Source organism: Anaerobiospirillum sp. NML120449, from assembly GCF_023051105.1.
GTDB lineage: Bacteria > Pseudomonadota > Gammaproteobacteria > Enterobacterales > Succinivibrionaceae > Anaerobiospirillum.
Genome location: NZ_JALKIL010000001.1, coordinates 57,672 through 173,014 on the forward strand (window position 1 = coordinate 57,672; position 115,343 = coordinate 173,014).

The following is a 115,343-nucleotide window of genomic DNA, read 5'->3' on the forward strand; positions in this document are numbered from 1 at the left end:
TGGCCTCCATGTCACCAAATTCCGGTGAGAACTCCACTATCCGCAATTACATCGAGACCGTGCTCTCGATCCCATGGCGTACCCGTACTCCATTAAACCGCGATCTGGCCAAGGCACGTGACATTCTTGAGCAGGACCACTATGGTCTTGACAAGGTCAAGGATCGTATCCTCGAGTTCCTGGCCGTACAGAGCCGCCGCGAGAACATTGATACTCACGGTCAGATTCTCTGTCTGATGGGCCCTCCAGGTATTGGTAAGACCTCTCTTGCCAACTCCATTGCCAAGGCTACCGGCCGTAAGTATGTACGTATTGCCCTTGGCGGTATGTACGATGAGTCTGAAATCCGTGGTCACCGTCGTACTTATGTGGGTGCCATGCCTGGCCGTATTATCCAGAGCATGATCAAGTGTGAGGTTAACAACCCTCTGTTCCTGCTTGACGAGATTGACAAGGTATCTACCAATACCTATCACGGCGACATTTCTGCAGCACTGCTGGAAGTTCTTGATCCTGAGCAGAACCGAAGCTTCAGCGACAACTATCTGGATCTGGAGTATGACCTGTCTCATACTCTGTTCATCGCTACTGCCAACAGCTATAACATTCCGCCAGCTCTGCGCGATCGTATGGAAATCATCGATCTCTCCAGCTACACAGCTGAGGAGAAGTTCCACATTGCCCGCGAGCATCTGCTGCCAAAGCAGATTGAAAAGAATGGTCTTACTGATGACGAGTTCGACATTTCTGATGCCGGCCTCAAGCAACTCATCACCCACTACACTCTGGAAGCCGGTGTGCGTTCTCTTGAGCGTATCATCGCCGAGCTGTGCCGCAAGACCGTCAAGGAGCTGATGATCAATCCTCCAAAGAAGCCTAAGAAGTCTGTTCTGGGCGTCAAGGAGATTGAGAAGATGATTGGCCCTAAGCGCTATGACTTCACCTCCAAGCTCAAGGAGAACCGTGTCGGCATCGTTAACGGTCTGTCCGTAAGCTCTGTTGGTGGCGACATGCTGCAGGTTGAGGTTATTGCCAATGAGGGTAAGGGCTCTCATGTACTGACTGGCCAGCTCGGTTCAGTAATGAAGGAGTCGGTATTTGCCGGTATAGCATGGATTCGTTCACACGCCCGTGCTTTCCGTCTGGCCCCTGATTTCTATCAGATGGTTGACCTTAACGTACACTTCCCTGAGGGCGCTATCCGCAAGGACGGTCCGTCAGCAGGCTGTGCTACCGTTACCTCCATCATTTCAGCTCTGACCGGCAATCCTGTACGTGCAGATGTGGCCATGACAGGTGAAATCACTCTGCGTGGTGATGTGCTCTCCATTGGCGGCCTTAAGGAGAAACTCCTTGCTGCCCTGCGTGGTGGCGTCAAGACTGTCTGCATTCCTTTTGATAACAAGAAGGATCTGTGGGACATGCCTGAGGTTGTGCTTAAGAGCCTGACCATCAAGCCGGTTAAGACCATAGATGAGGTTCTGGACATTGCTCTGGAGCACAAGCCTCATGAGTTTGAGCCTGACACCCTTGATGACTGGAAGCTCAGCTCCTACCTCAAGCGTGAAGAGCAGCGCCGTCGCAAGGAAGCTGCCGAAGAGCGCAAGATCTCCATGGAGATCAAGGACAGCTCTGAGACCTCCATCAAGGAGATTAAGAACTCTGATCCTGAGGCTGAGTCTGAGGACACTCCTCCAGCCCGTAAGGCTCCACGACGTCGCCGTCGTCAGGATGACGATGTCTCCGAGGAGAGCAGCAACAGGGACAGCAGAGGCGAGGAAGGCTCTGATGAGATCAAACGCCGCGCTCCAAAGACCCGCCGTACCCGCCGTCAGCTCATAACTGAAACTGACGCCTGAAACGGCACCAGCCCGGACCGGCAGCTCCTGCCATGGTGCTCATGATTGCCATGAGCCACCATGGCAGTGACCACCAGTCCCGGGCCATATCTTTGCTCAAAAAACACTCAGGCCCTGATTCTGCTGTAGCAGTTTCAGGGCCTGAGTGCTTATTGGTATCTGAATTTCGGCACAGCATGGCACAGCACAACGCAGCGCACAACACGACACAACGCAGCGCAACACAACGCGGCATAACGCTGTACATGACTGTGCCGTGCCGCTCCGCCGTCACCTGCGGCCTGCTGCAATGCGGCTGTCCGGCAGGGTGGCAGGTCAGACGGGCAGCCTGGCCTCAGGCTGGCGTGCATGAGCCGTAGCCTGGCGCCAGAGCTCTATCCCATATAAGGAGGATTCTGAGCGTTGTCTGCCTCTTCTTCACGTTTGTTCTTGCGGTACTGCAGGAAGTATATTCCGCCCAGCAGGGCCAAAATCGCAGCTCCAATGCCCCACAGCCAGCGTACATGGTTCATGCGGGAGCTGATATAGGACTTTGCATCCATTTCAGGGCTTACAGTAATGTACTTGCGCTCGGCCGGTATGGACAGAACACGGCGCTGCACCGGCTTGCGTGCTCTTACGACATCGGCACCTTCAGCGCGGGAGCCTACTTTCATTTTATAGCGCCACTGATTGCGGCCATTAGGGCGGTGATATACGTAGTAAACAGTTTTTGTTGCCTGAGAATGTCTGAGCCTGCCTGTAGCTGTATTGGCCTCGGAGTGAGGCAGAACGCGGTAGGGATGAAAAGCAAAAACGCCACGGTCAGTGTACTCTGAGGGATCCCTTATGGTTTTGGACTCCTGCCAGCCGGCTACAAAAAGGCCGATAGCCAGGATAAGCAACATAACCTGAAAAACAGTTTTGAATTTGGCAAAGAAAGACATGGTGTGACTTCCTGAATCATGACGGTGGCGGCCAAAAAGCGCGCTGTCATTAATTATGGCACCAGCCCCGGCAATTAACCGCGACTTCAGTCAGGTTTTGGCCAATTGCACAGCACCAGAACAGCCCAGCCCATCATCAGGGCACCCCAACCCATAACCAGGCCAGCCCATAACCAGAGTACCCCATCCCATAACCAGGGCAGCCCATCCCATAACCAGGGCAGCCCATCCCATAACCAGAGCCAGCCCAGCCCATCATCAGGTCCCCCCATTCTATATACCTCCCGCACCAGTAGCAGTTGCGGGGCAAGGCAGACAGCTGCAGCGGATGCTGCCCTGAAGCTTCATCCCTGGTCACAGGATCAGCCGCACAGCCAGCTGCAACGCTGCGTACACGTGCTTGCGCACTATGGCACACGGCGCCGTAGATGTTGACGAACCATGTAACTGCAAGGCTGCATCATTCCTCTCATTGCGTGCGGTGAATGAATGGCCCGGCTCATGAGCTAAATCATGAGAAGCAGGCTTATGACAGGGCATTGCTGCCATGCAGGACTGAGATATTTAAGAGCTATTGTGAGCCTCAAATGATAAAAGTTCTGTGTTCAGCTCAATATAAAAGCCCCCGTAAACTGCTGTAGTGAGCTTACGGGGGCTTTTGCTTAATCAGCTTCTGCGACTATGAGGCTGCAGGCTGAAATTTTAGGGGCTGAGTGATGATCAGAGCTCAGGTGAGGTAACTGGAGAGATAGCCATCATCTGAGGACGTTCAGCCCTTGTCATACGGGAGATCTGACGCATTTTGACCAGAGAGTAGGTCACCTCGTCAGGCAACCAGGCCTGAGCGGCGCCAAACATAATGCTGTCAAAAGCACCCATGCCGCTGCCAGAGCCTGGTGCAATGTGGTCAATCTCAATGCCATCAGGGCGGATGCGGGCCTGAGAGGCTGCATAGCTGATGGCATCAGAAAGGTTACCTACAGCATCAACAAGACCAATGGAAAGGGCATCGTCGGCAAGGAAGATCTGTCCCTCGGCATAGATCTCATAGTCATTTGGCTTAATGCCACGGTTGCGGGCTACCAGTTCAATAAAGGTCTTATAGGTGTCCTCTACTGACATGTTGAGCATAGCCTGCTGTGAATATGGCATTTCACGGGCAATGGCTGTCAGGGCCAGCTCATTGGTGACCACACCATCCTGATAGGCGCCATAGCGGTTAAGCAGGCGGTGGGCGCCAAAGCCAATGCCGAACACGCCAATGGAGCCGGTAATGGTAGTAGGGGTGGCGTAGATCTTTTCAGCCTGAGAAGCAATCCAGTAGGCACCGGATGCAGCTGTTCCGTTCATGGAGACAATCAGCGGCTTGAGGCTGTGCTTCTGGAAAGTCTCAAGGGCACGTCTGATACGCTCTGAGGCAGTAACACTGCCGCCTGGACTGTTGAGGTACAGAACTACAGCGTTTACATTGCTGTCATTCTGGGCCTGCTCAATGAGCGGAATGATATTGTCAGGAGTAAAGTCAGTAGGTCTTTCACCAACATCCATGATTTCGCCAATGCCGTAGATAACAGCAACACGGCCACTGCCACGGACATTTTTGTTCCCCTGCTGCATACGGCGCTCAATCTGACGGGCGGCCTCACTGATAGTCTTGATCTCATCGAACTGCAGGATATTGGAGGAGTCGGCGACGGCAATTTTATCAGCATGGCCTGCAGTGCCTGCACTTCCGACAGGGGCTGCAGTGCCGACGGCTGCTGCTCTGGCGGCTGGGCCACCTGCTGCAACATCAACACGGCCAGTTATGCTGGCTGCATTACCTGAGGCACTGGCAACAGCAGCAGTAGCGATCGCGCCTGAATCAGCGGCGGAAGCGCCAGCTGCAGATGCTGCAGAGACTGTAGATGCTGCAGATGCAGCAGGCAGGGCGGCACGGGTGCTGGATGCAGCTGCCTGGGCAGCCTCAGGGGACAGTCCCTTGAGTACGGCGGCGGCGATACGGCCTGCAGCGCTGGACATGATGCTGCTTTCGGCGCTGCCAGGAGTATTTACTGTTTTGACATCAATCTGAGAAAGGGCGCCTACACGGGTATTGCCATTGGTGCGCATATGATGACGCATCAGATAGTCCTGGTAGGTAATGATGGCCGGACGGTAAGGGGCGTCCAGATCAACATTGACCTCCTGAGCAAGGCGCTGGAAGTAGGTATCAATAGGAGTGATTTCATCAACAAGCCCCTGAGCCAGCTGCAGCTCACCACGGCTGCCACCGACGCGCTGAATCATCTGCACATAGGTGTTGGCCTCAGGCAGGATATTGGCACGGGTGGTCTGAGGACGGGCGGCCAGAGCCTGCTTGTACAGCTCCCAGGACTTGAATGCCAGAGCCTGATACTCACGGCGGACATCATAGGACATGCCGTTGAGCATAAATGGCTCCACAGCACTCTTGAAGTGACCGGCACGGAAGATATAAGGGGTGACATTGGCCTTTTCCAGCATGTCCTTAAAGTACAGGCTGGTCATGGCAATACCACGAAAGTCGATTTCGCCCAGAGGGTCCATGACTACACGGTCAGCATGGGCAGCAATAGCGTAGGAGGCCTGATTGTATCCGTAACCTACGGTAACCACCTCACGCTTGAACTCGGGGTCAGAGCTGCGACGCTTAAGAGCACGGGCATTATCCATGGCAGTACCAATACGCTGGGCCATGGACATGTTGATTGGGCCCATGTTATCGACACTGATGATGACCTTCTTAATCTTTTCGTCATTGGCTACCAGATTAAGGGCCTTTTCAATGGCGATGATTTCATGGCTCTGGCGGCCGTAGAGGGCCTGTTCCAGTTCACGCTGAAGATTGTCAAGGCTTGATGAGCTGAATGGAACTTCGCTTACAGGACCGCTCAGGTCAAAGTACAGCACCTCGGCTCCGACAGCCTGAGTATTGATCTGCTCTACTGTATTGGATGACAGGGAAATGCCGTTTTCTGTAAGGCTCTTGACTGCCATATAGCCGCCAAAGAGCACGAAGATCATCAACAGGAAGATTATGTTGAAGACAAAATTGCGGGCAAAGGTAATCCATGAGCCTACCTTGAGCAGGAAAGCACAGACAGCACCATGCTCGTCACGGCGGCGCAGCTCATACTGATCCCATGGCACATTGACTACATTGGTTCCGCCATTGCCACCAACACCACCAGGAGCTCCATAGCCGGCACCGCCCTGACGGGCATAGCCGCCCTGAGCTGCTCCCTGACCTCCCTGAGAGTAGGAGCGCTGATAATTCTGTCCTCCAGCGCCTCCGTTCTGTCCATGGGAGCCCTGCCATGAGGAAGAGCCGTATGACTGTCCCTGACCATAGGAGCCACGGTCACGTCCATATTCATTGTTATTCTGGCCGGGTCCGCCTCGTCCATAATTCTGGTAATTACCCTGAGCGCCATTGCGTCCCTGGTTGTAATTGCCTCTCTGATCACTCATCTTTTTGAAGATCTTCCCGTTGTTGTGGAAGCTTCCCAGGTCAGGGCACTTCCATGCAGTTAAAAGGTTCTATGCTCAGTACTGTGCCTGGCACGAAAACAGGGCCAATTTTAGCACGCTGCAGTGAATAATCTGTGCTTTTGGTGCACCACAGACCAATCAAAAAATGCTAACTGGCAAAAAGCACGGACAGCACAGTATTACAATCAACAGAGCTGTGTAAATGGTTAAATAACCATATGTCATTGCTTTTCTGTCCGAATTGCCAGTGGGTGTACTGTCTTACTGATCCCGTCGATAATAAAGACCCTGACAGGGGGCCTTTTATTAGCTGAATCACCTGATAAAAATGCGCCCTGAACCACTATGTGGGCTATTACCAGTCCTCAATTACAGTCTATGGCCATAAGCCCAACCCCTGGACAAATAGCAACTCAGCAAATACAGCATTGCAAAAAAAGCTGTACTGTCAACAGTAACTTTCGTTGCATCTTAAAAGCACAATTTGATAGAAATGGCCAAAAACAGCTTTCCCTGCCAGTATTATAGATATAATTGCAAAGGCACAGCAAAGCAAGGCTGCCCGTCCGCAGAGCAGGCATCAGCCTGGTTGCACAATTACGCGCCGCTCGCCTGCGTACCGCACACCAGAGCAGCCGCAAACCTGCGCGGCGCACAGATGCCATGCACACTGTCCCAGGCATGTCTTACTTACATACGTATGACCAGCATGCCACTGCAGTAATGGTCATCACATAACAGCACCATAAGTCTTAAACAAAAGACATGTGGACCATGACCGGAGCAGGCTTCCTGCACCTGCAACTGTATCTTGCATCACAGTAACAGCTGGTAAATTGTCATGGTTTCGTCTCGATGCAGGCAGTGGAATCGATTTTTCGTAGTGTTGTTTTGCACTAATCAGGAGCTTTAAGAGCATTTTGCCCTTGCTGTTTTCTGGAGTAAGAAGTTCCGTTCACAGGCACGTAAACGTATGTTCAAGTGTTGATATAAGTGGACAAACAGCGCTGATAATAAGGCATAAATACAATCAGAGGTTTTCCGTAAACGATTGAAATTGGCCTTTTTACAGTGTCTGGCGCGGGATATAAAATGGTGGTGCCGCGTATTTTTAACGTGCATAAGGCTTGAAATGTGCATAACATATACAGGTTCAGGGCAGTGCCAGTGTGCTTTGGCGTGCTGATGCTGCAGGGATTAGTCCAGTCTGAGAACTTTCCCGCACCCAGTAGAGAAATCAATGTCCTGATGCATAAGGATTAGCGAACCTGAGTCATCACAGGCATTGAAGCAGTAAAAATCAGATCGCGGATGTATGTCTGCGTTTTTTGCTGACTTGAATCACATGCTGTTTGAGAGAGAACATTCAGCACAGCTCTCCCGTCAGGGAATGGAGCTTCACAGTACAACTGAAAAGGAATTACCCTGAATGACAGGGCTTCTGTCAATGCATCATCAGGGTGTGTTTAGGACAATTTAGTGTAATTTTGGACGTCCGGTATGAGAAGTTTCGGCATTATCAAACGCCTGTACATGGGCTTTGGCTTTATCTGTGGCCTTATGATCCTGCTGGGTCTGGTGGCAGGTATCCTGGTAACCTTCGTTGACAACACCTTAAGTGATGTTAATGACGATCTTGCAGTAAAGCAGCGTCACGCTATCGATATGCGTGGTGCAGTTCATGACAGTGCCATTGCAATTCGTGATGCCGTACTGGCTCCAACCAAGTCCGAGCAGCAGAAGCACCTGACAACCATCAATGCGCTGCTCAGCGACTATGCACGTGCCAGCTCCGCACTGGAGAAGATTTATTCAGCCGGTGGCGATGAGCAGCAGATGGCTCTTTACAGAGACATTAAGAATGTTGCCAACCAGCTTCCTAAGACCAGTGCCCTTCTGGACATGGTGCGCAATGATCGCGTTGATGATGCACAGAAAATGCTCATCAGCGAGGTAGGTCCTATCTACACCGAGTGGCTGGTAGTGATTAATGCCTTTATCAACAAGATTGAGGCTACCTCTCAAAGCGAAGTGGTTTCAGTACGTTCCGCCTCAAGCAATCTTTTCTATTTCATTATCTTTGGTGCCACCATTTCCATTGCCCTGAGCATTTTCATTGCCTTTACCTCTGTAGGCAGCATCAAGCGCATTGTAGGTGGTAATCCTGAAGAGGCTGTGGAGCTCATCAAGCTCTTTGCTCATGGTGACCTTACTGTTCGTAACAAGACTCAGTACCCTGAGTCCATTGCCGGTTATCTCAACCGCATGGCCGAGCAGCTGTCCAATACTATTGGCAAGATTTCCACTCTTACTGATCACCTCAACGATTCAGCTCAGTCCTTCTCCAACATTGCTAACAAGAATGCTACCTTTACTGTGCAGCAGCGTGAGGAGACCCAGAACGGTAACACCTATATTGATGACCTCATTGCCGGCGTTAACAATGTGGCCCACCTTGCTAACAGTGGTGTGAGCACTGCCAAGAATGCTACTGTAGAAACCCGCAGTGGCGATGAGGAAGTTCAGCTGACCATTTCCAGTATCAGCGGTCTGGCCCATCAGGTGGAAGAGGTTGTGGGCATTATGAATCAGCTCAACAACAACTCTCAGGAAATTGGCAAGGTTGTTCAGATCATTGCTGAGATTGCTGAGCAGACCAACCTGCTGGCTCTTAACGCTGCCATTGAGGCAGCCCGTGCCGGAGAGCATGGCCGTGGCTTTGCCGTGGTAGCTGATGAAGTACGTGCTCTTGCTGGTCGCACCAAGGAGTCCACCAACGGCATTATCGATCTGATTAAGACCAATCAGGATCAGACTCAGCACGCCGCCACCGCCATGGAGAAGTCCAATGAGCAGGCTAACAGCGTAGTAGAGCAGGCACAAAAAGCTGGTGTATCTCTCAACTCCATTAATGCCGGTGTTAACGAGATTCAGGATATGAGCACTCAGATTGCTCAGGCTGCCAGCGATCAGAACAGCATTCTGGTAAAGGTAAGCTCAGCCTTTGAGCGCATCAGCAATATGGCTGACAGCGGCAATGAGGCCTCTCAGCAGATTGCCGAGCTTTCCAACAAGCTCATCGAGCAGTCCAATGAGTTAAAGCACCTGACCTCATCCTTCAAGTACTAATACCGCCAGGCTGCCCCCATGGCAACAGCTGATGCTGTTGCCATGGCTGCAGCCATACACAGAGCCACCCAGCCAAAGCGGTGGCCACCACCAGAGCCCGCCCGGCCCCATGCCCGGCGGGCTTTGTTGTTCCTGAACCATCATACTTACACGGCAATGACTCCCCCGAAAGAATACTGATGCAGGTAACAAGGTGACACAAAACTCAGTAACCTGCTGATATATTTCACAAAGTATTTTATAAACTATATTCCATGAAGACATATGACAGACCGCAACATCATGGCAGGCTCACCAGCAGTAAACTGTAACTGTAACTGTAACTGTAACTGGTACTGATACTTGTTATCTTTTAGCTTTGTATTTATAAAATATTTTATATAAATAATTTTCCAGGTGAGAGGGCCAGTATGTTTTTCACTGGAAGTGAGGCTGCAGGCGTGAAAAAAGGCCCATCCTTTAAAGGGATGGGCCTTTTTCAGCTAACACTGGTCGCAGGCACATTAATAAATGCGCGTATGACCAGATGTATTAGCCGAGCAGAGACAGACCAAGCTGTGGACGGGTGTTGGCCTGCATGAGCATAGAAGTGGCAGCCTGCTGAATAATGGATTGCTGGCTCAGGTTGGCGGACTCTTCGGCGAAGTCTGCGTCACGAATTCTGCTGCGGGCATCAGCCTGGTTGGCAGAGACGTTAGCCTGGTTGCGGATGGAACTTTCCAATCTGTTCTGGATTGCACCTAGTCCAGCGCGCTGACCGTCTACTGCACCAATCATCTTGTCCATTGCAACAATGATATTGTCAATCTGGTCTACAGTTGCCAGCTTAATCTGGCCTGTTGCCTTATCATACATATTGCCAAAGTCAGCAACATTACCAAGTGTTGCGATCTCTGACATCTTCATTGAGTTAACTTTGAACTCAATGGTATCGCCCTTGTTAGCACCAACCTGAAGAGTCATGGTGCCTACGTTCTTAGCACCGGCACCACCAGTGCTGTAGATGTCGTTAGCGGTACCGCCGCCGTCCAGAACGGTCTTGCCACCAAAGGTGGTCTTCTGGGCAATACGGTTGATTTCAGCTGACAGGGCAGTAGCTTCCTTTTCCAGAGCGGTACGGTCTTCAGCAGTGTTGGTACCGTTCTTGGCCTGAACAGCCAGAGTACGGATCTTCTGCAGCATACCGGTGATTTCGTTCATGCCGCCTTCAATGGTCTGGGCAAGAGCAATACCATCAGAGGCATTGCGGTTACCCTGGTTGAGACCATTAATCTGAGTGGTCAGACGGGAGCTGATCTGTAAACCGGCAGCGTCGTCCTTAGCAGAATTAATTCTCAGACCTGAACTGAGTCTCTGGTAGGTTGTGGTCAGCTGATTCTGAACATTATTCAGATATCTACGGCCATTGAGCGATGACACGTTGGTATTTACATAAACTGCCATTGTTATCTCCTAAGTTCTCATATCTCTCAAGGTACTTTATAAAGAAAATTGTGCAGCGTTCATACAAAACTGCACTTTCTTTAAATGAACTTATATGTTTCCAGAAGTGTACCCTGGTGTTACCAGACTGTTTTGCATGCAAATGCTGTAAGGTCTGGTGGCGCAATCTTGCATGCGCTAATGGCGTTATTAATTAACCGAGCAGGGAAAGACCAAGCTGAGGACGGGTGTTGGCCTGCATGAGCATTGAAGTGGCAGCCTGCTGAATAATGGACTGCTGGCTCAGGTTGGCGGACTCTTCGGCGAAGTCTGCGTCACGAATTCTGCTGCGGGCATCAGCCTGGTTGGCAGAAACGTTAGCCTGGTTGCGAATGGAGCTCTCCAGTCTGTTTAATGTATAGCTATACATTAAACAGATTATGTATACTGTTTTAACAACTCTAGTGTTTCGCTATAATTACGATAAATAAGGCATTCTTTCCCTATACTCTATTCATAACTTCTCAATTTTATAACCTGCCAATTTCCCCCTTTCCTACCTATCCCCCTCCGTCAGGCTTGTACAGAGCTCCCGACTTAGCTCGTCATATTTCTAAACTTCCCTTTCCTATCATATTTGTCATAATTTTGTCCTGTTATTTTAATATTGATCTATTTATATCTAATACCGTAAAGTGTTCAGCAGGGACTGTTTGACTTACAATTATTAAGTATAGAGATTTTAGGCACAAAAAAATCGCAATCTGCGATTCAGATGCGATTATCAAGCATTTGAGATTGATTTTGCAGTAAACTTTGTGATTATTAAAACAGTATACATAATCTGTTCTGCATTGCACCTAGTCCGGCGCGCTGACCATCTACAGCTGCGATCATCTTATCCATGGCCTCGATGACCTTGTCAATCTGATCTGGAGTAGCAATCTTAATCTGGCCGGTGCCCTTATCATACATATTGCCAAAGTCCTGTACACCGCCTAAATCAGCGATCTTGGACATCTTCATGGAGTTAACGGAAAACTCAATAGTATCGCCCTTGTTGGCGCCTACCTGAAGGACCATTTTGCCCTTATCACCAGGATTTGCGCTGCTGTAGATGTCGTTGGCAGTGCCGCCGCCGTCCAGAACAGTTTTGCCACCGAAAGTGGTCTGTGAAGCAATACGGTTGATTTCAGCTGACAGTGCAGTAGCTTCCTTCTCCAGAGCGGTGCGGTCTTCAGCGGTGTTGGTACCGTTCTTGGACTGAACAGCCAGAGTACGGATCTTCTGCAGCATGCCGGTGATTTCGTTCATGCCGCCTTCAATGGTCTGAGCAAGAGCAATACCGTCAGAGGCATTGCGGTTACCCTGGTTAAGACCATTAATCTGAGTGGTCAGACGGGAGCTGATCTGTAAACCAGCAGCATCGTCCTTGGCAGAATTAATTCTCAGACCTGAACTGAGTCTCTGGTAGGTTGTAGTCAGCTGATTCTGAACATTATTCAGATATCTGCGGCCATTGAGCGATGACACGTTTGTATTTACATAAACTGCCATTGTTATCTCCTAAGTTCTCATATCTCTCAAGGTACTTTATAAAGTAAATTGTGCAGTATTCATGCAAAACTGCACTTTCTTTAAATGAACTTATATGTTTCCAGAAGTGTACCTTGCAGGTACCAGACAGTGTTACAGGGCAATGCTGTAAGGTCTGGTGGCGCAATCTTGCATGCGCAAATGGCGTTATTAATTAGCCGAGCAGGGAAAGACCAAGCTGTGGACGGGTGTTGGCCTGCATGAGCATAGAGGTGGCAGCCTGCTGAATAATGGACTGCTGGCTCAGGTTGGCAGACTCTTCGGCGAAGTCAGCGTCACGAATTCTGCTGCGGGCATCAGCCTGATTGGCAGAGACGTTAGCCTGGTTGCGAATGGAGCTCTCCAGTCTGTTTTGTAAAGCGCCAAGACCGGCACGCTGACCATCAACAGCACCAATCATCTTATCCATGGCGTCAATAATGCTGTCAATCTTGGTTGCGTCGCTAAGCTTGATCTGGCCGTCAGTCTTGTTATAGAGCTGGTCAAAGCCCTGTACGCCGCCTAAGTCTGCGATATTAGACATCTTCATAGCGTTGACTTTGAAATCAATGCTATCGCCTTTGTTTGCGCCAACCTGAAGAGTCATGGTGCCGACCTTATTAGCGCCACCACCACCAGTGCTGTAGATATCGTTGGCGGTACCGCCGCCGTCCAGAACGGTCTTGCCACCAAAGGTGGTCTTCTGGGCAATACGATTGATTTCAGCTGACAGGGCAGTAGCTTCTTTTTCCAGAGCGGTGCGGTCTTCAGCAGTGTTGGTGCCGTTCTTGGCCTGAACAGCCAGAGTGCGGATCTTCTGCAGCATGCCGGTGATTTCGTTCATGCCGCCTTCAATGGTCTGGGCAAGAGCGATACCGTCAGAGGTATTGCGGTTACCCTGGTTAAGACCATTAATCTGAGTGGTCAGACGTGAGCTGATCTGTAAACCGGCTGCGTCATCCTTGGCAGAATTAATTCTCATACCAGAACTGAGTCTCTGGTAGGTTGTGGTCAGCTGATTCTGTACATTATTAAGATATCTACGGCCATTGAGCGATGACACGTTTGTATTTACATAAACTGCCATTTTATTTCCTTATTCTCATTCTCAGGCAAGATACTTTACAAATGACTATATACAGGATTCCTTTGCGGAAACCTGCATCTACTCCAGACCTGCTGAACAGTTGTCAGTAAGGTATCTTGCGCTTACCAGCAGCTTTCTGCAGCGAAATGCTGTTCGTGCTGGTCGCAATACAAATAATATCGGGGCACATATTTTCATCTTTACCCACGATTTTTAATCCGATCCGATAAATTGGCACATTTGCTGTTCAGTGAGTTTATTTTCTGTGTAAATCATTCTGCGTTAATTTAAGTCTGTAGATGCATATTTTATGTCAGTGATATCTATGCGGTTCCCGCTATATAACAACCGTTTGTAATTGCTGTGTGCAGGCTTATTTGTGGGACATGTGCTTGTATGGCAGTGTGCAAAAACGTGCTTTTTCTAGATACATAAAATATGGTATATTAGATATCAGAAACAGTCAGAAAACACAGAATTTTTTGTCTTCCCTGCAGTATGGTTATATCGATACTCTGACTTACCTGTTTCAATCATCATTCATAAGGTTCAGCAGGCTGAGCTGACTGGCAGGGCTTATTTGCTTTGCGCTGCTTTGTCCTGGTTGTTTCAATCATCATTCATAGGGGTGGCAGCAGGTTGAGCAGGCTGGCAGGGCTTATTTGCTTTGCTTTGCGTGGCTTTGTCCTGGTTGCTTCAATCATATTTCGTAAGGAGTGGCATGCTCTCTTTGTGTGCTTTACCTGCTGTCAGGCAGTGCTACGGGAGAGGGCTGCACATTTGCATTTCCATCTTCGTATTCGTCTTTCTGAGTTTTTAGCATTGCGGAGCAAGTCATACTTGTCCTGGCCTGATGGGCATCAATCGTGCATGCATGTTATAGCCTGTCATCAATTACGACTGTTACAGGAAACAGAATATACAGCTGCAAGAAGACCTTCCCCGGCATGTGGGGCTCATAAAGAGGCGTGCCTGTTCTCTTTTTCAGTCCTTGCCTAAGTGGGAAAGGGAGAGTTTTTTCTCTTTTGTGAGCATTTAAAGTAGACACTGTGTCCCAGGGCAAATTCTGGCTGTAAATTTTGCCGTCAGGGCAACAGTTATGTTCGCAAATCTATTCTTCAGTAAGGGATGCTGTGCTCAGGAGACGCAGGGACGTTGTCTGCGAAAAACACATATTGGGGTAAGCATATGGGTGAGTGTCTCAAGTCCTGTGTGGAAGAGCTCTACAGTGAAGAGCTGGATGCTTTGCGCGCCTGCTGTCAGGGGGTTAGACCTGATGGCTGGATGCTTACGCCTGCTGCTGTCAGAGATTTCATTCTGGGACGCGCGCAGCCTCTTGTTTATCAGGGCAAAAGGGTGAGTGTCAGCACCAAGTTCTTTGGCAATGACGAGCTGGTTAGCAACTGTATCAGTACCCTTGCCTCAGGACGTAATGTCCTGCTTGCCGGACTTCCTGGTACAGGTAAGTCATGGCTCTCAGAGCTGCTGGCCGCAGCCGTGAGCAATAACAGCCGTAATATCATCCAGGGCACAGCCGCCCTTAAGCCCTCAGTACTGCGTTACACCTGGAACTGCGCTGTAACAGCAGCAGTCGGTTATGTGCCTGACGCTCTTATTCCTGCTCCTTTGTTCCGTGGCATGCAGGAAGGCATTATTACCCGCTTTGAGGAAATATCCCGCACCTGTCAGGAAGTTCAGGACACCTTGCTGTCCATACTTTCCAGGCGCCATATCACCATCCATGAATTTGCCCAGCCTCTGTGTCTGAGAGCATCAGGGGGCTTTGCTGTTATTGCCACAGCTAACACAGCTGATCCGGGAACCTTCCCAGGTCAGGCATTGCAGGCCTTGTTTGATGTTTACACAGTAGAGCCGGTCAGGGATACACAGGTAAAGCTGCGTATGATGGAAAGCGAGGTCATTAACAGCTCAAAGGACAGAATGGAGCTTACATCTGACAGATCAATGCTTGATCTGGTGATGTCCGTTTATGACGACATCAGAAGCGGCAGTGCCTTTAATGAGCTGCAAGGGCATCAATATCCTGGCTTTGGAGCCTCTGATTTATCGGCTGTGGCTGCCTTTGCCTCGGTTTCTTCAGCAGCGCCCGCCCTGTCACCGCATCAGGCTGTTTCCTGTCCGGTAAAGAATCTGGTAACGGAAAAGTCAGCAGAACCAGACACGCACGCCTCCGACAGTGGCGTACCGAATGACTCAAGGCGCGAGGACAGTCTTACAGATTCAAAACCTTAGCAGCTCATAATACTGGGGCAGAAACATATACATGGGCATGGTAAAGGACCGGTGCTGGGACAGCAGGCAGTAAGAAAAGCTCATGACCATGGTATAGGCCCGGTGCTGGAACAGCAGGCAGTAAGAAAAGCTCATGACCATGGGCCTGTCAGCAAGTCCTGGTCATGGTCCGGGACGGCGTCAGATAGCAGATTAAGTTTGTTTTCATACATCACACACACCGCAGATATGGGAGTGCACAATGGCTTCGCGTCATGGTCTATTTGAGCAGTCAGCTGAGCACAGCTCATTTGCTGCGGTCGGCGCACGCCCTGAAGACAGACATAGCAGCAGTGCTGACCATGACCGCCACTTCAGACATAAGCCCTTTACTGACATTTCCTCTGCCAGCTCCTGTGGCAGTGACACTGATATCACCAGACCTGAGGCTGCTCAGCTTGGACATGGTGATGCTGACCTGAATCTGCTTTGCTCCCTCAAAGAAAACAGCATCCATACCCATACCCAGCAGCAGTGGTGTGAGCTCATGAAAACTCCTCTGAGCAACGGCCTTCCTGCCTGGCTGTCTCCTGAGTTCATGGCTGAGCATGCTGCAAAAGCTCTTGATTTTGACAGCGACGTCCTTCTGGTTCCTGTGCGCCACAGCTCCATGGCTGTTTCTCTTCATCTGCCACGTATCATTGAAGCTTACCGGCCTGATCTGGTTGCCATGGAATTTGGCCCGGCTCTCAAAGAGCACTTCAAAGATCTCACCCACCCTGAGCTCAAACCACCAGTAGCCATTGTGATGTCCTCTGATGTAGGAGCCGCATGCTACAGGAATTTGTCACCAGTGGCGGAGTCTGCAGGGGGAGCTTCAGGCTCATCTTCAGGCTCATCAGACGGGGCATCTTCAAGCGCATCAGACAACTCATCTCCAGGCTCATCAGAAAGCCCATCAGCTCGATGCCGTGATCTGCTGACAGAGCACGGCTCCTGTAATTCATCGGTCACTGGTAGTGATGACAAATCATCTGAGATGTCTGAGATGTCTGAGATGAAAGTTATAGGATCCTATCCGGTGCTGAGCTGCTCGCCTGAGTACACCATGCTGGTTGAGGCCCGTCGCCGCAATATTGATATTGAGCTTATCGATCTTGATGCTGATGAAATGCTCTGGCTTGAGGAGCGTTATGGAGGTGCCGGATCAATTGATTGTGACGCCATGGCAGCCCATGGCGGCAGTGTCTTTGATGCTGTGAGCAGCCTTGAATTCAGCAGGGTACTGCTCAATGCTGACGGATCACATGAGCGCAGCCTGTTCTGGAATAAGCGCTTTGAAGCCAATGCTCTTGGGATGAGCAGCATGCAGTATCTGCATGAGTTCTATATCAATCTGTACAGCCTGTACCGCTTTGCCCGTGATGAGATCAGCTCTGTTGTTATTCAGCAGCGTGAGCGCAACATGCTCGCTCACATCGCCCGCGCCCGTCGAACCCATAAACGCATCATGGTGCTGACAGGAGGCTTTCATACCATCTCTCTTTGTGACTGCCTGCACTTTAACAAGCCTGCAGCTGCACCTGTCTTCATTCCATCTTTCAGGAAAAAAGCCTGTATTATTCCGTATTCTTTTGATTACGCTCATAAGTGCGGTCAAAGCGGCCCAGGCATAGAGTTCCCTTATTACTATCACAGGCTTCATCAGGCCATAACCAGCACTACAGCCTTTTATCCACGCCCTCACATAAGCCATGATGCCCTTGCCAGCACATCCTCCTGCACCAGCACCACAGGCTGTGCTGCGGCTGCTCCGGCCGCTCCGGTGAATCATGAGGCGCCTGCTGCTCCTGCTGCTCAGTCACTCTTACCCGTCGTGCAGGCCCGGCCACTGGCTGGTGCTGCAGACAGCACTGCAGCTCAGGTATGCGGTGAGCGCGAAGGAGCCGTGCCTGAAGGAGCTGTACCTGAATGTGCCGTACCTGAAGGTACAGCCGAAAGAAGTGTTCATCACACTAAGCCATCTGCCAGGCAGCGTGATGCCTGGCTGCATTACCGTGCTGATATCAGGGAAATAGAGCGCGCGGTGCGCTCGGTCAACTTCCACTTTATGTCTGCAATCAGGGATGAGCGCGGTGATGAAGTGGGCGTTGCTACCTTGCTGGAGTGTGAAAAGATTATGCATGGCCTGGCAGCCTTGCGCGGGCTGACTGTGCCTTCGGTATATGACCTTATTGATGCCGTGATCTCCACCTTTATCAAGGAAGAGCTTACTGAGGATAACGCCGTAGTTAAAAACACCATGGCAGCTCTTAATGCACTGCATATGGGATCAGTACCGTCTGATATCAGGGTACCTGCCCTGTGGCGTGACTTTATGCAGCAGGCTGTGTGCTTTGGTATCAGTCTTAAGGACAAGCATGAGCATGCAGCCCAGATAGATATCTGTGCCGGGCGCGAGCAGCTGCTCTTCAGTCAGTTTATTGCCCGCAGTGGCTTTATAGCACCGTCTTTTCTGACATATTTTCCTCAGATGCGCAGCCGCTCCGGAACAGTGTCCTCATATGAGCAGGTCAGCTGGAGTTTTAATGAAGATGCCATACGTACTCTGATTGGCCTCAGTCATACAGGTAGCAGTGTGGAGCATGCCTGTATTACCAGGATCTCAGGTCAGCTTGAGCATTACACTCACGATATAAGACAGCTGTGCGCCCTTTTCATAAGTTCACTTAATATGGGGCTTACTGAACATTTCATGAGTCATAAAGACCGTATAGCCCAACTGATATCAGAGGCCTCATGCATAAGTGATATTGGAGAGTCTCTTGATGAGCTTAACAGCTATAGCGTGCTGGTAAAGACGGGAATTTGCGGATCTGACAGCTGGCAGTACCTTATCGACGCTCTTTTGCGCCGCTATCTTGAGGTGCTTGGTGAGACCGGCATGGTTGCCGGGGAGAGCAGGCAGGACTTTATTGCCTGTGCACTGCGTATTGACTGGTACTTCTCCCGCAATGAGCATCTGTATGATGAGTACCTGAGGGCACTTGAAACTGTGGTGTCTGACAGCAGGATCAAACCTTTCATTACCGGTACTGCCCTGGCTTTACTGCAGATCAATGGACACCTCAAGGTACAGCTAAAGGGTCAGCTCAATGATCGTTGCCCTTGTGAAAGTTCAGCTCATATGACGCTGAGCATAGCTGATGCAGTCAGTGATGCCTGTCTGCGTGAGGAGCTGCTCTATGCCCCGGCTCATATAGCCATGACCTCGGCATATCACAGAGACGGCCTTAATATGCTCATAAACGACCTCAGTCAGGTTCTGTCATGATCCCTGATGTAACCTCACCCTGGTGAAATCATAAGAGTTTGCAAGACAAATAATGGACACATTGAGTAATGGGCACAATGCTTTTCTATGCAATGCCCTTACTTTTCGATGCAATGCCCTCAGGCGTAGTACATCCCACCAAATTCCCTGACCCGGGCAGTCTGGTCCTGTCATACCTGAGCACCTGCTTAAAAGGAGTGACAGTGCCGGTCAGGGCAGGGTAATGCCATGGCCATGGCATCAGCCATGAATCTGGTCGGGTCTCAAAGAAGCGGTCAGGAAGTGTAGTGTCAGGGAATGAGCCTCGTCCGTGGCCATGGTTGTGGTTCCGGGAGGCCATAAGGAAATGTAATTACAGGGCAATGCCCATATCAATGGTCCTGGTCGGGACTGAAGAAGCGATCAAGAAAGGCAAAGTGGGGCATGAGCAGCTGGACTACCGGTCCTGTTATCACTGATCCTGTAATCGAGCCCTCACGTACTCCCGTAATCACACTCATGTCTGACTGCCACAGCGATACCACTACGGCGATGAGAACGAATGACAGGTCAAAGATCAGCTTTACCGTTCCTATACGGTAATTACGGCTGCGGGCATAGAGCACCACAAGCCCGTCGCTGGGAAGCATGACCACACTGGCGCGCGTTTGCAGGGTAATACACAGTCCAATGTTGTTATCTATATTCTGTTTTAGAAAGTATCTGTACAGAACATGGTATTTGAACATGGATGAAGTGTATGAAGGAGACAGGCTGCCTCCCTGTGCCTTTCAGTAACTTAAATACTGAAAAGTCGCAAGAGGCGGGCTCACTCAGAAAGCATGTGGGCAGGGAATTCTGCATTTAGTCGGAGCTGTCAGGCGGCACATGGGATCTGTAATTTGATCATGGTACGGAGCTGTCAGGATAACAGCGGGCATGGGGATTGTGCGAGTGGCGGGCTCAGTCAGGAGGCATTGCGGTCATGGGGATGTCGCCCTCAGCGGTGCTGAGGCGGTCAGGAGGCAAGTGGAAATACCTGATATGGCACTTAACGGTAATGCAGGCGCGCATGAAAGACAGTCATGACCTCGTTGCCTTGAGCGTATCTGCTGCGTACATGCCTTGAAGTGATAATACTGTCAGACCGGGCAGAACCTGACATGGTGACATGTTGACATCAGGGTACTGTAAAAAGCATCAGGGGACAGAGTGTATGGCACTTGTGTCCCCTGATTGTTGTTCGGGCAGCCTGGTACAGGCGGCTGCCCCTGACTGCTGTCTCCTGCCGGAGCCAGGATGGTCAGACTGTGTTATTTGGCGGTGCCGGCGGAGGCGGCCTCAGCTGCGTGAGCCTTGAGGTCATCGGAGATGTCGTAGCCGAACCACTTGTTGGAGATCTTTGCGAACTCACCATTTTCAATGATACGGTCCAGACCTTCGTTGATGAGGCTGAGCAGTTCTTTGTTGCCCTTGCGTACGGCAATGCCATAGTACTCGTTCTGAGCGGAGGTAATATCGCGTGATACTACGATTTCCTGGTTCTTTGGATTCTGGGCAAGGAAGAAGTCGTTAACAGGACGGTCGTTTACTACTACGTCACATCCACCGTTCTGCAGCTCAAGATAGGTCTCAGGTGGGGAGTTGAACTGCTTGAGCTGAGGGTTCTTGAGAGTCTTCTGCAGGTACAGAGCACCGGTGGTGCCAATCTGGGTGCAGATTTCAGCGCTGGAGATCGACTCAAAGGAGCTGTAGCGGGAGGCATCATCCTTCATAACCAGATAGGTCAGACCACAGCGGTAGTATGGGTCGGAGAAGTCAACGCGCTCGGCACGCTCAGGGGAAATGGTAAAGCCTGAGATGATGAGGTCAATGTTGTTGGTAATCAGGGTAGGGATAATGCCGTCAAAAGGATAACCCTTCATGTCTACGGTATAGCCCATTTCCTTTGCGATGGCATGAATAAGATCCACGTCAAAGCCGATAAGGTTACCCTTATCATCTGTGTAGGTAAAAGGGGCAAAGGCAGCATCACAGCCTACCTTGAGCACCTTGTTGCCGGCATTGCTTACACCGGTGTCACCGGCGGCGACAGCAGTACCTGCTACGCTAAGACTCATGGCCACACCCATGGCCATTGCGGATAATTTATTCACGGTACCCATTAAAGGTCTCCTGCTCAAAAGCGATACAGCACTGAATTTCCCGTCCGGCTGGGCCTGAGGGACTCAAAACAGTGGAGGTGAAATTCCAGATTCTATGGGGCCTTACGTCTGTCTGCCGGGCATTTCTAAATTAAAAGGAGCCTTAGTGGGCAGGACCGTCAACAACCTGCAAAGACTTCAGGGCAGAGCCGGCAAAGCCTGTTGTGCTTCGCTCTGGAGCTGCAGGGGCAAAGACCTGAGGCCTGCGGTAACAGCATAGAGCTCAGACGTGGCATAAACAGGCATAATTTTATCCCAAAATCCTTTTAAAGCCCTTTTATTGAGCAAAAAACACTAAGGGAGAAAAAAAATGAGCGCAAACAGTGCGTCTTGCCCGTAAAGGGTTCAATGTGACATTTCACATCATAGCAGTGCCATTACTTTTCAGCTCATAACTGACTGCCAGTCTCTGCCACATAGTGCACCGCGCCGCCCCTGGCGCTCAGTCCGACCAGGCCCAGCAGCTCCCCGCGCACTCATGACGCAGCCGTCCGGATGCCTGCACTACAGTATGGCAGAAGCTGTTAACCTCCAAAATAACAGGAGCGGCCGCCATTCAGCGCCGGACAGGGATCCTGAGCACTGTTTAGATGAAAGCAGCCCGTCGCCATCAGTCCACTGCGTAGATACGCATGTATCTGACCTGAGCATACTGTACTGGACACAAAGGGCGATACAGTAGCCTGGTGAGCGGGCGCTGCCAGATAGATAACAGGGTGACGGTACTGTCTCAATTTGTGTCTTATCACGGCAGTATATACAACACCTGCTCAATGTGGGGGCCTGACTGTGCCTGCTTTATGAGTGTGGGGGAGTAGCTTTGCCAGGGGCAGATGTGCCGCGCATGGCAGTGCTGACGCAGCGCTGCCACTCATTGGGGGGCTTTGCGAGTGTGGGGGAGCAACTTTGTCAGGGGATGCAGTGCCGCGCTTGGCAGTGCTGACGCAGCGCATACGCAGCGCTGCCACTCATTGGGTGCTTGCTGAGTGTGGGACCTGTCTTTGCTTTTCTTGATCAATGGAATGTTGTGGCCGACTGTGCTTGCCTGTTGAAGCGGCGTCTGCTGGTCGGTGGCTGGCTGAGCTTTCTTTTTGTCCACCTCGGGAAATGTGCTGTGTGTTGTGAGCTGTTGCCAGCTGATCCTGGGGAGCCGGTGCGGGGGAATGCGCATTTTCATCACCTGGCGTCAGCATGATGAGCTGGCCCCTATAATGAGCATAGTATGCACAGAAACGGGGTTCTGCATTGTGCAGTCTTTATCCCTGCCTTGTGGACTCTCCATGGCCGGTGTCAGCCAGTACTCTGTCTGCTGCAGTGCCAGTATGGTCATACTGATACGGAGCGTATCGATCTTATGTGCCATGACTTACCCGTTGATTGCTCATTTGCCCTGATTTGCTGAGAGGATTGAACATGCCAGGATTTGCTCACTTTCTGTACTTTTTGCTTACCTCACATATTAACGATCCCTGTGGTGATGACAGAGAAGAGGGCCTTGATTACAGCAGCGAAAATGATGCGGCCGCTGATAGTCGTGATAAGGCCGCCGAGCTGCTGCGCACTTCCCTGAGAGCTGCCGTAGTGGCTGCTGCGGGCAAGGAGAGCACCTATGGCTGTTATCAGGCTGGTCTGGACATAGTCAATGGCATGAAGCCTGATGACAAGAACCGTGTGCTCTTTGATGACAGTGACCGTAAGAGCACCTGTGTGTTCATGATACGTGCGGCCTATGATCTGGCTGCCATGCTCGACGAATGCTGTAATGCCTCCCAGCGCCGTATCATTGTGGGCGATGTTGATGCCAGAGACCTGCTTATTGTCATGATGGCTGCAGCCTTAACTGACCGTGACATGGTGCTCAGCGATGATGCCCAGGTAAAGGGCAGCACTGAGGATACCTTCCTTGTAAGCTCCCAGACCTTAAGCCGCAGTATTCAGAGCACTGTAGACAAGGTCTTTGCCGGTGGCGGCGGAGCTGTCAGCGTCAGCAGCTGCTCTATTAGCAAGGGCATCAGCTCAGGTCGTGGCACCTGTGCCGAGGAAGAAGAGGGCGCTGGTGAAAGCGCTGCTGCCATGTTTGATCTTCTGCACATAGGTGATCTGGCCAAAAAGGCAGTTAACTCTACCAGCAGTGTAATCATTGAGGGCTCAGCATCAGCTGGTGGCTCTGATGCCTCTGCAGGCGGCCGCTGGAGCTTTGAGCAGCTGCTGCGTGAGGTCTTCATGTTCCGTGAGCGTATTGATATGGAGACCAGAGGCGTACTGACAGCCTCTACTGTCAGCAGCCATTCTTTCCATGGTCTGTTTATGGGTGTGCTGCTGCCTGCCGTATCAGGCATGTACATTATCAGAACCCGGGTTAAGGATTTAAGTGCCCATGGTCAGCATGAGGACATCAGACATATGCTGGTAACCTCTCCTGCTTTCCTCAATGACGTTGATATGGATGATGATGCCCCTGATCTTGCCCTGACAGTGTCATCAGGCAAGGGCCTTGATGTGGATCTGGCAGCAGACGTTCATGACTGGAGTCAGGCACCTGTGCTCGATGTGCTGGTTAACAATAAGGCAGGTATTGTTGCCATCAGGGAAAACCCTGAAAGCCGCAAGGACTTCAAGGCCTTTGCCGGTATCAGCATCACCTCCGAGGGCAGCAGCTCCACTGTACGCTGCTCCATGCACGAAGGTGAGATCACTCTGAGCGAAAATCTTGAGTTCATCGCCCCGGGCCGCTTTGTCATCAGATGACAGCCCGACACGGTCCGGTAAGTCCAGGGTTCTCCAGGATTTGCAGCTCCCTGGGGCATATGCCCCACATCCAGAGCCACAGTCATGGCATCTGCCCCACAGCCATGTCATATGCTCCAGAGCCAAAGTCATGGCAAATGCCTTGTCATAGCCATACTTCAGTGACTGCACTTGCCTGTGATGACCTTTTAGTAATGACTTCTCAGAGCTTCAGGAACAGTTAACTGGGCTGAGACTTAAGGCGCATGTATCTGACAGAGCAGGCACTATTTCATACCTTTATGGTCATGGACGAGTGCCTGTTTTGCTTTGGCCCAGGCAAAGGCTGAATAAAGACAAGACGGGCTTACAGGCGTACCTGTATGACGAGGCCATACTGACAGACAGGTAATGCAGCAAGGGCATGGCAGCAGGCAGGTCAGGCAGCAAGGGCATGGCAGCAGGCAGCTCAGGCAGCAAGGGCATTGGGGCAGTCAGGTCAGTGCATAAAAGAGCCGGGGGATATGTTTCAATCAGAGGGGCGCTGCATAAATGCTTTTGATGGCCTGAGGACACTGGGGGCCTGCCTTACGGCAATTGACTGCAGTTATTATGTTGTCATGATGCTTGCCTGAAAGTACGCTCTTTAAGCATAATGGCCCTTGAGTATTATTTTCTGCATAATGCAAGGCCGTCATAAGGATACGGCATTTGAGGTGCACAGTATTTAATAACATGCAGATCCGGGTACACGGTACTTTGCTTTTTTATCAGATGACATAAAGCCAGGAAGGTCAATGCACAATCAGACAACTAACAGCCAGTCCCCGGATCAGATCTCACCAGTTCCGCACTCTGCGCACTATGGGCATAATGAGGTCACTGACATCCTGAGCTCTGACGGAGACTTAACTGCAGGTATCAGTGAGTATGATGACCAGATAATTGAGCTTGAGGCCATTGATCCTGTGCCCTCATCTGCAGGGACTGGCCTTGCTGCCAGAGCCGCCCGCGCCTATCAGAGCACCATGAGTGCCAACAGCTCTTCCCGTCAGGGCAGCCATATCGATGCCTGGGATGATGACGCCCCGTCCTTTACTCAGACAAATAAGCACAGCGCTTTCACTGCCTCTGACAGCAACAGTGACCACTCCTGGTCCCACCATGCAGCCTCTGCCCATGGCTATGGCCATGGCAATGCCCGTGACAATGAATCTGCCCATGACAATGAGCCTGTACATGGCAATGCCCGTAACAATGAGCCTGTCCATGATCACGGATACTTATATGAAAATGACAGCGAAGCCAAGCATGAGTCTTATCAGGATGATTCAGGGCTGGCCAGTCGGACATACGGCGCAGCCAGTGCCGACTATTCAGTCAGTGCAGACAGTTCGGCCAGCGCATCAGGTGCCGACCATGCAGTCATAGCATCAGGTGCCGACCACTCATCCAGCGCATCCAGTGAAGTCAGTTCAGCCAGTGCAGAAGATTCGGCCAGCTCAGCAAGGGCCGATCATTTTGACAGCCGCATGACCCTCAGGAATGAAAATGCTCCATCCTTAGTAAGTGACAGTATTGAGCGTGAACAGGAGTTTGGTGCGGGCGCTGCAGTATCAGCTGAAGTTGCTGAGGCGGCTGAGGCTGAGGCTGAGGATCAGGCAGGCGCTCAGGCAGCCGGGCTCGAGGCCTTATCTAATGACTCCGGGCCATCAGCTTCAGATGCTGGCAGTGAGCACCTGGCAACGGCAGCGGCTGCCGAAGGGGATGTCGGCCGTGAGGAAAATGCCGTTGTACAGCCGGAAGCTGATTTACAGAAGTCTTACGAATGCCTTTGCTCTGATGCCCAGGGCTCAGGTAATGACTCTGATTATGGCTCTGATGATGACAAGGCTGAGAGTGGTCATTTAGATGTCGGCGCCGGAGGGGATAAGCAACAGAGGTTTTTTGATTCGGGCATAAGCCCGGGCAGCACTGCCGGGCAGGAAGTACAAAGTGATGCCCGGAGCAGTAAGAATAATCAACAGCCAGAAAGTGGCGGCAGTCAAAGCATCCGCCATGGGGAGAGCAATTTTATGAGTGAAGAACAGACAGCAGTCAGGCAGGATCAGGCGCAACCTGATCTTTCTGGCGCTGCTGCAGATACCGCCAGCCCGCAGGGTGCCGCAGGTTCTGTCCCTCAGGGCAACTGGGCGTCCATGCCTGGCGGTGCCACTGTACCGCCATATCCATGGGGGGCCCGTCCTACGGTACAGGGCATGTATCAGGCCCCAGGTCAGGGCCAGATGCCTCAGGGCATGGTGCCGCCTGGCATGCCGCAGTCAGCCCAGCCGGGCATGCCACCTGGCATGATGCCAGGCATGCCTTTCCCGCCTGGCTTTTATGGCATGCCGGGCCCTCAGGGCTCTCAAATGCGCTTTGCGCCATGGCCTTATCCGCCTCAAATGGCCATGGCCATGGGCATGCCTTATGGCCAGCCTCACCCCGGTACTGGCGCTCAAGGCTCTGCTCCACAGGGAGCTGGCGCACAGGCAGCCCCCGTCAAGGGTAACGGGCACGATAATGCAGCCCCGGGAGATGCCGCTCATTTGGCTGATGATAATGCCTCTGCTCAGAGCAGGGGCGCAACAGGTGCTCAGGGCGCAATAGAGCAGGCTCAGTCCATGGCTCAGTCCATGGCACACGCCCCTGGCAAGACTGCCCCTCAAACTCAGGTTCATGCACATGCTGACAGCCATGCCCAGCCTCAGCACAGAGCTTCAGTATCTGCTCCATTTAATGGCTCTGATCAGCCTCATGGCCCTCAGGGACAGACTGTCAGTGACTACAGCCAGTATCCAGGCATGCCCGGTCGCGATGAACTTGCCCGTGGTCCGGGAGCTCACACAGGTGCTTATAACGCAGCGGGCGCTGCAGCTGTAGCCCCTGGCCCGGCTGGCACTGTAAGAGTCACTGTTTCACCTGGCAACGGATCAGGCAGAGGCCCTGGCAATTACGCCGGCAATGGCAACGCCATGCGGGCAGCTGGCGGATCAGGTGGCGCCGGCGGCGGCAATGGAGGACATGGCAGGGGATTGTGGGGACAGGATGACTGGAACACAGGAGGATCTGTGACTTCAAATAATGTTAATGATGGCGAGAAGTGGTTTGAAAATCTGGCTGTCCACATTTTCATGGTGGCCATTATTTCCCTCCTGCTGCTCATTCCGTCCATGTTTTTTGAAAATGTACTATCTGATCGTCAGTACACGGAAAACTCAGCTATTGAGTCCATTACCACCCCGTGGGGTGGCAGTCAGCTGGTCTCTGATCCTCAGCTGTACATTTCAGCTACTGTAGAAAAGCGCACAGTAAACACCTATGAGGAAGATGGTGAGCTCTACACCAGGCAGACACGCTCACAGGCTCTTGCCGAATGGTATTTCATTTCCGATTTTGCCCACTCCTCCAGCACCCTGACCTCCGAGGTGCGCAAGCGCGGCAATTACGAGGCTCTTTTGTACAAGGTAAGAGTAGAGCAGCAGGGCTCCTTTGATCTGGCCCACATTGCTGATCGTCTCAATACCATTGAATCTGACGTCTCGGTAAGAAAAGCTGATATCAAACTGTATTTTGGTGTGCTTGATACCGGCGGTATCGATGAGGTTCACTACGTTAATGTTAACGGCCGTGACTTCCCGGCACAGCCATCAGCCCGTGACAGCGGCTTCTGTATCAGCCTGAGCTCACAGGATATCAGTGACATTATGTCCGCCCGTCCTCTGGGGGAGAGCTCTCCAACCGATGGCCGTCCGGCTCTGTACAATACCCTTGATGCCGATGCTGAGCGTGCCCGTGAGGACAATACAGCTGCAGCTCATGCAGGTCGTGCCGAAAGCTCATCGTACCGTCTGCTCCGTCCGGGTCAGATTGAGTACCGTGCTGCCTTTACCCTGCGCGGCTCCCAGCAGTTCAAGTATCAGCCTCTGGGCGTGGAGAGCACCACTGCCATATCAGGCAGTGGCATTGTGCCATCATTCCAGGGCCGTTTCCTGCCATCGGAGCACAGCGTTGATGAGCAGAACAGGACCTTTGAGGCCCTGTACCGCCTGAGCAGCCTGGCTACAGGCACAGCCGATCACCTGAAGGTCGAAAAGTTCAGACTGTCAGAGTCCAGTGGCTATGTAGTAAGCCTTGCTGACCGCTCCATGTCCTACACCCTCATTGAGCGCCTGACCAAGTATGTACTGCTCTTTATTGCCATGACCTTTGTGACCGTACTGGCCTTTGAAATAGTCTCACGCCGTACTGTCTCCCTGGTACAGTATGTGGTGGTAGGTTCAGCCCTGATTCTGTTCTACATGGTACTGCTGTCCATGTCTGAGCACTTCAGCTTTACCGTATCCTATGTCACCGCCGCCGTGCTCATGTCTGGCATGATTGCCCTGTACCTCAAGGCCGTACTCAACTCGGTCCGCAGCGCAGCATGCATACTGCTGATGCTGCTGGCCATGTACTCAGTACTCTTTGCCATTGTGCATATCCAGGCCTATGCTCTGCTGGTAGGCACCATATTGCTGGTAGTGATGCTGGGCGTAATCATGTATATCACCCGCCGCATCAACCACAAGGGCAGCAGCCTCCTGTCCCAGTATGCCCAGGCCTCCGGCCCGGTCATGGCCAGGGCAGCCGCAGCTGCCGCCGCCACGGCCGCCGCTCCGGCCGGCGCCTCGTCCGACAGTGGCAAGTCATGGTCTAATGCCAGACCACGCACCGCCCCGGTAAGCGTACCGGCCGCTGCTCCATTCCAGTCCCAGACTCATGAGCAGCACGCTGACGCGCCGGAGGCAGCTGCAGCTGCAGCAGCCAGCGGCCGCGCCGCCGTTGAGGCCGAAGCCGCCGCTGCCACGGCCGATGACAGGGACAATGCCGCAGGCACCGACAGTGCAACCGGCAACTCCGGCAAGTAAGCCGTCCATAAGCCTGCAGGCCCAATAAAGAAGGCGGCAGGCCACAAAGCCATAAAGGCACCACGATCAGAGCTCATACTCAGGTCATGGTGCCTTTTTTATTATCAGCTCGCGCCGTCCTGTTATGCCTCCCTGAGGTGGCACGGGCGGCCAGTAAAGGGCGCAGTAAAGGGGCAACCAGGGATACAGCAGGAGTGCAATGTTAGGCCCGGCCAGGTCAGTAGCCGGGCGTGTGTGCAGCTGCACGGCATATGCCGCAGGCGGCAATGTATCAAGCGTACATTCATTATTGTGATATTAATGGCTTTTATGAACTGTCCGGAACAAAGCAGGGGCACAGCGCCGGGATGTATGAAACGGTATTGCGGCAAGCTTTAGCCGCATTTTTGCCGCCTTATGGTGCAAAAAGTCCTTTGAATGAGCAAAACAGTGGGATTAGAGTGCGGCCAGGGAGAAAAAAAGCTTCATAAAACGATCAGAAAAGCTTTTATTGAAAAATCTTGATACAGAAACGGTCTTTGCTATAGATATGAAGATTTTCTATTTGACGGGCATATATAACACAATCTTAATCTGACAGTGGACAGAGTTAAAAAGAAAGGGCGTAGCAACTGGCACAGGCGTTGCTCATGTGAGCTTAGACAGGATGGCTCTGGAGAGAAAAACCGCCTGTTGTTTCAGGTCTTTTTATTCTTCGACTAGTGGGGTAGAACTCATGTTTGGTATTTCTGTCAGTGGCATTAAGAATTCTCAGAAGCATATCGATGTTACTTCCAATAACATCGCTAACTCGAATTCTTTTGGCTTTAAAAAATCCCGTGCTGAGTTTGCTGATGTTTATGCCAACAGCATTTTCAGTAATGGCAAAACTGCCTCAGGCATGGGTGTGGTCAATACAACTGTAGCCCAGCAGTTCGTACAGGGTAATCTCTCCGGCGACACCGGTAACCCTCTTGATATGGCCATTCAGGGCAACGGTTTCTTCGTACTGTCCGCTCCGGGCAGTGACGGTTTCACTTTCACCCGTAACGGTGCTTTCCAGACCGACAAGGATGGCTATATCGTAACCGCTACTGGTGACTATCTGCAGGGCTGGGACGTCAACGCTGACGGCACTTCCTCCTCCCTGGATTTAAACAGCGCTCACAACATCAAGCTGCCATCTGACACTGGTGCTCCAAACCAGTCCAGCTCCATCGGCCTTGGTGTAAACCTGCCAGCCGATAAAGAGCCTGTAAAGTTTGAAGACCTCAAGGCCGACCCTTGGGGCAAGACCCTTACTGCTGATCAGATGAAGGGTGAGAACCTTAAGTATGGCTTAATGCGTAAGCCTGATGGCACAGTTGATACCGGTAACCCACCAGATCCAACCTCTTTCAAGCAGTACATTACCAATTTCGATCCAAAGGATTCCAAGACTTATCACGCCTCCACTTCTCAGACCATTCATGACTCTCTGGGTACTGCCCACACTGTTACCTACTACATGATTAAGATGGGTCCTGAGAATGCAACTGATGGTAAGAACAATACCGTCTGGACCGTTATCCCATACGTAGACGGTAAGCCAGTAGACGTAGCTCAGCAGGGCAATGAAAACCCTGTAGCCATCACTGTTCCAGGTTCCAGCACCTCATCAGTAGCCGGTTCCAACTTCTTCGGTTTCAAGATTACCTTTGAGCCAAATGGCGAAATGAAGGGCATGGTCCCAGGCAAGATTGACCTGGTAAACCCAAATGCAGCCGGCGCTCTTACCAACAGCCTGCGTGAGCAGCTTTTTGGTAAGCCAAATGATGCCCAGGGCGGCACCATGACAGGTGGCGGTAACTACCTGGATCCTACATTTGAAAATGATCCAAATGGTAAGAAGGCTCACTACAGCGGTGACGGCTCCCTGCATGGCGCTCTTGGTCAGGGTACTGATCCGCAGCAGATTATCAACATCAAGTTCAGCGCTACCCAGTACGGTTCTACCAATTTCCAGGTAACTGAAGCTCCGACCAATGACGGTTACTCCACCGGTATTCTCACCGGCATGTCCGTAGATGAGAACGGAATTATCCAGTGTGAGTACTCCAACGGCCAGCGTGAGGCCATTGGTAAGGTAGCTCTGGCAGACTTCGCCAATGCTCAGGGCCTCACCAAGATTGGTGACACCCAGTGGAAGCAGTCCAACAGCTCAGGCGAGGCTCAGGCCATGGAAGCTAACAGCGGTTCAGCCGGTTCCATTAAGGGCTCCAACCTGGAGCTGTCCAATGTGGACCTGACTGCCGAACTTGTTGAGCTGATTACCGCACAGCGTAACTATCAGGCCAATGCTCAGTCTCTGCAGACTAACAGCACAGTAATGGACGCCATTCTCAACGTCCGTTAAGGCCACGGTTTTGGGGATAAGACCTCATGGTACACAGGTTTGAGAGTTTAGTGTGCCAGCAGGTCAGACCATCCCCATCTCATAAAGCTATCCCAAAGAATACTTCGATATATCAAAGCCGGGCTCCTCACCCGGCTTTTTTAATGGAAAAAATCTGACCAGACCCGACGAGGTTCGTCATCCTGTCCTGTGCATGGCACCGGCAGAATCGGCTTTTGCCAGAGCCTCATGGCTCATGGACGCCGCCGCCTGGTCACGTGGCCTGCAGCCTGGCTGCAGGTGCGTGGAGGCGCGGATGTGGGCTGGCTGCGCCATGGCTGTGGGCCAAGGATGCGCCATGGCTGTGGGGTATGGCTGCACCATAGCTGTGGGACATTGCTGTCGGCATTGTAGTAATGGCTGCAGTCATTGCATTCATGGCGGGCAGCGCGGGGGCATTTTGGGCAGGGCTTTGATTGTCTGTAGTCAGTCCAGGCTAAAAAAGCTATAATTGTGGGCTTAGCAAAGCCTGACGGTCAGCTGTTACTGACCGGGGCCGACTGCCGTGCCGCCCATACGGTCCTGATGATTTTTCACGGGCTGCAGGCCGCCTGATGCAGTCATTTAAGTTGTCATGCTCCTTGAGGCCTGGTGCCTGGGGGGCTTAATTTGCAAGGTTTTTCGATGCCATTTTATGAGTATCGCTGCTCAGGCTGCGGTCATACCCTGACAAAACTGCAGTCCATGAGCGCTCCAGCCCTTACTCACTGCCCTGCCTGTGAGCAGGAGACCCTGGTCAAGCTTATCAGCGCCTCCAATTGCGATCTGAAGGGTGTTGGTGTTTTTGGCAGTTCCAAATCACCTTTTAAGAACGAGAGCTGCTCTGCCGCACCGGCAGGCGGTGGCTGCCCTGGCTGTCCTGCCGCAGCGGGCAATCAGTAAAGGTCACTGTGAGCTGTCAGTAACAGAGCACTGTAGGCTGTGAGCTCCGGGTACGGATTTTTGATTAATTTCATAGGCAATTTCATATGTCAATGCGTTCACATTACTGTGATCAGGTTGGTCTGAACGAAGCCGGTCAGACTGTAACCCTGTGCGGCTGGGTCAACAAGCGCCGCGATTTAGGCGGTCTTATCTTCATCGACCTGCGCGACAGAACCGGACTTGTTCAGGTGGTTTTCGAGCCTGATGTCAAGGATGTTCATGAGCTGGCTGCCACCTTACGCAACGAGTTCTGCATCAAGGTTACCGGTACCGTACGTGCCCGTCCTGAGTCCCAGGTCAACTCCGGCATGAAGAGCGGTGCCATCGAGGTTTATGCCTCAGGTCTTGAGATCCTCAACCGTGCTGCCGTTCTGCCTCTGGACTTTAATCAGGACAACACTGAAGAGCAGCGTCTGCGCTACCGTTATCTCGATCTGCGCCGTCCTGAAATGGTGGCCAGTTTCACAAAGCGTCACTCCATCACCCGCTTTGTCCGCTCCTTCCTTGATGACAACGGCTTTATCGATGTAGAGACCCCTATGCTCACCAAGGCTACCCCTGAAGGTGCCCGTGACTATCTTGTCCCATCCCGTATTCACCACGGCAAGTTCTACGCTCTGCCTCAGTCACCACAGCTGTTCAAGCAGCTGCTGATGGTAGCCGGCTTTGACCGTTACTATCAGATCACCAAGTGCTTCCGTGACGAAGACCTGCGTGCTGACCGTCAGCCTGAGTTCACCCAGATCGATATCGAGACCTCCTTCATGTCATCCCAGGATGTACGTGATGTCATGGAGCAGATGATGGTCGGTCTGTTCAAGCGTGAAGAGAATGTTGATCTGGGCAAATTCCCTGTGCTTTCCTGGTCTGAGGCCATGGCGCGCTTTGGTTCTGACAAGCCTGATCTGCGTATTGATTTTGAGCTGCACGGCCTTGATGAGATTGTTAAGGACAGCGAGTTCAAGGTACTGTCCGAGGCTGCCAATGACGCTGAGAGCGCTGTAGTTGCCTTTGCTCTGCCAGGCGGTGCTGCCTTAAGCCGCAAGAATATCGACGGCTATACCGATTACGTCAAGAAGCTCGGTGCCAGCGGCCTTATGTATATCAAGGTCAATGAGCTGGCCAAAGGTGCTGAGGGTCTGCAGTCTTCTGTAGCCAAACATGTAAGTCCTGAGCATCTTGTTGCCATGGTCAACGCCTGTCAGGGCCGTGATGGCGATATCGTCTTCATCGGCTGCGGCAAGCGCGTCAAGTGCCAGACTTTCATGGGTGCCCTGCGCTGCCAGACTGCCCGTGACCACAACCTCATCAACCCTGGCTTCAAGGCCCTGTGGGTAGTCAACTTCCCAATGTTTGAGATGACTGAGGAAGCCGGTCTGACCGCTATGCACCATCCTTTCACCGCTCCGGCCGGTGTTACCCCTGAGCAGCTGATTGCCGATCCTATGAGCGTCTATGCTGATGCCTATGACATGGTAATCAACGGCTACGAAGTAGGCGGCGGCTCTGTACGTATCCACAACGATGACATGCAGAAGGCTGTATTTACCGTTCTGGGTATCAGTGAGGAAGAGGCACGTGAGAAGTTTGGCTTCCTGCTCGACGCTCTTTCCTTTGGCGCCCCTCCACATGCCGGTCTGGCCTTCGGTCTTGACCGTCTGACCATGCTGCTTACCCACACTGAGAACATCCGTGACGTCATTGCCTTCCCTAAGACCACGGCTGCTTCCTGTTTAATGACTGAGGCTCCAAATCTGGCCTCACCTGCAGCTTTAAATGAGCTGGCAATTGCTGTAACCGACATTGAGAAATAATTAGGAGATAATCATGGCAGGTCACTCCAAATGGGCCAATATCCGCTTCCGTAAAGCTGCACAGGATGCCAAGCGCGGTAAGATCTTTACCAAGCTGATCCGTGAAATCACCTCAGCTGCCCGTCTGGGCGGCGGTGATGAGGCTGCCAATCCACGTCTGCGTTCAGCCGTGATTTCCGCTCTGGCTCAGAACATGACCCGTGACACCATCAAGCGCGCCATTGAGCGTGGTGTTGGTGGTGGTGAGGGCTCTGATCTCGAGTCCATTACCTATGAGGGCTATGGTGTAGGCGGCGTTGCCGTTATGGTTGAGTGCATGACCGATAACCGTAACCGTACCGCCTCTGACGTTCGTCACGGCTTTACCAAGTTTGGCGGCAACCTGGGTACTTCCGGTTCCGTTAACTATCTGTTCACCAGAAAGGGTATTATCAACTTCCTGCCTGATGAGGCCGGTAACATGCCAGTAGACGAAGAGACCGCCATGAACATCGGTCTTGAGGCTGGTGCTGAGGACATTATTGTCAACGACGACGGCTCTATCGACGTTTACACCACTCCTGAAACCTTTGCGCCTGTTGTTGACGCCTTTGCCGCTCAGAACATCAGTCCTTCCAATGCTCAGGTAACCATGACCGCCTCCACCGAGACCGCTCTTGATGCCGAGACTGCTGAGAAGTTTATCCGCATGATTGACTACCTTGAGGATCTCGACGACGTTCAGGAAGTGTTCCACAACGCCAACTTCCCTGATGATCTGGAGATCTGACAGTCAGGACTGGTAATACCGGATCCTGTGACTGTGGCGGTCTGCAGGACCCCGCAGTCATAGTCAGTGTCGGTGAGGCTCAGGCGGCAAACTGCCGCCTCTGCCTGATCTGGCTCTGTCAGACCGCAGGCCCAGAAAATGGGCAGCGGTCACTGTCTGCAGCCGGGCCTCAGGGCCAGGCGCAGATGATGATCTGCCAATGCCGCAGCGACTCCGGGCAGGGGCCGCTGCGGCATTGTCGTATCTGTTATCCACTTACTCAACAGCTGGCGGGCCCACAGACAGGCAGCTGCAGCGCATATAAATCTGCATCTCCTGCGGCCCCGGCCACAACATCAGGCCGCACCCGGGCACCAGTTCAGGCGTACAAAGCAGCAGCCGCGCATGTCTCAGCTGCCTCTCAGGCATGCGCACGCATGCATGAGAGGCAGCTGCCCAAGTGCCCGCAGCGGCATGCTGCAGCTGCCCTGGCTGCATGCATGCGCTGCCTCAGACCGTCCAGGCACCAGACTGACTCAGTGCCGCACCGGCCTGTCACTGCCACAGCCGGGCTGGACCTTGTATTACTCAGGAAAGATTATGTTAGAGAAGCCTTTCAAGATTCTGTGGTATTCCCTGCCTTGTCTGATTGACACCTCCAATGGTGCTGCCATCAGCAACAAGTATATTCTCGAGTCACTGCGTGCCCGTGGAGTTGGAGTAATGGTGCTTAATGCCACCATTGCCGATGATGACAGTGGCATGAAGGAATTCAATTCCATGGTGGCTGAGCTGCCTGACAATGATCAGGGTTTTTACCGCTTCAGTCTTAACGGCCTTGAGTATGTAGTGGTCAAAACAGGCTCCAGCCGCCTCAATGAGATAGTGGCCAAGGAGCAGACCCTGGTATGGTCTATCTTTGTCAAGATTATCGAGGACTTCAAGCCTGATCTGGTCATGGGCTTCTGTCCTGATCTCTTTTCCCTCAGTCTGCGTCGTGAGGCCAAAGCCCGTGGTATTTCCACAGTCTATGCCGTGTGCAATGCCTCTCATGACAATTTCTCCTTCCCTGACTGCGATGCCGTAGTAACCAATTCCGTTGCGGCCTGCTCTTATTACAACCGTCGTAATGACCGTCATGTTAAAGTGCAGCCTTTTGGCATTGTTATCAATCAGGATAAGGTCCTGCCTCCTGATGCCCCACGCGATCCGCGCTATATCACCATGGTAAATCCTACCCCTTACAAGGGTATTGCGCTCTTTATCGGACTTATCAGGGCTTTCAGGAAGAAATATCCGCATTCTGACCAGCGCTTTCTCATTGTGCGCAGCCGTGGTGATTATGAAAACACAGTACGCTCCCTGCATTACAAGGACGGTACCTCTTTCCTGAGCACCCCTGAGGCCAATGACATACTCTCTCACGTGGATCTGGCCGAGCACACCAGCAATATCAGGGCTGTTTATCAGATTACCCGTGTCATGGTCTGCCCTTCTCTTTGCTATGAGGCCTGGGGTATGGTGGCCACTGAGGCCATTATGAGCGGCATTCCTGTGCTGGGCACCCGCTTTGGCGGCCTGCCTGAGGCCATGGGTGCCAGGGTAATCACAGGTGAGGATGGCAGCTGGAACATTGATGAGTCCACCATTGGCGGTATTGTTCTTGATATACCGCGTAATACCTACGACGACAATCTGTGCGTACCATCAGATGAGGAAATTGCTCCTTACCTTGAGGCTCTTGAAAACCTCATGACCCAGGACTGGTCCGAGCGTGTACGCGCAGCAGCTGCAGTTAACGCCCCTGAGCGCAATCTTCAGCGCCTTATCGACATTATCGTGCCGCTGATGGAGCGCTCACGCCAGACCCGTACCCCATATACCAATTCCTTCTTCCTGTCTGACAGCTACATGAAGGAAAAGCGCGATCGCGAAAATGGCGTCAGCACCCAGCCGCAGCAGCCAGCCCATGATGCCGCACCGGCCGCCGCAGCGGCTGCCGCCGCCGTGCCATCAGCCGCTGCTGCCGCTGGCGATAACAGCTGTGCTCTGGGCCAGGCTGATGCCGCCGCCGCTGCTGCAGGAGCTTCAGTAGAGACCTCAGGCACAGTAGTAACAGGTGCAAAGCAGGAAAATGACAATACTGTGAGCACCACTGCAGCTGCCCCGGCTGCCGGTGCTGCCAAAGGCAGCGGCACACGCAACAGCAAGGGCGGCATTAAGAGCACAGGCAAAGGCTCTCGCCATGGCCAGCGCAAGAGCACTGCCCGCAAAAGCTGATAAAAAGCGGTGTCAGCACGAGCTGATAAAGCGCAGAGCCGCAGGCCCCGATCAGGGACCGGTCAGATGCTGATCAGAGACTGATCTGGGGCTGAGCCCAGGGCAGCTGATAAAGAGCCTGCAGCACTGCCAGCTGTGCGCAGTGCCGCAGCACTGTCAGTTGTGCGCAGTGCAGGGCCTCATGCATACGCTGCGCGGCAGCGCAGCCAGATGTACGCCGCGGCAGCGCAGCCAGATGTACGCCGCGCGGCAACGCTGTCAGCTGTACGCCGTGCGGCGGGGCAGTTATCCGGGCGCCAGGCCGTAGTGCGGCACGGCACATATGCAGCCTTAAACTGATAGAATATCGGGCAGACACACAAATAAGGATTGAAAAGATGGCTTACAAGATTCTGTGGTATTCCATTCCGTCACTGCTGGACACCAGCTCAGGTGCCGCCATTCGTTGCAAGCTCATGCTGGAAAAGCTGCACCAGCGCGGCATTGACGTTATGGTTCTTAATGCTGCCAATGCCGATGATGAGCAGGGTATGGCCAATATCAACACCATTCGCCGTCAGCTGGAGCCTGCTGTAGCCATCAACGGTAACAAGTGTTTCTACCAGTTCAATCTCGATGGTATTGAGTACTTTATCCACAATACTCCGCACTATGATGTTGACCAGCTGCGTGCCCAGGATCAGACTGAGCTCTTTTTGCTCTATGCTCAGATGCTCGAGCAGTATGAGCCTGATCTGGTCATGACCTACAGTGCCGATATTTTCTCCTCAGTCATGCGCTCCGAGGCCCGTGCCCGTGGTATTCCTGTGGTTTATGCCCTGTGCAATGGCTCTCACACCAGCTTTGGCTTTAATGACTGTGACATTGTCTTTACCACCTCCAAGGCAACTTCAGATTTCTACCGTGTTGAGACTGACATGGATGTGGCTCATGTAGGTAACTTCATCGAGCCCAGGCAGGTGGTGGCCAGCCCTGAAAGCCGTGACCCAAAGTACATCACCATGATCAATCCGTCCCATGCCAAGGGTATTGCCGTCTTTATCAAGCTGGCCCTGACATGGAATAAAAAGCATCCTGATCAGAAGTTCCTTATTGTTAAGAGCCGTGGCAATTACGAGCAGATTCTGTGCTCCCTGCACTGGCCGGACGGCAAGCCTCTGGTAGGACCTGACGGTGTTAATCCTGTGAGCATGATTGACGTGGCTGAGCATACCTCCAATATCTCAGCTGTTTATGCTCTGACCCGTGTGCTGGTTGCTCCATCACTGTGGCATGAGAGCTGGGGCCGTGTGGTTACCGAGGCCAATCTCAATTCCATTCCGGTACTGGCTACCAATAATGGCGGTCTTTATGAGGCCATGGGCGATGGCCGTGGCGGTATCTGCCTGCCACCTCCAGCATCTTCCATGGAAGATCAGTGCTGCCTGCCTACAGATGAGGAAATCGCTCCTTATGTTGAGGCCCTGGAAAAGCTCCTTACTGAAGACTACACCGCTGCCTGCGCTGAGGCTGCTGCCCTGACCGGCATCGAGGCTTCAGTAGATCGCCTCTATAATCTGATTGAGCCTCTGCTCAAACAGGGTACTGAGAGCAAGCATCCTTTTGATGGCTCTTATTACCACAACCATGTTTACATGGAAAAGCGCCGTGACAGCCTCAAGGCCGCCCGCGAAGCTCAGGCTGCCGCAGCAGCCAGTGCCGCCAAAGGCACTGCCACTCCTGGCGTAGTCAAAGTAACAGGTGTGCGCGCTCAGCCTAAAAACGGCTCACGCGCCTCCAGGAACACAAAGCGCAAGAAGCGCTAATCAGCCCCAGGCCCGCCCGGCACCAGCTACACAGCAGTACACCACAGGGCGCACAGCTGCCCTGGCCGGCGCCCATGGCGGCAAGGGCGCACTGGCCAGTGCTCATGGCGGCATGGCTGCCATGGCAGGCGCGCCATGGCGCTGCGTTCAATACAGGATAACTATCAGCCAGGAGAAATCATGGTTTGCAGAAAGGACAGCATTATTGGAGGCAAGAGCTCCATTTTTGATGCTCACAAAAACAGCAGCACCCCGGTGGAAGAGATTTTCCGCGAGTCCTGTGAGCTGCTTAATGCCCAGATTAAGGACAATATTGCCCTCAATAATCGCCTTATGACCATGATTGAGGAGCTTGAGCGCCGTCTTGAGCTCAATGACAGGGATTTTCTGCAGATTATCCCGGTCAACCGCGAGCTGCTTACCAAAGCGTCGTCTGATTACTCCGCACAGAGCGATCGCATGATGACCGAGCTCAACAGTCTGATACGCAAGCTTCCAAAGTCTGGCGGCAGCAGTGTGCGCATGCAGCAGCATGCTATTTATGCGCTTATTAGCGACTTGCGCAAGCAGTGCGACAGTTATGAGGACAAGGCCGGTTACTGGCTGCGTGAGGTCCAGATGGTGGTCAGAGCCACCCGCGACCGCCAGTCCATTCAGGCCTGCATAGACCGCGTAAACGGCTATATGCAGGAAAACGAGGGCAAGGTGGACCAGGCCAGTGCTGCAGAACACGACTTCATGGAGCGCATGTCCAGACTGCGCGATATCTGTCAGCGCCTGCTGGAAAAAGACAATTCCTAAAACCATAAACGCAGCACCACCGGGCTACTGCCAAATCAGGGTTCCGGTGCCAGTGCCATGGACCATGCCATGCGCGCCCATACAGGTCAGGCATGTGCCATCAGGCACATGCCATGCCCTCACACATTTGCCCAGGGCCATAGAGTCAGCGCTCTATGGCCTTTTGCATTTTGATGCACAAGGCCACTGCATCCCCACCTTATGCTTTAAAGTCCCACCTGCCGCTTTCCATCCCGGCCTGCATCTTTCCATTCCCACCTGCGTCCCGGCATTCCACAAGAAAATCAGCCAGCAAGCAAGCCTGTAATCAGGCAACAAACAGCAAGACATAAATGAGCTGCTTTTAATTATGTAGAGTATTATCTGTCAGACTGACAGGCAGTCGTACTACCCAAGGGAGCTTTCATGCCCGTACCATGGCAGCAGCCTGACAGTCCATGCTCCAGAGCATAAAAGCGCTACCTTTTATTATGTAAAGTATTTTGCATGGCAATGCGCTGGCGCGCTCTGCCAGTGATCAGGGCACTGACGTGCTCAAAGAGCTGAGTGGTCAGCAATCAGATTTTAGTAACAGGGGAACCGAAATGAGGATCTGTCGGCCTGGCTGCAGGCAAAGCGCTGTGGCTATAAGAAGCCGCACGCAGCACAGCGCTGAGCAGAGGAGCCAGCTAAGTGACAGGCACGGCGCATGGCGTTTGGAAAAGGAGTACAGGGCAGGGAACAGCTGCATGGCGCAATGCCATGCAGGGCAGTAGCATCCGCCATGCTCATCTGCAGCAGCTGTACCAGCTGCACCAGTCAACGATGGGGCAGCAGCATTGGCTGTTGTAATGAGACGGGGCATTGCTCCTGTAAAGAACATGAACGCGAGCCGGGGCATGGGCAAGAGCATAAGCATCTGGATGGCAATGGCATTGCCCGCAGGCAAGGTCATGTTCATGAACATGAGCATGAGCATGGGCATGGGCCTGAGCAAGTGCATGATCCTTTACATGGGAGAGGGACTTTTCTTAACCAAAGCGAGCGCAATGGTGTGGCAGGGCGCCTGGATTTTACGGGTGATGGGGCGTGCCAGCGGGATAAATTAGCGTGCCTTTGCCGTGGGCAGGGCACGGTAAAATACGGCTGGGAGGAAGGCTTTTCCTGATAAAAGACGGTGAAAAGTGGAGAAAAGTTGAGGCTGGGCGGGGGTTTTTGGGGTTTTCAGGATGTGCACGTGCTTTATGTTCGCAGGCACGGATAATATGTACACATATCACAAAATGGTTAAATCTCGATATTGTCTGTCATACAAGTTACAAATGGCGTTTATATCATGTTTTTATAGTGTACAAAGATACAGCCTGTTGAGCTGTCGTGGCAGTTTAAGGAAGAGTTTTTGCTCAGGATGTGATGCAGAACATACTTTTTATCAAAATTTTATATTTTTAACATGATCGACATCTAAAATTATGGCCACTAAAGCAAGGCTGGATGCGAATTTCATGACCTGCAATAAGCTGCTTTTAAGCAAGGTGCTTTTTATCAGCCAGCTGCATATATAAGCCGGGAGTTACTCCCATGATGTTGTGAGCTTTTATATGCTTTTGCAGTATGTCAGTGTAGTTTTCTTCTACTTTTAGGGCTGTTAACAGGTTCTTTTCTGTTAAGTCCCTTGTTTGCTGTTTTCTTTTCCATCAGTCTTGCCTGGTATTCCTGCCTGACCCTGTGCTTTTGCCTGTCGCTCCACTGTGGGCGTGAACGAAGAGCGTATGGCTTTCAGGAGACCGATACTGTTTCTTTGTTTGCCGATACCGGCGCAGTGCCTCGTATGACTGCATGCTGCCGTCATGCCCCCTTAGCTGCAGCAGCAAGTCATACCCCGACCTGCACGGGCTAATCTTACATACAGATAAGCTTTATGCCGCGGAATCTGGCCCAGGCCAGCTGCCGTGCAGTGACCACGCATCTGCTGATGTGGCTGCATGTCAGGTCTGGCAGGGCGGTCTGTGCTGGTGCCGGTATCAATAATTAATACTTCTTACCTTGAGGTTGTTGTCATGAGTTTAATTAAGAGTGCCTTAACTGCAGCAGTTCTTGCTGCCACTGTAATGGGTTCTTCTGCCATGGTTAATAATGCTTATGCAGGTAATGTTCAGGACAAGATCATTGTTGCCCACCGTGGCGCCTCTGCATATCTGCCTGAGCACACCCTGGAGTCCAAGGCTCTGGCCTACAACATGGGCGTATCCTATGTTGAGCAGGACCTTGCCATGACCAAAGACAATCGTCTGGTTGTTGTTCACGATCACTACCTTGACCGTGTAACCGACGTAGCTGACAAGTTCCCTAAGCGTGCCCGTAAGGATGGCCGCTTCTATGTCATCGACTTTACTCTTGATGAGATCAGGACCCTTAACTTCACTGAGGGCTTTGAGATTGAAAACGGCAAGCGTGTTCAGGGCTACAAGGACCGCTTCCCAATCTTCAAGTCCACTTTCCGTATCCACACCCTGGAAGAGGAAATCGAGTTTGTTCAGGGCCTGAACAAGACCATGGGCAAGGACATCGGTCTGTATGTTGAGACCAAGGCTCCATGGTTCCACAAGCAGGAAGGCAAGGACATTTCCAAGGCTACCCTTGAGGTTCTCAAGAAGTATGGCTATACCTCCAAGGATTCCAACGTAATCTTCCAGACCTTTGACTATCCTGACCTCAAGTACGTCAAGACCGAGCTGATGCCAAAGATGGGCATGGACCTCAAGACTGTTATGCTCCTTGGCTACACCGACTGGAAGGAGACCTACGAGCTCAAGAACGGCAAGTGGGAAGTATTTGACTTCAACTACCTGCTCGATCCAAAGAACTTCAAGGAAGTTTCCAAGTACGCTACCGGTCTGGGCCCAACCTACGAAATGCTCTTTGACCTCAAGAAGACCAGTAAGGGCAAAATTGTCGTAAATGACTTCGTCAAGAACGCTCACGCCAACGGCATGGTGGTTCACCCATACACAGTACGTGCTGACAAGCTCCCTGAGTACTGCACTGACGTTGACCAGCTCTTCAAGGCCATCTTAATCGATGCCGACGCTGACGGCGTATTCACCGACTTCCCTGATCTGGGCACTGCTTTCTTACAGAAGCAGGGCAAGAAGTAATTTAATTCTGACCCCCACAATTATTACAGCTCCCCTGACATCACCCTGATGTCACCGTCACGGCTGCCTGCGCACGGCGCCGTCAGACCAGGCCAGGCCAGCATAAGCCTGAGCATCAGTACGGACCCCGGTTCGGGGCTGCACTGATGCCCTGGCGCAGGCCAGGGCTAAAGCCTGCAGCCAAATCCTGCGGCAAAGCACGGGGCGGGGAGCGCTTACAGAAAGTAACAGTTAAGTCTTTTCCTAATCAAAGGGCTGATCTGCATTATGCAGTTCAGCCCTTTTTAGTTAGTGGTGCTTTACAAAACAGCAGGGCCCGCCCTCATGGTCAATGAGAGCGGGCCCTGTCCTTTGGCCGCTGCGTCCGGCGCTGGTGGTGCTGGCCGGCGCTGCTATCAGGCGCGGTCGTCGCGCAGCAGGACGGCAGTACGCAGGTCAAGCTGCTGATCGCAGGCCAGGGAGACATAGTAGCCGTCACCTGGGGCTACCTCACAAGGCTTATCGTGCTTGTCGAGCATGGTGCTGCCCTGCAGGGTTACCGGACCCTGTGGGGTGTAGACCATCAGGCCTGAGGTGGAGGTAAAGCGGTTTTTGACCTTGATGTAGATACGGCCGTTTTCCTGGCGCTCAATCTGGCCAACTACCTGCCACTGACCTGGAGCTGGAGCATTGGTCTCATAATCCTGCATCTCGTTGGCTGCATTGGCAGGCTCGAGCATGGCAGTGGTGTAGCCACGGGCCGGGATGGAGTTGACAATATCCCATGACTCCTGAGGAATCTCACCGCCCTGAGCCAGGGAATCAACAGCCAGACGGTAGGCGCGAGACATGCCACCTGAGTAGAAAGGAGAGCGGGAGCGGCCTTCAATCTTGAGACTCTCAATGCCGATTTCCATAAGACGCTTAATGACTGGCAGAGCACAGAGATCCTTGGAGTTCATGAGGTAGGAGCCGTGCTCATCCTCTTCCATTGGCATCCATTCGCCCTGGCGGCGTGAGGTCTCCTCGATCTCGGAGCACAGAGCTGGAGCGTCGCGCAGATCAAGAGGATTGATGTCAGCAGGTGCTCTCATGCCGGTGATGCGCTGAACAGTAGCGGCGTCCTCAAGATGGAGATCCTTGACGCGGTAGTTCCAGCGGCAGGCATTGTTGCAGGTGCCGACATTGGCGTCGCGGCGGGCCAGCATGCCGGAGATCAGGCAGCGGCCGGAAACAGCGATACACAGAGCGCCGTGCACGAAGACCTCAAGCTCCATGTCAGGGCACTCATTGCGAATCATTTCAATTTCGGTAAGAGAAAGTTCACGGGCCAGAATGCAGCGCTTGACACCAAGCTTCTGCCAGAACCTTACTGTGCCAGGATTAACTGTATTGGCCTGAACACTGAGGTGTACAGGAATATCAGGGTGACGCTCCAGAGCCTGGTCAATAAGACCTGGATCGGCCATGATGAATGCATCAGGCTTTAAGGCGGCTACTTCATCAAGGGCAGGTACAAAGGAGCCGGAGCGGCGCACATGAGGGATAACATTGAGAACGGCAAAGAACTTCTTGCCCAGGGAGTGAGCGTAGTTGATGCCCTTTTCAAAGTCATCACGGGTAAAACCGTTGCCGCGTACACGTAAAGACCAGCGTGGAATACCGGCGTAGACGGCATCAGCACCGTAGTCACAGGCCATGTAAAGGTGCTGCAGGGAGCCGGCCGGGGCCAGAATCTCAGGCTTTTTGAGCAGAATGGAGCCGTTTTCGGACTTGCCGATTACGCCCATGCCCTTGCCTGTGCCTGGCATGGTACGAATGCCCTTGCCAGCTGCGCTGCCAGCAGCTGCAGCGCCAGCCTCGCCTGCACTGGTGGCATGAGCAAGGTAGCTTTCCTCACCTGCGGCAGGAGCTGACGATGAGCAGCCACACGATGAGCTGCAGTCACAGCCTGAGTTCATTGTTAAGCCGAAGATATGGGTATTAGGTCTAATCTTAATCATCACATTCAGGGCCGGCTGCAGCGGATCTGCACTTAAAAGTGCAGCCTCCGTACGGCCTTTCCCTGCCTCTATTGCTGATGCGGCTCAGCTGCCGCAGGTAGGTAAATTTAAGTCGGACACAGAGCAAAAACAGCTGATCTGCCAGACATAAAAAGCGCCCTATTGTACAAAAATAAGCCGCCCGTGAGGGCCCCTGGTCCGCTCATTTTTCGCACCCGTGCCCTCACTTTGATAACACAAGCCCGGCTGCAGCCCTTCGCAGCGACCTCACAGCATCCGGCCATACCATACAGCCATTAAACCTGCCTCGAGCCATTAACCTGGTCCAAAAGCCTTTTACCACCGCCACCACCACCGGCAACTGCTCCGGGCGGCCATGCTGCGGCAGCTGCGGCAGCTGCAGCTGCAGCAGTCGCAGCCGGCCACTGCGGACGCCATGCGCTGTCGCAGGCGTGCTCAGCCGGCCGAGGTCTGAGCATGCGCGAGCATGCCCATGTCATGCAGAAAACATCAGGGCCCGATATCCTGTGCAGATACCGGGCCCCGATGGAGGGTTCAGGCAGGTCGGTGTATCAGATTGAGGTCTGATGCAGTACTGCGCCAGGTCACGACTTATCCCTGGCTTGCGCAGTCAAAGGCCTGCATAACTGACTTGACCATGGACTTGATAACATCAGCCTCAACGAGCATGAAGCTCTGCATGTCAGCTACCTTGTCATCAGTCTTCTGAGGCAGGTTCTTTTCAAGGTACTGATCATCAAGGGTAATGCGCTTGAGGGTAAGCTCGGTATTGAGAACAAAGGTAGCCTGGTCAACCAGCTCCAGCTGCAGTTCGGTAATATGCTTGCCGGCCTCAATGTGACTGAGGATTTCCTTACAGGTCAGATCTTCTTTGGTAGCCTTTACGGTTGCGCCGGTATCATCATCGCTCTTGAGTACGCAGTCATATCCAAGATTAATACCCTCAGGGAGATCGTCTTTGGCGATGAAGTTGGTCATGCGATCTTCAACTACCACACGTGGCTGCAGAGTCTTGGCAGGGAAGGTGCCAAAGGCCTTGCGCAGCATGGTAATGGCATTGTCGGCGCGCTTGGCAGAGGTGGCGGAAATGGCGATAAAGCCCTCAACGGAGTTGACCATAATGAAGAGCTCACGGCGGCTGGCAAAAGCCTTGGACATCATTTCATCTACCAGAGCCTGCTTGAGAGCCTGCTTTTCATTCTTCTTGAGGCTGCGGCTGAGTTCGGCCTCCTTCATGTCAATGATGTCAAGCAGACGCTCATTAACTACAGAGGATGGCATCAGCTTGTTTTCCTCAGTAAAACGGAAGAAGTGGCTGCCGCTGCTGGTGAAAGTGTAGGAGTCAGTGTGACGGCCAAAAACAGGGGAGAAGCCGCAGGAGGACATTTCCTGAGCGCCGGCCGGTCTGAAACGTACTGAGGTAATACACTCCTCAAGGCGGGTTTCATTGCGGAAAATTTCCTGAAGCTCAGGGGTTATTTCTACTGAATAAATGCGGGCATTCTTAAAGGCCATAAAGACTCCTCCGGCAAAGAAAAGGTAGGGGCAGCAGTCACAGTCTGCCGTTGTGCGTTTTTCAGTTTAGCAAAAATAGTGCCTTATGCCTGATTAAAATCGCATTGATAACCCCCCAGTCTGCAGCCCTTTGGGCAGGTGCCCTGGCCACTGACAAAGGTCATTCACAGGAAACAGCCACATGCTTTTGCAGTCCCATGCAGCAGCCGCCCTGCAGCTGAAGCATCCCGCCTGCGCGGCTGGAGCCAGCACGCTCAGGAACTTGCACGCTTATGCTTATGATGCTGCCTGCCCTTGCATCTGCAACTTCGAGCAGCACAAAGAGATGCGCTGCGGCCGCGTCTTGCAGTGGCAGTTTATCCTGTAAGTTAAGCCGGGTAAACAGCCGGCAAACATGCCAGTAAATCAGCAGGCATTTAAGTAATATCCATGATAAAGCCATATAATGGGAACAGAGGCGGCACACTGCCTGCCAGCCCTGTCAGCAAGCTGTCTGCTCTGTCAGCAGCAAGTGCACATCAGCAGCTCGGCCCATGGCCTTTCCACGAGACTGTGCTTTCCTTCCAGCCCATGCCTGCACGACAGGCATGACTGGGCACGCATGCTATCTTTAAAGCTGCCATTTTCGTGCATGTGAACGCGCTGCATACATGATGTCTTGCCATCATGCCCACTCATTAACATCAGTCACATCTGGACCATCATGCCCATAAATCATGTCGGCGTTGACGGCATGTCCTGGTGTCTGAGTGTCATGAGAATACTGCCTGATGGGCCCTGATGGATTCTGATGGGATCTGATGGGATCTGATGGAGCCGTATGGGCCCTGATGGACCGGATGGGCCCTGAAGGACTCTGATGGGGTCGGATGGAGCCGTATGGGCCATGAGGGAGCCTGCTGTCTGAAAAAGCCAACACTATAGAGGATGCTGATTTTATGGCCGATTCTAATCTGATTGATGCACCTAAAGCCGGTGATGACCAGGACCTGCTGGGTGTAAGCCGTTATATCAATGCGCTGGCCCACTTTCTTGAAAACGCCGCCATGCCAACTACCATTGCCATTCAGGGCGAATGGGGCAGTGGCAAGACTTCGGTAATCAACTCCCTGCGCTACAAGCTGTGCGATACCCTTGATGCCCCTGAGGATAACAAGCCATTCCACTCCATTTTCCTGAACATGTGGGAGCACTGTCTGCTCAAGGAGCCGGCCGATGCTGTTGAAAGCATTGTCCGTGGACTGCTCGATGACGTTACTCTGTTCCTTGAAAAGCACAACCATCAGTCTCCGGCACTGAGTACCATAAAGAAGATCTCCCAGAGCACCTTCTTTAAGGCTGCCATGAAGGGCGGTCGCATGGCCTCGGCCATTTATGGCGGCTCCATGGTGGAAAATGCCATAGACAAGCTTGAGTCTGCCATGAGTGGAGAAAAGGATGAGCGTCCATTCAAACCTGAGGAGTTCCGCAAGGCTGTATGTTCGGCTGTAGAGGAGTGCATCAGGCTCGATCATGAGGCCGGTGCCACCTCCCGTCGCGGCTTCATGGTTTTTGTTGACGATCTGGACCGTATCAACCCTGAAATGGCTGTACAGATCCTTGAGGTTATCAAGAACTTCTTTGAGGTCAACAAGTGCATCTTTGTGCTGGCCATTGACTACAACGTAGTGGTCAAGGGACTTAAGGCCAAGCTGGGCAACAAGGACGAGAACGATGAGCGCGCTTACCGCTCCTTCTTCGACAAGATTATCCAGATGCCTTTTACCATGCCTACGGAGAAGTACCGTGTCGACCGTTACGTGGCCGATGCCCTGATGCGTATTGGTTACTGTGCTCAAAGCGATCTCAATGATCTGGTATTTGATGATGAGGGTGAAGAAAATGACCGCACCTTTATCCAGATGATTACCGATATCACCTCAAATACTACAGGAACCAATCCGCGCTCCATCAAGCGTCTGCTCAACAGTCTGTCTCTTCTGCAGTACATGTATGTTGAGGACAGTGCCGAGGATATGCAGGATGACAGGCCATCTGGTTCGTTGACCAACGTTCAGAAGGTCATCAACTACGCCATGGTATGTATTCAGATTGCCTACCCTGAGATCTACCGTATGCTCAGCCGTGAACCTGTATACCGCAACTGGAACAGCAACACAGCCGAAGCATTCAAGCTTCATAACTTCCCTGAGTACTTTGAAGAGTGGAAAAAAGAGCATGGTCTTGAGGGCGAATCGGCTGAAAAGGCTCCATGCTATCCTGCCATTATCGACTGTTTCTGCAGGCAGGGTACTCCATGGCTGCAAAACCGCGCCAGCTCCATTCAGACCGTACTGTACTCACTTGACCGTCTGTGTCAGCTCAACAAGCTCAAGTTTGAGCAGGAAATTCCTGCCATTCTGGACATGTCTGCTGTTACCGCTGTCAGCTCCGAGGAGGACAAGCGCGTTCAGGTCAAGCACACAGTTGGTGATGAGAAGCGTATTGGCTTCTGGGATGAGTTCCAGAATTATGCATTCAGGGATGAGGAATTTGCAGGCCTGTTCAGACGTATGAAGGCCTCGAAGAATAACTGGCTTAACTACGCTACCGGTAATGCCGGATGCAGGTTTACAGTTACCAATGCTATGAACAAGGGGCGTATTGCCATTGATCTTACTGGCAATGTACCTGAAATCTATGAGCTTCTTGAGTCTCATAAGGCAGAGATTGAGGCAGATTCCGGTCTGACCCTGACATGGTATCCAATTTGTGAGACCCGCAAGTATTACCTGATCAGCATTGAGATGACTTGCGACAGCAAGAACCCCGAAAACTGGCCGGAGATTTCCCGCTGGGTAAGCACTACCATGGTCAAGCTGCGCAGAGCCATTGCCCCTTACATTGACAAAAAATAATGACCTTCAGCCATGAAGCTGAAGTAGACGGCACCTGCAGCCGGCACGCCCACCAGACCGGTCTGCAAGTGCTATCCATATTGTGGCCGTGAGTACCTGTGCCCAAAGCACAGTATCACGGCCCTTTTTGTCTGAACTGTCCGCACCGGGGTGCTCAAAACCGGCCCATGCCCCAGGCCAGCTGACCATGCCCCAGGCCAGCTGACCAGCCCCATGCCCCAGCCCAGCTGAGCCGACTGGGGGCCAGGACCTTGCCAGTCCATGAGCCTTGCCGGCTCTGGGCCATGCCTGACCTTGAGACATGCCAAAGGGCATGCAAGGACAGGTGGAGTGCTCTGCCATGTGGGATTCCAGGCCCTGGAGCTGGGCTATGGGCAGATCCTTGAACAGGTGCTGGGGGCTGCTTTTAACAGGTGGTGATGAGTGGGCTTATGCGGACTTGCCGGGGCGATGCATGTCCGGGTGTATAGCATTGGGCGGGCATGGTGTTTTGCCGGGGAGGGAAAGGGACTGAATAGAGTTGATTTTTCCAGGATTTTACGGGTCATGCGGTCAAAGGGGCCCGAAAAATGATGCATACAGCAAAACAGGGGCTGTGATATGGGGGTGTATTGTCTGCAACCAGGACGCGGGAAAATTGAGAAAATAGCCACATTATGATAAAATGTGGCCTTGTGCATTTCTTTGTTCTGCACTGTGAGCAATGCTCAGGGACGGTGATTTTACCATGGCCGCAAGGGCGTCAGTAAATCAGGGTAAAACGCCCGGAGCATGACCATAAAGTCAGGCTGTACAGACCGCTGTAAGGACATCTGTACGGATAGCTCTAAGAGCTGCTGAAAGTGAGTCAGCTCATACAGCCGCAGATGCGGATGCAGGTGCGGCTGGATGGACGGCTGCGGCTGCGGCTGCGGATGCAGGTGCGGCTTGATGGACAGCGGCAGCTGTATGGGCCTGTGACGGATCTTTTGCTCAGGTGTCAGTTCTCTGTATTTTGCGGGGTTTTTCTGACCCCGTCCTCATTTGACATATTTAAGCCCGGGGCTGTGGACATGGTCTTTGTCCTCCATAACCTGCGGGCCTTTTGTGTCATTATGCCCCAGGGCTTTTGCCTCTGACGGCATGACTGCACGAGTCAGCATATGTCAGCCTTAGCCAAAACCTGTCAGGCCAGAGCCTGGTTTTGCCTAAGGCGAGCAATGACTTTAGCCAGGGTTTCAGCACCTGTAACTGCAGGAGTGGCGGGCCGGCTTACTTAAAGCCAGGTCGGCTTGCGTGCGCACTGCATATGGTGCACTGTTAGATTTTGTAAGGTAACTTTTCATGGTTGACAACCACGATAACAAAGATGAGAAGACCGCAGCCTCACAGGCTGAAGGCGCCACCCCTGTGGAAACAGCAGATCAGGTGGAACTGGAGCAGACTGCCGGACAGGCATCCGGTGAAAGCACTGCTGCAGTATCGTCTGATGAGCAGGGCCCTGACGGAACTGAACCGTCAGCATGGGCTGATAATGCCGTCACGGAAACCTCACCTCATGTAAAGCTCGAAGACGAGCTGCGTCAGTCCTTTATTGACTACGCCATGAGCGTTATCGTTGACCGTGCTCTTCCAGACGTACGTGACGGTCTCAAGCCGGTACACCGCCGTGTACTCTTTGACATGTACGATCTGAAGATCTGGCATAACGGTCCGACCAAGAAGTCTGCCCGTGTGGTAGGTGACGTAATCGGTCGTTTCCACCCTCATGGTGATGCTGCCGTATATGAAACCATTGTGCGTATGGCCCAGTGGTTCTCCATGCGTGCACCTTTAATCTTCGGTCAGGGCAACTTTGGTAACCTCGACGGTGACGGCGCAGCCGCCATGCGTTATACCGAAGTGCGCATGACCAGGATTGCCGAGATGATGCTCCAGGACATCGACAAGGAGACGGTTAACACTTATCCAAACTACGATGGCAATGAGCAGATTCCTGAGGTACTGCCTACCCGTTATCCAAACCTGCTGGTAAACGGCTCTGCCGGTATTGCCGTAGGTATGGCTACCAACATTCCGCCACACAATCTGGCTGAAGTTATCGACGGCACTCTGGCCATGCTGGAAAATCCGGACATTAGCCTTGATGAGCTCATGACTTACATTCCAGGTCCTGATTTCCCAACCGGCGGTCTGATTCTGCGTTCTCCAGAAATCCGCCGTGCCTATGAAACCGGCCGTGGCCGCATCATTATCCGCTCCCGTACCCACTCTGAAACTGACAAGCAGGGCCGTACCACCATTTACGTGGACGAGATTCCTTACATGGTCAATAAGAGCGCCATTGTCAAGGAAATTGCCGATCTGATCAGAGAAAAGAAGATTGAGGGCATTGCCGAGGTCAACGATCTGTCTGACAAGGACAATCAGGTGCGCATTGCCATCGATCTCAAGCGTGATGCCTACGAAGAGGCTGTGCTCAACAATCTCTTCCAGCACACCTCAATGCAGAGCTCCTTCTCCTGTAACGTCATTGCTCTGGTCAACAACAGACCTAAGCAGCTGTCCTTAATAGAGATTTTAAAAGAGTTCCTCAAGTTCCGCCGTGAGGTGGTAACCCGCCGTACTGTTTATCTGCTCCGTCAGGACCGCCGCAAGGCTTTCCTTGATGAGGGTCTGATTGTGGCCAAGAGCAATATTCAGCGCATTATTGATCTGGTTACCAGTGCCGAGAACTCAGAGGATGCCCGTATCAAGCTCATGTCCGAGCAGTGGGATGGCGCTCTGGTAAGCTCCATCATCGAGTATGACGAGCATGGCGTAAACATCTGTCTGCCTCTGGGTATTGAGCCAGGTACCGGCCTTGTTGATGGCAAGTACCATCTGTCTGACGCTCAGGCACGTGCCATTCTGGCTCTGCAGTTAAACCGTCTGACACACCTTGCTACTGAGGAAATCCAGAAGGATTACCAGGACCTCAAGGCCAACATCAGAAATTACCTTGAGATCCTCAACAGCACTGCCCGCATGAACAGCGTAATCCGCGAGGAGCTTCTCGAAGCCCGCAATACCTTCAAGGATTCGCGCCGCTCCAGCTTAATTGTGGTTGACGGCATGATTTCCAAGGCTGATCTCATTACCCGTAAGGCCGTACTCATTACCCTGTCACAGGAAGGCTATATCAAGCATCAGGATCTTTCCCTGTACGAGGCCTCCAGCCGTGGCACTATGGGCAAGGGAGCAGCCAAGCTCAAGGAAGAGGACTTTATCGTTACCTCTACCGTATGTAACAGCCATGACCGCATAATGTGCTTTACCAATATGGGCCGCTGCTTCATTACCAATGCTTATGACCTGCCAGCCTCCACAAACAAGAGCTGGCGTGGCCGTCCTATCCAGAATCTCTTCGATCTGGATGAGGGCGAGTCCGTACGCCGCATTCTGCCTTTGAGCGAAGAGCAGCTGCAAAAGCTCAATGAGGACAATGGCACTGAGAGCGCCTATATTGTCTTTGCCACTGCCATGGGCGGTGTCAAGCGTCTGGCCTTAAGCCAGTTCAGGAGCCACCTCAAGCGCTGCAACTCTTCAGGCATCAAGTCCATAAGCCTCGAAGAGGGTGATGAGCTCGTAGCTGTTGAGCTTACTCATGGTGAAGACGACATTATGCTCTTTGCCACCAATGGCCGCATGATGCGTTTCTGTGAGTATGTGGAGCTCAACAAGGGCGATGGAGCTGACGGTGCTGGTGATGGAGCTGACAGCGCCGCTGAGGCTGCTGCCGAGGCTGCCGACAATGCCGCTGCCGAGGGTGATGATGACGATGAGACCATTTCAGAGTCTGATCGCATTGCCCGTGAGCTCGAGGGTATCCGCCGCTATATTGGCGTTCGCAAGTCCGGCAACGGTGGCATCCGTCCTCGTGGCCGTACTGCAGGTACCACCCGTGGTATCAGACTGATGAAGGGTGCCCGCCTAGCTGCCATGATTGTGGTTCCAGCTGAACATCTTGAGGATGAAAAGCTCAACTACATCGTCATTACCGAAAGCGGTGTGGGCAAGCGTGGCCGTCTGATCTCCATGCCGGGCAAGGTACGCCGTGGCGGTATGGGTAACTTTGCCTGCTCCGCAGCAGCCCGCTCCGAGCGCGTTGTTGGTGTAATCAGCGCCCATGAGGACAGCGATTACCTGGTATTCTCCAACAATGGCAGCGTACTGCGCTCCCGCGTCTCCGATCTCACCGTTCGCAGCCGTGGTGCCGGTTACTTAAGACTCAAGCGTACTGCCGAGGGCGAGCTCATTGTGGGTCTGCAGGAGATCTGCCCTGAGGTAGTAGCCGCCATTAACGAGTCAGCCGAGGCCCGTGCCGCTGAAAAGCGCCGTGCGGATGAGGCCGCCGAGGGCGTTATCTCCGGCTCTGATGATATTATGACCAATGACATTGACGGCGCCACCATGGACAGCAGCATTCTGGATAACGGCCACGAAAGCGGCCCAGGCGATGACAATGGCAGTCTCGACATGGACCTGCCAGAGGGCGAGCCATCCCCTGGTGATAACAACGACGATATCTGATAATCGCTGAGTGCTGACCCGACAGTGCAGACTGAGCATCAGGCTGCAGGCCCTGGCCTGTGGCTGCAGCCCAGGTACCCGGCTGTCCAGCCAGTGACTAAATGCCCGCAGGAGCTCTTTAATACCGAGCCCTGCGGGCTTTTTACTTGCACCGGAGCCAGGGCCGGCGCTGCCGCGCCGCACAGCCTGCAGCGCGTGGCCAGGCTGGCGAGCGTGGTCCGCGTGACTGCAGTGCGGCTTGCCTTTTGGTGGTGCGTTTTTGGGGGCCGGGGCGTTAAAAGCAGGCTCAAAGGGCTGCTTTTCAGGGAATTTGCACATATATGGTGCCCACAGACCCGGCTTTGCATATAATTGTGGCAGGGCGGCAGTGACAGCGTGTTTGCGCTATTATGTTTCACCCAAACTTAAGTCTTTTTTCTGTTGAGGTATAGAGTTCATGAGAGCATGGAATTACAGCGCTGGTCCCAGCATGATCCCACAGGAGGTTATGAGCAAGGCTCAGGCTGAGTTCTGCGATTTTGAAGGTCTGGGTCTGGGCATTGTTGAAATGTCTCACCGCTCTGCCGAATACATCAAGGTGGCTCAGGAAGCTGAGGCTCTGCTGCGCAGAGTCATGAATATTCCTGACAATTATGCTGTTCTTTTTGAGCAGGGTGGTGGTCGTGGCCAGTTTGCTGCCGTGCCGCTGAACATTCTGCCTGAAGACGGCTTTGCCGATTACTTCGTTACCGGCCACTGGTCCCGCAGTGCCTTCAAGGAGTGTTCCGAGCGCTATGGTGATGCCCGCCTGCATGAGTGCGTCTTTACCAACAGCGATGGCTACTACGAAGTAGACATGTCAAAGATGAAGGTCACCCCTGGTGCTGCCTATGCCTATCTGTGCATCAATGAGACCGTAAACGGTATTGAGCTCTTTGAGATGCCTGAAACCGGTGACACTCCTCTGATTGTTGATATCTCCTCCAATGTACTGACCCGTCCTATGGACGTCAGCCGTTTTGGTGCTCTGATTTTCGGTGCTCAGAAGAACATTGCTCCAGCCGGTCTTACCATTTCCATCGTGCGCCGTGACCTTATTGGCAAGGCCCGCAAGTACTGCCCGTCCATCTTTGACTGGGCTGTGCTGGACAAGTACGAGAGCATGTACAACACTCCAAACTCCTTTGCCTGGTATATGGCCGGTCTGGCTTTCAAGTGGATTGAGCAGCTGGGCGGAACTGAGGAGCTGGAGCGCCGTAATATTGCCAAGAGCTCCATGCTCTATGACTATATCGACAGCACTGACTTCTATCGCTGTCAGGTAGCCTCAAAGGATCGTTCCCGCGTTAACTGCGTATTTAATCTCGTGAACGAAGACTTAAACCAGGAGTTCCTTGCTGAGTCAAAGAAGCTCAACATGATTGGCCTCAAGGGTCACAAGGTTCTGGGCGGCATGCGCGCCAGCCTCTACAACGCCATGCCTGTAGAGGGTGCCGAAGTGCTGGTTGCCTTCATGAAGGACTTCGCTGCCCGCCACGGCAAATAACAGCTGCACGCCCATCCCCATCCCCTGAGCACGTGACAATGCCGTGCGCATCGGGCAGGGCGGACTCCAGGGATAATGAGCTGGTCTGCCACAGGCAGCGCAGCCCTGAGCCCATAATGCAGAGCCTGATCTCAAGTTAGATCAGGCTCTGCTGTTTAATGCGCCTTACTTGCAGCTGCCGCCGCCAGCCCCGCCGCCGCCGCCGTTGCTGCCTCCGCAGCTGTCGTCGGCCGACCTGTATCCGCTGGCTTTCACGCAGGCGGGTACAGCCTGGCTCAAAGTCCATACCATCCCGGCATGGACCACAGGACGGCAGCTCTGTCAGCACCGTAGTGGCCATCAGGAGCAGCCTGTCAGGTCGACATTCATGAAAAAGTGAGCTTATGGGAAAAAAATCGTGCCAGAGGGGTGGGGAACCCGCTTTGTTGCGCAAATTTGGCAAAAAAGCAGGATCATGAATGTTGCATGATCACAAATTTTAGTGCATGTGCGCTCCGGGCAAAGCGCGCCCGTATAAAGCTTGCTACAATGACAATGCATCAGTAAAACTGCCCTTGCAGGGGCTGTCAGCCTCAAAGGAGGGCCTGCAGCTAAGACAGGGCAGCACAGGTGGCGCAGGCTGACCGGCTCTAAAGAGCCATAGTTGCCATGGCAGTACATCTCCAAGGGCGCTTGCAGTTACCATGAGCGTGCTGAGCCGGCTTTCACTTTGGCATTCAGGGCATCAGCTTTCAGGGCAAACCCTGGCTTTTATCAGGCCCTGTGCTCTTGCAGGATTAGCAAGCTGCCCTGCAATCATTTAGGAGCTGCAGCAGCTGTCAGCTGCAGGAACTGCGTTAGCTGAATTAGCAGCAGGAAGTGCTTAGCTGAATTAGCAGCAGGAACTGCAGGAACTGCGTTAGCAGCAGGAAGTGCAGTAACGGCCGGCGCAGCAGGCCGGGCATAAGATGATTGCCCTAAGTCAGGGCAGAGGGCTTAGTGAGCACGGCTGTGCTCTGGCCACCTGGGAAAGAGGCGGTGGGGCTTACCGTTGCACACCGCAGATTGGGCAGTATGCCTGATCTTTTGAGAACAAGGAAAATTGAGGCGCCTGCTGTCGGTCAGCGGCGTTGGGTTAATGGCAATAGGGGTGAATCATGAGCATTGAGAACATTAATACCTCCCTGGACAACAAGCCTGGTGGGACTGCTCACGACTGTAAGCCAGGCAGCCTGAAACCTGACGCGACCGTGGCTGCTGCAGCCTCCAGCCTTAATGTTGAAGCTGTGCGCTCCCCGGCTCAGTCCGCCGGTGTGTTACCGGCTGCTACAGGTGCAGCAGGCTCTGCAGCAGCGTCCGGCAGTGCCGGCTCTGAGGCAGCTGCAGGCAGCTGCGCGGCCGCAGGCGTGGCCGTGGCTGATACTGCAGGCGGACATGTGGTTTCTGGCTGGGCTGCCCGTAGAGCAGGCCTCGTGGAGTACAGCATTATTCACGGTGAGCGCAGCATGCACGGTGCCGTGCTTACCGGTATTGAGGCTGCCAAGGCTGCTCATGAGGCAGCTGTATCCGGTGCCATTGATCGTCGCTGCATGCGTGGGCGTCTGTCCAACTGTGGTGACTGCCCTAATGACATTGATCCGCACGACTGCCAAAACAGTCCTTTTTATGTGGGATCAGGCAGCCAGTGTGGCGGAAACTGTGACTGCACCTTAAATCATGGTGCCAGTCCGGGAGAGAGCTTCTATGGACGTGCTGCCCGCGCAGGTGAGGCTCAGTACATTGATCCCAATGGTGATTATTACAAGCCATGGCTGCAAAGCTATCCTGAGGGCGTGCCTGAGTTTGTAAATACCCACGAATTTGAAAGTCTGGTGGAGCTCTTTGAGTCATCGGTTGCAAAGTACCGTGATCACTGTGCTTTCATCAATATGGACTCTGAGCTGACCTATGGTCAGGTCGATGAGCTCTCCGACAGCTTTGCTGCCTTCCTGCAGGTTGAACTGGGCCTTAAGCAGGGCGAGAAAATTGCCATCATGATGCCTAATCTGATGCAGTTTCCTGTCGCCTTTTTCGGTGCTCTCAAGGCCGGTTTAACCGTAATCAATATCAATCCTCTCTACACTCCCCGTGAGCTGAGAAACCAGCTGGAAAACTCCGACGCCACAGCCATTGTGGTCATTGCCAACTATGCCGATGGCCTTGCCTCCATTGTTCATGAGACCCTGGTAAAGCATGTCATCATCACTGAGGTTGGTGATGCCTTTAATAACTGGCTGGGACTCAAGCGTCTTATCATCAATACTGCCGTCAAACTCAAGGGCATGGTACCGGCCATTGACCGCTCAAAGTTTGGCACCTGTCATGACTTTACTGATGCGCTTAAGCGCGGCGCAGCTGTGCGTGAGCGTTTTGTGGCCCCAGAGATTAAGTATGACGATATTGCCCTGCTGCAGTACACTGGCGGTACCACAGGACGCTCCAAGGGAGCCATGCTGTCTCATGGCAATATCCTGGCTAATATCGCTCAGGCATATGGCATGTACGGTCAGGTACTCAAAAAGGGTGAGGAGACCATTCTTACCGTCATCCCTCTGTACCATATATTTGCTCTGACCGTTAATCTGGTCCTTTTTACATATCTGGGCGCGCGCAATCTGCTCATTACTGATCCGCGCAATATTAAGTCCTTTGCCCGTGACCTGCACCGTCATCCGGAAATTACCGCCATGACGGGTGTAAACACACTGTTCAATATGCTCATCAACCACGATGAGTTTCAGGAGCTCAAGTGGGAAAATCTGCATCTGGTAGTAGGAGGTGGTGCCGCCTTACAGTCCGGTGTAGAGCAGCGTTTCTTTGAAAAGACAGGCTTTCATATTCTTGAGGGCTACGGCCTTACCGAGTGCTCTCCTCTGTGCTCGGTATGTCCTTTTGATGTGGACCATTACACTGGCTCTATCGGTCTGGTTGTGCCTTCTACCATTGCCCGTATTGTGGACAGTGAGGGCCGTGAAATCCGTGATATGGAGCAGGAGGGTGAGCTTGAAATCAAGGGCCCTCAGGTCATGCACGGCTATTACAAGTCAGAGCGTCACAATGACTTTATCTTTGATGACGGTTTTGTGCGTACCGGTGATATTGCCAAGTGGATGGAAGGCGGCTATATCAAGCTTATCGACCGTCTTAAGGACATGATCCTGGTATCAGGCTTTAATGTTTTCCCTAACGAAATTGAAGACGTGGTCAGCCGCTTTAACCGTGTTCTGGAGTGCGCTGTTATTGGCATTCCAAGCGATAACACAGGCGAGGCCGTCAAGCTCTTTGTGGTACGCAAGGATCAGGCTCTTACAGCCCAGGAAGTAAAACAGTACTGTCGTGCCTATCTCACCCCTTACAAGGTGCCGCGCATTATCCAGTTTGTTGATTCTCTGCCTAAATCGTCTCTGGGCAAGGTCTTAAGACGCAGCCTCAGAGACATGGAAGGTAAGGATCCTAAGACAGCCGAAGAGCAGATACTCATTCTCAAGGCTCAGCAGGAGGCTGAAGCTGCCGCTGCCGCCGCCGCAAAAGCTGCCGCTCACGACAGTGCCCACCAGGGCTCTGCCGCTGGCGAGCGCAGCAACGTTGACAGCCGCAGGGCCTGGCGCAAGGCAAGCTATGCCTCCGGCCCTCTTGGCGGACCTCAAGCCGATCAGGGCATGGTCCATGGAGTTGACAACAGGGGCAGCACTGTACTAAATGCCTTTATGAGTGCCCTGGGGCGCCAGCAGGCCCCTGGCACCACCTCCATTGACAATGAGCACCATCTGTTTAAAAACTCCATGTCCGCTCATTCCGGTATCAGACATAAGAGTGTACCTGGCAGCACTGTGGCTCACCTTAAACTGACCGCATCGGCAGATGGCCGCACCTATGCTCCTCAGGCAAGCCTGAGCCCTGAGCAGCAAAGCCGCCTTGAGCAGGCTCTGCATGGCCGTGTCACCATGCATGTCGACAGCGCCGCTGCTCCGGCCGCGCCAGCTGCCGCTCAGCCATCCTCCGGCACTGGCTATACTTCAGGCTCTGATCATGCCGCCAGCACCGCACCGGCTGCCTCAGTGGCAGCCGAGGCTGCGCCGGCTGCAGCCCATGCCGCAGCTGCTGCCGCCTCCTATGAGGGGGCATCAGGCGCCGGCTCCCTGCCTAAGACAGCCGGTGCTCTTGCTCTGGAGCGGTTGCTGTCCTCACATGGCGATACCATGGGCGCCGCCATCGAGACGCCAAATATCCATCGTCATCAGGAACACCTGGCCCGCGTCGATGCTGCCCACGCGGCCCTGCACGGCGCTGCCGCACATAAAGCCGCCGCCACCGCTCCGTCACCGGCACCGGCTCCGGCAGAATCAGCCTCAAAAGCTGACTGAGCAGCCGGCCCATAAAGGCAAAATATCTGTTGTAAAAAAGGCCCCTGAACCGCAAGGTCCAGGGGCCTTTTTTCATGCAGCAATACCACCTGTCGTTTTTGTCTCTCGCTCCGGGCTCTGCCAGCAAATTATGAGCAAATGACGGTTAGGGTCAGGTAAAAAAATATTTGAATGCAGATCACGTTTTGAGCAGGTGGCTGGAAGGGAGACAAAATGGGCTTTAAGCGGGGGATGGCTTGAATTTATGTATGACCTGAAGCTGTGTGTGCGCACATGGTCCTGTTGTATGGTGCTGTTTTATTTTTCCTGTATAAATCAGATTTTCTTAGTTAATGAGTATAAATGTGACTTTTGTATTCATGGAAAAAGCAGGGCCTGGCATGGTCCAACATGGTGTATCTAGCGAGCGCGTCAGTATTGTGGGAAGCTGGGGAGCCAGGGGATCAGGCTATGACAAAAATCATAAATCAGCAAAATTGCTTAATGATAGATTTTCCGTCACTTAATTGAGCATAGCTCCTAAGGTGCCCGGGCATAAAGACTCAGGGACTAAGGACTGTGCTTAAGAGAGGAAGGTGGCACGGCAGGACAGCTGCCTTATGCAGAACACAGCACTGGCTGTTGCTTCAGGCAGTTCAGTCATTCGGTCAGTATTGATGCGGTCGTCAGCTGGTCAGCTGGTCAGACGTCACTCAGCAAGACTGGCGGGCTTACAGCTGACAGGATGACAGTCAGCCTGGCAGGCAGGCATTCAAACTGGCAGGCCAGCAAGCTTGCCGGCTGGCAGGCAGACTGCTGATTGATGGAAACCAGGAACAGGCTGGAGTATCAGTTCCTGCAGGTTGTGCCCTTAAATCCTTGTCTATGGAGTCAATTATGAGCTCATCAGTTCCTTTGAAAGAAAAGGCATCGTTTGGTATAGGTGCCCTTGGCAAATCAACCTCCTTCTGGTTTATGAATGCCTATCTTATGGTGTTCTTTACTGACGTGGTTGGTCTGAGTCCGGCCTACGTGGCTTTTCTCTTTCTTTTTGCCCGCCTCTGGGATGCTTTCAATGATCCGCTGATGGGTTTTATTGTTGATAACACCAAGACCCGCTGGGGCAAGTTCCGTCCATGGATTTTCATTGGCGCTGTTATCAATGCCGCCATCATTCCTTTTCTTTTCTTTGACCCATCCCAGATTCTTTCTCCAGTCGGGGTCATGATCTGGTGCGGCGTGTTCTACATTCTGTGGGGCATGACCTTCACTGTTATCGACATTCCTTTCTGGTCTCTTATTCCGGCTATCAGCTCTGATCCCCGCGAGCGTGATGTGATTGCCGTAATTCCCCGCACATGCTCGATGATTGGCGGTCAGTGCGTGGTTATTTTCGGTCTGCCGCTGATTACCTGGCTTGGTACCGGAATTGGTGCTACCGAGGCTGACGGTTACTGGCGCTTTGCCATGATTGTAGTGGCCTGTTTCCTGAGCGGCTCCATTGTCTGTGCCGTAAACGTTCGTGAGCACGTAACTCCACCAGTTCAGAAAAAGATCACTATCCGCGACATGCTGACTCTGCTGTTCAAAAACGATCAGCTGGTAGTGATTATTATCCTTACCGTCATTAATAACATGGCTCAGAACCTGGTTAATGGCACCATTATCTACTACTTCAAGTATATCCTGAACAATCAGGACATCTACCCTTACTTCATGGGTGCCGGTGCTATTGCCCAGTTTGTCGCTTTCCTTTCCTTCCCTTTAATTGTGCAGCGCACTTCCCGCAAGTTCGTCTTCATCGGCTCTGCCTGCATGGTGATTACCGGTTACTTCGGTCTGTTCGTGGCAGGCTCTCATGCTGACAGCAATATCTTTGTAGCAGGTGCCCTGTACTGCCTTGGTTCTGCAGGTTCTGCCTTCACCCTGGTATGTACCACTGTAATGCTGGCTGACACCGTAGATTACGGTGAGTACAAGTTCGATACCCGCTCCGAGTCCATTGTGTTCTCCATGCAGACCATGACTGCCAAGATGGCAGGTGCTCTGGCCGGCTTTACCTCCTCACTTACTCTGTCCTTTGTAGGTTATGTACCAAATGTACCTCAGAGTGAGGAGACCATTTTAGGCCTGAGAGTAGTAATGTTCATAGTCTCCTCAATTCTGATTCTGGCCACCATCATCATCTACTTCCGCTACTACAGGCTCAATGGCACTTTCTATAAGAACATGATGGAAAAGCTTGAGCAAAGCCGCGCCCGCAAGCTCGAGCAAAAGGCCCGCGAACACCAGCAGGGCTGTGAGTCCGGTACCACTGACATTGCTCAGTCCAACATTGGCCAGCCCGGCAGTGCCGAAGCCGCTCCAGCACGCAGCTCCGCTGCCGTCGACCCTGAAAGCTAAGACCAGGGCGGACCGCAGCAGCGCCGCCCGCCGGAGCAGGTAAGTCAGGCGACCTGATACCTGACACCCCGGACGGCGCTGCCTTATGACAGATTTGTATTTGCCTGCAATGATCAAGGCCCCTGAACCGCAAGGTCCAGGGGCCTTATTTCTCATTTCAGCAAGGTACTGCCAGGCACCAGGCCGGGGCTAGACCAGGGCCGGGCCGGTGAGCGCTGTGGCGCCCGGCAGCAGATGGCTGCAGTGCCGGTCCTGTCCGGGAGCTCAGGTGAGCAGGCGCTGCAGGCTTTGGCAGATCAGGCCTGCCGGGCCATGGGAACGGTCAGCAAGGCCAGCCTTTGCCAAAAAGGGAGTCAATCTTGTAGGTGGAGACGTCCTTTTCCGGGATGTTGTCAGCTGATGGCTCGCTTAATGTGACATTGAAGCACTTCTGGAAGTTTTCGGAGGTAATGCGGGCCATTTCTGAAGGGGCGGTTTTCTTGAAGTCAGCAACAAACTCAAGAGTGTAGCGGACAAAGGCCGGCTCATTGTCCATGCCGCGTACCGGTACCGGAGCCAGGTATGGGCAGTCGGTTTCCACCATGATGCGATCAAGAGGCACATATTCAAGCACCTCACGGACATTGTCAGCGGCCTTGAAAGTGGCAATGCCGGAAAATGAGATGTAAAAGCCCAGATCAAGGCACTCACGGGCCATTTCCACTCCGTCGCAGAAGCAGTGCATAACGCCGCCACAGTCACGGGCATTATGCTCACGCATCAGAGCCACTGTGTCGTGATGGGCTGAGCGGGCATGGATAATCAGCGGCTTTTTGACCTCATTGGCAAGGTCAATCTGACGGGCAAAGGAGTCCAGCTGGGCATCACGGGTCTCAGATGCATAGAAGTAATCAAGGCCAGTTTCACCAAGGGCAATACACTTTTCGTGCTTGAGGCACTCAAGCAGCTGCTCTTCAGTCCAGTTGCCTGCCTCCTCAAGATTGAGAGGATGAATGCCGCAGGAATTGAAGATACCGTCATAAGGCTCAATGATCTTCATCATGCGATCATAATCTTCAATGGTGCAGGCAACAGAAAGCATATGGGTTACACCACAGCCACGGGCACGGGCCATGGCCTCGCCAAGAGATTTTGGTCCCTTGCCCTCAAAGGTCAGGGATGCCAGATGGCAATGGGAATCAACTAAAAAGGTCATATGCTGTTAATTGCTCCAGGAGTTTTCAAACATTAAGGTACTGCCCTCAGGCCATGTGCACGACCATGCACGCCTGGTCTGAGCCAGGGACCAGTTCGGGCACATGTACAGGGGCGCATGCAGCGGCGGTGCTGTATGCTCTGCAGGCATGGCTGCAGGGCTGTCCGGGCGGAGGGCTGATGCATTGTAGCGCAAAAGGGCGGCCCGGAAATGACAAAAGGTCTCCTGAAGCGGCATTAATACCGTATCAGGAGACCTTCTGATTACTGAAAGCAGCAGGCCGGGGCAGTTAAAATCTGTCCACAGAGCCCTTGCCTTTGCCTGGGGGCTGTCTCCCAGGTTTCAGGCTGAATGTTCAGCCCTTTACCTGGAGTCAGGTCCTGGCCTGCAGCTGCCTTAAGGCTGCTACAGGTATGCAAAGGATGCTTTCAGAGGACGCCGGGCGCGCAGTTGACAGTATTTGACAGGGAGACTGTTAAGCCCTCTGAACTTACCATGAGCTGCGGTCCCGGAGCTGAGTGCGCAAACCTGTCAGCTGACTTTGTTGAAGCTGTGCTTTACGCGGTCGTGCTCTTCGGCGCGCTTGCCATCATTGAAACGGTCAAGTGTGCCTACGAGATAACCGGTAATGCGGCGAATGCGATCAAACTTGACGCCTTCACCAACTACGCCATTGACGGGCTTAAGTCTAGTGACCATGAACTCTGTCCTTTGCAAGAAACAATGGATAACCAGTGCCGTTTTCACGGCAGCGTTGCCGGATAGATGATAAATTTTATTTGTCCGGCGGGCTCATGGTAGCAAATGCCCATGGCAAATTCCAGGACGCCCAAAGCTCATAAAATGGCCCTGTCATTTCACCAAATGCCCTGTATATGGGGTCCTGAGTGTTGATTAAATTTTTGCAAAAAATAATGTGCCCTTACATTAAGCACCAGGCAGCAACTGTCCACATTCTTAGCCTCACAGCCCGCAGCTGACCGCCATATTAAGGGGGCTGCAGGGCCATAAGAGCTGACCCCCACCGGGCATGCACGCTCCCTGTCTGTCAGCCCTTGCTTATAAGTGAACCTGCATCTGTTTTCCCACAGTGGTCGCATCCTCAGCCACAGAGCCCATATGTCAAGTCCCTCAGGCGAACCAGCCCCTGCCGTTATATAACAAAATTACGCATGATTTAAAAAACATGATGCAACCGCCCTAAAGGGCGATAAAACAGTGGCTCACGGGCTGATTGAGTGCCCGGCAAAAGAGCGTTATGCCCTGTCATTCGGCCCGTTCATTTGGGGCAGTTTATGTTGCCAGAAGCATACTTCGTGACCATACGCAGGCAAAAGGTACTGATACGGGCTGCAGCGCAAACTGTGTCAGGCCTGCTCAGGAGGGCAGGCGGTGAGGCTGAGCTTGCAGTCCTGAATCAGCACAGGCAAGCTCAATGTCCAGGCAGGTCATGAGCATAAGCTGTTTATGAGCACAGAATATCGGTCACGAGCAGTGTCAGGCTGTAAGCACAGGCAAGCTGTGAGCGCAGCTAAGGCAGGTTATGAGCATAAGCAAGTTATGAGTAAGTAAGACAGGTCATGAACAGCGCAAAGCTGTGAGCATGTAAGACAGGTCATGAACAGCGCAAAGCTGTGAGCATGTAAGACAGGTCATGAACAGCGCAAAGCTGTAAGCCTGTAAGGCAGGTGACGAGCACAGACAAGCTGTGAGCATGTAAGGCAGGTCACGAGCGACGGGCAGTTGTGGGCGTTGCGCCGCACTGTGCCCTGAGCGGGCATGCGGCGGCAGCGGTTCCGGGCCGGTGCAGTGGGGCCGGGCATTATGTGCTTTGCTATAATGTGGGGCGCATGCTCGTGCGATGGCGCCGCGTCTGAGTCTCCTGAGGCTGTGTATGATGCAGCATCTGTCTTATGAGCTTTATGCATGGCAGCGCTGCTGCCCCATGTGCACAGGCCTGAAAGGCCCGGCAGCGACTGTAAGGTCGCACCCCCATAAAGGGACTGAATGCCGGCCCGGGCGCTGCTGCGCTCAGTATTCTTTTGCTTCCCACCCAGTGCGAGCCCAGGCACTATTTGCCTGTGCTGCGGGGCGCTTATGCCTTAACTGCCATGTTTTCATGGCCTTGCTGGACCTGGCCTAACAGAGCTGTCCTGCAGGACAGCGGGAGCGCGACCTGCGGCGTCAGGCGGCGCTTCCGGGGCTGTGCTTTGACCAGGTGTAATCTAAGGCAAAGGGTGGATACTTGGGAAAATTAAGGTAATAACCATGGCTGAACCAACCATTTTTGAAAAGATTATAAAGGGTGAGATTCCTTCTGAGATTGTGTACCGTGACGACACTGTCACTGCCTTTAAGGACATCAGCCCAAAGGCTGAAAACCACATTCTTATCGTGCCTAACAAGCCAATTCCTACTGTCTCTGATGTTGAGCCTGAAGATGAGGCTGTAATGGGCCATCTTTTCACTGTAGCCCGTAAAATCGCCACTGAGCTGGGTGTTGAGAAGTCCGGCTACCGTCTGATCGTCAACTGCGGTCCTGATGGTGGTCAGGAGGTTTACCACATCCACATGCATCTGCTGGCCGGTGGCAAGTTAGGCGGTCTGGGCTTCCCTGGCTGATAATGACTATGCAGCCCTGGGGCTCCCGGGCTTAAATGCCATACTGTCCTGGGCGGCCTGTGCTGAAAAACCATGCAGCCCTGGGCCTGCCGGGCTGAAAAGGCATGCTGCTCTGGACAGCCCGGGCTGAAAAGCCGCTCTTACCTGAGCAGGTATTGTCTGCCTGTCGGGCCAGGGTCCGAGTCAGGGAGCAGACCTGCCCCGGTGCTGTCCTGCCTTGCAGGGGCTCACAGTACAATATGATGGTCAGCTTCAGGCCAGATTGTGCCTGAATGCCGGTCTGGTCTGATATGCCTGTAGAGCTGGTAATGGGCAGGTGCTGGACTGTGCCGGGGCAGGCATGGGACGCAGGTGGTTAATGGTGCGCTGTGGTGGATATTATTTGTGTTTGAGGAAAAACTGTCGTGCAAAAAGTGACATTGGGACTGGTCTGTGCCGCATTTGTGCTCGGTGCTGGCATGAGCGGCTGCCAGAGCATTAATGATCTGACTTCTTTTGGCGAGGACGGGAAGCGTCCGGTAGCTCAGGACGCAGCGGCCAAAGAGCAGCAGGCTCAGGAGCCGCAGATGTCTGATGCCCAGCTGTTAAGCGAGCTGTCATCTGATGCCGGCGGTCCGGTAAACATGCAGTCCAATCCAAGAGCGGTACGTCAGGGTGTTTCCCTTGCCGATCGTCTGGAAAATGCTCCTCAGTCCCACAATGCTCTGCTGGGAGCTGCAGACCCTTACACTTCAGTTAAGGAGGTACAGCTCTCCGAGTCTGACGAGCAGGCCCCTTTTATTACCGACCTTGATGAGGACAACACCGCTCATCAGGCTGGAGTTACTGTGGCAGGCGCCAGTGCAGCTGCCGGGGCGGGCGTGGCTGGAGTTGCAGGCCAGGGCGGCATGCCATCTCAGGTACCGGCCTACAGCTCCGAATCCGAGCTGGGTTCAGCCTCATGCGCCCCTCAGATGAACCTTGAGGCCAGCGGTGTAGCCCGTGCTCTGATTAAGGATCTGGCAGCCCGTCTGCGCAATGAAGGTGGCAATATCTACGTGGCACCAACCATTATTGATAGTGAGTACCAGGACTGCATGCGTGATCTGAGCTCAGCTCTTCAGGACGGACTGTCTGACAGTACTCTGTTCAAGGTGGTACCTGCTACAGTAAATCTCAATAACATCATTTCGCAGAACATTGGTTCAGCCACTATTCTTCCAAGCCTTATTCATCAGTGCCGTGCCTCATCCATTCCTTATCTGGTAGTGTCCCAGGTAAAGAAGACCGGCGACAAGGCTGCCCTCACTCTGCGTATTATCCGTACTGAGGATGGCATTACCTTAAGCCAGACCTACCGTCGTCTGCACAATTAAGCGTGCGGCTCACAGCAGCAGCGTCCCATGGCGCTCCTGAACGGAGCGCCTGAGGCTGCAGCTGCTGACTCAGCTTCTGTTGCAGCTGCATGGGGTGATGCCATAGCAGACGCCAGGGCTTATGCCGGGGCAGACGCCAGAGCAGCTGCCTGGCATGATGCTCTGGCGTCTGACAGGCTGTCCTTATAACAGCCACTGATACTTTGCGGGGCCTGCCCGCCTGTCACCTTCTGTGATTAGGCGGGCAGGCCCCGTTGCGCTATAATGGGCGCGATTTTTTCCGTATTTTCAGGCAAGGCGCGTTCAGCGTAATCAGGTAATCCGGCAGGTAAATGTCTGCCGGCTGTCCCGTGGAGCTGACGGGCCATAAGTGGTTCCGGTTTATGATTTCCCTGCAAGATCTGACAATAATGCGTGGCACCCGTGTGCTCATTGAAAACGCTACAGCAACCATACTTTCAGGACAGAAAGTGGGCATTATCGGTCGTAACGGCTGTGGCAAATCAACTCTGTTTGCTGCCTTGCAGGGTGAGGTTGCTCCTGAGCAGGGCAGCATAGGCATGCCGCGCAATCTCAAGACAGCCACCGTAGCTCAGAAGACCCCGGCTCTTGAGATCTCTGCTCTTGATTATGTAATGCAGGGCGACAAGACAGTAAATGAGCTGCTCGAGCGCCGCAGCCGTGCCTGGGACAGCAATGATGGTGAAAAGATAGCTCTGATTGAAGATGAGCTGGGTCTTGCCGGTTACTGGACCTTAAAGGCCCGTACCGGTGCCCTGCTGCTGGGCCTTGGTTTTGGTCCTGATGAGCTTGACCGTCCGGTACGTGAGTTTTCCGGTGGCTGGCGTATGCGTCTTAACCTTGCTCAGGCTCTGATTTACAAATCAGATCTGCTCCTGCTTGACGAGCCTACCAATCACCTTGATCTGGACACAGTACTGTTCCTGCAGAACTATCTTAAAAATTACGAAGGCACCCTGCTTTGTATTTCCCACGATCGTGACTTCCTGGACAGCTTTGCCGACCACATTCTGCACTTTGAAGAGGGCAAGGTCGTCCTCTATCCGGGCAATTACTCAGCCTATGAGCGCATTCGTGCCGAGCGTATCCGTGCCCAGAAGGCGGCCCGCCGTCGTGAAGAGGCCATTCTGGCTCATATGCAGAGCTTTATTGACCGTTTCCGCGCCAAGGCCACCAAGGCCAAGCAGGCCCAGTCCCTGATGAAGGCCATGGATCGCATGCAGCTTACAGCTGTAACTCAGGAAGAATCTCCATTTTCATTCTCCTTCCCTGAGCCTGACCGTACTCCGGCTGTGATTGCCTCGCTCAAGGATCTCAATGCCGGTTATCCTGCCCGTGCCAGGGCCAGCGCCTCTTCAGGTGATGACCCTGATGATTTCTCAGCTGCAGGCAGCAGGGGCGCTGCTGCCGGCGCAGAGGGTGCCGCTGGCGGCACTGCTTCGGGGCCTGAGGTGGTGCTGAGCAAGGTCAATCTGCAACTGCTCAGCGGCGACCGTATTGCTCTGCTCGGTAAGAACGGTCAGGGCAAGTCCACTCTTATTAAGACCCTGGTAGGCGAGCTGCAGCCTCTTTCAGGTGAGGTCGCCATTGGCAAGGGTATCAAGATTGGTTACTTTGCCCAGCATGAACTTGAGTCTCTCAATGAAGATCAGAATGCCCTGTGGCATCTGTGGCGCATTGACCCTGATGCCAAAGAAAAGGATCTGCGTACCTTCCTGGGCTCCTTTGCTTTTAAGGGCGACAGAGTCTTTGACAACGCAGGTACCATGTCAGGTGGTGAACAGGCCCGTCTGGCGCTGGCCATGATTGCCTATCAGAAACCAAATCTGCTGCTGCTTGACGAACCTACCAACCACCTAGATTTGGAAATGCGTGAGGCTCTGTCTGTAGCTCTTGCCTCATACTCAGGTGCTCTGGTGCTGGTATCGCACGATCGCCATCTGGTTGAGGCTATTGCTGACAAGCTGTGGCTGGTTGATCAGGGTAAGGTAGGCGAGTTCGACGGCGATCTTAATGATTACCAGGAGTATCTGCTGCGCCGTGCCCGTGAGTTCCGCGAGGCCCAGCAGGCTGCTGCCAATGCCGCCCGGGGCGGCAGCCATCAGGCTGCAGCAGCTGCCCCGTCTGCAAGCACCTCTTCTTACAAGAGCCGTGAGCAAAAGCAGCTTGAGGCTCAGAAGCGTGCCGCTCTGCGTCCTTTGAAGCTCAAGATTGAAGCTCAGGAAAAGCTCATGGCCAGCTGTGAAAAGCGTCTTGCCGAAATTGATGAGCGCATGGCCGACAGCTCTCTTTATGAGGGTAAAAAGGATGAGCTTGAGGCGCTGATTTTAGAGCGCGCCCGCCTGGAGGGCGAAAAGGAGGCAGCCGAAGAGCTGTGGCTGGAGCTGACCACTGAGCTTGAAGAGGCTCAGAACGCCTGATAAGCCCGCAGCTGCCATGCTGGCGCAATGCGGCTGCCACGCTGCCGCCACGCAGGAGCCAAGCTGCCGCCACGCAGGAGCCATGCTGGCGCCGTGCTGGTGCTGGCTGTCCATGCCATGGGACGGGCCATGAGCTTTGTTTACCTCTGGCCACAGTACCAGCTATGGGACCTGGCAATATGGCTGGCCATGGCGGCTTACGCAGCGCCGCAGCATATGGGGCAAAGCGCAGCTGAACACGGCGCACTGTGCTCTGCGCTGCAAGGGCCAGGTCCCTGCGGTGCTCCTGTGGGGCAAGATGCTGTCGTGTTCTTTCGGGGCCAGTCGTGCACTGTCCTGTACTGTTTTTTGCTGTCTGATAATAATGTTTCTGGGAGGAGCAGGTAATGCTCAGTTATCGTCACGGCTTTCATGCCGGCAATCATGCTGATGTGCTTAAGCACATGGTGCTGTGTCTTATCATGCGTGCCCTCAATGACAAGGATAAGCCTTATACAGTTATCGACACTCATGCCGGTGCCGGTATCTACGACATGACCTCGGCTTTTGCCCGCAAAAACAGCGAATTTGCCAGCGGCTGGCTGAAAATTGCCAAAAATGAGCGCTTAAAGGAGCTGGTACCTGAGTACTGGCAGGCCTGGGAAAAGGCTCAGAGTGAGCCGGGAGCCAATAAGGGCAATATGTATCCGGGCTCCCCTTTTATTGAGTATGCTCTGGCCCGCAGGTCCGACACCATTTTCCTCAATGATATCCACAAGGCCGAGTACGAAAGCCTGCTGCAGATCTTCAAGCGCAAGCGCAATGTGCGCGTGGAGTTTCGTGCCTGTCAGGACACCATTGCCGCACTGCTGCCTCCTGTCAAGAAGCGTGGCGTGATTCTTATCGATCCTCCTTATGAAAATGAGCAGGAGTACCGCTGGACTGTAGATGCGGTAAAGAAGGGACTGGGACGTTTTGAGCAGGGTATTTTTGCCATCTGGTATCCGGTACTGGGCCGACTTCATGACCACTCCCGTAATCTGACCCAGCAGATACGCCGCCTCAACCGTCCGCTGCTGCAGGTAGAACTGCGCGTTTGTGAGCAGCAGGAAGAGTACGGCATGTGCGGCAGCGGCATGCTTATTGTCAACTATCCTTACCAGATAGATGAAAAGCTCGAGCCTGTAGTTGGTGAGCTTTACCAGTGCCTGTGCGACCCTGAGAAGGGATCAGCCCGCCTCGAGATTCTCAACGAGAAGTCATAACAGCTGCAGCCTTACCAGCAGCCGGCTTTACGGCAGAAGCTGCGGCCGCCAGCTGCTGTTCAGGTCTCTGCCCCTGATGCTGGCGTTGCCACTGCCATAGCGGAACCTGCAGCCCTGTCTGGCTGTATTAGCTGCAGCAATTGCCTTGCAGTGAGTCTGTACCAGCAGCTGCACAGCAGCACCTGCCAAAAGGCAAACCCCCCATAAGCAAGAGAGCCCATACTCACATGAGTACGGGCTCTTATGTTTTTCAGGACCTGTTTTTTTAATCTGAGCCGGGTCGGGCGCTGGCAGAGCACTTATGAGCTGCACCGGTCAGTCAGCCAGCCAGCCAGCCCGCCAGTCAGTCAGCTATCCTGTTATACGCTAAATGCTTTTATAAAACTTTTATAAATTATATCAGGAATACACACACCCTCTCTCTCTCACTTACTCACACACATACAGTCTGTAAGTGAGGGCTATAACAATAATCTAACTGATACGGGAGCATGACGGGCTTTTCTTATGACAATCTATAAATGAGGCAGAAGTGCACAGGAACTTGCTTATGACAGTCTTTAAATGCGGTGTGGCGCTGGGGATAGTGCTTTCCTCATTTAAAGTCTGTCACAGGTTTAGACATTATATGTACGACATGAAGTATAAGGTCTGCGCTGCCATGGGAAAGATGCTCTGCTGTCACGGCGGTCAGCCTGCTTTGTCATGGCGTTCAGTGCTCTCACGGATGTCAGTCCAGCTTTGTCATGGCGTTCAGTGCTGTCACGGCGGTCAGCCCGGCTTTGCCATGGCGTTCAGTGCTTTCATGAGGAAGGGCCACTGGGGCGTGGGGGAGTATTTGCCTGAGCGTCCTGATTTGCTATTGTGTATATCTCCGGGGGCGCTGGTGCTGCCGGGATTATCTCAATGGAGGCTGATAATGTATCGTGCTGCCGATTCCCGTTATGAGGATATGGTATATAACCGTCTGGGCAACTCCGGCCTGAAGCTGCCTGCTGTAAGCATGGGCCTGTGGCATAACTTTGGTCATCAGAACTCTCAGGAGGACATGATCAATATCCTGTGCTACTGCTTTGACCATGGCATTACCCACTTTGATCTGGCCAACAATTACGGCCCTGAGCCAGGTGCTGCCGAGTCCAACTTTGGTTATATACTCAACCGCTGTTTCCGTCCTTACCGTGATGAACTCATTATATCCACCAAGGCCGGCTTTGACATGTGGGATGGTCCTTATGGCGACTGGGGATCACGCAAGTATCTGCTGGCATCTCTTGATCAAAGCCTTAAGAGAATGGATCTTGAGTATGTGGATATCTTCTACCATCACCGCATGGATCCTGAGACTGACCTTGAGGAGACCATGAGTGCGCTTGCCTCTGCTGTCCATCAGGGCAAGGCTCTGTATGCCGGACTTTCCAATTACGACGGCCCGACTCTGGAGCGTGCCACCGCCATACTGCGTGAACTGCATACTCCTTTTGTCATCAACCAGAACCGCTATAGCATCCTTGATCGCACCATTGAGCGCAATGGCCTCAAGGAAAAGGCCGCAGAGCTCAAAAAGGGCATTATTGCCTTTTCCCCTCTGGCTCAGGGCCTGCTCTCTGATCGCTATCTCAATGGCATCACTGCTGACAGCCGTGTACTGCACGATGGCCGCTTCCTCAAGGAAAGTGATGTCAAAGAGCACCATGATGTCATTGTTAAGCTCAACAACATAGCAAGAGAGCGTGGTCAGTCACTTGCTCAGATGGCTCTGTCCTGGGTGCTGCGTGACGGCATCGTAGCTTCAGTTCTGGTAGGTGTCTCCAGGGTCTCTCAGATTGAGGACAATCTCAAGGCCATGAGCAATACTTCATTTACTGATGAAGAGCTGCGCGCCATTGATGAGGCCTGCGGCTCCTTTATCAGCTAAGCAGGAATTAGCCAGCTGCGCCGCTGTGCGCCAGTGAACTCTACGCCAGTGAACTCTACGCCACTGCAGCACCCCGATAAGGCAGTGCAGGCCGGCCATGCAGCATCGCCACATGCGCTTGAGCTCCAGCAGCCCCATATGCACTGGAGCTGAACCTGATGACCGGGCCTTACTGCCCTGATATAAATAATAAAGGCCTGTATTAACAGGCCTTTATTATTGGGGATTATGAGGTCACGGGGTGCTGCTTTGAGTGCGGTTCTGAATATCAGAAGAGTCACCATGGTCAGCTGCCTCTGCAGCGTCGGCATTGTAGGTGCTGTCGCTCATCTGGTTTAGCTTGAGGTAGTTGGAGACAAAGTCAGGTGATGGCAGTTCGCTCAGAGCGTCGCTGTCAGCACTGTGCGACATGGGCTCAAGAGGAACATCCAGAGGACCTAACAGATCAAGGCGCCAGGAGGTCTGCAGCAGGGGAGTCTGTCCCAGAGCCTTGGCACGGAAGTAGTCATTGAGCAGCTGTTTTTTAAGCAGTACCTGAGGGCAGATATTGCTGTTCTCAAGCTTCTTGCTGATAGCCCTCTTGAGAGCCTCGAAATTCTCCTGCATGCTGCGCTGATGGGAGAAGTAGTCATAAGGAATGGTCAGATCAGGGTACATAGGAGCCTGACGGGCCTGAGCAATCCATTTGACAATGATATCGCCAAACTGCCTGATGGTGCCATGCTTGACGCCACGGTGCTCCAGTTCTTTTTTGGAACGTGGCATGTAGCGGGCCAGCTGCCACATGGACTTGGAGGTAATGATGCGGTTTAATGCCTGGTTTTCACTACGGGCCAGCTCCATGCGCTCACGGGCCAGGTAATGCAGAACGTTGAGTTCCTTTTCATTGAGCAGACCGGCGGCAGGGATGGCCAGATAGGCATTATCCTCATCGACATCACTGATATAACGGGAGCGAATATAGTTCATCTCCTCAATGAAGTAACCGAAATTACGTTCAGAGATGATTTCCCTGATTTTGTGGAACAGGGGCTCCAGATACTCAACATCAAGGGCTGAATAGTTGAGCTGCTCAGTGGTCAGAGGACGGTGAGTCCAGTTGGAGCGGGTGCAGTCCTTGGCAAGGGTAATACCAAGAAATTCCTGCAGGGCAAAGTTAAGACCACGTCCATAGCTGTGGCCGCAGAAAGCCAGCATCAGCTGCAGGTCGTAAATACGCTCAGGGAGAATCTGGTCGCAGTTGATACGGCGGGCCTCATGGGCAAGAAGCTCAATATCCTCAGAGCAGGCAAAGGCCAGCACAATGGCTCTGGTATGACACAGAGCTTCAATCAGGGGCTGAACCTGACCTTCAAGCATCCATACATCTACCAGATAGTTGCAGTCATGAATGGCCAGCTGCAGTAAAGAGAAGTCCGGATAGTAGCAGGTGACGCGCATGAACTCGGTGTCAAGACCAATAAGGTCATTCTCACCCAGCGATTCAATCAGATTGCAAAGCGTTCTGACACCTGCTGGTGAGTCAATAAACTCGTAGTAGACATCGTCGTCCATAATTTAAATCTCCTGCATTATGGGTTTCAGCCTCATTCTGTGCTGATAACTCTCAGATTATCCTGCTGGCAACGGGACGTGCCCGTGCTGCCCAATGCATTCTGGTAATGTGCCCGGTTCCAAACCATGGCGTAAGAATGGTCAGAGAACCAGGGACCTCAGTCTGACAGGTAACCTTAAGTGAGTTATCAGGTAAGAATGTCCCCATGACAGCTTACAGTAGCTTCTACCGGTATCTGCATGTGCAAAGCATGTTAGCACACGCACAGCTATTAGGCGATCGCCCGGGGCTTTGGACGTGAAAATTTACCGCTGTGAAAATCGATGATCGGGATGCAACAGGTATCCGAGCGCAGGGGCTTGAGTTCAGACTGTCCATGGTTGTTACGCATACAGCCAGAGCACTGGCTGCCACAGCGCAGCCTGCCTCCGCCAGGTGGGCTGCGGTTTGCCACGAGGGTTGCCTGCGGTGCAGCACGAGGGTGGATTGCGGTGCAGCACGATGGTTGCCTGCGCTTCATCAGAGTCCCTGTCTTTAAGCTCTACTGCAGGCCTCAAAGAGGCTGACATTGAAAGGCTTGAGGTGCGGCGGTGCATTCATTCATGCAGCTGATGCAGCTGTCGTGCTGCAGATAATGCAAATGGCTGCAAAGGTCTGAGGGCAGAGCTGCAATAAGATGTTGAGAGCTCAGAGAACTGTGTATGGAGAGATAGCCAGGGGCAGGGACGCCGCCCATGTTCAGAAAAGTACAATGCTGCGTCTTTAAGCAGTTATCACTTTGAGAAGGTGGGACACGCAGATAAAAACCATGTCTGGCCACAGTGGTTCGGGAAAAGCGCATTTTTATGGCTGTGTTGCACACTGATGTTATGACTGACAAAAACACAGAAAGTTCAGTCAATTATGCCGGGGGCAGGCTAAGAGGCAAAGGCGTGGCGGGAGATGTGGCTGGACCGGCCATGAAAACAAAACCCCGCCATATGGCGGGGCTGTTAGTGACAGGACAAGGCGCTGACGCTGGTCTTAGATATAGAAATCGACGTAGTCGTTGCGCTTTCTCTTTAAAAACTCGCTGACCAGGAAAATGCTTGATACCAGCAGGCCGCAGGAGAATGAGGCCAGAATCCACTCAGGCATGGTAAAGCCCAGCAGGCTCCAGTCCAGAGGCTCGCAGGATGCTGTAGGTGAGAACATCCATGGCAGCCACTGATCAAGAGGCATAAATGAAGGGAAAGATGGCTTGAGCTTGCAGACTGCTCCAAAGCCGCTCTGATAAACGGAGGTCATATGGTCAAAGGCCACGATGACACCACCGGCGCTGCCCGTCAGAAAGGTCAGATTTGCAATGTTGCGGAACAGGAAGTTGGTTGGACGTAAAAAGCCAATCAGTCCTGCAGCAATAAAGGAAAGATAGAAGGCACGCTCATAGACACAGTTAACGCATGGAGGCAGGCGCAGGTAGTACTGGAAATATAAGCCGGCACTTTCCAGAATCACACCCAGAAGCAACAGTAATATCCAGGTAATGCGATGGCGCACGAGCGATTGAACAAGATGAAAGAATCCCATATCAAGCCACATCCTGTATCCAGAGAGAATTAATAGGCGCAGAGGCTGCCTGTCATGTAATGTACTTTAAATTGTCAGTAAATAAAAGACCTGTACTGGCGCGGTAACTAATTATCACAAGCTCGATAGCGGGCAGCGCAGCTTAAGATTGTGTGCCTTTAATCAGCAAAAGCGCGGATGCAACAAAGGTAAATCTTATCAGGCATGCAGTCCGCAGTACCAGCGTGCCAAATTATGCCCCTGGATCCAGGGGGTAATATTCTGACTGACTGTCTGCTCATCACTGCGCTCCTGGCTTTTCATAGAACCATGACAGGTACATGGCATAACTCAGCTCATCTAAGATGCTGTAAGTGGCTTTTGCAACTGGAACAATACAGCTTCACATTGCTGGCGTATGACTGCCAGGATGCTGTACACGGCTCAGCCGGAGTACAGTGCAGTAGCAGCAGGTAAGTAAAGGTTTGATGAGAGCCGGAGGTCTGCTTCTTATATCTTTACTGTTATGGGGAATAGCTATGTAACCTGCCCTTTAAGAGCAGTCTGAGCTGGTTGAGCGGCTGGTGCAGATGCGGACAGGACAAGTAAGAATGAGGTCTCAATGAGCGGGCGCTGTGCCGTGACGCAGTGAGCCTGTGACTAACAAATTGAGCGAGCGCTGTGCCGTGACGCAGTGAGCCTGTGACTGACATATTGAGTGGGCGCTGTGCCGTGACGCAGTGAGCCTGTGACTGACATATTGAGCGGGCGCTGTGCCGTGATGCAGTGAGCCTGTGACTGACATATTGAGCGGGCGCTGTGCCGTGACGCAGTGAGCCTGTGACTGACATATTGAGCGGGCGCTGTGCCGTGACGCAGTGAGCCTGTGACTGACATATTGAGCGGGCGCTGTGCCGTGACGCAGTGAGCTTGTGACTGACAAATTGAGCGAGCTTAACCAGTGATCTGCAGTGTCTGCAGGCGGCTTTTGTATGGCGGTTTCACCTCCCAGCTGCAGGTGCAGCTGCGTGGGGGGATGTCATGGCGCGGCTGAAGGGGCAGCTACGTGCAGCTGCATGTTCAGCTGCGCAGAGGGGACTTTGGAGTGAATGCCTGGTTGAGGCGCAGTTAAGTGAAAGTTGAGTGAACGTTGAGTGAGCGTTGAGCGGGGCGGCAGATGGTGCAAATTAGAGCGGGCGCTGTTGAGTGAAAACCTGGATTGTGGGTTCGAAGGGAGGTGTTTGATAGCAGATCCGGGGGAGAGATGATACTGGGAACATAACCGTCAATATGGCCGGTTTTTCGATTAGTGCACGGAAAATTGTCGATGAAAACTGCCTGTTTATCATGATTTATGTTGCGAAAAAGGCACGCACAGTGCACGTAAGATGTTACAGTAAAATTTGCAAAAAATGTGCATGCGGCTTTTTCAGCTTGTATGACAGATGTAAAAAGCCTTTTATATCAGCTTTCTATGTGTTTTGCACTGTTATGGTGCCGTGCTTTTGACGCCTTACAGTGTGATGGATATCAATTTTGCAAGGCTGTTTAACCAGCTGCAATGGACATTTTCATGCAGGGCCTGCAAAGCTCCGTAAACGTTTCAAATTTCAAGAAAATCCAGTATCTACTGGGTTTTTAAAGGATAAGGGGTATAGGTTGCACGTACGGTATATGTGTTGTTGTGGTACAGATCGTCTGTGTTGGGCTTATTGCAGGGAGGGGCAGTGACAGTTAAGTGAATGCGCCAAAATGGAGCAAAAGCGATAAACAGGCGATCCCTTATGGTGAGTCAGGGGTGAGTTTTGTTGCAGGCATAATTGTCAGTCGTTATCAAGGAAAAAGTGATTTTTACACCAGTTTTGCTGTGAATTTGTGGGCTATATCTCATTTTTAAGGGTGATAATTCGCTGTGTTTCACAATTTTGGGCAATTTTGGGAAAATAAATCTGCAAACTGATTAACATGTACTTACGCTTTCACTCAATTTTTGTTGAGTGATCGTCAATCGGAAATGACAGTGTCAGGTGACAGTTCAGTCTCTGATGTTGCGCCACCAGAAAGCTCCTTTACAGGACCTGGATGGACAGGCTGCAGCCACCACAGGATTTCCGCAAGTCATCAGGGCTGTTGCCATATCAGAATACCTGAGCTGCATTTCTATATATCTCCTCTGGTACTGATCGTCAGCGGTGATACGGCATATACATAATGCCTCAAACTACCACTGCGGCAGTCTGTGTGATTAGTTAAAGTTTATATAGCCGTCTGAGCAGGCTTGTACATATTACAGAGCTCCTGCTCTGTAAGATTCAGACAGCTGTTATCTGTCTGCCGTACCCTGCACTGAGATTATGACGCTTTCGGCAAGTTCCTTTTCATGAACCTGACGGGATGAGTCAGAAAGCAGGGCTGAACCTGTCGCTATCAGTGATTGCCATTTATTTTCTTTGTTGGAGGCAATGACAGGGGCAGGGCAGACAGAGTTTTTTTGTTAGCTGAGATTGTTTTGGAGGTTTTTCCATGCGCAAAGAACACGATTTCATCGGTGAACTGGAAATTGCAGATGACGTTTACTATGGTGTTCAGACTTTCCGCGCCAAGCAGAACTTTGACATTACCGACGAGCATTTAAAGGACTATCCAGCCTTTATTTACGGTTATGCCAAGGTTAAGAAGGCCTGTGCCCTCACCAATCACGAGTTAAGCCTCCTCGATAAGGAAAAGTGCGACTTCATCTGTAAAGCCTGTGATGAGATCCTCACCGGCAAGTACAACGACCAGTTTGTGGTAGATATGCTCCAGGGTGGCGCCGGTACTTCTACCAACATGAACTCCAATGAAGTCATTGCCAACATCGGTCTGACTCTGATGGGCCACAAGAAGGGCGAGTACGAGTTCCTTCACCCAAATGACCATGTCAACCTTTCTCAGTCAACCAATGACTCTTACCCAACTGCTCTGAAGATCGCCATCTACGATTACATTGAGCAGCTCTTTGAAGGCATCAAGGTATTACGCGACTCCTTCTCCCGTAAGGCTGAGGAGTTCAAGGACGTCATCAAGATGGGCCGTACCCAGCTGCAGGACGCCGTACCAATGACCGTAGGTCAGGAATTCCACGCTTTCGTAACCATGCTCGATGAGGACCTCTCCCGTCTTGAGGAAGCCCGTCAGCTGATGCTGGAAGTCAACCTCGGTGGTACTGCTATCGGCACCGGTATTAATGCTCACCCTGACTTCTCACGTCTGGTAGTTAAGCACTTATCCGAGATCACCGGCGACAAGTTTGTTTCTTCCTGTGACCTCGTTGCCGCTACCCCTGACTGCTCAGGCTATGTTCAGGTAATGGGCGTGTTAAAGCGTATGGCCATCAAGCTGTCCAAGACCTGTAACGATCTGCGCTTATTAGGTTCCGGCCCACGCTGCGGTCTTAACGAAATCAACCTGCCTAAGATGCAGCCAGGCTCTTCCATTATGCCAGGCAAGGTCAACCCGGTTATTCCTGAGGTTGTAAACCAGGTCTGCTATCACGTAATCGGCGCTGACGTAGCCGTAGGTTTTGCCTCTGAGGCCGGCCAGCTCCAGCTCAACGTAATGGAGCCAGCTATCGCCTACGAGATCTTCAAGTCCATCAAGATGCTCGACCGTGCCTGCCGTACTCTGGCCACCAAGTGCGTTGACGGTATCACCACCAATGACAAGGTATGTCTGGACTTCGTAATGAACTCCATTGGTATCGTTACCGCTCTGAACCCATACATTGGCTATGAGAACTCAGCCTCCATCGCCAAGGAAGCCCTTGAGACCGGCAAGCGTGTCCGCGACATTGCTCTGGAGCGTGGCCTGTTAAGCGCTGAGCAGCTCGATGAGCTCTTAAGCCCTAAGAACATGTTACAGCCTGAGCTGTCCGCCGAGTCACGTGCCCACTTCGCCAAGAAGGAGTAAGGCTCTTTCAGCTGGCAAGGCAGATGCGTGAGCAAAGGCCTTTCCATAACAGCAGCGGTAACCGGGCAACGCGCCGCACCGCTGCCCTGGACCTGACATCAGGTCCAGCACTGCATAAGACATAAAATGCTTTATATGCAGTTTTATATACTGTCAGCATGCCTGACAGTGGCAGAACCGCAGACCGTATGTCTGCAGGCTGCCCCCTGAATAACACCGGTGACACGGGCGCGTCTGTCGGCAGCACGGATCCGGAAGTCAGGGATGTTCTTTTGTGCAGTCATGCGTGCCTGAGGCCGCTGCTGCTTACTGATGGCCGCTAAGGCGGCCATCCCGATTTCTCATCCGGATTATTTCCGGAACTATAACTGACCTGCAAGGCCATATGGTTTAAACAGGTCGCAAGACCGGACCACTGAGGTCTGTAACGGAGCGCAGTAACAGGTAAGACTCCAGGGGCAGATTTCATTACCCGGCAAGGCAGGAGAGCATGAGCAGCCCTTGCTGACATCTCTCCATACAGGAAAAAGAGGTGATTGTCCTTAAATCTGCACAGGCTGTCCTGTCAGGACTGAGCCTGCAGCGCAGAAAGGAAAAGAGCAGGTCAGGATCAGGGCCACAGACTTAAAGTCCGTAAGAGCAAAAGGCCGCCTGGGCAGCTCAGTTTCACCGGATTTTTCCAGGGTATCCTCCCTGATGCAGGATAAACATCACCCCACCAGGGGACATCAACAGACAGCACTTTAACCGGTGCTGAAAATTCCAACAAAGAAAAGCCAGGGCAGGAGTGATTTTTTGCTCTTGCCTTTTTAGCCATTGATGGTTCTTTGAGGGAAAGGTTTGAGCGACCTGCTATGCAGGTTGCAGCAAACCACAGCCATACCTGTGCCATATGCTATGTGCCACGCAACAATCCAGGCTGTCAAAATTGATGTTCACAGAGGGTGTTCTTTATTGTCATCACAGCCGCCACCTCCGGGAGGTTGAGCCGAAGCTTTGATGAACCATGCTGCTCAGACCCAAGTTGAGCTGGAGTATCCAGCCAGCCAGAATTCCAGATGCAGGTATATCCTGCAGTCATATGCAGGCTGCTGCAAACGAATGCAGCCGCAACCAGATGTGGCGTAGCCGCAATCAGATGTGGCGAAGGCACAACCAGATGTGGCGCAGCCGCAATCAGATGTGGCGCAGGCACAACCAGATGTGGCGCAGCCACAACCCAAAGCGCCGCAGATGTACAGCCGCACCCTACAGCGGTGCAGCGGCGCAGCTGTGCAGCCGCAAGCTAATGTACAAAGGGACTGCCCTTGCAGACAGAGTCTGCTCTTGCAGATATTTACTAAGGAGCGCAGCACGGGCTGCGTAATACAGGTTTAAGCCGGCTGTTTCCCCAAGCTCAGGGACAGCAGGCTGCTGACCGGACCAGCTGATACTCAGCTGTTTCACATGCCAGCTGTACGCTGTCAGGGCCGTCAGCATAGTCAAAGACCATATGAGCGCAGGTAAATTCCTGCTGCGCTGGTCACTTTGACGCAGGGCGCATCAGTTTGCCGGCCCCGGCTGGCAGTGGTGGAATCAACCTTCCAGCCGGGCAGGGATATTTGCTGTTCCTGAGGGGCTGATGCAGGGAGCTGTGAAGCTGACTGTTTTTAGATGGCAGTGAGCTCCCATTGTTGAGCCTTTATAAATAAGAGCTGTTTTTCTTTGTTGCCGATATTAAATCCATTGCAGTCTGATTTTCTGCCGCAACTGATATCACTGTCCGCCAGTCATCCATGACAGATGAACGCGGGTCATTCACCTCAACTGAACGTGCCACCGGCACAGTAAAGCTTCCTGTTTTCAAGTATCTCCGGTCAGGCTGTTTTTCAGCATCTTTGACTGCAGTGTCTTGAGTGCAGTTGCTTTGATGAGATGAAAGGCGTGATAGCACTGCGGTCCGGATCAAATCAGGCTGGCCACGCAAGTGGCTAAGGAGAATCTATGGATCTGTTGCTTATTCTGCGCCTGCTGGTGCTCTTTGGCGTTATCTTCATGGGTATTCGCCTGGGCGGTATGGCCATTGGCTATACAGGTGGTCTTGGTGTCATCATTCTCACCGTATTCCTGGGAATGAATGCCGGTGCCATCCCTACCGACGTTATTCTCATCATTATGTCAGTTATTGCTGCCATTACCGCTCTGCAGAAGGCAGGCGGCCTTGATTACATGGTACGCATCGCTGAAAGGATTCTGAGAAACAATCCAAAATACATTAACTTCCTTGCGCCTACAGTTACCTACGTGCTGACCATTCTGGCCGGTACCGGTCACACTGCCTTTGCCATGATTCCTGTAATCGTGGAAGTTGCCAAGGAGCAGGACATCAAGCCTGCCGGTCCTTTATCAATTGCCGTAGTATCAGGCCAGGTAGCCATTACTGCTTCCCCTGTATCTGCTGCCGTAGTTTACATGACCGGTGTACTCGAGCCATATGGCTGGTCCTACCCTGCCTTATTACTGGTATGGCTGGTTACCACCTACGCAGGCTGTATGATTGCTGCTTTCATCATGTCCACCTTCTTTAACAAGGGCAAGCTCTCTGATGACCCTGTCTACCGTGATCGTGTAGAGGCTGGTCTGACTGCCCCTGTTGGTGCCAGGGAGCGTTCAGAGCTGCCTGAGACCGCCAAGAGTGCCGTGATGATCTTCTTAACCGGCGTGCTCTTTGTAGTTCTGTATGCCACCTTAATCTCTGACGTTATCCGTGTACCATTTACTCAGTACCTCCAGGCTAACATAGCAGATGGCGGCAGCATCATCTCCTCAGCACTGCTGGCTGTTTTAGAGCCATTAAAGCTTGCCCGTGACGGCGCCATCATGTCCTTCATGCTGCTGATTGCCACTTTCATTGTTATGAAGTGCAAGCTCAACACCGGTGAACTGGCTGATACCCCAACTTTCAAGTCAGGTATGACTGCCTGTATCTGTGTGCTGGGTGTAGCATGGCTGGGTAACACTTTCGTTGCCGGTTACAGCGATCAGATCCAGGCCTTCTCCAAGGACATCATCTCCGTATACCCAGGCGTTCTGTCCATCGTGCTGTTCTTCATCTCAGCACTGTTATACTCACAGGCTGCTACAGCCAAGGCTCTGATTCCAGTAGTTATCGTAGCTCTGGGTATTGATGCCGCTCCAGATCAGGCCTACATCCTGGTTGCTTCCTTTGCCGCTGTTTCCGGTCTGTTCATTCTGCCAACCTACCCAACCTTACTGGGTGCTGTACAGATGGACGACACCGGCTCAACCCGCATCGGCAAGTATATCTTCAACCACTCCATGTTATTGCCTTGCATACTTAGTATCTTCATCTCTGTAGCTCTGGGCTTCGTGATTGCTCCAATCTTCTAAGCCTGAGCTCTGATAGTTCAAGTCCGGCGCGGTCAGTCAGCCAGTGCAGACCTGACCGCAGCCAGGATGGATACTCACCGGGCCAGCCCGCATCAGCGGGCACCATAAAGACAAATCGCAGGAAGCCGCGCTCAGGCGCAGCAACCTGCGATTTTTCGTTTCAGCCCTGTAACCCGTCATCTGATGCCCACAATTTTGGTCACTAAGGCCTCAAAGGCGCCACACGGGGGCACGCTGGCGCGCACCTGACTGAGGCGCGTCATAAGTTGCCCCATCAATGCACTCCAGCCAGAGGTGCCAACCGGCGGCCCGCAGGCGCACCGGCCTGATGTGCGCTATCCGGATGGGCATGGATAAATGCGAGCTGAAAATATCATATGGTACTGCGAAAGCCGTGCACATGGGGCCGGCCATGGGCGCAACGCATTACACCATAAGTTGGTAGCTGAGATTGCTGCAGTCGCCTAAGAGGAAAAGCTCAATTTGCATGCTCCTGCAAATCCAGCAGTTACAGTAGCCTGCGGAGCCTTGGAATATCATGTCCTGTCATGTCCTGTCTGTGCGTGATGACTATGGGCTCAGTCAGGAATACCGGCTTCGTTAGAGGAGCTGGTGGTCAGAACGGCTAAGTCGCCAGGTCTTCAGATGGCTTTTTAGCCATATTTAGGGGTTTTGAGGTGGTTTTGGAGCACTTTTGGGCCTGAAAGTGGTGATTGACGTCAATTTTGGATTGTTTTGCGTTACTTTTGGCGCAAAAACAGTGCGCCATTTCGTCTCTTGTGTTATTTTATCGTGCGTTGAGCGGCACAGGGCCGTCTCTTGCAGGTGAAAGTCATGCTGCCCCGGACGAAAAACAAGGGACGGCAGGGATTTTATCGCCTTTTGTTCCTGCAGCGTTTTTGTGTGCTGCAGGGAGCTGGCACATGCTGCACATGCTTATGCACGCAAAGTCACAAAGATGTGTATTAATAAGTCATTGTGTGCCTTATTGCAGCTTCTGACACGCAGACAGCCGTCTGCGTACTGTCCTGTCTGGTCTTTTCTGGTGAAAATCCAGGATTTTTGTGACCGTACAGGACCGTAAGGCTGTTTTTTTTGCAGTCTTTTGCCAGGAACTTGCAATACATCACAGCGTGAAAAAAAGCCACGCATATAATGAATTTCAGGTAACGATAATTTTCCGTGCAGAACTGTACGCTCTTTATTAAAGGTGGCTTATAAATTCTGGACGGCTAATTAATATGCGCTTATCTTAACGTTACCTTTTGGGATTATTGTCCTGACTCCCCTGACAACCTGTTCCGGGCTGTGCCCTGCAAAGGGCACGGCCTGCGAATGCGTCCAGTGCATACGTAATCTTCAGGTGCTCCATGCAGTTTCCAGTATGGCTGACATGTCGCAGCAGCTGAACTTTTAGCAGCAGCAGGCTGCAGTGCCATGATTACGGTTGCATTTGATGCCACGCAACCAGGGACTGTTGCCAGGTTGAGTCAGTAACATGACCTGAACTATGGGGACTGTGAGCTGCTTTCAGGCAGCCACAGAGCAGCTGTCTTTCATTGAGAATGTCAGGCCCCATGTCAGGTCAGCCCTGGCTGAGCGGTATTAGCCGCATAAGTGCTCCTGGTATGGCGCAGCCATGTACAGGGCAAAATCTCATCCCCGTGTTGCACGGGGCTGAGTCAGCCCGACTCCTTGCATTTCCCATTAAAGGAGTCGTCAGGGCCGGAACTGAGCGGTGCCATGCCGCAGCTTCCAGCAATCAGGCCAGACAAAAGGATAATGCTCGCTTTTCCGAACTGATACCTCAGGAGAGCACCAGAGACGATTTGACTGCCGGTGAATGCCGGCTGAATATCAGGTTAGCCCGGCTCCAGGTCGGGCACCTGAATATGGCAGGACAAGCCCGGATACATGCAGATAAGCCCGGATGTGGCCGGACTTGACCGGCCTCAGGCCGGGTGACCCATGCTGTATGCCGGGGATGCCGGATCTGTCTTGATGTCAGCAGTAACAGTCTGCTGCAACCCCGCCTTAATCTTTATCTGTCTGTCCCCAAAGCAGTTGTGAAGCATCGTGGCGCTGCCCGGGCTGCCTGTGAACCTTTCACTGTGCAGCAGTCTCATGCTTTTATCTCATGCTTATTGCACAGTTAAATGCTGTGAGGCTGCAGGTTGTCTCCCTGCTTGTCAGCTTATGCGGATCTGTATCTGTTTTTGCAAGGCAGGCCGTTTGTCATGGAGCAATCTGATGGCCGGGGCGCGTGCCCCCGGGCATTAATGGAGATGGCCGTGCCGGTGGTTGTGGTCAGGGCCGTTGTTTGGGTGTTTTAGCTCTGCACTTTTCACATGCTTGCAGTTATGTGTGTCTTATCCTGAAGTGGCCTGCGCTGCAGGTAACAGCAGGATCTGACTGGCAGGTAAAAAGTGCCGGGCGGGGGCCGCAAGGTTCCGTGGTTTGGTTATTTAAACGAGTGGATGCTATGCCGCAAATTACTTACAGTAAGGCTTTTGCCCTTAACTTTATGGGCACCGCACCAGGCTGGTATAAGATATTTATTGTTGCCTGTCTTATCATCAACCCTGTTCTGGCCATGATCTCTCCGGTACTTGCCGGCTGGGTTCTGGTTGCTGAGTTCATTTTCACCCTGGCGATGGCGCTTAACTGCTATCCGCTCATTCCAGGTGGCTTCCTTGCCATTGAAGCTGCAGCCATTGGCCTGTGCGACATGGAAAACGTGCGCCATGAAATAAGTGCCAACCTTGAAGTAATTCTGCTGCTGATGTTCATGGTGGCAGGTATTCACTTCGTACGTGACGTGCTGCTTTTCACATTCACGAAGCTCATGGTAAAGGTACGCTCTCACGTATCACTGGCCTTGATTTTCTCCTTCCTTGGAGCTTTCCTGTCAGCCTTCCTTGATGCTCTGACTGTGCTGGCCGTTATTATCACCATCAGCATGGGCGTATACCGTTACTACCATGATCTGGTTTCAGGTGATGCCGCCACTGCCCGTCTTGGCAATGATAACTACGTCAAGGATGAGTACAAGGCCGACCTAGAGCAGTTCCGTGCTTTCCTGCGTTCTATCCTCATGCACGCAGCTGTTGGTACCGCTATCGGTGGTGTATGTACCATTGTAGGTGAGCCTCAGAACATCATTATCGGTAACATTGCCAACTGGCAGTTCGTTGAATTTGCCGTACGTGTATCTCCTGTTTCCCTGCCTGTAGTTATCTTCGGCTTTGCCACCTGCTTTGTTCTTGAGAAGACCAGGATCTTTGGCTTTGGTGTTGCCATGCCTGAGTCCGTACACAAGATGCTCGTTGAGCAGGATCAGCACGCCTCCGAGAACTTAAGCCGTCGTGACCGCATCCGTCTTATCATCCAGCTGCTGTGCTGCATCTGGCTGGTAATCGGTCTTGCTCTGCACCTTGCTGCCGTAGGCTTAATCGGTCTGTCAATTATCGTTCTGGCCACCGGCTTATGTGGTGTTACCTCTGAAGAAGAAATCGGCAAGTCCTTCACTGAGTCTCTGCCATTCTGCGCCCTGTTATGCGTATTCTTCACCGTAGTTACCGTAATCTCCCAGCAGGAGCTCTTCAAGCCATTAATCAACTGGGTACTGTCCACTGATCCATCAGTACAGCTGCCTATTTTCTATATTGCCAATGGTATTCTTTCTGCTGTTTCTGACAACGTATTCGTTGCTACCATCTACATCCAGGAAGTTTACGCTGCCATGTTAAACGGCGTTATTACCGGTGAGCACTTCGATCACCTGGCCATCGCCATTAATGCCGGTACCAACCTGCCATCCGTTGCCACCCCTAACGGTCAGGCTGCATTCCTGTTTTTATTAACCTCCGCTCTGGCTCCGCTTATCCGTCTGAACTATGTACGTATGATGTGGATGGCTCTGCCATATACCATTGTTCTGACTATTGTTGGCTTAATCGGCACCTGGTTCATCCTTCCTGAAATGACTCAGGTTATGATCGATTCCGGTCTCATAGTATCTGGCGATATTCATCACGCTCACGAAATGGGCTCAGCCTTAAAGCAAGGCGCTGAGGGGGCAGCCCCGGCTCTTCCTGTCATGGGCCACTAAGCCGAAGCTCAGTTAATCAGTCACCCTGACCGCCAGTCAGCCGCCTCTTCAGGGCAGCATGACTGGCTCTCCCCGCCGGGCAGAACCAGCATAACTATGCTCGTTCCTGCCTGGCAAGGGACCGACCATATGGCTGACTGTAACTACTCTGGCACCTCAGGTGCCCGCCAACAGCGTTTCCTGGCAACGGGAAGCGCTGTTGTGCTTTCAGGGCTCCACAAAACAAACCGATCGGCACCACCCCTCCTGTTCTCAGGACCGGTCCGCCCTGTCTTGCTGACCTGGCCTGCCTGCCACAGCAAGTCAGGCTTGTCCGGCCAGCAGCCAACCTGGTTTGTCCGTACAGAAGCTAATCAAGCCAGTCCGGCCGGCAGCCAACCTGGTTTGTCCGTACGGCAGCTAATCCAGCCTGTCCGGCCAGCAGCCAACCTGGTTTGTCCGTACAGCAGCTAATCCAGCCTGACCGGCCAGCAGCCAATCGGGCTTGTCCTGCCAGCTGCCAATCCAGCCTGTATGGACAGCATCCAGATCCTGGCCAGCTGCTCAATAGCAGTATCGTACTGTGGCTCCAGTCAGAGTTATGATTGATCATGATTCAGGTATTGTCTGTACAGGTCAGACTTTCTGCCCGCCCCTTCAGACCGGTCACCTCGCTGTTCTTCAAGGATTCGCTTTGGCTATGGCTCAAGTACGGGCTGTGATTAGCATGAGTGAGTGGGACAGGGGGCGATCCTGTGCACCACAATAGTCCATATACTGTGCTGTAGCTGATGATAATAGTGGTCATATGGCCTAAACTGTCGGTGCGCTGCATAGCATGCAGGTGCCTGCAAAACGTTCTTTGGGTATAATCAAACCATCATTAATGTGTTGTTTGTGTCCCGGTCCTTTGCCATTGAACAAGGGGATACCGGAGACAGTGTGTAATTTAAGCTTTTCTGGCAGTTCCGGTTGCATGCCTGACTGCCTTTTCTTTCCTTGCCTTACATGGCTCTTGTCTTTACGGCTTTATGAAGTCTGTGCAGTGCAGCAGATAAGACTGCGCCGACCAGCTGCGGCAGCATCAGCATCATCGCCTGCAGCTGGCCTGACAGCTGCCTGAGCTGGCAGCCTGTCAGCTGGTGCTTCAGCACTTTGTCCTGCTTTAGGATATGTAACAGACATATCGGGCTTTTATGTGCCGGTTACTTGCAGACGGTGTTGCCAAGGTGGCGTACTGATGCTGATGGGGCCCGGGGGATTATGGAAAGAGAGGGCCGTGAGGCATGCCAGGAGTGGCCGGCGAGGCTGTGAGCAGGAGAGGGCACAATGCAAATTTATCTGGTAGGCGGTGCCGTACGTGACAGGCTGCTGGGAATTGAGGGTGCTGATCGTGATTATGTGGTTACCGGTGCCTCAGTAGAGCAGATGCTCGAGCTTGGTTATCACCAGGTGGGCAATGACTTCCCCGTTTTTTTACACCCTGAGACCAAAGAAGAATATGCTCTGGCCCGTACTGAGCGTAAAAGTGGTCAGGGCTACAAGGGCTTTTCCTTTACTTTCTCACCTGAGACTACTCTTGAGGAAGATCTGATTCGCCGTGATCTGACTATCAATGCCATTGCCGAGGACAAGGATGGCAATCTTATTGATCCTTACCATGGTGTTGAGGATCTCAAGAACAAGATTCTGCGCCATATTTCACCGGCTTTTATTGAAGATCCGCTGCGTGTGCTGCGCGTAGCCCGTTTTGCTGCCCGCTTTCATTCTCTGGGCTTTCGTATTGCCGAAGAAACACTGGAGATGATGCGCCGTATCTCTGAATCTGGTGAGCTTAAGACTCTGACTCCGGAGCGTGTCTGGATTGAGCTGCAAAAGTCACTGCAGACTCCAAATCCTGAGGTCTTTATCTACATTCTCCACTGCACCGGAGCCCTGGGTGAGGTGCTTCCTGAGGTGGAAAAACTCTCAGGCGTGCCTGGTCCAAAGCGCTGGCATCCTGAGATTGATACTCTGGTACACACCACCATGACCGTGCACCGTGTGGCAAGGGAGACCGATGACCCGGTAGCACGCTTTGCCATGCTCTGTCATGACCTCGGCAAGGGCCTTACCCCTCCAGAGTGCTGGCCTCATCACAAGGATCACAACATCCATGGCTTAAAGCCTCTTGAGGAGCTGTGCCATCGTCTTAAGGTGCCTAATGAGTACCATGACTTTGCCCGCATCGTGGTCTACTACCACTCTTTTATCCATCACCTCTACCGTGAAGGTCCTGAGGGCGTAGTAAGTCTGCTCGATCATCTCGATGCATGGCGCCGTCCTGAGCGCATTCACCCATGGATTGTGTGTTGCAAATGCGACTTCCTTGGCCGTAAGGACTTTGAAGGCCGTACCTTTGAACGTGCTGAGTACCTGGCTCGCATGTTTGAAATCTGCCGTGAGGTTACTGCAGCTCATTTCGTTGAGCAGGGGCTGCGTGGTGCTGAGATTGGCAAGGCCATTCACCGCCGCCGTGTTGAGCTGGTTGCCGAGTTCATGAAGACCATGCCAGAGGGCGAACTTAACGACCACAACTATCTGCCAACCAATGACTGCGATCACGACAAGTTCCACACCCGCGACTGATGCCAGGCTGCGTCGCGCTGCAGCGCAATGCCGCAGCGCGACTGGCGGCAGTGGCGGCTGCCCACTGGCGCCGACAGGCGATAAGGGTCTGCCGGTTTTGTGGATCCCATAATGCAACAGGGCTCCTGAACATGAAGTTCAGGAGCCCTGATTTTTCTGCAGGGGCATCTTCAAGATAATGCTGCCCCTGGTGGTGGCTCCGTGCTTATACGCAGAAGTAGAGCAGAGCAGCACCAAGCAGGATACGGTAGATAACAAATACTGCCATGCCGGACTTGGAAATGAAGCGCATGAACAGGGAGATAACAATCAGGCTGGAGATAAAGGAAAGAACAGCACCTATGAGCATCTCCATTGGGTTGGCTCCCACTGTTTCATTATTGATGAGCTTGATGCCCTCGTAAAGTGCTGAAGCCAGAATGATAGGGATGGAGAGCAGGAAGCTGAAACGGGCAGCAGCCTCAGGACGCAGACCAAGGAACAGACCTGCAGTCAGGGTAATACCTGAGCGTGAGGTACCTGGGATAATGGCAATGGCCTGGGCAAAGCCAATGATAACAGCCTGTCCAAGGGTAAGGTGACGCAGAGTATCTGGGCGCTCAGTTTCCATATTGGCAAGAGTACGGCTGTTGAACTTGCGATTGACGTATGAGGCCACACCAAGAAGCAGACCAAAACCGATGGTGGTGTAGGCAATTACATGAATGGAGCGGGCTACTGTTCCAATGAACTCCTCCAGCATCAGGCCAGCCAAAGCTGCCGGAATGGTAGCAATGACAATGAACCAGCCTACACGGCTGTAAGGGGTATGGCGGCGCTTTACAATGGACTCGAGGGTATGAGTAAAGATCTGGGAAAGGTCGGAGATGTAGTAAATGATTACAGCCATCAGGGTACCAAGGTGAACGGCAACGTCAAAAGCAAGTCCCTGGTCTTCCCAGCCCAGAATCTGACTTGGGAAAATGAGGTGGGCACTGGATGAAACAGGAAGGAACTCGGTAAGTCCCTGCAGCAAAGCAAGGACGACAATATGGGTAATAGGCACTTACTTACATCCTATAAATGGTGTGCTGACTGAACTGTCTCTCATCTGAGTTTCCAGCCCAAAGAGCTCACAAGCATGTTTTCTGTATTCCGTGCCATGGCACGGTTGTATGAAATGACTGTGCAAAGGAACGACAGATATGGCGTAGATGCGTCCATAAAGGGCAGCCTCGCAGGCGGCACATATGGACAGTACTGTCAGGAAGGAACCTGTCACAGGTGCTGCCGCGCACGGTCTTAGAGAGAGAAATTATTCCCCTGTATGGGAACAGGGAAAGGATAATAGCTCATTTTAGACTGCAATGGTGACGAAATGTTCTCATTTACCCAGCAATGACACACAAAAGGTCAAAATGCATACACCTCATCATGACGCTTAGCTGCTGCTCCAAAACCTGCATATCAACAGACACTCCCATGCTCACTACACCCAATGGACTTTGCAAAAACATAAACTCACTGAGTTCTAAGCTGCGGACAAAACGCAGCCGCGCAGCACAGCCAGTCCCGCATAAACTGCCTGTATCGAACAAATCTGCGGCACCATAACCGGCATAAACAGCCGGCAGCACCAGCACCAGCAGGGCTCCTGCAGCCTCCTTGCTCCTGACGCAGCGATTTCATGCCACAGCGGCTCCAGCCGCAGCGATCTCCAGCCGAAGTATGCTCCTTTCCAGGGCACTGTTCAGAGGGCAAAACATGTATGGCAGGGGCATGAGGCGCCATCTGAACGCATATCAGCCTGACCAGTGTGGTGAGCTTTGGCAGGCTGAAAAGATCATGCCCGCAGCTGCCAGGTCAGGCTGTTTCAGGACAGCTGTAACCATGACAGTGCGGGCATGTGGAAATAGAGAAACCAGATTTTGGGAATCATCAGTCAACACTGATGTTACTGCCTGCATAAAGCTGGCAGCATCCTTATGTGTTCTGATGATAACGGTGGAAAAACCTTAATCCTGTAGGACCTTGTAAGGTCTGAATTTGCTCTGATCTGCGCGGGCAGCGTCAGTCAGAGCCCTGATCTGCCATGCTCGTAAGTGCATGCTGTACAGCAGATCAGTAGGCGGCATTTCAGGCTCTTCCACCCTCCTTCCAGTCAGGGGCAGGGCGGTTGAAGTCAAATTCAACACGCTTTACCTGGCGATTTTCAGGAATGTGAGGAGCCATCTGCTCGTATATTTCGCTTACCTGCATACCAAGAATAGGGTGACGCAGATCAGGAGCAATATCATTTAAAGGAGTGGTGACGAAAGGATAGTCCTGAATGTCATGACGTGGAATCTTGCAAGGCTCAGTAGCAACCTCTTCGCCATAGACCAGAATATCAATGTCGATTCGGTGCTTGAGGCCGAAGTTGGTTGAGTTGTGCATCATCAGCTCGCTGCCGGCATCACCCTCAATAGCCTGAATAGCTTCATAGAGCTCGACAAAGCCAAGCTCAGTCTTGCCGCCTACTACCAGATTGAGATAGTCAGGCTCAGCTTCGCGTACTGGCTTGGACTCGTAAACTGGTGAAACCTTGAAGTCGCTGAACAGAGGCTCGAGCCTCTTGATGGCAAATAAGATGGCATTATCGCGGTTCAGATTGGATCCTATGCCTAAATAAACCTGAGTGCCCATGCATTAGTCCTCGTTATTTCTGGTTATCTCTACACCAACGCCCTGGGTATTAACCACGGCGCGGGTTTTAATAATGGATAGTGTCACAGCTTGTGGCCTGAAAGTTTTAAGTATGTACTGACAGACTTCCTCAGCAAGAGTTTCTATCAGCTCAGCCTTGCGCTCTCTGATGAAAGTGGTGACCCTGGAGCATACCTCTGCATAGTTTATGGAGAGTGATAAATCACCGCTCCTGGCACAGCCCTGCAGGGGTAAAAACAGGGTTATGTCGAGCTTGAGAGGTTGCTCAAATTCGCGCTCATGAGGCAAGATGCCAATGATGGCGTTGACCTCAAGGCCTTGAATTAAAATCTTGTCCATATTCATATTCCGCACTGCCCTACGCCTTCAGCGTGCTCAGCAGCACTCAAAATTCCTTACCGCACCAGGCACAGCCGGAAGTACCGGGAGCCATCAATCAAATGACCAGATAATCTGTTACGAATGCTGACGCATGAGCCAGATCATCTCAGGTCATGATGGTGCATCAGCAACAACTGTCATTAAAGCGGTGACAGTGATGAAATGTGCCAGCGTGGGAAGACATTGACTCCCAGGTCAGCGGTAACGCCAGCCTTGAAGCGCAGCATGCCGGCCAGGGCAATCATTGCGCCGTTATCGGTGCAGAACTCTCTGCGGGCAAAGAACACTTTGCCTTTACGCTTTTCCATAAGAGCTGTAAGAGAGTTTCTTATGGTGCTGTTGGCGCTGACACCGCCAGCAACTACCAGAGTATTCATCTGAGCCTGATCAAGAGCACGCTGACACTTGTGTACCAGGGTATCGGCTACGGCATCTTCAAAGCAGCGGGCAATGCTTGCCTTGTCATGTTCAATGTCAGTGCTCTTATGCACGGCATTGAGTACTGAGGTCTTGAGACCTGCAAAGGAGAAATCGCAGTTTGGCCTGTCAATCATAGGGCGAGGAAACTTATAGGCCTTGCTGTCGCCATCACGTGCCAGAGCCTCAAGCTTTGGTCCGCCTGGATATGGCAGTCCCAGCAGCTTGGCTGTCTTGTCAAAAGCCTCACCGGCGGCGTCGTCAACTGATTCACCAAGAATTTCATATGAGCCCGGAGCTGACACGCGGATCAGCATGGTGTGACCTCCTGATACCAGCAGAGCGACAAAAGGAAAGGACGGGGCCTCATCTTCAAGCATGGGGGCCAGCAGATGTCCTTCCATGTGATGAACTGGTACAGCTGGAATATTCAGGGCAAAGGCAAGAGATCGTGCTTCCATGGCACCAACCAGCAGGGCACCGATAAGACCTGGGCCAGCTGTGTAGGCAATGGCATCAAGGTCCTTTAAAGTTACGCCGGCCTGACCGGTAACGGAGCGAATAAGAGGTACTACACGCTTTACATGGTCACGTCCGGCAAGCTCAGGCACTACACCGCCATACTGAGCGTGGATAGGTATCTGGGTATGGATGGCGTGGGCCAGCAGGCCTCTCTTGTCATCATAAACAGCAACACCTGTTTCATCACAGGAGCTTTCAATACCCAGTACCAGCATGGTTAACCTCAAAATACAGAAAAACAGCGTATCTGCAGGAACTATGACTCAGTCCCAAAGAAAAAAAGCCCATACCTGTCCATTCCGGGGCTGTCCTTGCCGGAATCAAAAGCAGTACTCGTCCGTGCCATATGACACAGCCATAACCGGGATAAACAGGGGCATAATCAGCATCATTCCAGGCTTCTAATCACCACAGGTCAGCAGCCTTGCTCATAATGCACATCATGTGCTCAAAGCGCAAAGCTCTCGCTCAAAGTGCACAGCATGTGCTCAAAGCGCAAAGCTCTCGCTCAAAGTACACAGCATGTGCTCAAAGCGCAAAGCTCTCGCTCAAAGTACACAGCATTTGCTCATAACGCAGAGCTTTCGTTCATAGTGAACAGCACTTGCATCCATTACAGCAGTACCTGCTCAATTAGCAGCAACATCTGCAGTGGCAGGCCAGAACTAGCCTTAAAGACATAAGTTAAGTCACCACAACCGGCAAAAAAACAGAGATCATAGGGCCTGCAAAAAGGCATCTATGGACTCATGCCGGAAATGACGGAGGATGCATTAAAAAACTGCAGCCAAACATAGTAATAATACCATCACTGCCCGATAAAATCACCGCCCAGACAGCCCTCACATTATTTTGAACGGCGGTTATAATTCCCACAGCTGCGCGCCTGCGCAAACAGGACAGTGACCGTTGCTACTGCTTTGCATACACCCTGAATGCAGACATTGCGAAACAGGCTGCAAAAAATGCCCGGCCCGTCCCCTCAGGAATCCAGCGAAAACTGCCACACTCACCCCGCTGTCCACTGCGATAAGGCTCAGACTAACAGCTGCCATTCGGCCTCTTTCATCCCGACAAGGGACAATGCACCCATTTAGCCGGCTGTAACTGTCATTATCTGTAAGGCATGTAAACTTGACTGCCTGATACAAGGAACAGGCTCTCAGAAGTAGGGGCGGCGGGAAAAATAACATTATTTATTGCGGCGGGATTTGCCAGGTTGTACCAGGTTGCTTTGACGGGTCATACAGCATACATGCCTGCAGTTCCAGCCAGCAGGCTATCCAGCGTACATGCCAACAGTTCCAGCCAGCAGGCTATCCAGCGTACATGCCAACAGTTCCAGCCAGCAGGCCATCGAGCATAACTTCACAGAAGGCCCAGCCAGAAGGCCGCCAGGCTGAATAATGGATCAGTGAAAGAGTGGGAATTATTCACCAGCTGTGCTCACCGGCGGCATGGTTAAACAAGCACAGGTAATGCGTAGACGAAGGTCGTTTACATGCTGTTTTGCCACAGATTTGAATGCTACAGGACCGGACATGCACAATCGAGGCACAAAATCCTTATTTATCTGAGGTTCAGGGGCAAAAATCACTTTACATTGACCGGCTAAACAAGTAGAATAACCCGAATTTTTCGATCTCCAGTATCTCAATTGGTTGATTCTGGTAATCTTTCAGACCCATGGTGGGTCAAATTTTAACTTTACTTTTAAGGAAGGTGGTTTTACACATGCCAGTCATCAGAGTACGTGAGAATGAGCCGTTCGATGTTGCCTTAAGACGCTTCAAGCGTTCTTGCGAAAAGGCAGGTATCCTCGCAGACGTTAGAGCTCGTGAGTTCTATGAGAAGCCAACTACTGTACGTAAGCGTGCCAAGGCTTCTGCTATCAAGCGTCACGCCAAGAAGATGGCCCGCGAGAATGCACGTCGTACCAGACTCTACTAATCGCGCTGTCATTCAGACTGAGCTGTGTTAGACAAGTCTGCCCCGCCTGATGTCAGGCAGCAGACTGGCCTAAAAGCTACAAGAGAAGCGGAACCCGGGGTTACCTCAGGTTCCGCTTCCTTGTTTCTGGTCCGGGCAAAGACAACCAAGTCACGCCACAGGCACAGTATTAAGATAAGGCGCAGCCGGGGCCCCCTGGCTGCGCCTTATTGCATTAAAAAGGCGGGAAACCCGCCTTAATACAGAAAAGAAAAGAGATATAGAAACAAGAAAGAACTGTTAACCGCCGAGCAGGTTCAGCGCAATGGTAGGACGCTGGTTAGCCTGAGCAAGCACAGTCTGAGATGCCTGCTGAATAATGTTGTTCTGGGTAAGCGAAGCAGTCTCAGAGGCAAAATCTGTGTCTCTTATGCGGCTACGGGCATCAGACTGATTCTCTGAAATGTTTACCTGGTTTCGAATGGTGCTTTCCATACGATTTTGGATTGCGCCCAGGTTAGCTCGATGAGAGTCGATGTTCTGAATGAGCTTGTCGATATTAGCTAATGTTGCGGTAGCAATGGCAGCTGTTGACACAGAGAATCGTACTGGACCATTAGCAGTCATAATGACGCCAGACTTGGAATAGTCATTCTTAGTTGTTTGAACCTTTACTCCGGCTCCGCTGGCAATTGCACACAGGGTAAAGCCCTGAGATAAAGTAAGACCAAGAGTATTGCCGGCATTGGCGCCAACCTGGAAAGTAAGCAACTTATTTTTTGCCGGGATCAGGCCTTTACCTGCGCCGTCAAGTACCTGCTCACCGGCAAAGGTGGTTTGTCTGGCAATACGTGAGATTTCTGCAGATAACTGAGTTACTTCTTCCTGAATAGCCTTACGGTCAGCCTCAGAGTTTGTACCGTTTGCAGACTGAACAGCAAGCACGCGAATGCGCTGGAGCATGTTGGTGGTTTCGTCCATGGCTCCTTCAATGGTCTGAGCCAGGGCGATACCGTCATTGGTGTTACGGTTACCCTGATTTAAACCATTAATCTGGGAGGTCAGTCGATCGGCGATCTGTAAACCGGCAGCGTCATCCTTTGCGGAGTTGATGCGCAGGCCGGAAGAGAGGCGCTGATATGAGACATTCAGGCTTAAGGTAGCATTACTGAGCTTTCTCTGGGCATTAATTGAGCTGACATTCGTGTTAACGTACAAAGCCATAAGTACATCTCCTTACTGGACGTAAGAAATTGAGTGTGAACCGTCCAATACAAACAACTACGGCCTGTAACCATCTGATGTCAGTATGCAGACCTGAGATAATTCTTATAATAATTTATAGAGCAAGGGATATGCCAGGCAATATGTAACAATTCAGTCACATTAACAGTTTTAGAAATTAAAAAGGCAGGGATTAACCCTGCCTTAATTAGGAAAAAATAGAGTAGAAACTGAATTAACCGCCAAGCAGGCTCAGAGCGATGGTAGGACGCTGGTTAGCCTGGGCCAGCACTGACTGAGATGCCTGCTGGATAATATTGTTCTGAGTAAGCGCTGCAGTCTCAGAGGCGAAGTCTGTGTCTCTTATGCGGCTACGGGCATCAGACTGATTCTCGGAGATATTTGCCTGGTTGCGGATAGTGCTCTCCATTCTATTTTGTAAAGCACCAAGGTTTGCGCGGTGTGAATCGATGTTCTGAATCAGCTTGTCAATATTTGCAAGAGTACCGGTAGCAGTAGCAGCTGTTGATACAGAGAATCTTACAGGTGTATTTGTACCTGTCATTACAATGCCAGTCTTAGAGAAGTCAGTCTTAGTTTTCTGAACATCAACGTTTGCACCGCCAGCTATAGCGCTGAGAGTGAAGCCCTGAGATAAGGTCATACCAAGGGTATTGCCAGCATTTGCACCTACCTGGAAAGTAAGGAGTTTGCCTGCTGCCGGAATAAGACCCTTGCCAGCGCCATCAAGTACCTGCTCACCAGCAAAGGTGGTCTGTCTTGCAATACGGGAAATCTCAGCAGATAGCTGGGTAACCTCTTCCTGAATAGCCTTACGGTCAGCTTCTGAATTAGTGCCGTTGGCGGCCTGAACAGCCAGCACGCGGATGCGCTGGAGCATGTTGGTGGTTTCGTCCATGGCACCTTCAATGGTCTGGGCGAGGGCAATACCATCATTGGTGTTACGGTTACCCTGATTTAAACCATTGATCTGTGAGGTCAGTCGGTCTGCAATCTGTAAACCTGCGGCGTCGTCCTTGGCTGAGTTAATACGCAGGCCAGAGGAGAGGCGCTGATATGATACATTCAGGTTTAAGGTAGCATTGCTCAGCTTTCTTTGAGCATTGATGGAACTGACGTTCGTGTTAACGTACAAAGCCATAAGTATCTCTCCTTATCGGACGTAATATTTTGAGTGTGACCCGTCCAAGATGAACAACTACGGCCTGTAACCTCTGAAGGCATTGTATCCAGACCTGAGATAATTCTGATACAGGTTTTAGAGCAAGGGGCGTGCCAGTAAAACAGTTACACGTGCAATCAACTGGCTGTTAATCCCATGAAAAAAGGCAGGGACTATCCCTGCCTTTTCAATAAAAAGTATAACCAGGCTATTAACGGCCAATCAGACTAAGAGCAATAGTAGGACGCTGGTTAGCCTGAGCCAGCACCGACTGAGAAGCCTGCTGGATAATGTTGTTCTGTGTAAGCGCAGCTGTCTCAGAGGCGAAGTCTGTGTCTCTTATGCGGCTACGGGCATCGGACTGATTCTCGGAGATATTAGCCTGATTGCGAATAGTGCTCTCCATTCTGTTTTGTAAAGCGCCCAGTGCTGCACGCTTTGAATCAACATGCTGAATAAGCTTATCAATGTTTGCCAGAGTGTTTGTAGCAACTTCGGCAGTGCATACACCAAAACGAATGTAATCAACGTTGTTAGCCTTTGATTTAACAAGGCCCACTTCGCCCTTGTTTGTCATTTTGTTATCTGGAATGCCAGCCTCAATTCCTATGCTGCTCAGGTCAAAAGCTGAAGACCAGTTTAAAGTAAGGGTATTGCCTGCATTAGCGCCAACCTGGAATGTTAGTTCACCGGTATCTGGAATTAAGCCTGCATCTGCACCATCAAGAATCTGCTGGCCAGCGAATGTTGTCTGCTTGGCAATACGGGTGATTTCCTGGGACAGCTGGGTTACTTCTTCCTGAAGAGCCTTGCGGTCGGCAGCAGAGTTCGTGCCGTTAGCTGACTGCACTGCAAGTACGCGGATACGCTGCAGCATGTTGGTGGTTTCGTCCAGGGCTCCTTCGATGGTCTGGGCCAATGCAATACCATCATTTGTGTTACGGTTACCCTGATTTAAACCATTGATTTGTGAGGTCAGTCGGTCGGCAATCTGTAAACCGGCGGCATCATCCTTAGCAGAGTTAATTCTGAGTCCTGATGAGAGGCGCTGATAGGACACATTCAGGTTTAAGGTTGCATTGCTCAGCTTTCTTTGCGCATTGATGGAACTGACGTTCGTGTTAACGTATAAAGCCATATCTTCTCTCCTTCTCTCTTTCACCGAATGGCCGCAATTGTTCTGTAGGGGCCATCCTGTACAATTAGCCAAGATTACTTAGTATTATTGAAATACGTGAATCTTAGCTATTGTTTCTTTACGTATTTTCCAGCAACAGCTATGCCAGATTCAATATCTATAATGGCATGGACAAAAGTATATTGAATGCCTTATAAATCTTGATTTAAAGGGCATTGTGTTTGTTTTTAAGTTTGTCCAGATAAGGCTATGTCCAGTGAGCAGCACTTAATAAAAAGGCGTGGTTGCCCACGCCTTTGAGATAAAAGAGAAAGAGAATCGAATCGGGTCAATTAGCCGCCAAGCAGGCTCAGAGCAATGGTTGGGCGCTGGTTAGCCTGGGCAAGAACAGACTGCGAGGCCTGCTGGATAATGTTGTTCTGAGTCAGAGCTGCAGTCTCAGAGGCGAAGTCTGTGTCTCTTATGCGGCTACGGGCATCAGACTGATTCTCGGAGATATTAGCCTGATTGCGAATAGTGCTCTCCATTCTATTTTGTAAAGCACCAAGGTTTGCGCGGTGTGAATCGATGTTCTGAATGAGCTTGTCGATATTAGCCAATGTTGCTGTAGCAGTAGCTGCAGTAGAAATAGAGAAGCGTACGGGACCGTCTGCCTTGGATTTAACGATACCAGTTTTAGAGTAATTTGCTTTTGTGTCCTGAACTGCTACATTAGCTCCTACTGCAATAGCACAAAGAGTGAAGCCCTGAGATAAGGTCATACCAAGGGTATTGCCAGCATTTGCACCTACCTGGAAAGTAAGGAGTTTGCCTGCTGCAGGAATAAGACCCTTGCCAGCACCGTCAAGTACCTGTTCACCAGCAAAGGTGGTTTGTCTTGCAATACGGGTAATTTCGGCAGATAACTGGGTTACCTCTTCCTGAATTGCCTTACGGTCAGCTTCGGAATTAGTGCCGTTTGCAGACTGAACAGCCAGCACGCGAATACGCTGCAGCATGTTGGTGGTTTCGTCCATGGCACCTTCAATGGTCTGGGCAAGGGCAATGCCGTCGTTAGTGTTGCGGTTGCCCTGGTTTAGGCCGTTAATCTGGGAGGTCAGACGGTCAGCAATCTGTAAACCGGCTGCATCGTCTTTAGCAGAATTAATTCTCAGGCCTGAGGAGAGGCGCTGGTATGAAACATTCAGGTTTAAGGTCGCATTACTCAGCTTTCTTTGAGCATTTATTGAGCTGACGTTCGTGTTGACGTACAGAGCCATTTCTATCTCTCCTTAGCGAACGGCTGATGATGCTGAAATACCGTTCATAATACTCTTCTCAGGTCTTTGCGCATTGTGTTTGATGTGCAGACCGAATGTTAGTGTTGTCTGTGCATAGATGGAGCAATTTATGTACCACGATATGAGAATGTTTTAAAAGTTGTGCTTTACGCGGCGCTTAAATAAGCGCTTTGTCATGTTTATATATGTATACTGGTATTTCAGTGTGCACCGTGCAGGAGCCCGAAAACTTACATATTCTACATGTATGAAAGTTGAAAAACATCAATATGTAAACTTGATTTGATATGAGGCATTTCTTGCCGCTGGTCTATTGACTGAGCGACAAGACAGAGTGTTTTGGCACTTAATTGAAGGCTGCTATAAGTATTGCGTGCAGGTGCACAAATAGATGCTATGAGCTCGTACTTAGACGGGAGAGCGGGCTTTAGGACGGTCCATTGAGTGGATGTAAGAGCTGAGGTAAGAGTAATAGTATGGTGTATAGCGTATAGTGCAGAAGCAATTGCAGTGCTGTATGTTTGAGATGAGTGGCCACTGCATTGATGGGGGTTATGCCAGCTGACGTAAGTAGGGGGTATTGCCAGCAGACATAAGTAGAGAGCATTGCCATCAGACGGGGGCTGATGTTATTGCCAACTGACGGAAGTGAGGTCTATTGCCAGCTTATGGAGGTGGGGCTATTGCCAGCTGCCGGAGGCGGGATTATTAGCATGTTCAGCTGGCTTGTGCAGGTAGAACTTTTAGAAAGTGACAATCAGGATTTTTTGCCTTCTGAGGCTTCCTTGGCAGCGTCCGTGGTGTCTTCGTATCTTGTGTCTTTTACAAAGCGTATTTCATAAACACCAGGGGCTACCATGCGCTTCTCGCCACGTACACGCTCCAGGGCTGTTTCCTTTTCAAAATCCAGCTCTGGCACCAGAATAAACTGCACATTATCAAAGTCAGCCGGGCCATGGAAAGTCACGACATTTTCAAACAGATCAGTTGCAACAGGTGTCATCTGGCTGTTTTCTACTGTCTGCTCAAACAGAGCCAGCAGCTTCTGACGAGCTGTGTTTACGTTAGCTGTAAAAGTGCTGTCCAGGGTCCAGTAGAGGATTACCAGGCCAATAACAAAGGACGCAAAGGTAAAGGAGAACAGCTTAAGGGCTCTCCAGCGGTTGAAGGAAACTTCAAACAGAGCTTCCTCTCTTTCCTTGTCGCTTATCGTGATAGCACTCATGGTCAGATACTCTTGTGCTCAGTTGAATACTGTCAGTTAATGTCAGCTTATGTCAGCTGTGGCGTGCTGCCTGATTCTTGTTTGCCTTGAAACAGGATGCAATACCGGTGCAAATGATTGTGTCCGGCGGATGGCAACTGGTGTTTTGGCAAGCTGCCATATGCCGCTGTTTGCTGCTACTTCTTTTTTTCTGGCTGAGGGGCCTCAATGGCTGTGGTCTTGCCGCCTGGGGAGCCTGCTGCCTGACCGCTGGCTGGGGCCTGCCCGGTCTCAGATTCAGCCTCGCCCGGGACTACGGTGATAAGGCGTGGGCCGTCATAGCCTGAAAGGGTCAGCAGAGCTGCAGCGCGCTGGTTAACCTCAGACAGGCGCTGCTCCTGTAAAAACAGGTCCATGGCGCGGCGGTAGCCGTCATCAAGGCGCAGAGAAATGGTCCTGATTTCATCGGCACGCACTTCGCGTGCAGCGCTGATTTCCTCAAGCTTCTTGAGCAGGGTGCTGGCGCTCTGGAACTCCTCGTTCTGCTCGAGAGCAGAGTTGATGGAGCTCTTGAGCTCCTTTTCCAGCTGAGCATCGCTCTTGTGCTCGGAGTTAAGGGAACTGAGTACCTGCTGGCGAATCATCTGACGCAGCTTGTTGACCTCATCTTTCTGCTTTTCAAACTTGATAAGGGCAGCATAGGCCTCACGGTTGGCACTCTCGAGGGCACGGTTGCGGTAAGCATTAAGGAATGGACGCAGACGGTTCTCAGCGTTCTTTCTCACGTCAGTCATACGGGACTTGAGCTCGCTGAGATTGCCAATGTAAGGATGCAGCAGTGTGTACTGTCCCATGAAGCGATCCTTGATGTAGGAGGCTTTCACCGAGAACATGTAGTCGCCAATAACCAGCTGACCAACATCTTCATTAAGGGAATACAGTACTGCATAGAAAGGGGTGAGATTGTCATCAATCAATGAAATCAGTACCGGGGTATTGTAGGAAATTGCTTCCTCAAAGCTGCCGGTCTGATAGAAGCGCTGCAGATTAACTGAGCGCAGTACTTCGTTACTGATACCCTGCTCTGCATCAGCTACAGCATAGCCATGAATCTTGAAGAGTGTGGCCAGGGCTTCAGACTTGAAGTATGACTGAGAAATAGCGTGATTGAAGAAATATACTTCACGGCTGGCAGCATTGCGGCCTTTGAGCAGATAGTCAGCCACCATGGTATAACGCTGTTTAATCTGCTCGTCGCTGATAAGAGCATTCTCCAGCGTCTGTACCGGGTAGTAGTACTTCATGATCGCAAGGGCACCACCAAAGGCCAGGGCGGCGCACAGCGCGGCTCCTGCTATGGTTCCGATACGGGCATAAAGAGACAGGGACATGGCCTCGCGCATGAAGTTGCGTACATAACCTGCAATACCGCCCTGCTGATGGTGCAGTACCATGGCAGCAGCCTTGCGGGCTATGGAACCATTGACCTGCTCACTTTTCTTCTGAGCGGCCAGAGTAAGGCACATGTCTGCAATGGCATTAATAAGACGCGGAGCACCATTACTGTGACGGGCAATGGCAGCAATGGCCTTGTTGGTGAATACAGGGCGTAAACAGCCTGATTTCTGCAGACGGAAGGTAAGATAGGCACCAACCTCACTTTCTTTGAGGCGTGGCAGGGTGGTAAAGATTTTGATGCGGTTTCTGAGCATTTCATGCTCAGGCTTGTTCAAATGATTGAGCAGATCCTCACGGCCCACCAGCAGGAAGTTAATCATCTTGCCTGCTTCGCCTTCGATATTGGAAATCAGGCGGATCTGTTCGAGCACATCATCTGAAAGACCCTGGGCTTCATCGCAGATAACAGTGGTTATAATGCCCTGAGCAATGGATCTTTCAAGCATCTGTCTGACCTTTAAGGTCAGCTCGGCAATGGATTCAAATGAGGTAGCAACAACGCCTGAGGCGCGCAGCATGGTGGCCAGGAGCATCTGAGGGTCAAGGCGTGGATCGTCTATGCTGATAATACGCATGCGTCGTGGCAGTGAGCGCATCAGCATACGCACGAGAGTGGTTTTGCCAGAGCCGGACTCGCCGGTAAATACGCACAGACACCCAGAGCGTGACAGAGCAGCGCTGAGCAGACTTAAGGACTGGTGATGAGCACCACCAACATAGTAATAACGGCGGTCAGGCAAGCCATCAAAAGGGTAGTCAGAGAGGCCAAAATACTCTAAGTACATGAGCTTATCCTTACTCCATTATTATTTGCCGACAAGCCGCCGTGGCTGTACCGGGCATTTCCAGAATCCATACACAATAACACTTCAGTCCCTGGACCGTGTACCTTGAATCATCAGGGATCTGCTATATCAGTGATCTCATAAGATGCAAAGTTATGCTGCAAGGCACAATAGGGACGGTGACCGCAACATTATAGCGCGTATGCCGCCTTATGAAAAAACAGACATGTATGCCTCATATGTATTTTATGAGCGTGGGGTCATGTTACAGCGCAATTGCTCCTCACATTACAAACTCAAAAGTATTACAGTTTCAAATTTGATCCTCTAAGTTGTAATGAGAGCGGCTGCAGTCGGGCAATACTGGCCATGCTGACTGCTGCACCCTGTGTTACCCGGTAGGATGCTGCACCCTGTGTTACCCGGCGGCATGCTGTACCGTTTAGAGTACCTGTGGTTGCAAGCCTTGCTACAGATCAGATGCAGGATCAGCAGAGTTTGCAACATACCTGAAACTGGGCTGCATATCTTAATATCGACTGACTGGACGCTTGAGTGTATCAGCGATGATGCTGCGCTTAATTTGTATGACTTGAGGCAAATGGCATCAGGTGCAGGGGCAAAGACAAACATCCAATGAGCCAGGGGCTGCTATTGCTGTGCTCATGGAGCTGTCTGTTTGCGAGGCTGCGACAGACAGCTCATTAATTTGACATCAGAAAATGCTATCAGCAAATGCCATACCCACAGGCATTCTATGGCATGTTTATCGTCTTTGACGAAAATTTTGACATTGGGCAATACGAAACAGTATACGTTTTGTGGAGCATGTAAGAGCAGGTCAGAAAGGACTGATGGAGGAGGGATGAGCTGGTTTGGTCAGAAGCTCAGTTTGTAAGGTGGGCCTGGTCAGATCCTGGGTGTCCCATTTTGCAAGGCCGGCCTGGTCAGACCATGGGGGACCCATTTTGCATGGTGGGACTGGTCAGACCCTGGGGGCCACTTTGCCGAGGGTGGACAGGCTTGCAATGTGTGGCTCTGTTTTGCTGCCGACCCATGGTCATGCAGGATTTACGTGTGGGCTGGGCCTGATTAGTAGCTTATTTCAGGTGGGGTGTGGGGCATGCAGGATCAAAAAAGTCCGGGGCAGCTGTGCTGTCCTGGACTTTTGGGGCTGCTTTAATGCAGCCTGATGCACTCCTCAGGAGCGCGCTGTGTTTGTTTCAGGTACGGGCGCGTGCAGCTGCCATGGCACGCTCACGGGCCTTTGCCAGGGCACGGGCTTTTGCTGGAGGCATATTTCTCATCTTTGCAGCCAGCTCCATATCCCTGTCATTTTGAGGAGTGAAGTACTGATTTGTTTCAGGGGCTAAACCGCCAAATTCCACCATATCATCATTGATGTCCATGATGTTAGGAGCCATCTGAGGACGACCCTGAGGCATACCTGGGCGACCTCCACGGCCCTGCATTTGCTGCTGCTGCATTTGCTGCTGCTGTTGCATACGTTGCTGCATCTGTTGCTGCTGAGCCTGAAGCTTGCGGGCACGGGCTGCATGCTCGGCGCGGGCCTTGGCAGCGGCAGAGGCCTCGGCTTCAGCCTTGGCAGCAGCCTCGCGCTCACGGGCGGCCTGCTCTTCTTCTTCAATCTTACGGCGGGCGTAGATTAAGCCTTCTTCAAGATCATTTAAGGTGCTCAGGGTTACTGATGGCTCAAATGCAGGCATGGTGCCGGTCTGTGAGCGGTTAACATATGCGGTCAGCCAGCGCATGCGGGTTGCAGGTACGATATCCTGGAAGTATTCGGATGATACGTGGAAGTGATCTGCAGTACGCAGCTTGAACTTCTCGGCTGCAGCTTTGAAGAAGTTGGCATTTGGCTTGTAGCAGCGGCACTCATCAGCTGTAAGTACAGTCTTTTCGTCAAATACGCCGCCAAGGTTTTCAAACTGGCGCTGTACCATCTGAATATTGGCATTGGCCATCAGGAAAAGCTCGAAGCCGGCAGCACGCAGACGCTGCAGAGACTGAACTACGTCAGGATGTGGTCGCATATCTCCGTATACGATCATCAGTTCAGGAGCAGCCTGGGAGAATACCTTGGTATTGAATGTCATGTCCATGTAGGCCATGGTCATGTTGAGCACATCGCTGTAGGTCATGAAGTCACTGCCATACTTGACGCGCTCGAGATAAAGCTGAAAGTTACGCTCTGTAAGCTCAGGATTGATATTGTTTTCACGTCCCACCTGTCCTACGAAGTGGGTAAGCATACGATGATTAATGAGACAGCCGAAAAGATCGAAAGTTAAGGCGCGTCGGCCATTACCAAAGTAACGCTTGCGCTCTTCTGCAGTAGAGGTAAGGCCACTGGCAACTGCGTTGCTTACTTTTGTGAGTACATTTGAGATCTGCATGTCATTTCCGCCTTATTTCTTATTTGCAGCTAAACTGTCAGGCTGTCCTGTGTATGGTAATTAAGTTATCACTGTCAGCTGTAGAGCGCTTTCAACCCCATGACAGGACGCACGGAGGGGAAACATTGTTAGCTGTATCTGATGGAAGTGAACTGGAATCTGCAGGGACTTTCAGATACGAGCTGCCAGGGAAAAACTGCTTTTATGGTATGGCCCTTTTGATGTCTAGTCCGGGCCTGTAGGGCTATTTAAGTGTTACTTGTGCAGCCTGGTGACGGACATCTGAACTCCCGGAGATTATTGATCTTCAGCTGCTTGGCTATACTAACGGCACGTAAACTGATTTTTGTACCCGGTCTTCAGGGAATTTTTTGTGTCCGGGGCTTTACAGCGGGCTTTACATGTGAGAGCGCAGCCTGTTTGAATTTGGTTGTCACCACCGGAAAACGGCCTGAATATGCTAATCAGCTGCATTTGAGCAGAAAACCGGTTTAACTGACAGTATGACAAAGTGCAGTGAACATCTTACTGTTAAAATTTACAAATAGTGATCGGTATCCCAAATTGTAAAAAGAAATAGCAAAGCTGCTCATTTCACCTGTAAATGCTAGATACATTATACATGGCACACGGGTCCTGTAACCGCCTTACATCGCGGTTTTAAGCCGTAGCTCACACTATTTCGTTCTAATAAAGCGTGCACTGCACGCTGAACATTCAGAAGCATGGAAAATGAATCTTTGATTCTGCTTCCATGCCTGAAAACAAATGAATTTGAATATATAAAACTGTGTTGAGCACCGGCTCAAGCTCATACCTGACCATGGCTGCAGATCTGCATATGACATTGCAGGCCATATCGCCTGTCAACCAGCAAGATCAGCAAAGCGCCAAGGGTCAAGGAATGGAGCCTTTGCACCTTATACGGCCAACTTTCCATCACCCGCCCTGCATTTTTCTCTTGTCTGTAATGTCTTCGTGACACCCGCTCAATCAACAGTAACGCTCTGCGCGGCGATGCAAGGGCATGCTTTGTATTGATGGGCAAAAGCAGAGCTGAAATTCTGCTGAGCATGCAGCAGTCGATAATGCAATCCTGGGAGGTGCATGTTGCTGCGTGCTCCCACAAGGCCAGGCCTGGTCATAGCCGGGGAGATTGAACCTGGTCAGCTTAGCTAAGTTCAGTTGAGATCTGGTCAGGTCATGACAGTTCAGATCATCCGGGTATGGCACGGTTTATCCGGGCCAGCCTGCCATTATTAGTTTGCAGGCCGGCAGTCAGCCGGAAATCAGGTTGTCCAGTATCAAAATAATTAAATACCCAGGGATGATTGAGCGCAGGTAAGGATGTTGTTCACTGGCAGCAGGTGCTGCATCAGCAAGGATTGATGCAGGTTAAAGGGTCCATTCAGGTGTGCCGCCCCGGGTATGAGCTGAGCCTTGGATGACTGGCTTTGGGCAGCTTGATTGGAGCTGCTGGTATTGCCAGGTTCAGCCAGGGCAGATAGCAGTATTGCTGCCGTACTTATAACAGTCCAGTATTCATATCGTTATGCTGCAAGAGCATGCGCAGAGCTGCTGCGCAACTGCCGCTTAACAGAAAGTGTGTAAGTTACCTTTTGACTCTGAACAGGCCTTTATGGCTGTTTTGAGTAATCTATTTTGCTGTCATGCCTGGGATCTACAGGATCCCGTAGAGAGGTGCCCGAAGGTGTTTTCCTGCAGACAGTTCTGCATTTGTCCGCATTTATGCATATGCACATTCGTCTGCACTAATGCATGGACAAACCTGTATGCACTAATGCCCGTTGAACATGTCTGTATGCTTCCCGGCCTGTCGCCCGGTAAGCCCGATTGGCTGTATGCGTACCTTCATGAATGATGCAGGCAGCCGGGCAGCCAGACAGTCGGGAGTTCGGGCAGGCATGACTGCATTTGACCTGCATGGCTTGAGCTCGGCTGTGGGGGATCAGATCTGTGTCCAGCAGATTGATCGTTGGCACTGGATTTCCGGGCCGCGCGTAGCACGGCACAGGCTACAGTGCTCTTAAGTCCATGTTCCTGACTATTCAGAAGGGCAGTGAGACTTTGTTGCCTTAAGCAGTGCAGGTTTTCATTTTCCGTTTTAAGCCATGCAGTAACAGTGCTGCCAGGTGTGCACGGCACGGCGCCGTGCCTTGCTGGTAGCCAGCTATGCATGGCAATGGCATTGCTGGGCGCCAGGTATCCATGGCAATGGCATTGCATGGCGCCAGGTATGCATGGCATGGCGCATTGCGGTCGCCATGTCATGCCGGGAAAGTTTGGTGTGACTCAGCTTGCTCAGATAGCGCAGCGTGGAGTAGAGCGGTTCTGCCACTGGCTGGTGCGGTACATGATTTTTGAGCTGCGCTTGTTGGCAAAGAGCTCACACTGAACGCTATTCCAGTGAGGGGATGATTTCTTAAGCCATTGTGGAGAAATCTGAAAATCAAGGCGCAGCATAAGTGTGGCTGTTGCGCTGAGCTCATCGGCAAAGGTCATGCCCCTGGTAATGCGGCGCATGCTGTTGTAGAACGACTCAAGGGAGTTGGTAGTGTAAATCAGGCGCCGTACCTGTTTGCCAAAGTCGTACATAGGAGCGATGGATGAGTCATAGGTACTGGTAATGAACTCAGTGGCCTCTGGAGCTTCCTCCTGCCAGCTGCTTTTGAGTTCCTCAAGGGCACGGCGGGAGTATACCTGGCTGTCGGCTGTATAGACTGATTTTAATGAGGCAGTAAACGGACGCCAGACTCGGCTCTTCATGCGGGCCATGCACATACGGATAAGATGCATGACGCTCTTCTGGTAGTGGGCATCAGGCCAGACCGCTCTCATGGCCTCACTGATAGCACCGCAGTGAGGGCCAACTATAAAGACCAGATCCTCAAGCCCACGGCTCTTCAGACGGGCAAAGCGTGCTTTCCAGAAATTCAGGGCAGAGCTGGCGTCAAGATGGCATTCAGCCGGGTCAACCAGAGCCACATCAAGGATTTCCTTATAGCCCATGCAGTTGAGGCCTATGACAAAGGCAGCCTGACGGAGATGACCAGGGTGGGTGCAGGTGCCGCCATCGGGGCATGGCTCATGTACGCAGCCTTCATCAGACTCATCATATTCAAATAATGACAGCGGGCTTGAAAATGAGGAGATACAGTCATCTGCTGCAGTTTGCACCAGGCCTGAGAACACAGGCTTTTCTGCAGCATGGCCGTTGCCGTGATTATGAGCGCGGCTGACACGCTCAAAGAGCGGACCGATTTCGGGGAAATCACTGAGATCGTGCGCGTCGGCAGCTGATGCTGACAGGCTTACAGTCATAGTGTCGACAAAGACAAAAGGATAGAAGCCTGCAACGGAGCTGTGCATGAACTGCTCATACTTGAGAATATATGAGTCAATCATGTTCTCTATGACAGCAGGGTCCGGGTCAGGGAACAGCTTCTTGTCCAGCAAGGCGATGATTTCATCGGTGCTTTTGCCAAGAGCTGCCAGTGACCATACCTCGTTGAGCATGGCACTGGTTTCATCTGTATGGCGGATCAGCCTGCGCTGCTCTGCATTATTTTTCATAGATGAACCCCCTTATCAGTAGGTGAACATGGCTGCCAGGGCATATGGTATGCGGCTGCCTCCTGCACTCACAAAGCGCCTCCCGGTGCGTGTTTGTGAGATCATGTCAGTAAACTTTTCCCATGTGGTTACATATTGCTGTTATCAGCCCTCATTAAAGCTTTCTCAGTCTGACTGAGTCGATTACTGATTTGACTGGACAGTATGGCCTGTAAATAAAGTCAGATCAGGACACTGTTGACTTTCCAGTAACCGGCCCTGCAGGGAACAGGGGCCCTTAAGCAGGTGTCTGTCGCTGTTGCCGGCCTGTTGCACAGTCATCATACGACGTAACCTGGCCTGTACCGGCAATAGCCCGGCGCTTACCTGTCAGCAGCATCGTCCTGTTAAAGCGTGTGTAAGCTGCCTGATATGCCAGAAGTCTTATCTGCCAGTTTTAGCATGCGTCTGTTGCACACTCATGCTTATCTGTCATGGTATGACAATGAGATGCCACTGGCATTATCTGCAGAGGCTGTCAGTCTTTAGTTTTTTATAAGGACTGTCTGATAGAGACAATTGAGCTTCCTGAGGTCATGACATGCACTAACCTTAAGGTTCAGGGAGCTGAGTTGCAGCAAATTGCATATTTTTAAGTTGCAGCTGCTCAGGCAGTAATTTGTGCATTGCAGGGCCATCTGTCATACAGCTGTTGTCTGCAGTGCAGAGCAATCAGTCATACAGCTGTTGTCTGCATTGCAGGGCCATCTGTCATACAGCTTTTGACTGCAATGCAGAGCAAGACCGTCCGACTTTAAGACATACACTGTCTGCATGGCTGAGCTGTCTGCATGGCAGATCTTTGCAGCCCGGCGCTGCAGGCATATTCTGCCTCAGGTGCTGAGCATGAGCATTGGCCTTTCAATGCATTTTTGTCTGGCTGGCTTACGCTGCGGCGGCACTGTCCTTACGAGGCTGACAGATGACTGGCAAGAGGCGGGGCAGCTCAGTTACACAGGCTGATAAACCTTTATGGGGTATCAGTTATCTGTGGCTTAACGGCTGGCAGTTTTCAGATAAAGCAGAGGTGAATCTGCTTCTGAAACAGCCCGGACTCATGTGCTGCAGGTAACGCTGGCCTGAGCACAGTCATATCTGTAACGATGGTCCTGAAACAGCGGCTGTGCTGCAGGGAGCTCACGTAAGACAGTGCTATGGGATAAACATTTGGTGAATCCGTGCATCAAATCACGGATCTGAAGATGGAGCTGGCGCTTAGTTAATACAGGTATGCGCCTTTGATAACCTTTTCCTGCTGAGCTTTCATCCATCGCGACAGCTCACATCTCTGCCGGGGCTGGATCGGTCTGCACATGCTATTACAGTTGCCGTGTAGAAAGTACTCAGAAAAACTTTGAATTAATTATGACTGGGACATGCAGGGAAACAGCTCATGCAGGGTTTGTCAGCCTGCATTATCTGCTGCACAGCGCATGGGTACTGCACTGAGAACTCCCCGCGTTGATTATCTGACTGTTCGCCCTGAGAGTGTTTGCGTAGAGTTGCGTAGACAGGGGTAACAGGTCAGGTGTTTAACCTTGATGGCCAGAACTGAAAACGCTGCAGCCTGCCATCTGATAATTATGATACACAAAAGCTCTGTGTGCATAAATCGCCTGTGAGTGGGAGTTGCATGGTTAATATACAATGTTGCAGATTCTTAACATCATATTTACAGCACCACATAAGACGGTCAATGTAATAAACGGGGACAGTACTTCTGATAGCAGTTAATTAAGTCCGGCATTACGTACCATAGCCAGAGAAAAAACAGCGCAGTTATGGGCTTTTCGATGGTTAGTGTTATTTTTTTGTCCAGCCGGAAAATACCATAAACCGGGAGTGCAGTCCATAGTTTTGGAGTCGATCTAAACAGCCTGTTTACAAAAAGGCTTCGCTTTCTGTTTACACCTTGTTTGTACCAGATAGCCTGATCTTCTCTAAAAGCACGTAAATATCGCATTTTGCTTGCATACAAGCTTCGTTTTCACTGTATTTACAGCCATGATGCATGTTAACAACATATTCTTTACATTCAATTTATTCTCCCCTCCACATCGACAGCTGAAGCTAAATTAAGCATCACCCCACAACTCTCAGGTATCCAGTCCGGCATGCAGTCCATGAGGATAATGATCCGGACAGCCAGTACTGCCACATGCCTGCCACATGCCTGACAAATTCCATAGCACTGTCCTGGCTAAGGCTGCTGCAGGTGGTATGACCATGCTGCATGAAGGTTCGCAGGTATGCATACAATCAAGCAGGCAGGAAGGCATGCCTGCTTGTATGGTCAAGGGCAGGTCTTGCCTCCTGCCTCTTGCACAATTTCATTTGCCTGCCGGGGCTGCTGGATTACCTGTCGGTATTTCTGTCTGTCTGTCTGCCTGTCTGAGTGCTTGCCTGCCTGCATGCATTGCTGTCCGTAGCACGGTGAGCAGCCTGGGGGTCATCGCCAGAGACTGACTGAAAATTAATCCGTTTACACCTGGATTATGACTGGCAGAAACGAAAGAAGCTGTTTACCCCTGGTGGGTAAACAGCTTCTTAAATATGAGCCTGACCGGGCAGGCAAAGACTGGCTCAGTCTTTTGTATATCAGGTCTGGCCAGTACGACGTTACAGCTTAGACAGTCAGACGGCTTTACCTGAGGCTAAAGGCTGACAGCATGGTGACACGAGTCCCTGAAGCAGGCGGCCTGTGCCCTTGTGCAGTAAGGCAGCATTCGTAATGGATTGCCTGAGCAATGGGGCTGTAAATGTGGCTGCAATGGTCCGGCCGGGAAGGCTGCGGGCTGGAGCAGCCTGACATTGTGCAGGCGTTGAAGCTCAGGGATCTCGTACTTTTGTCAGTAGCGGTCGCGTCTCTGTCTGCGGGCTGGGCGTGGAATAAATACGAAGATTACACCGGCTACGGCACCGCACAGGGCAATCATGGCGCCCTGCATCCACCAGCGCATCTGCATGTCCAGTTCCTTGGTCTCAAGGCGGTCAGCATACTCACGGTAGAGCTCGTCCAGCTCATTGATGGTGGCATCCTTGTTGGCTAGGGTGCTCTTTAACTGGCTGTTCTCGCGGGTCAGAGCAGCAGCAAGGTCTTCGGCAGTCTTGGCACGGCGGGCCAGCTCATTGTCATAGTTATCAAGACGGTACTGCAGAGAGCTGATCTCGTCTGAGAGCTTCTGAACCAGAGGGGCGCCAGTCATATTAGGGGTCAGGTTCTCAAGCGGCATCCAGAAGGTGTCATCACCACGGCCAAGCTGAGCCCAGCGGCCATTGTCTGAGTAACGCAGGAAAGTGAGCTCATCACCAATCTGACGGGTGCCGGTTACACGGTAGCCCTCGGATGGACCGGAACGTGTCCAGATCTTTACATTGTCAGATACCCATACCGGGCAACCTACACAGTAGCCATTGGCGTCTGGCTTTGGCTTAGGCTTTGGAGCAGCCGGGGCTTCAGCAGTCTGGGCAGCCGGAGTACCCTGAGCTGCAGGTGCTGCCGGGGCAGCTGGTGCAGGAGCAGCCGCTGGTGCAGCAGGGGCGGCAGCGGCAGGGGCGGCAGCTGCTGGAGCTGGAGCTGGAGCAGGATTTTGTTCCTCAGCACTGGCAAGGCCAACAGAGCAGCACAGACCCATGGCCAGAGCAAAATCTAAAAACTTCTTTAAGCGCACTTTTAATACCTTCCTTTAAGCAAGCGCGGAAAATAAGGTCACTAATCTTATCACAAAAGAACACAGCGCCCCATTAGTGCGCCTTTTTGCCCAAAATCACGGCAAAATGGCCATTGGTGCATCCCCCATGCCCCAGCCACTTACAAATTAAGGCAGGTTCTCCAGATCTTTGCTGCCAACCTTGCTCTCAGGTGATTGAAGTCGACATTTAAGATTATGGTGAAAAGTGCATTTAACGCGGCCGCTTGAAGAAGCTTGTGTTGCTGCTGTTTGAGTGGGGGTGGTGCATACGTTTTAATGGGCCTGTGGTACAGCTGTCGGGGGCTGCCTGGAATGCGGACGTTTGAATGGGCATTTTGACGCGATCCCAGGCAGGCATTTGTGGAGCATTTATGGCAGCAGGCAGGATATGCTTCTGTCATAGATAGCCGTATGGGATATGCAGCCTTATCGAGTAGAGATGATTACAGCACAGTGCCCGATAAAATGATGAGTATCACAATCTGCAGTAATATCTTATTGATCAGGCGTTTTTGTCAATGAGCCTGTCCTGCAGCAGAGGGAGCGCTGCGCGACATTACGATCTTAAGCCAGAGGAACCGACTGATGGCTTTTTGTTTTGACAAAAATGTTTTTTTTGATCGGCTTGAGCTTTGTAAAGGGCCTGTCAATGCCTGTCCTGGCTAAAAAACAGCAGAAATAGCAATATGTACCAGGGTACGTCCAGGTATAAGTGGTTTATATTTTTTCCAGACAAATATCCCTTGCATGACAGAGACGAGACTGGCAGTTCCTGATAGCAGGAATAACAGAATATTCATACAAAACGTTTTGTAAGGTATAGTGATGCAGGTACAGGTACAGGTAACCATGGTGCAGGTAACTATGGCACAGACTGTACACTTGATTTGAACAGCAAACCAGGAGAATGTTTATGGATAATCATGATCATGAAGACAGCCATAAGAGTGAACAGGAGCTCAGTACGGCTTTAGCAGCAGAGATGTTTGAGCGCATAATATCTAACGCATCACGCATAGGGAAAAGTGTACAAGTTTTTTCTACAAGGGCCGAGATCCTTGATGATGATGAGTTTCTTGCCAGATTTGAGGAGTTTGCCGGCAAGCATGAGTCTGGAAAAAGCTGGCGTGAACTGGTTCTAGACGTTTCTGTCAATTCAGGAGATATTGAGTTCTGTGATATATCTGTCAAGCTTGCGGATTTCTTTTTGATGAAAGTGCGTGATGACATGTTAAGTAAAAAAGGTGCAGTTGAGGATATGAGGGAGCTGTACGATCCAGATATGGATTTTGATGATTTTTACAGATTTGGATGCCTCAAGGTGCTCAATGGGCTTAACTTGCATGAG

General features: G+C 52.0%; 60 protein-coding genes and 1 pseudogene (2 of these 61 cut by a window edge). 32 read left to right on the forward strand and 29 right to left on the reverse strand.

The window, feature by feature from the left end; translation table 11 throughout:
• Positions 1-1,859 carry the 3' portion of an endopeptidase La gene (lon, locus tag MXE41_RS00125; RefSeq protein WP_247098929.1) on the forward strand. The gene continues 1,090 nt to the left of window position 1, outside the view, so only the last 1,859 of its 2,949 coding nucleotides appear in the window; its start codon lies beyond the left edge, outside the window; it ends in the stop codon at positions 1,857-1,859.
• A gap of 374 nt (positions 1,860-2,233) precedes the next feature.
• Here the strand turns inward: lon and MXE41_RS00130 are convergent, their stop codons facing one another.
• Entirely contained in the window at positions 2,234-2,785 is a 552-nt protein-coding gene (locus MXE41_RS00130) for a hypothetical protein (RefSeq protein ID WP_247098930.1), read from the reverse strand.
• A gap of 720 nt (positions 2,786-3,505) precedes the next feature.
• Positions 3,506-6,277, reverse strand: coding sequence for a S49 family peptidase (locus MXE41_RS00135; protein ID WP_247098931.1), 2,772 nt, complete (start codon positions 6,275-6,277; stop codon positions 3,506-3,508).
• Positions 6,278-7,798: 1,521 nt separating this feature from the next.
• Between MXE41_RS00135 and MXE41_RS00140 the strand changes: the two genes are divergently transcribed.
• Positions 7,799-9,427, forward strand: a complete 1,629-nt coding sequence (locus tag MXE41_RS00140; protein ID WP_247098932.1) for a methyl-accepting chemotaxis protein — start codon at positions 7,799-7,801, stop codon at positions 9,425-9,427.
• Between the two features lie 531 nt (positions 9,428-9,958).
• Here the strand turns inward: MXE41_RS00140 and MXE41_RS00145 are convergent.
• The 4 genes and pseudogenes from MXE41_RS00145 to MXE41_RS00160 all read right to left on the reverse strand — a co-directional run bounded on the left by MXE41_RS00145 (position 9,959) and on the right by MXE41_RS00160 (position 13,511).
• Entirely contained in the window at positions 9,959-10,870 is a 912-nt protein-coding gene (locus tag MXE41_RS00145) for a flagellin (RefSeq protein ID WP_247098933.1), read from the reverse strand.
• Positions 10,871-11,063: 193 nt separating this feature from the next.
• Positions 11,064-11,261: pseudogene (locus MXE41_RS00150) on the reverse strand (flagellin); the annotation flags it as partial.
• A 413-nt stretch (positions 11,262-11,674) separates the two neighbouring features.
• Entirely contained in the window at positions 11,675-12,406 is a 732-nt protein-coding gene (locus tag MXE41_RS00155) for a flagellin (protein ID WP_247098934.1), read from the reverse strand.
• A gap of 193 nt (positions 12,407-12,599) precedes the next feature.
• Positions 12,600-13,511 carry a flagellin gene (locus tag MXE41_RS00160; RefSeq protein ID WP_246978282.1) on the reverse strand — a complete coding sequence of 304 codons (912 nt, stop codon included), beginning with the start codon at positions 13,509-13,511 and terminating at the stop codon, positions 12,600-12,602.
• 1,188 nt (positions 13,512-14,699) lie between these two features.
• Between MXE41_RS00160 and MXE41_RS00165 the strand changes: the two genes are divergently transcribed.
• On the forward strand, positions 14,700-15,764 hold the full coding sequence (locus MXE41_RS00165) for an AAA family ATPase (RefSeq protein ID WP_247098935.1): 1,065 nt from the start codon (positions 14,700-14,702) through the stop codon (positions 15,762-15,764).
• Positions 15,765-16,005: 241 nt separating this feature from the next.
• Positions 16,006-19,077, forward strand: a complete 3,072-nt coding sequence (locus tag MXE41_RS00170) for a DUF5682 family protein (RefSeq protein ID WP_247098936.1) — start codon at positions 16,006-16,008, stop codon at positions 19,075-19,077.
• A gap of 371 nt (positions 19,078-19,448) precedes the next feature.
• Here MXE41_RS00170 and MXE41_RS00175 read toward each other — a convergent pair whose 3' ends face one another.
• Positions 19,449-19,805 carry a hypothetical protein gene (locus MXE41_RS00175; protein WP_247098937.1) on the reverse strand — a complete coding sequence of 119 codons (357 nt, stop codon included), beginning with the start codon at positions 19,803-19,805 and terminating at the stop codon, positions 19,449-19,451.
• Positions 19,806-20,369: 564 nt separating this feature from the next.
• A complete protein-coding gene (locus tag MXE41_RS00180; protein ID WP_246978286.1) occupies positions 20,370-21,221 on the reverse strand; it encodes a basic amino acid ABC transporter substrate-binding protein in 852 nt (283 codons plus the stop codon).
• Between the two features lie 1,452 nt (positions 21,222-22,673).
• Between MXE41_RS00180 and MXE41_RS00185 the strand changes: the two genes are divergently transcribed.
• From MXE41_RS00185 to glpQ, 11 genes are all read left to right on the forward strand, one after another.
• Entirely contained in the window at positions 22,674-24,008 is a 1,335-nt protein-coding gene (locus tag MXE41_RS00185; RefSeq protein ID WP_247098938.1) for a hypothetical protein, read from the forward strand.
• Positions 24,009-24,784: 776 nt separating this feature from the next.
• Positions 24,785-28,936 (forward strand): cell envelope integrity protein CreD, encoded by a 4,152-nt coding sequence (gene creD, locus MXE41_RS00190; RefSeq protein WP_247098939.1) that lies wholly within the window; start codon positions 24,785-24,787, stop codon positions 28,934-28,936.
• Positions 28,937-29,651: 715 nt separating this feature from the next.
• Positions 29,652-31,310, forward strand: coding sequence for a flagellar hook protein FlgE (locus tag MXE41_RS00195; RefSeq protein WP_247098940.1), 1,659 nt, complete (start codon positions 29,652-29,654; stop codon positions 31,308-31,310).
• Positions 31,311-31,973: 663 nt separating this feature from the next.
• Positions 31,974-32,231, forward strand: a complete 258-nt coding sequence (locus MXE41_RS00200) for a zinc ribbon domain-containing protein (RefSeq protein ID WP_246978290.1) — start codon at positions 31,974-31,976, stop codon at positions 32,229-32,231.
• A 92-nt stretch (positions 32,232-32,323) separates the two neighbouring features.
• Positions 32,324-34,087 carry an aspartate--tRNA ligase gene (gene aspS, locus MXE41_RS00205; protein WP_247099033.1) on the forward strand — a complete coding sequence of 588 codons (1,764 nt, stop codon included), beginning with the start codon at positions 32,324-32,326 and terminating at the stop codon, positions 34,085-34,087.
• A gap of 13 nt (positions 34,088-34,100) precedes the next feature.
• Entirely contained in the window at positions 34,101-34,856 is a 756-nt protein-coding gene (locus tag MXE41_RS00210) for a YebC/PmpR family DNA-binding transcriptional regulator (protein ID WP_246978291.1), read from the forward strand.
• 579 nt (positions 34,857-35,435) lie between these two features.
• Complete coding sequence (locus MXE41_RS00215; RefSeq protein WP_247098941.1) at positions 35,436-37,115, forward strand: glycosyltransferase; 1,680 nt, start codon at positions 35,436-35,438, stop codon at positions 37,113-37,115.
• Positions 37,116-37,492: 377 nt separating this feature from the next.
• Complete coding sequence (locus tag MXE41_RS00220) at positions 37,493-38,920, forward strand: glycosyltransferase family 4 protein (RefSeq protein WP_247098942.1); 1,428 nt, start codon at positions 37,493-37,495, stop codon at positions 38,918-38,920.
• Positions 38,921-39,100: 180 nt separating this feature from the next.
• Entirely contained in the window at positions 39,101-39,721 is a 621-nt protein-coding gene (locus MXE41_RS00225) for a hypothetical protein (protein ID WP_247098943.1), read from the forward strand.
• Positions 39,722-40,599: 878 nt separating this feature from the next.
• A complete protein-coding gene (locus MXE41_RS00230) occupies positions 40,600-40,809 on the forward strand; it encodes a hypothetical protein (protein ID WP_247098944.1) in 210 nt (69 codons plus the stop codon).
• A 951-nt stretch (positions 40,810-41,760) separates the two neighbouring features.
• Positions 41,761-42,858: a glycerophosphodiester phosphodiesterase gene (gene glpQ, locus MXE41_RS00235; protein ID WP_247098945.1), complete on the forward strand. Its 1,098-nt coding sequence runs from the start codon at positions 41,761-41,763 to the stop codon at positions 42,856-42,858.
• 395 nt (positions 42,859-43,253) lie between these two features.
• Here the strand turns inward: glpQ and MXE41_RS00240 are convergent, their stop codons facing one another.
• The 3 genes from MXE41_RS00240 to MXE41_RS00250 form a co-directional block, all read right to left on the reverse strand.
• Positions 43,254-44,840: a U32 family peptidase C-terminal domain-containing protein gene (locus MXE41_RS00240; RefSeq protein WP_246978298.1), complete on the reverse strand. Its 1,587-nt coding sequence runs from the start codon at positions 44,838-44,840 to the stop codon at positions 43,254-43,256.
• Positions 44,841-45,452: 612 nt separating this feature from the next.
• The gene (gene rdgC / locus MXE41_RS00245; RefSeq protein ID WP_247098946.1) at positions 45,453-46,376 is read right to left on the reverse strand and encodes a recombination-associated protein RdgC; all 924 of its coding nucleotides are present in this window, start codon (positions 46,374-46,376) and stop codon (positions 45,453-45,455) included.
• Positions 46,377-46,536: 160 nt separating this feature from the next.
• Positions 46,537-46,818 carry a hypothetical protein gene (locus MXE41_RS00250; RefSeq protein ID WP_247098947.1) on the reverse strand — a complete coding sequence of 94 codons (282 nt, stop codon included), beginning with the start codon at positions 46,816-46,818 and terminating at the stop codon, positions 46,537-46,539.
• A gap of 496 nt (positions 46,819-47,314) precedes the next feature.
• Between MXE41_RS00250 and MXE41_RS00255 the strand changes: the two genes are divergently transcribed.
• From MXE41_RS00255 to melB, 5 genes are all read left to right on the forward strand, one after another.
• Complete coding sequence (locus MXE41_RS00255) at positions 47,315-49,273, forward strand: DUF4268 domain-containing protein (protein WP_247098948.1); 1,959 nt, start codon at positions 47,315-47,317, stop codon at positions 49,271-49,273.
• A gap of 1,323 nt (positions 49,274-50,596) precedes the next feature.
• Positions 50,597-53,824 carry a DNA topoisomerase (ATP-hydrolyzing) gene (locus MXE41_RS00260; protein WP_247098949.1) on the forward strand — a complete coding sequence of 1,076 codons (3,228 nt, stop codon included), beginning with the start codon at positions 50,597-50,599 and terminating at the stop codon, positions 53,822-53,824.
• A 436-nt stretch (positions 53,825-54,260) separates the two neighbouring features.
• A complete protein-coding gene (gene serC / locus MXE41_RS00265; protein WP_281503423.1) occupies positions 54,261-55,349 on the forward strand; it encodes a 3-phosphoserine/phosphohydroxythreonine transaminase in 1,089 nt (362 codons plus the stop codon).
• A gap of 1,136 nt (positions 55,350-56,485) precedes the next feature.
• Positions 56,486-59,731 carry an AMP-binding protein gene (locus MXE41_RS00270; RefSeq protein ID WP_247098950.1) on the forward strand — a complete coding sequence of 1,082 codons (3,246 nt, stop codon included), beginning with the start codon at positions 56,486-56,488 and terminating at the stop codon, positions 59,729-59,731.
• A gap of 876 nt (positions 59,732-60,607) precedes the next feature.
• Positions 60,608-62,113 carry a melibiose:sodium transporter MelB gene (gene melB, locus MXE41_RS00275; protein ID WP_247098951.1) on the forward strand — a complete coding sequence of 502 codons (1,506 nt, stop codon included), beginning with the start codon at positions 60,608-60,610 and terminating at the stop codon, positions 62,111-62,113.
• 322 nt (positions 62,114-62,435) lie between these two features.
• On the opposite strand, the gene MXE41_RS00280 is transcribed toward melB, so the two are convergent.
• Positions 62,436-63,308: a TatD family hydrolase gene (locus tag MXE41_RS00280; RefSeq protein WP_247098952.1), complete on the reverse strand. Its 873-nt coding sequence runs from the start codon at positions 63,306-63,308 to the stop codon at positions 62,436-62,438.
• 531 nt (positions 63,309-63,839) lie between these two features.
• Positions 63,840-64,007: an anaerobic ribonucleoside-triphosphate reductase gene (gene nrdD, locus MXE41_RS00285; RefSeq protein ID WP_246978200.1), complete on the reverse strand. Its 168-nt coding sequence runs from the start codon at positions 64,005-64,007 to the stop codon at positions 63,840-63,842.
• A 1,569-nt stretch (positions 64,008-65,576) separates the two neighbouring features.
• On the opposite strand from nrdD, the gene MXE41_RS00290 reads away from it, so the two are divergent.
• The 6 genes from MXE41_RS00290 (at position 65,577) to MXE41_RS00315 (ending at position 72,888) form a co-directional block, all read left to right on the forward strand.
• Positions 65,577-65,930, forward strand: a complete 354-nt coding sequence (locus MXE41_RS00290; RefSeq protein WP_246978199.1) for a histidine triad nucleotide-binding protein — start codon at positions 65,577-65,579, stop codon at positions 65,928-65,930.
• Between the two features lie 404 nt (positions 65,931-66,334).
• A complete protein-coding gene (locus MXE41_RS00295; RefSeq protein ID WP_247098953.1) occupies positions 66,335-67,285 on the forward strand; it encodes a hypothetical protein in 951 nt (316 codons plus the stop codon).
• 27 nt (positions 67,286-67,312) lie between these two features.
• Positions 67,313-67,474: a hypothetical protein gene (locus tag MXE41_RS00300; RefSeq protein ID WP_247098954.1), complete on the forward strand. Its 162-nt coding sequence runs from the start codon at positions 67,313-67,315 to the stop codon at positions 67,472-67,474.
• Positions 67,475-67,668: 194 nt separating this feature from the next.
• Entirely contained in the window at positions 67,669-69,726 is a 2,058-nt protein-coding gene (gene abc-f / locus MXE41_RS00305) for a ribosomal protection-like ABC-F family protein (RefSeq protein WP_247098955.1), read from the forward strand.
• 386 nt (positions 69,727-70,112) lie between these two features.
• On the forward strand, positions 70,113-70,970 hold the full coding sequence (gene rlmJ, locus MXE41_RS00310; protein ID WP_247098956.1) for a 23S rRNA (adenine(2030)-N(6))-methyltransferase RlmJ: 858 nt from the start codon (positions 70,113-70,115) through the stop codon (positions 70,968-70,970).
• A 919-nt stretch (positions 70,971-71,889) separates the two neighbouring features.
• The gene (locus tag MXE41_RS00315) at positions 71,890-72,888 is read left to right on the forward strand and encodes an aldo/keto reductase (protein WP_247098957.1); all 999 of its coding nucleotides are present in this window, start codon (positions 71,890-71,892) and stop codon (positions 72,886-72,888) included.
• 234 nt (positions 72,889-73,122) lie between these two features.
• Here MXE41_RS00315 and MXE41_RS00320 read toward each other — a convergent pair whose 3' ends face one another.
• Both MXE41_RS00320 and dsbB read right to left on the reverse strand, forming a co-directional pair.
• Positions 73,123-74,442 (reverse strand): HRDC domain-containing protein, encoded by a 1,320-nt coding sequence (locus MXE41_RS00320; RefSeq protein WP_247098958.1) that lies wholly within the window; start codon positions 74,440-74,442, stop codon positions 73,123-73,125.
• A gap of 1,024 nt (positions 74,443-75,466) precedes the next feature.
• Positions 75,467-76,012, reverse strand: coding sequence for a disulfide bond formation protein DsbB (gene dsbB / locus MXE41_RS00325; protein ID WP_246978193.1), 546 nt, complete (start codon positions 76,010-76,012; stop codon positions 75,467-75,469).
• Between the two features lie 2,502 nt (positions 76,013-78,514).
• Here dsbB and aspA point away from each other — a divergent pair.
• From aspA to MXE41_RS00345, 4 genes are all read left to right on the forward strand, one after another.
• The gene (aspA, locus tag MXE41_RS00330) at positions 78,515-79,939 is read left to right on the forward strand and encodes an aspartate ammonia-lyase (protein ID WP_247098959.1); all 1,425 of its coding nucleotides are present in this window, start codon (positions 78,515-78,517) and stop codon (positions 79,937-79,939) included.
• Between the two features lie 1,992 nt (positions 79,940-81,931).
• Positions 81,932-83,329 carry an anaerobic C4-dicarboxylate transporter gene (locus MXE41_RS00335; RefSeq protein ID WP_246978208.1) on the forward strand — a complete coding sequence of 466 codons (1,398 nt, stop codon included), beginning with the start codon at positions 81,932-81,934 and terminating at the stop codon, positions 83,327-83,329.
• A gap of 2,482 nt (positions 83,330-85,811) precedes the next feature.
• Entirely contained in the window at positions 85,812-87,440 is a 1,629-nt protein-coding gene (nhaB, locus tag MXE41_RS00340) for a sodium/proton antiporter NhaB (protein WP_247098960.1), read from the forward strand.
• A 1,308-nt stretch (positions 87,441-88,748) separates the two neighbouring features.
• A complete protein-coding gene (locus MXE41_RS00345) occupies positions 88,749-90,047 on the forward strand; it encodes a multifunctional CCA addition/repair protein (RefSeq protein ID WP_247098961.1) in 1,299 nt (432 codons plus the stop codon).
• 205 nt (positions 90,048-90,252) lie between these two features.
• Here the strand turns inward: MXE41_RS00345 and MXE41_RS00350 are convergent, their stop codons facing one another.
• The 5 genes from MXE41_RS00350 to tsaD all read right to left on the reverse strand — a co-directional run bounded on the left by MXE41_RS00350 (position 90,253) and on the right by tsaD (position 94,267).
• A complete protein-coding gene (locus MXE41_RS00350) occupies positions 90,253-91,092 on the reverse strand; it encodes an undecaprenyl-diphosphate phosphatase (RefSeq protein WP_246978189.1) in 840 nt (279 codons plus the stop codon).
• Between the two features lie 322 nt (positions 91,093-91,414).
• Positions 91,415-91,669, reverse strand: coding sequence for a hypothetical protein (locus MXE41_RS00355; RefSeq protein ID WP_247098962.1), 255 nt, complete (start codon positions 91,667-91,669; stop codon positions 91,415-91,417).
• A gap of 493 nt (positions 91,670-92,162) precedes the next feature.
• Positions 92,163-92,711 carry a 2-amino-4-hydroxy-6-hydroxymethyldihydropteridine diphosphokinase gene (gene folK, locus MXE41_RS00360; RefSeq protein ID WP_246978187.1) on the reverse strand — a complete coding sequence of 183 codons (549 nt, stop codon included), beginning with the start codon at positions 92,709-92,711 and terminating at the stop codon, positions 92,163-92,165.
• A 3-nt stretch (positions 92,712-92,714) separates the two neighbouring features.
• A complete protein-coding gene (folB, locus tag MXE41_RS00365; protein ID WP_247098963.1) occupies positions 92,715-93,071 on the reverse strand; it encodes a dihydroneopterin aldolase in 357 nt (118 codons plus the stop codon).
• Positions 93,072-93,253: 182 nt separating this feature from the next.
• Entirely contained in the window at positions 93,254-94,267 is a 1,014-nt protein-coding gene (tsaD, locus tag MXE41_RS00370; protein WP_247098964.1) for a tRNA (adenosine(37)-N6)-threonylcarbamoyltransferase complex transferase subunit TsaD, read from the reverse strand.
• Positions 94,268-95,786: 1,519 nt separating this feature from the next.
• Here tsaD and rpsU point away from each other — a divergent pair.
• Positions 95,787-96,002, forward strand: coding sequence for a 30S ribosomal protein S21 (gene rpsU, locus MXE41_RS00375; RefSeq protein WP_113744729.1), 216 nt, complete (start codon positions 95,787-95,789; stop codon positions 96,000-96,002).
• 279 nt (positions 96,003-96,281) lie between these two features.
• Here rpsU and MXE41_RS00380 read toward each other — a convergent pair whose 3' ends face one another.
• The 9 genes from MXE41_RS00380 to MXE41_RS00420 all read right to left on the reverse strand — a co-directional run bounded on the left by MXE41_RS00380 (position 96,282) and on the right by MXE41_RS00420 (position 113,974).
• Positions 96,282-97,205 (reverse strand): flagellin, encoded by a 924-nt coding sequence (locus tag MXE41_RS00380; RefSeq protein ID WP_247098965.1) that lies wholly within the window; start codon positions 97,203-97,205, stop codon positions 96,282-96,284.
• A 235-nt stretch (positions 97,206-97,440) separates the two neighbouring features.
• Positions 97,441-98,367 carry a flagellin gene (locus MXE41_RS00385; protein ID WP_247098966.1) on the reverse strand — a complete coding sequence of 309 codons (927 nt, stop codon included), beginning with the start codon at positions 98,365-98,367 and terminating at the stop codon, positions 97,441-97,443.
• 232 nt (positions 98,368-98,599) lie between these two features.
• A complete protein-coding gene (locus tag MXE41_RS00390) occupies positions 98,600-99,526 on the reverse strand; it encodes a flagellin (RefSeq protein WP_247098967.1) in 927 nt (308 codons plus the stop codon).
• 332 nt (positions 99,527-99,858) lie between these two features.
• The gene (locus MXE41_RS00395) at positions 99,859-100,785 is read right to left on the reverse strand and encodes a flagellin (RefSeq protein WP_247098968.1); all 927 of its coding nucleotides are present in this window, start codon (positions 100,783-100,785) and stop codon (positions 99,859-99,861) included.
• 778 nt (positions 100,786-101,563) lie between these two features.
• Complete coding sequence (locus tag MXE41_RS00400) at positions 101,564-102,031, reverse strand: hypothetical protein (protein ID WP_247098969.1); 468 nt, start codon at positions 102,029-102,031, stop codon at positions 101,564-101,566.
• Between the two features lie 176 nt (positions 102,032-102,207).
• The gene (locus MXE41_RS00405; RefSeq protein ID WP_247098970.1) at positions 102,208-104,253 is read right to left on the reverse strand and encodes an AAA family ATPase; all 2,046 of its coding nucleotides are present in this window, start codon (positions 104,251-104,253) and stop codon (positions 102,208-102,210) included.
• A gap of 1,223 nt (positions 104,254-105,476) precedes the next feature.
• Positions 105,477-106,670 (reverse strand): HAD-IA family hydrolase, encoded by a 1,194-nt coding sequence (locus tag MXE41_RS00410; RefSeq protein ID WP_246978178.1) that lies wholly within the window; start codon positions 106,668-106,670, stop codon positions 105,477-105,479.
• A gap of 2,322 nt (positions 106,671-108,992) precedes the next feature.
• Positions 108,993-110,264 carry a transposase gene (locus tag MXE41_RS00415; RefSeq protein WP_247098971.1) on the reverse strand — a complete coding sequence of 424 codons (1,272 nt, stop codon included), beginning with the start codon at positions 110,262-110,264 and terminating at the stop codon, positions 108,993-108,995.
• Between the two features lie 2,888 nt (positions 110,265-113,152).
• A complete protein-coding gene (locus MXE41_RS00420) occupies positions 113,153-113,974 on the reverse strand; it encodes a TIGR04211 family SH3 domain-containing protein (protein WP_247098972.1) in 822 nt (273 codons plus the stop codon).
• A 934-nt stretch (positions 113,975-114,908) separates the two neighbouring features.
• On the opposite strand from MXE41_RS00420, the gene MXE41_RS00425 reads away from it, so the two are divergent.
• Positions 114,909-115,343, forward strand: partial view of a hypothetical protein gene (locus tag MXE41_RS00425; protein ID WP_247098973.1) — the 5' portion only. It continues 159 nt past the right edge of the window; only the first 435 of its 594 coding nucleotides appear in the window; its start codon is at positions 114,909-114,911; the stop codon falls past the right edge of the window.

What these genes read in the sequence shown, in the direction of transcription:
- MXE41_RS00130 (WP_247098930.1), bottom strand. Translation starts at nt 2,785, where the DNA reads ATGTCTTTCTTTGCCAAATTCAAAACTGTTTTTCAGGTTATGTTGCTT.
- MXE41_RS00135 (WP_247098931.1), bottom strand. Translation starts at nt 6,277, where the DNA reads ATGAGTGATCAGAGAGGCAATTACAACCAGGGACGCAATGGCGCTCAG.
- MXE41_RS00140 (WP_247098932.1), top strand. Translation starts at nt 7,799, where the DNA reads ATGAGAAGTTTCGGCATTATCAAACGCCTGTACATGGGCTTTGGCTTT.
- MXE41_RS00145 (WP_247098933.1), bottom strand. Translation starts at nt 10,870, where the DNA reads ATGGCAGTTTATGTAAATACCAACGTGTCATCGCTCAATGGCCGTAGA.
- MXE41_RS00155 (WP_247098934.1), bottom strand. Translation starts at nt 12,406, where the DNA reads ATGGCAGTTTATGTAAATACAAACGTGTCATCGCTCAATGGCCGCAGA.
- MXE41_RS00160 (WP_246978282.1), bottom strand. Translation starts at nt 13,511, where the DNA reads ATGGCAGTTTATGTAAATACAAACGTGTCATCGCTCAATGGCCGTAGA.
- MXE41_RS00165 (WP_247098935.1), top strand. Translation starts at nt 14,700, where the DNA reads ATGGGTGAGTGTCTCAAGTCCTGTGTGGAAGAGCTCTACAGTGAAGAG.
- MXE41_RS00170 (WP_247098936.1), top strand. Translation starts at nt 16,006, where the DNA reads ATGGCTTCGCGTCATGGTCTATTTGAGCAGTCAGCTGAGCACAGCTCA.
- MXE41_RS00175 (WP_247098937.1), bottom strand. Translation starts at nt 19,805, where the DNA reads ATGTTCAAATACCATGTTCTGTACAGATACTTTCTAAAACAGAATATA.
- MXE41_RS00180 (WP_246978286.1), bottom strand. Translation starts at nt 21,221, where the DNA reads ATGGGTACCGTGAATAAATTATCCGCAATGGCCATGGGTGTGGCCATG.
- MXE41_RS00185 (WP_247098938.1), top strand. Translation starts at nt 22,674, where the DNA reads ATGCCAGGATTTGCTCACTTTCTGTACTTTTTGCTTACCTCACATATT.
- creD (WP_247098939.1), top strand. Translation starts at nt 24,785, where the DNA reads ATGCACAATCAGACAACTAACAGCCAGTCCCCGGATCAGATCTCACCA.
- MXE41_RS00195 (WP_247098940.1), top strand. Translation starts at nt 29,652, where the DNA reads ATGTTTGGTATTTCTGTCAGTGGCATTAAGAATTCTCAGAAGCATATC.
- MXE41_RS00200 (WP_246978290.1), top strand. Translation starts at nt 31,974, where the DNA reads ATGCCATTTTATGAGTATCGCTGCTCAGGCTGCGGTCATACCCTGACA.
- aspS (WP_247099033.1), top strand. Translation starts at nt 32,324, where the DNA reads ATGCGTTCACATTACTGTGATCAGGTTGGTCTGAACGAAGCCGGTCAG.
- MXE41_RS00210 (WP_246978291.1), top strand. Translation starts at nt 34,101, where the DNA reads ATGGCAGGTCACTCCAAATGGGCCAATATCCGCTTCCGTAAAGCTGCA.
- MXE41_RS00215 (WP_247098941.1), top strand. Translation starts at nt 35,436, where the DNA reads ATGTTAGAGAAGCCTTTCAAGATTCTGTGGTATTCCCTGCCTTGTCTG.
- MXE41_RS00220 (WP_247098942.1), top strand. Translation starts at nt 37,493, where the DNA reads ATGGCTTACAAGATTCTGTGGTATTCCATTCCGTCACTGCTGGACACC.
- MXE41_RS00225 (WP_247098943.1), top strand. Translation starts at nt 39,101, where the DNA reads ATGGTTTGCAGAAAGGACAGCATTATTGGAGGCAAGAGCTCCATTTTT.
- MXE41_RS00230 (WP_247098944.1), top strand. Translation starts at nt 40,600, where the DNA reads ATGGGCAAGAGCATAAGCATCTGGATGGCAATGGCATTGCCCGCAGGC.
- glpQ (WP_247098945.1), top strand. Translation starts at nt 41,761, where the DNA reads ATGAGTTTAATTAAGAGTGCCTTAACTGCAGCAGTTCTTGCTGCCACT.
- MXE41_RS00240 (WP_246978298.1), bottom strand. Translation starts at nt 44,840, where the DNA reads ATGATTAAGATTAGACCTAATACCCATATCTTCGGCTTAACAATGAAC.
- rdgC (WP_247098946.1), bottom strand. Translation starts at nt 46,376, where the DNA reads ATGGCCTTTAAGAATGCCCGCATTTATTCAGTAGAAATAACCCCTGAG.
- MXE41_RS00250 (WP_247098947.1), bottom strand. Translation starts at nt 46,818, where the DNA reads ATGGCTTTATCATGGATATTACTTAAATGCCTGCTGATTTACTGGCAT.
- MXE41_RS00255 (WP_247098948.1), top strand. Translation starts at nt 47,315, where the DNA reads ATGGCCGATTCTAATCTGATTGATGCACCTAAAGCCGGTGATGACCAG.
- MXE41_RS00260 (WP_247098949.1), top strand. Translation starts at nt 50,597, where the DNA reads ATGGTTGACAACCACGATAACAAAGATGAGAAGACCGCAGCCTCACAG.
- serC (WP_281503423.1), top strand. Translation starts at nt 54,261, where the DNA reads ATGAGAGCATGGAATTACAGCGCTGGTCCCAGCATGATCCCACAGGAG.
- MXE41_RS00270 (WP_247098950.1), top strand. Translation starts at nt 56,486, where the DNA reads ATGAGCATTGAGAACATTAATACCTCCCTGGACAACAAGCCTGGTGGG.
- melB (WP_247098951.1), top strand. Translation starts at nt 60,608, where the DNA reads ATGAGCTCATCAGTTCCTTTGAAAGAAAAGGCATCGTTTGGTATAGGT.
- MXE41_RS00280 (WP_247098952.1), bottom strand. Translation starts at nt 63,308, where the DNA reads ATGACCTTTTTAGTTGATTCCCATTGCCATCTGGCATCCCTGACCTTT.
- nrdD (WP_246978200.1), bottom strand. Translation starts at nt 64,007, where the DNA reads ATGGTCACTAGACTTAAGCCCGTCAATGGCGTAGTTGGTGAAGGCGTC.
- MXE41_RS00290 (WP_246978199.1), top strand. Translation starts at nt 65,577, where the DNA reads ATGGCTGAACCAACCATTTTTGAAAAGATTATAAAGGGTGAGATTCCT.
- MXE41_RS00300 (WP_247098954.1), top strand. Translation starts at nt 67,313, where the DNA reads ATGGCGCTCCTGAACGGAGCGCCTGAGGCTGCAGCTGCTGACTCAGCT.
- abc-f (WP_247098955.1), top strand. Translation starts at nt 67,669, where the DNA reads ATGATTTCCCTGCAAGATCTGACAATAATGCGTGGCACCCGTGTGCTC.
- rlmJ (WP_247098956.1), top strand. Translation starts at nt 70,113, where the DNA reads ATGCTCAGTTATCGTCACGGCTTTCATGCCGGCAATCATGCTGATGTG.
- MXE41_RS00315 (WP_247098957.1), top strand. Translation starts at nt 71,890, where the DNA reads ATGTATCGTGCTGCCGATTCCCGTTATGAGGATATGGTATATAACCGT.
- MXE41_RS00320 (WP_247098958.1), bottom strand. Translation starts at nt 74,442, where the DNA reads ATGGACGACGATGTCTACTACGAGTTTATTGACTCACCAGCAGGTGTC.
- dsbB (WP_246978193.1), bottom strand. Translation starts at nt 76,012, where the DNA reads ATGGGATTCTTTCATCTTGTTCAATCGCTCGTGCGCCATCGCATTACC.
- aspA (WP_247098959.1), top strand. Translation starts at nt 78,515, where the DNA reads ATGCGCAAAGAACACGATTTCATCGGTGAACTGGAAATTGCAGATGAC.
- nhaB (WP_247098960.1), top strand. Translation starts at nt 85,812, where the DNA reads ATGCCGCAAATTACTTACAGTAAGGCTTTTGCCCTTAACTTTATGGGC.
- MXE41_RS00345 (WP_247098961.1), top strand. Translation starts at nt 88,749, where the DNA reads ATGCAAATTTATCTGGTAGGCGGTGCCGTACGTGACAGGCTGCTGGGA.
- folK (WP_246978187.1), bottom strand. Translation starts at nt 92,711, where the DNA reads ATGGGCACTCAGGTTTATTTAGGCATAGGATCCAATCTGAACCGCGAT.
- folB (WP_247098963.1), bottom strand. Translation starts at nt 93,071, where the DNA reads ATGGACAAGATTTTAATTCAAGGCCTTGAGGTCAACGCCATCATTGGC.
- tsaD (WP_247098964.1), bottom strand. Translation starts at nt 94,267, where the DNA reads ATGCTGGTACTGGGTATTGAAAGCTCCTGTGATGAAACAGGTGTTGCT.
- rpsU (WP_113744729.1), top strand. Translation starts at nt 95,787, where the DNA reads ATGCCAGTCATCAGAGTACGTGAGAATGAGCCGTTCGATGTTGCCTTA.
- MXE41_RS00380 (WP_247098965.1), bottom strand. Translation starts at nt 97,205, where the DNA reads ATGGCTTTGTACGTTAACACGAATGTCAGCTCAATTAATGCCCAGAGA.
- MXE41_RS00385 (WP_247098966.1), bottom strand. Translation starts at nt 98,367, where the DNA reads ATGGCTTTGTACGTTAACACGAACGTCAGTTCCATCAATGCTCAAAGA.
- MXE41_RS00390 (WP_247098967.1), bottom strand. Translation starts at nt 99,526, where the DNA reads ATGGCTTTATACGTTAACACGAACGTCAGTTCCATCAATGCGCAAAGA.
- MXE41_RS00395 (WP_247098968.1), bottom strand. Translation starts at nt 100,785, where the DNA reads ATGGCTCTGTACGTCAACACGAACGTCAGCTCAATAAATGCTCAAAGA.
- MXE41_RS00400 (WP_247098969.1), bottom strand. Translation starts at nt 102,031, where the DNA reads ATGAGTGCTATCACGATAAGCGACAAGGAAAGAGAGGAAGCTCTGTTT.
- MXE41_RS00405 (WP_247098970.1), bottom strand. Translation starts at nt 104,253, where the DNA reads ATGTACTTAGAGTATTTTGGCCTCTCTGACTACCCTTTTGATGGCTTG.
- MXE41_RS00410 (WP_246978178.1), bottom strand. Translation starts at nt 106,670, where the DNA reads ATGCAGATCTCAAATGTACTCACAAAAGTAAGCAACGCAGTTGCCAGT.
- MXE41_RS00415 (WP_247098971.1), bottom strand. Translation starts at nt 110,264, where the DNA reads ATGAAAAATAATGCAGAGCAGCGCAGGCTGATCCGCCATACAGATGAA.